This is a genomic window from Mycobacterium sp. TY814 (assembly GCF_030755175.1).
Lineage (GTDB): Bacteria > Actinomycetota > Actinomycetes > Mycobacteriales > Mycobacteriaceae > Mycobacterium.
Window position 1 is genome coordinate 1,324,349 of the sequence record NZ_JAUFRY010000002.1, and the last position, 115,343, is coordinate 1,439,691.

100 protein-coding genes and 4 pseudogenes are annotated in these 115,343 nt (G+C 66.6%); 60 read left to right on the forward strand and 44 right to left on the reverse strand.

The window, feature by feature from the left end; translation table 11 throughout:
* The first annotated feature begins 54 nt into the window (after window positions 1–54).
* Window positions 55–1,596, forward strand: a complete 1,542-nt coding sequence (locus QXH22_RS19495) for a molybdopterin-dependent oxidoreductase (RefSeq protein WP_306276688.1) — start codon at window positions 55–57, stop codon at window positions 1,594–1,596.
* Between the two features lie 3 nt (window positions 1,597–1,599).
* Here the strand turns inward: QXH22_RS19495 and QXH22_RS19500 are convergent, their stop codons facing one another.
* Window positions 1,600–1,800, reverse strand: a complete 201-nt coding sequence (locus QXH22_RS19500; protein WP_306240132.1) for a hypothetical protein — start codon at window positions 1,798–1,800, stop codon at window positions 1,600–1,602.
* Between the two features lie 56 nt (window positions 1,801–1,856).
* Between QXH22_RS19500 and cobN the strand changes: the two genes are divergently transcribed.
* Window positions 1,857–5,441, forward strand: coding sequence for a cobaltochelatase subunit CobN (gene cobN / locus QXH22_RS19505; protein ID WP_306276689.1), 3,585 nt, complete (start codon window positions 1,857–1,859; stop codon window positions 5,439–5,441).
* Window positions 5,442–5,460: 19 nt separating this feature from the next.
* On the opposite strand, the gene QXH22_RS19510 is transcribed toward cobN, so the two are convergent.
* The 5 genes from QXH22_RS19510 to QXH22_RS19530 all read right to left on the reverse strand — a co-directional run bounded on the left by QXH22_RS19510 (window position 5,461) and on the right by QXH22_RS19530 (window position 11,503).
* Complete coding sequence (locus QXH22_RS19510) at window positions 5,461–7,452, reverse strand: PE domain-containing protein (protein WP_306276690.1); 1,992 nt, start codon at window positions 7,450–7,452, stop codon at window positions 5,461–5,463.
* A 262-nt stretch (window positions 7,453–7,714) separates the two neighbouring features.
* Window positions 7,715–8,518: an SDR family NAD(P)-dependent oxidoreductase gene (locus tag QXH22_RS19515; protein WP_306276691.1), complete on the reverse strand. Its 804-nt coding sequence runs from the start codon at window positions 8,516–8,518 to the stop codon at window positions 7,715–7,717.
* 15 nt (window positions 8,519–8,533) lie between these two features.
* Window positions 8,534–9,172 carry a TetR/AcrR family transcriptional regulator gene (locus tag QXH22_RS19520; RefSeq protein ID WP_306276692.1) on the reverse strand — a complete coding sequence of 213 codons (639 nt, stop codon included), beginning with the start codon at window positions 9,170–9,172 and terminating at the stop codon, window positions 8,534–8,536.
* Window positions 9,159–10,304 carry a sulfotransferase gene (locus QXH22_RS19525; protein ID WP_306276693.1) on the reverse strand — a complete coding sequence of 382 codons (1,146 nt, stop codon included), beginning with the start codon at window positions 10,302–10,304 and terminating at the stop codon, window positions 9,159–9,161. Before QXH22_RS19525 ends, QXH22_RS19520 begins: the two co-directional genes overlap by 14 nt.
* Window positions 10,301–11,503, reverse strand: a complete 1,203-nt coding sequence (locus QXH22_RS19530) for a hypothetical protein (protein WP_306276694.1) — start codon at window positions 11,501–11,503, stop codon at window positions 10,301–10,303. Before QXH22_RS19530 ends, QXH22_RS19525 begins: the two co-directional genes overlap by 4 nt.
* 169 nt (window positions 11,504–11,672) lie before the next feature.
* Here QXH22_RS19530 and QXH22_RS19535 point away from each other — a divergent pair, with 169 nt between their 5' ends.
* A complete protein-coding gene (locus QXH22_RS19535; protein WP_306240142.1) occupies window positions 11,673–12,053 on the forward strand; it encodes a PPOX class F420-dependent oxidoreductase in 381 nt (126 codons plus the stop codon).
* Window positions 12,054–12,066: 13 nt separating this feature from the next.
* Here the strand turns inward: QXH22_RS19535 and QXH22_RS19540 are convergent, their stop codons facing one another.
* Together QXH22_RS19540 and QXH22_RS19545 are read right to left on the reverse strand one after the other, a co-directional pair.
* Complete coding sequence (locus QXH22_RS19540; RefSeq protein ID WP_306276695.1) at window positions 12,067–12,585, reverse strand: hypothetical protein; 519 nt, start codon at window positions 12,583–12,585, stop codon at window positions 12,067–12,069.
* Complete coding sequence (locus QXH22_RS19545; RefSeq protein WP_306276696.1) at window positions 12,582–13,274, reverse strand: dienelactone hydrolase family protein; 693 nt, start codon at window positions 13,272–13,274, stop codon at window positions 12,582–12,584. Before QXH22_RS19545 ends, QXH22_RS19540 begins: the two co-directional genes overlap by 4 nt.
* 72 nt (window positions 13,275–13,346) lie before the next feature.
* Between QXH22_RS19545 and QXH22_RS19550 the strand changes: the two genes are divergently transcribed.
* The 4 genes and pseudogenes from QXH22_RS19550 to QXH22_RS30535 form a co-directional block, all read left to right on the forward strand.
* The gene (locus QXH22_RS19550; RefSeq protein ID WP_306276697.1) at window positions 13,347–13,856 is read left to right on the forward strand and encodes an FxsA family protein; all 510 of its coding nucleotides are present in this window, start codon (window positions 13,347–13,349) and stop codon (window positions 13,854–13,856) included.
* Between the two features lie 103 nt (window positions 13,857–13,959).
* Complete coding sequence (locus QXH22_RS19555) at window positions 13,960–15,492, forward strand: amidohydrolase (RefSeq protein WP_306276933.1); 1,533 nt, start codon at window positions 13,960–13,962, stop codon at window positions 15,490–15,492.
* Window positions 15,485–17,284, forward strand: a pseudogene (gene lnt, locus QXH22_RS19560) (apolipoprotein N-acyltransferase); the annotation flags it as partial. The gene QXH22_RS19555 and the pseudogene lnt, both read left to right, overlap by 8 nt.
* 113 nt (window positions 17,285–17,397) lie before the next feature.
* Window positions 17,398–18,195, forward strand: a pseudogene (locus QXH22_RS30535) (polyprenol monophosphomannose synthase); the annotation flags it as partial.
* 12 nt (window positions 18,196–18,207) lie between these two features.
* Here QXH22_RS30535 and rbpA read toward each other — a convergent pair.
* Window positions 18,208–18,543, reverse strand: a complete 336-nt coding sequence (gene rbpA / locus QXH22_RS19565; RefSeq protein WP_055579709.1) for an RNA polymerase-binding protein RbpA — start codon at window positions 18,541–18,543, stop codon at window positions 18,208–18,210.
* A gap of 173 nt (window positions 18,544–18,716) precedes the next feature.
* Between rbpA and QXH22_RS19570 the strand changes: the two genes are divergently transcribed.
* The 4 genes from QXH22_RS19570 to QXH22_RS19585 all read left to right on the forward strand — a co-directional run bounded on the left by QXH22_RS19570 (window position 18,717) and on the right by QXH22_RS19585 (window position 35,968).
* Window positions 18,717–19,067, forward strand: a complete 351-nt coding sequence (locus QXH22_RS19570) for a hypothetical protein (RefSeq protein ID WP_306240146.1) — start codon at window positions 18,717–18,719, stop codon at window positions 19,065–19,067.
* A 295-nt stretch (window positions 19,068–19,362) separates the two neighbouring features.
* Window positions 19,363–31,770, forward strand: a complete 12,408-nt coding sequence (locus QXH22_RS19575; RefSeq protein WP_306240147.1) for a type I polyketide synthase — start codon at window positions 19,363–19,365, stop codon at window positions 31,768–31,770.
* A 13-nt stretch (window positions 31,771–31,783) separates the two neighbouring features.
* Window positions 31,784–34,336, forward strand: a complete 2,553-nt coding sequence (locus tag QXH22_RS19580) for a PEP-utilizing enzyme (RefSeq protein WP_306240148.1) — start codon at window positions 31,784–31,786, stop codon at window positions 34,334–34,336.
* A gap of 48 nt (window positions 34,337–34,384) precedes the next feature.
* The gene (locus tag QXH22_RS19585; RefSeq protein ID WP_306276698.1) at window positions 34,385–35,968 is read left to right on the forward strand and encodes a PE family protein; all 1,584 of its coding nucleotides are present in this window, start codon (window positions 34,385–34,387) and stop codon (window positions 35,966–35,968) included.
* Window positions 35,969–35,987: 19 nt separating this feature from the next.
* On the opposite strand, the gene QXH22_RS19590 is transcribed toward QXH22_RS19585, so the two are convergent.
* Window positions 35,988–36,605 carry a hypothetical protein gene (locus QXH22_RS19590; protein ID WP_306276699.1) on the reverse strand — a complete coding sequence of 206 codons (618 nt, stop codon included), beginning with the start codon at window positions 36,603–36,605 and terminating at the stop codon, window positions 35,988–35,990.
* A 78-nt stretch (window positions 36,606–36,683) separates the two neighbouring features.
* On the opposite strand from QXH22_RS19590, the gene QXH22_RS19595 reads away from it, so the two are divergent.
* From QXH22_RS19595 to QXH22_RS19605, 3 genes are read left to right on the forward strand one after another with little or no spacing between them, the layout of a single operon-like run.
* Window positions 36,684–38,189, forward strand: coding sequence for a carboxylesterase/lipase family protein (locus QXH22_RS19595; protein WP_306276700.1), 1,506 nt, complete (start codon window positions 36,684–36,686; stop codon window positions 38,187–38,189).
* A gap of 17 nt (window positions 38,190–38,206) precedes the next feature.
* Complete coding sequence (locus QXH22_RS19600; protein ID WP_306276701.1) at window positions 38,207–40,216, forward strand: phosphotransferase; 2,010 nt, start codon at window positions 38,207–38,209, stop codon at window positions 40,214–40,216.
* Window positions 40,213–40,701: a gluconokinase gene (locus QXH22_RS19605; RefSeq protein WP_306276702.1), complete on the forward strand. Its 489-nt coding sequence runs from the start codon at window positions 40,213–40,215 to the stop codon at window positions 40,699–40,701. Before QXH22_RS19600 ends, QXH22_RS19605 begins: the two co-directional genes overlap by 4 nt.
* Window positions 40,702–40,710: 9 nt before the next feature.
* Here QXH22_RS19605 and QXH22_RS19610 read toward each other — a convergent pair whose 3' ends face one another.
* Window positions 40,711–41,703 (reverse strand): DoxX family protein, encoded by a 993-nt coding sequence (locus tag QXH22_RS19610; RefSeq protein WP_306276703.1) that lies wholly within the window; start codon window positions 41,701–41,703, stop codon window positions 40,711–40,713.
* Between the two features lie 74 nt (window positions 41,704–41,777).
* Here QXH22_RS19610 and pncA point away from each other — a divergent pair, with 74 nt between their 5' ends.
* Both pncA and QXH22_RS19620 read left to right on the forward strand, forming a co-directional pair.
* Complete coding sequence (pncA, locus tag QXH22_RS19615; protein ID WP_306276704.1) at window positions 41,778–42,341, forward strand: pyrazinamidase PncA; 564 nt, start codon at window positions 41,778–41,780, stop codon at window positions 42,339–42,341.
* Complete coding sequence (locus QXH22_RS19620) at window positions 42,338–43,135, forward strand: nuclear transport factor 2 family protein (protein WP_306276705.1); 798 nt, start codon at window positions 42,338–42,340, stop codon at window positions 43,133–43,135. Before pncA ends, QXH22_RS19620 begins: the two co-directional genes overlap by 4 nt.
* Here the strand turns inward: QXH22_RS19620 and QXH22_RS19625 are convergent, their stop codons facing one another.
* Complete coding sequence (locus tag QXH22_RS19625; protein ID WP_306276934.1) at window positions 43,136–43,486, reverse strand: DoxX family protein; 351 nt, start codon at window positions 43,484–43,486, stop codon at window positions 43,136–43,138.
* An 82-nt stretch (window positions 43,487–43,568) separates the two neighbouring features.
* Between QXH22_RS19625 and QXH22_RS19630 the strand changes: the two genes are divergently transcribed.
* From QXH22_RS19630 to QXH22_RS19660, 7 genes are all read left to right on the forward strand, one after another.
* A complete protein-coding gene (locus tag QXH22_RS19630) occupies window positions 43,569–44,465 on the forward strand; it encodes a sigma-70 family RNA polymerase sigma factor (RefSeq protein ID WP_306276706.1) in 897 nt (298 codons plus the stop codon).
* A 99-nt stretch (window positions 44,466–44,564) separates the two neighbouring features.
* The gene (locus QXH22_RS19635) at window positions 44,565–45,884 is read left to right on the forward strand and encodes a sugar ABC transporter substrate-binding protein (RefSeq protein WP_306276707.1); all 1,320 of its coding nucleotides are present in this window, start codon (window positions 44,565–44,567) and stop codon (window positions 45,882–45,884) included.
* Window positions 45,881–46,813: a carbohydrate ABC transporter permease gene (locus QXH22_RS19640; protein ID WP_306240159.1), complete on the forward strand. Its 933-nt coding sequence runs from the start codon at window positions 45,881–45,883 to the stop codon at window positions 46,811–46,813. Before QXH22_RS19635 ends, QXH22_RS19640 begins: the two co-directional genes overlap by 4 nt.
* The gene (locus QXH22_RS19645) at window positions 46,800–47,630 is read left to right on the forward strand and encodes a carbohydrate ABC transporter permease (RefSeq protein WP_306276708.1); all 831 of its coding nucleotides are present in this window, start codon (window positions 46,800–46,802) and stop codon (window positions 47,628–47,630) included. Before QXH22_RS19640 ends, QXH22_RS19645 begins: the two co-directional genes overlap by 14 nt.
* A 3-nt stretch (window positions 47,631–47,633) precedes the next feature.
* Window positions 47,634–48,704 (forward strand): ABC transporter ATP-binding protein, encoded by a 1,071-nt coding sequence (locus QXH22_RS19650; protein WP_306276709.1) that lies wholly within the window; start codon window positions 47,634–47,636, stop codon window positions 48,702–48,704.
* A 74-nt stretch (window positions 48,705–48,778) separates the two neighbouring features.
* Window positions 48,779–49,615, forward strand: a complete 837-nt coding sequence (locus QXH22_RS19655; protein ID WP_306240162.1) for a DUF3097 domain-containing protein — start codon at window positions 48,779–48,781, stop codon at window positions 49,613–49,615.
* 74 nt (window positions 49,616–49,689) lie between these two features.
* Complete coding sequence (locus tag QXH22_RS19660) at window positions 49,690–50,163, forward strand: OsmC family protein (protein ID WP_306276710.1); 474 nt, start codon at window positions 49,690–49,692, stop codon at window positions 50,161–50,163.
* Here QXH22_RS19660 and QXH22_RS19665 read toward each other — a convergent pair.
* The gene (locus QXH22_RS19665) at window positions 50,144–51,352 is read right to left on the reverse strand and encodes an IS110 family transposase (RefSeq protein WP_371934179.1); all 1,209 of its coding nucleotides are present in this window, start codon (window positions 51,350–51,352) and stop codon (window positions 50,144–50,146) included. The genes QXH22_RS19660 and QXH22_RS19665 overlap by 20 nt on opposite strands.
* A gap of 224 nt (window positions 51,353–51,576) precedes the next feature.
* Between QXH22_RS19665 and QXH22_RS19670 the strand changes: the two are divergent.
* The 10 genes and pseudogenes from QXH22_RS19670 to QXH22_RS19710 form a co-directional block, all read left to right on the forward strand.
* A pseudogene (locus QXH22_RS19670) lies at window positions 51,577–51,669 on the forward strand (OsmC family peroxiredoxin); the annotation flags it as partial.
* A 9-nt stretch (window positions 51,670–51,678) separates the two neighbouring features.
* On the forward strand, window positions 51,679–52,746 hold the full coding sequence (locus QXH22_RS19675) for an acyl-CoA dehydrogenase family protein (protein WP_306276711.1): 1,068 nt from the start codon (window positions 51,679–51,681) through the stop codon (window positions 52,744–52,746).
* Window positions 52,737–53,357 carry an RNA polymerase sigma factor gene (locus QXH22_RS19680; protein ID WP_306240165.1) on the forward strand — a complete coding sequence of 207 codons (621 nt, stop codon included), beginning with the start codon at window positions 52,737–52,739 and terminating at the stop codon, window positions 53,355–53,357. Before QXH22_RS19675 ends, QXH22_RS19680 begins: the two co-directional genes overlap by 10 nt.
* The gene (locus tag QXH22_RS19685; RefSeq protein ID WP_306276712.1) at window positions 53,354–53,620 is read left to right on the forward strand and encodes a hypothetical protein; all 267 of its coding nucleotides are present in this window, start codon (window positions 53,354–53,356) and stop codon (window positions 53,618–53,620) included. The genes QXH22_RS19680 and QXH22_RS19685 overlap by 4 nt, the downstream gene beginning before the upstream one ends.
* Window positions 53,613–53,693, forward strand: coding sequence for an excalibur calcium-binding domain-containing protein (locus tag QXH22_RS30540; RefSeq protein ID WP_371934283.1), 81 nt, complete (start codon window positions 53,613–53,615; stop codon window positions 53,691–53,693). Before QXH22_RS19685 ends, QXH22_RS30540 begins: the two co-directional genes overlap by 8 nt.
* Before the next feature lie 134 nt (window positions 53,694–53,827).
* Window positions 53,828–55,384, forward strand: coding sequence for an HNH endonuclease signature motif containing protein (locus QXH22_RS19690; RefSeq protein WP_306276713.1), 1,557 nt, complete (start codon window positions 53,828–53,830; stop codon window positions 55,382–55,384).
* A 163-nt stretch (window positions 55,385–55,547) separates the two neighbouring features.
* Window positions 55,548–56,432, forward strand: a complete 885-nt coding sequence (locus tag QXH22_RS19695; RefSeq protein ID WP_306240169.1) for a universal stress protein — start codon at window positions 55,548–55,550, stop codon at window positions 56,430–56,432.
* Window positions 56,433–56,511: 79 nt separating this feature from the next.
* Window positions 56,512–56,856 (forward strand): ferredoxin, encoded by a 345-nt coding sequence (gene fdxA / locus QXH22_RS19700; protein ID WP_306276714.1) that lies wholly within the window; start codon window positions 56,512–56,514, stop codon window positions 56,854–56,856.
* A gap of 16 nt (window positions 56,857–56,872) precedes the next feature.
* Window positions 56,873–57,769 carry a universal stress protein gene (locus tag QXH22_RS19705; RefSeq protein ID WP_306276715.1) on the forward strand — a complete coding sequence of 299 codons (897 nt, stop codon included), beginning with the start codon at window positions 56,873–56,875 and terminating at the stop codon, window positions 57,767–57,769.
* 38 nt (window positions 57,770–57,807) lie between these two features.
* On the forward strand, window positions 57,808–57,996 hold the full coding sequence (locus QXH22_RS19710; protein WP_306240173.1) for a hypothetical protein: 189 nt from the start codon (window positions 57,808–57,810) through the stop codon (window positions 57,994–57,996).
* Between the two features lie 188 nt (window positions 57,997–58,184).
* On the opposite strand, the gene QXH22_RS19715 is transcribed toward QXH22_RS19710, so the two are convergent.
* Window positions 58,185–58,604 carry an Hsp20/alpha crystallin family protein gene (locus QXH22_RS19715; protein ID WP_306276935.1) on the reverse strand — a complete coding sequence of 140 codons (420 nt, stop codon included), beginning with the start codon at window positions 58,602–58,604 and terminating at the stop codon, window positions 58,185–58,187.
* A 140-nt stretch (window positions 58,605–58,744) separates the two neighbouring features.
* Between QXH22_RS19715 and QXH22_RS19720 the strand changes: the two genes are divergently transcribed.
* Window positions 58,745–59,134, forward strand: a complete 390-nt coding sequence (locus tag QXH22_RS19720; RefSeq protein ID WP_306276716.1) for a helix-turn-helix transcriptional regulator — start codon at window positions 58,745–58,747, stop codon at window positions 59,132–59,134.
* 48 nt (window positions 59,135–59,182) lie between these two features.
* Here QXH22_RS19720 and QXH22_RS19725 read toward each other — a convergent pair.
* Window positions 59,183–59,287: pseudogene (locus tag QXH22_RS19725) on the reverse strand (amino acid decarboxylase); the annotation flags it as partial.
* Window positions 59,288–59,337: 50 nt separating this feature from the next.
* On the opposite strand from QXH22_RS19725, the gene QXH22_RS19730 reads away from it, so the two are divergent.
* From QXH22_RS19730 to QXH22_RS19755, 6 genes are read left to right on the forward strand one after another with little or no spacing between them, the layout of a single operon-like run.
* On the forward strand, window positions 59,338–59,958 hold the full coding sequence (locus tag QXH22_RS19730) for a flavodoxin family protein (RefSeq protein ID WP_306276717.1): 621 nt from the start codon (window positions 59,338–59,340) through the stop codon (window positions 59,956–59,958).
* 32 nt (window positions 59,959–59,990) lie between these two features.
* On the forward strand, window positions 59,991–60,551 hold the full coding sequence (locus QXH22_RS19735) for a DUF1360 domain-containing protein (protein ID WP_306276718.1): 561 nt from the start codon (window positions 59,991–59,993) through the stop codon (window positions 60,549–60,551).
* A gap of 9 nt (window positions 60,552–60,560) precedes the next feature.
* Entirely contained in the window at window positions 60,561–60,974 is a 414-nt protein-coding gene (locus QXH22_RS19740) for a ChaB family protein (RefSeq protein WP_306240179.1), read from the forward strand.
* The gene (locus QXH22_RS19745) at window positions 60,958–61,629 is read left to right on the forward strand and encodes a UdgX family uracil-DNA binding protein (RefSeq protein ID WP_306276719.1); all 672 of its coding nucleotides are present in this window, start codon (window positions 60,958–60,960) and stop codon (window positions 61,627–61,629) included. Before QXH22_RS19740 ends, QXH22_RS19745 begins: the two co-directional genes overlap by 17 nt.
* A 9-nt stretch (window positions 61,630–61,638) precedes the next feature.
* Window positions 61,639–62,010, forward strand: a complete 372-nt coding sequence (locus QXH22_RS19750) for a hypothetical protein (protein ID WP_306240181.1) — start codon at window positions 61,639–61,641, stop codon at window positions 62,008–62,010.
* Entirely contained in the window at window positions 62,007–62,699 is a 693-nt protein-coding gene (locus tag QXH22_RS19755) for an HAD family hydrolase (RefSeq protein WP_371934284.1), read from the forward strand. The genes QXH22_RS19750 and QXH22_RS19755 overlap by 4 nt, the downstream gene beginning before the upstream one ends.
* Before the next feature lie 94 nt (window positions 62,700–62,793).
* Here the strand turns inward: QXH22_RS19755 and QXH22_RS19760 are convergent, their stop codons facing one another.
* The 4 genes from QXH22_RS19760 to QXH22_RS19775 all read right to left on the reverse strand — a co-directional run bounded on the left by QXH22_RS19760 (window position 62,794) and on the right by QXH22_RS19775 (window position 66,869).
* Window positions 62,794–63,027 carry a CsbD family protein gene (locus tag QXH22_RS19760; protein WP_306240183.1) on the reverse strand — a complete coding sequence of 78 codons (234 nt, stop codon included), beginning with the start codon at window positions 63,025–63,027 and terminating at the stop codon, window positions 62,794–62,796.
* Window positions 63,028–63,262: 235 nt separating this feature from the next.
* Window positions 63,263–64,798 (reverse strand): bifunctional 3-(3-hydroxy-phenyl)propionate/3-hydroxycinnamic acid hydroxylase, encoded by a 1,536-nt coding sequence (locus QXH22_RS19765; RefSeq protein WP_306276721.1) that lies wholly within the window; start codon window positions 64,796–64,798, stop codon window positions 63,263–63,265.
* Window positions 64,795–65,733 carry a fumarylacetoacetate hydrolase family protein gene (locus QXH22_RS19770; protein WP_306276722.1) on the reverse strand — a complete coding sequence of 313 codons (939 nt, stop codon included), beginning with the start codon at window positions 65,731–65,733 and terminating at the stop codon, window positions 64,795–64,797. Before QXH22_RS19770 ends, QXH22_RS19765 begins: the two co-directional genes overlap by 4 nt.
* Window positions 65,730–66,869 carry a VOC family protein gene (locus QXH22_RS19775; protein ID WP_306240186.1) on the reverse strand — a complete coding sequence of 380 codons (1,140 nt, stop codon included), beginning with the start codon at window positions 66,867–66,869 and terminating at the stop codon, window positions 65,730–65,732. Before QXH22_RS19775 ends, QXH22_RS19770 begins: the two co-directional genes overlap by 4 nt.
* A gap of 104 nt (window positions 66,870–66,973) precedes the next feature.
* Between QXH22_RS19775 and QXH22_RS19780 the strand changes: the two genes are divergently transcribed.
* Complete coding sequence (locus QXH22_RS19780) at window positions 66,974–67,606, forward strand: TetR/AcrR family transcriptional regulator (RefSeq protein WP_306244156.1); 633 nt, start codon at window positions 66,974–66,976, stop codon at window positions 67,604–67,606.
* On the opposite strand, the gene QXH22_RS19785 is transcribed toward QXH22_RS19780, so the two are convergent.
* Window positions 67,603–68,394: a universal stress protein gene (locus tag QXH22_RS19785; RefSeq protein WP_306240187.1), complete on the reverse strand. Its 792-nt coding sequence runs from the start codon at window positions 68,392–68,394 to the stop codon at window positions 67,603–67,605. The two genes, QXH22_RS19780 and QXH22_RS19785, sit on opposite strands and share 4 nt — an antisense overlap.
* Before the next feature lie 66 nt (window positions 68,395–68,460).
* Window positions 68,461–69,762: an acyltransferase gene (locus QXH22_RS19790; protein ID WP_306276723.1), complete on the reverse strand. Its 1,302-nt coding sequence runs from the start codon at window positions 69,760–69,762 to the stop codon at window positions 68,461–68,463.
* A gap of 31 nt (window positions 69,763–69,793) precedes the next feature.
* Here QXH22_RS19790 and QXH22_RS19795 point away from each other — a divergent pair, with 31 nt between their 5' ends.
* A complete protein-coding gene (locus QXH22_RS19795; RefSeq protein ID WP_306276724.1) occupies window positions 69,794–70,768 on the forward strand; it encodes an aldo/keto reductase in 975 nt (324 codons plus the stop codon).
* On the opposite strand, the gene QXH22_RS19800 is transcribed toward QXH22_RS19795, so the two are convergent.
* A complete protein-coding gene (locus QXH22_RS19800; RefSeq protein WP_306276725.1) occupies window positions 70,765–71,520 on the reverse strand; it encodes an acyl-[acyl-carrier-protein] thioesterase in 756 nt (251 codons plus the stop codon). The genes QXH22_RS19795 and QXH22_RS19800 overlap by 4 nt on opposite strands.
* 10 nt (window positions 71,521–71,530) lie before the next feature.
* Window positions 71,531–72,922 (reverse strand): NAD(P)-binding protein, encoded by a 1,392-nt coding sequence (locus QXH22_RS19805; protein WP_306240191.1) that lies wholly within the window; start codon window positions 72,920–72,922, stop codon window positions 71,531–71,533.
* A 73-nt stretch (window positions 72,923–72,995) separates the two neighbouring features.
* On the opposite strand from QXH22_RS19805, the gene QXH22_RS19810 reads away from it, so the two are divergent.
* Genes QXH22_RS19810 through QXH22_RS19835 form a run of 6 tightly spaced genes read left to right on the forward strand, consistent with a single transcriptional unit; the run spans window position 72,996 to window position 78,820 of the window.
* Window positions 72,996–73,871, forward strand: a complete 876-nt coding sequence (locus QXH22_RS19810; RefSeq protein WP_306240192.1) for an enoyl-CoA hydratase/isomerase family protein — start codon at window positions 72,996–72,998, stop codon at window positions 73,869–73,871.
* Window positions 73,843–74,718 carry an alpha/beta hydrolase gene (locus QXH22_RS19815; protein WP_306276726.1) on the forward strand — a complete coding sequence of 292 codons (876 nt, stop codon included), beginning with the start codon at window positions 73,843–73,845 and terminating at the stop codon, window positions 74,716–74,718. The genes QXH22_RS19810 and QXH22_RS19815 overlap by 29 nt, the downstream gene beginning before the upstream one ends.
* A gap of 7 nt (window positions 74,719–74,725) precedes the next feature.
* The gene (locus QXH22_RS19820) at window positions 74,726–75,745 is read left to right on the forward strand and encodes an NAD(P)-dependent alcohol dehydrogenase (protein ID WP_306276727.1); all 1,020 of its coding nucleotides are present in this window, start codon (window positions 74,726–74,728) and stop codon (window positions 75,743–75,745) included.
* Window positions 75,742–77,379: a tetratricopeptide repeat protein gene (locus QXH22_RS19825; protein ID WP_306276728.1), complete on the forward strand. Its 1,638-nt coding sequence runs from the start codon at window positions 75,742–75,744 to the stop codon at window positions 77,377–77,379. Before QXH22_RS19820 ends, QXH22_RS19825 begins: the two co-directional genes overlap by 4 nt.
* 29 nt (window positions 77,380–77,408) lie before the next feature.
* A complete protein-coding gene (gene hchA / locus QXH22_RS19830) occupies window positions 77,409–78,275 on the forward strand; it encodes a glyoxalase III HchA (protein WP_306276729.1) in 867 nt (288 codons plus the stop codon).
* Between the two features lie 26 nt (window positions 78,276–78,301).
* The gene (locus QXH22_RS19835; RefSeq protein ID WP_306276730.1) at window positions 78,302–78,820 is read left to right on the forward strand and encodes a cupin domain-containing protein; all 519 of its coding nucleotides are present in this window, start codon (window positions 78,302–78,304) and stop codon (window positions 78,818–78,820) included.
* Here QXH22_RS19835 and QXH22_RS19840 read toward each other — a convergent pair.
* Complete coding sequence (locus QXH22_RS19840; protein ID WP_306276731.1) at window positions 78,733–80,976, reverse strand: molybdopterin-dependent oxidoreductase; 2,244 nt, start codon at window positions 80,974–80,976, stop codon at window positions 78,733–78,735. The genes QXH22_RS19835 and QXH22_RS19840 overlap by 88 nt on opposite strands.
* A 112-nt stretch (window positions 80,977–81,088) precedes the next feature.
* Here QXH22_RS19840 and QXH22_RS19845 point away from each other — a divergent pair, with 112 nt between their 5' ends.
* Together QXH22_RS19845 and QXH22_RS19850 are read left to right on the forward strand one after the other, a co-directional pair.
* Complete coding sequence (locus tag QXH22_RS19845) at window positions 81,089–81,448, forward strand: DUF1801 domain-containing protein (RefSeq protein ID WP_306276936.1); 360 nt, start codon at window positions 81,089–81,091, stop codon at window positions 81,446–81,448.
* On the forward strand, window positions 81,445–82,311 hold the full coding sequence (locus tag QXH22_RS19850) for a hypothetical protein (protein ID WP_306240199.1): 867 nt from the start codon (window positions 81,445–81,447) through the stop codon (window positions 82,309–82,311). Before QXH22_RS19845 ends, QXH22_RS19850 begins: the two co-directional genes overlap by 4 nt.
* 153 nt (window positions 82,312–82,464) lie before the next feature.
* Here QXH22_RS19850 and QXH22_RS19855 read toward each other — a convergent pair whose 3' ends face one another.
* From QXH22_RS19855 to QXH22_RS19885, 7 genes are all read right to left on the reverse strand, one after another.
* A complete protein-coding gene (locus QXH22_RS19855; RefSeq protein WP_306276732.1) occupies window positions 82,465–85,380 on the reverse strand; it encodes an RND family transporter in 2,916 nt (971 codons plus the stop codon).
* Window positions 85,377–85,805, reverse strand: coding sequence for an MmpS family transport accessory protein (locus QXH22_RS19860; protein WP_306240201.1), 429 nt, complete (start codon window positions 85,803–85,805; stop codon window positions 85,377–85,379). Before QXH22_RS19860 ends, QXH22_RS19855 begins: the two co-directional genes overlap by 4 nt.
* A gap of 233 nt (window positions 85,806–86,038) precedes the next feature.
* The gene (locus QXH22_RS19865; RefSeq protein ID WP_306276733.1) at window positions 86,039–86,647 is read right to left on the reverse strand and encodes a TetR family transcriptional regulator; all 609 of its coding nucleotides are present in this window, start codon (window positions 86,645–86,647) and stop codon (window positions 86,039–86,041) included.
* Between the two features lie 61 nt (window positions 86,648–86,708).
* Window positions 86,709–87,869, reverse strand: a complete 1,161-nt coding sequence (locus QXH22_RS19870; protein ID WP_306276734.1) for an AAA family ATPase — start codon at window positions 87,867–87,869, stop codon at window positions 86,709–86,711.
* A gap of 69 nt (window positions 87,870–87,938) precedes the next feature.
* Window positions 87,939–89,594 (reverse strand): PecA family PE domain-processing aspartic protease, encoded by a 1,656-nt coding sequence (locus QXH22_RS19875; protein ID WP_306276735.1) that lies wholly within the window; start codon window positions 89,592–89,594, stop codon window positions 87,939–87,941.
* A gap of 345 nt (window positions 89,595–89,939) precedes the next feature.
* Window positions 89,940–91,361 (reverse strand): Re/Si-specific NAD(P)(+) transhydrogenase subunit beta, encoded by a 1,422-nt coding sequence (pntB, locus tag QXH22_RS19880; protein WP_306276736.1) that lies wholly within the window; start codon window positions 91,359–91,361, stop codon window positions 89,940–89,942.
* A gap of 29 nt (window positions 91,362–91,390) precedes the next feature.
* Window positions 91,391–92,926, reverse strand: a complete 1,536-nt coding sequence (locus QXH22_RS19885; protein ID WP_306276737.1) for a Re/Si-specific NAD(P)(+) transhydrogenase subunit alpha — start codon at window positions 92,924–92,926, stop codon at window positions 91,391–91,393.
* A gap of 174 nt (window positions 92,927–93,100) precedes the next feature.
* Here QXH22_RS19885 and QXH22_RS19890 point away from each other — a divergent pair, with 174 nt between their 5' ends.
* Together QXH22_RS19890 and QXH22_RS19895 are read left to right on the forward strand one after the other, a co-directional pair.
* Window positions 93,101–94,120, forward strand: a complete 1,020-nt coding sequence (locus tag QXH22_RS19890; RefSeq protein ID WP_306276738.1) for a GTP-binding protein — start codon at window positions 93,101–93,103, stop codon at window positions 94,118–94,120.
* 36 nt (window positions 94,121–94,156) lie between these two features.
* Window positions 94,157–94,984, forward strand: a complete 828-nt coding sequence (locus tag QXH22_RS19895; RefSeq protein ID WP_306276739.1) for an acyl-CoA thioesterase II — start codon at window positions 94,157–94,159, stop codon at window positions 94,982–94,984.
* A 16-nt stretch (window positions 94,985–95,000) separates the two neighbouring features.
* Here QXH22_RS19895 and QXH22_RS19900 read toward each other — a convergent pair whose 3' ends face one another.
* The 4 genes from QXH22_RS19900 to QXH22_RS19915 form a co-directional block, all read right to left on the reverse strand.
* Window positions 95,001–95,435 carry an Hsp20/alpha crystallin family protein gene (locus QXH22_RS19900; protein ID WP_371934285.1) on the reverse strand — a complete coding sequence of 145 codons (435 nt, stop codon included), beginning with the start codon at window positions 95,433–95,435 and terminating at the stop codon, window positions 95,001–95,003.
* A 253-nt stretch (window positions 95,436–95,688) separates the two neighbouring features.
* On the reverse strand, window positions 95,689–96,123 hold the full coding sequence (locus QXH22_RS19905) for a CBS domain-containing protein (protein WP_306276741.1): 435 nt from the start codon (window positions 96,121–96,123) through the stop codon (window positions 95,689–95,691).
* A gap of 112 nt (window positions 96,124–96,235) precedes the next feature.
* A complete protein-coding gene (locus QXH22_RS19910) occupies window positions 96,236–97,141 on the reverse strand; it encodes a hypothetical protein (RefSeq protein ID WP_306276742.1) in 906 nt (301 codons plus the stop codon).
* Complete coding sequence (locus tag QXH22_RS19915) at window positions 97,142–98,002, reverse strand: hypothetical protein (RefSeq protein WP_306276743.1); 861 nt, start codon at window positions 98,000–98,002, stop codon at window positions 97,142–97,144. It abuts the gene before it with no gap.
* A gap of 77 nt (window positions 98,003–98,079) precedes the next feature.
* On the opposite strand from QXH22_RS19915, the gene QXH22_RS19920 reads away from it, so the two are divergent.
* A complete protein-coding gene (locus tag QXH22_RS19920; protein WP_306276744.1) occupies window positions 98,080–98,484 on the forward strand; it encodes a hypothetical protein in 405 nt (134 codons plus the stop codon).
* On the opposite strand, the gene QXH22_RS19925 is transcribed toward QXH22_RS19920, so the two are convergent.
* Together QXH22_RS19925 and QXH22_RS19930 are read right to left on the reverse strand one after the other, a co-directional pair.
* Complete coding sequence (locus tag QXH22_RS19925) at window positions 98,481–99,035, reverse strand: nuclear transport factor 2 family protein (RefSeq protein WP_306240215.1); 555 nt, start codon at window positions 99,033–99,035, stop codon at window positions 98,481–98,483. The two genes, QXH22_RS19920 and QXH22_RS19925, sit on opposite strands and share 4 nt — an antisense overlap.
* Window positions 99,036–99,180: 145 nt before the next feature.
* Window positions 99,181–100,749, reverse strand: coding sequence for a SulP family inorganic anion transporter (locus QXH22_RS19930; protein WP_371934286.1), 1,569 nt, complete (start codon window positions 100,747–100,749; stop codon window positions 99,181–99,183).
* 516 nt (window positions 100,750–101,265) lie between these two features.
* Between QXH22_RS19930 and QXH22_RS19935 the strand changes: the two genes are divergently transcribed.
* Window positions 101,266–101,610 (forward strand): hypothetical protein, encoded by a 345-nt coding sequence (locus tag QXH22_RS19935; RefSeq protein WP_306240216.1) that lies wholly within the window; start codon window positions 101,266–101,268, stop codon window positions 101,608–101,610.
* 971 nt (window positions 101,611–102,581) lie between these two features.
* On the opposite strand, the gene QXH22_RS19940 is transcribed toward QXH22_RS19935, so the two are convergent.
* The 5 genes from QXH22_RS19940 to QXH22_RS19960 all read right to left on the reverse strand — a co-directional run bounded on the left by QXH22_RS19940 (window position 102,582) and on the right by QXH22_RS19960 (window position 108,984).
* Complete coding sequence (locus tag QXH22_RS19940) at window positions 102,582–103,220, reverse strand: HNH endonuclease domain-containing protein (protein ID WP_306276745.1); 639 nt, start codon at window positions 103,218–103,220, stop codon at window positions 102,582–102,584.
* A 609-nt stretch (window positions 103,221–103,829) separates the two neighbouring features.
* Complete coding sequence (locus tag QXH22_RS19945) at window positions 103,830–104,141, reverse strand: type II toxin-antitoxin system PemK/MazF family toxin (protein ID WP_306240218.1); 312 nt, start codon at window positions 104,139–104,141, stop codon at window positions 103,830–103,832.
* Window positions 104,131–104,364, reverse strand: a complete 234-nt coding sequence (locus QXH22_RS19950) for a hypothetical protein (protein ID WP_019971094.1) — start codon at window positions 104,362–104,364, stop codon at window positions 104,131–104,133. The genes QXH22_RS19945 and QXH22_RS19950 overlap by 11 nt, the downstream gene beginning before the upstream one ends.
* 290 nt (window positions 104,365–104,654) lie before the next feature.
* The gene (locus QXH22_RS19955) at window positions 104,655–107,957 is read right to left on the reverse strand and encodes a PE family protein (protein WP_306276746.1); all 3,303 of its coding nucleotides are present in this window, start codon (window positions 107,955–107,957) and stop codon (window positions 104,655–104,657) included.
* Between the two features lie 493 nt (window positions 107,958–108,450).
* On the reverse strand, window positions 108,451–108,984 hold the full coding sequence (locus tag QXH22_RS19960) for a transposase (protein ID WP_306276747.1): 534 nt from the start codon (window positions 108,982–108,984) through the stop codon (window positions 108,451–108,453).
* A gap of 85 nt (window positions 108,985–109,069) precedes the next feature.
* Here QXH22_RS19960 and QXH22_RS19965 point away from each other — a divergent pair, with 85 nt between their 5' ends.
* The 5 genes from QXH22_RS19965 (at window position 109,070) to QXH22_RS19985 (ending at window position 113,055) form a co-directional block, all read left to right on the forward strand.
* Window positions 109,070–109,459, forward strand: coding sequence for a hypothetical protein (locus tag QXH22_RS19965; RefSeq protein ID WP_306240221.1), 390 nt, complete (start codon window positions 109,070–109,072; stop codon window positions 109,457–109,459).
* A gap of 22 nt (window positions 109,460–109,481) precedes the next feature.
* Complete coding sequence (locus QXH22_RS19970; protein ID WP_306240222.1) at window positions 109,482–110,060, forward strand: AAA family ATPase; 579 nt, start codon at window positions 109,482–109,484, stop codon at window positions 110,058–110,060.
* A gap of 576 nt (window positions 110,061–110,636) precedes the next feature.
* Entirely contained in the window at window positions 110,637–111,038 is a 402-nt protein-coding gene (locus QXH22_RS19975; RefSeq protein ID WP_306240223.1) for a hypothetical protein, read from the forward strand.
* A 285-nt stretch (window positions 111,039–111,323) separates the two neighbouring features.
* Window positions 111,324–111,533, forward strand: a complete 210-nt coding sequence (locus tag QXH22_RS19980) for a hypothetical protein (RefSeq protein WP_306276748.1) — start codon at window positions 111,324–111,326, stop codon at window positions 111,531–111,533.
* Between the two features lie 1,123 nt (window positions 111,534–112,656).
* Window positions 112,657–113,055, forward strand: coding sequence for a TetR/AcrR family transcriptional regulator (locus QXH22_RS19985; RefSeq protein WP_306276937.1), 399 nt, complete (start codon window positions 112,657–112,659; stop codon window positions 113,053–113,055).
* Here the strand turns inward: QXH22_RS19985 and QXH22_RS19990 are convergent.
* Entirely contained in the window at window positions 113,044–114,279 is a 1,236-nt protein-coding gene (locus QXH22_RS19990) for an IS256-like element IS1512 family transposase (RefSeq protein ID WP_065140125.1), read from the reverse strand. The genes QXH22_RS19985 and QXH22_RS19990 overlap by 12 nt on opposite strands.
* Before the next feature lie 138 nt (window positions 114,280–114,417).
* Between QXH22_RS19990 and QXH22_RS19995 the strand changes: the two genes are divergently transcribed.
* Window positions 114,418–114,612 (forward strand): hypothetical protein, encoded by a 195-nt coding sequence (locus QXH22_RS19995; protein ID WP_306276749.1) that lies wholly within the window; start codon window positions 114,418–114,420, stop codon window positions 114,610–114,612.
* A 213-nt stretch (window positions 114,613–114,825) separates the two neighbouring features.
* Here the strand turns inward: QXH22_RS19995 and QXH22_RS20000 are convergent, their stop codons facing one another.
* Window positions 114,826–115,071, reverse strand: a complete 246-nt coding sequence (locus tag QXH22_RS20000; protein WP_306240225.1) for a hypothetical protein — start codon at window positions 115,069–115,071, stop codon at window positions 114,826–114,828.
* Window positions 115,072–115,343: the final 272 nt, after the last annotated feature.

The window sequence follows — 115,343 nt, forward strand, 5'->3', positions numbered from 1 at the left end:
GTTGCGCGACAAAGGTTTACAGCGGTCTCGCGAAACGCGGGTAAAGTTGCTCCGATGGCTGCCACCCCGTCGAACGAGAAGATGCTTGTCGGTGTCGCCGCCGCGGCCGTCGCACTCGGGGTGGCTCAGCTGGTCAGTATCCCGTTCGGTGGGCGCGCCGACGCGCGTACCGCCGTCGGCTCGGCAGTCGTCGACCTGACACCGGGACCGGTCAAAGAGTGGGCGATCCAGACCCTCGGCACGCTGGACAAGCCCTTCCTGGCCGTCGCGGTGCTCGTGGTGATCGCGACCTTGGCAGCGATAGCCGGGTCCTTCGAGACGCGCCGCCGCCCGCTCGGCAGCGCGGTGATCGCCGCGGCGGGTGTTATCGGATGTATTGCCGTGCTGTCCCGGCCGGGTGCCACAGCGATCGACACGATCCCCACCATCGCCGGCGCCGCCTGCGGTGTGGCGACGCTGCGGGTGCTGGTTCGCCGGATCCAGCCCGACGTGAAGTGCCCGGACGACAACAGCGACGAGGCCGACGCCGGCCGGCGCAAGCTGATGGTTCTCAGCGTGCTCGGACTGGGAGTCGTCAGCGGCGTGGCGGGTGCCGTCATCGCGCGACTGGCGCATTCGGTGGCAGCCGACCGCAAGACATTCGTTCTCCCGCCGCCGAAATCGTCGGCTCCGCCGATCCCTCCGGACGTGCAACCGAAAGGCGTTGCGCTACCGCGTTTCATCACACCCAGCACCGAGTTCTACCGGATCGACACCGCGCTCAGTGTTCCCCAGCTCAGCCACGGCGACTGGCGGCTGCGCATCCACGGCATGGTGGATCGCGAAACCAGTTACAGCTTCGACGATCTCACCCGCTTCGACCTGGTCGAATCGGTGGCCACACTGACCTGTGTGTCGAACCCCGTTGGCGGAAAACTGATTTCGACCGGAATCTGGACGGGCTATCGGGTGGCTGATCTGCTGGCAGCGGCCGGTGTGCACAAGGACGCCGACATGGTGCTGTCGACGTCGATCGACGGCTTCACCGCAGGCACGCCGGTGCAGGCCCTCACCGATGGCCGCGACGCGCTGCTGGCGGTCAGCCTCAACGGCCAGCCTCTGCCGGTCGAACACGGCTATCCGGCCCGCCTGGTGGTGCCCGGACTCTATGGCTACGTGTCGGCGACCAAATGGGTCGTCGACCTGGAGTTGACGCGGTTCGACAAGGCAAAGGCCTACTGGACACGGCAGGGCTGGGCGGCGCAGGCGCCCGTCAAAACCGAGTCGCGAATCGACGTCCCACGCAGCGGTCAGCAGGTGCCACCCGGTCCGGTCGTGTTCGGCGGCGTCGCCTGGGCGCAGAATCGTGGCGTGCGTGCCGTCGAGGTCCGCATCGGTGAGGGGGAGTGGCAGCCCGCTGAATTGGGCGCGAGCTATTCCAACCAGACCTGGCGGTTGTGGAGCTTCCCGTGGCAGGCGAAAGGCCCTGGCAAGCAGACCATTACCGTGCGGGCGATCGACAACACCGGAGCTGTCCAAACCGAGCAGCGGGCTGATCCCGTTCCAGACGGTGCGACCGGCTGGCACACCGTGAGCTTCTCCGTGACGGGGAAGTAAGGCCTACTTGGCTGACAGTTTCCGCCAGCTGAACACCGCGATCGCAACGCCGACCAGTGCGGTGATCGGGCCGATGACCGACCAGGTGGTCGTGTTGCTCATCGGGCTGCCACCGAGCACTCCGAATCCCTGCAGGGCCCAGATCAGACCGAACAGCGCGATGATCAACCCGACCCCGAAGGTGACGACGAAGCCCCTGTTCATACCGGAACCCTACGTGCCGATTCGTCGGGTCTGCGTCGCTGCTGTACGAATAATGAGTGGCTGAGCCGACCGTCCTGTTGCTGTCGACGTCCGACACCGACCTGATCAGTGCCCGTTCCAGCGGAAAGAACTACCGGTGGGCCAACCCGGCGCGGCTCTCCGAGGTCGAGCTGCCCGAGCTGCTCGCGGAAGCCTCGATCGTGGTGGTGCGGATTCTCGGCGGGTACCGCGCCTGGGAGGACGGCATCGAAACGGTGCTGGCCAGCGGGGTGCCGACGGTGCTGGTCAGCGGTGAGCAGGCGCCTGACGCCGACCTGACCGGTCGCTCCACGGTCGCGGCGGGCATCGCGGTGCAGACGCACATCTACCTCGCGCACGGCGGCGTCGACAACATCCGGCAGCTGCATGCGTTTCTGTCCGACACCGTGCTGATGACCGGATTCGGCTTCACGCCACCGGTGGCGACCCCGACCTGGGGCGTACTCGAACGACCCGCCGTTGACAGCGACGGTCCGACGATTGCCGTGTTGTTCTACCGTGCCCAGCAGCTGGCCGGCAACACCGCCTACGTCGAGGCGCTGTGCCAGGCGATCGAACGTGCCGGTGGGCGCGCGCTGCCGGTTTACTGCGCGTCGCTGCGCACCGCCGAACCCGAGCTGCTGCATACACTGGGCGACGCCGATGCCATGGTGGTCACGGTGCTGGCCGCCGGCGGAGTGAAGCCCGCCCTGGCGGAGGCTGGTGGTTCCGATGACAGCTGGAACGTCGAACATCTTGCCGCGCTGGATATTCCGATTTTGCAGGGATTGTGTCTGACGAGCTCGCGGACGCAGTGGAGTGACAACGACGACGGCCTGAGCCCACTTGACGTGGCCACCCAGGTCGCGGTGCCGGAGTTCGACGGCCGCATCATCACGGTTCCCTTCTCGTTCAAGGAGATCGACGACGACGGTCTGATCTCCTACGTGGCTGACCGGGAGCGCTGTGATCGGGTGGCCGGGCTGGCAGTCCGGCATGCGTTGTTGCGCCGGATCGCCCCCGCCGACAAGCGGGTGGCCCTGGTCTTTTCGGCCTATCCCACCAAGCACGCGCGCATCGGCAATGCCGTCGGCCTCGATACCCCGGCCAGCGCGGTCGCCCTGGTGCGGGCGATGCGTGAGAGCGGGTATCGCGTCGGCGATCTGCCCGGTATCGAAGCCGGCGACGGTGACGCGCTGATCCACGCCCTGATCGAACGCGGTGGGCAGGACCCCGATTGGCTGACCGAGACACAACTGGCCGCCAACCCGATCCGGGTCCCGGCCGCCGAGTACCGCGCATGGTTCGCCACCCTGCCTGACGAGCTGACCGACGCGGTGACCCAGCACTGGGGACCGCCGCCCGGTGAGCTCTTCGTCGATCGCACCCATCATCCTGACGGTGAAATCGTCATCGCCGCAATCGAATCCGAGAACCTGGTACTGATGGTGCAGCCGCCACGCGGGTTCGGCGAGAACCCGGTCGCCATCTATCACGATCCGGACCTGCCGCCCAGCCACCACTATCTGGCCGCCTACCACTGGCTTTCCCAAGACGCTCCGGCCGGTTTCGGGTCGCACGCCGTGGTGCACCTGGGCAAGCACGGCAACCTGGAATGGCTGCCCGGCAAGACGTTGGGCATGTCGGCGGCGTGCGGATCCGACGCGGCGCTGGGCAACCTGCCCCTGATCTACCCATTCCTGGTCAACGACCCCGGCGAGGGCACCCAGGCCAAGCGCCGCGCGCACGCGGTGCTCGTCGACCACCTGATCCCGCCGATGGCCCGCGCCGAAACCTACGGCGACATCGCGCGGCTCGAACAGCTGCTCGACGAACACGCCAACGTCGCCGCATTGGACCCTGCCAAGCTGCCCGCCGTCCGCCAACAGATCTGGACCTTGATCCGGGCGGCCAAGATGGACCACGATCTGGGGCTCACCGAACGTCCGGAGGAAGACACCTTCGACGACATGCTGCTGCACGTCGATGGTTGGCTGTGTGAGATCAAGGACGTGCAGATCCGCGACGGTTTGCACATTCTGGGCCAGAAGCCCACGGGCGAAGGCGAACTCGATCTGGTGCTGGCTATTCTGCGGGCCCGTCAGTTGTTCGGTGGCACGCATGCGTTGCCCGGTCTTCGTCAAGCGCTGGGCCTGGCCGAAGACGGCACGGACGAGCGGGTGTCAGTTGACCAGACCGAGGCCGTGGCGCGCGGGCTGGTCGCGGCGATGCAGGAAGCCGGCTGGGACCCGCAAGTGGCCGACCGGCTCACCGACAACGCCGACGTCGCGGCGGTCCTGCGCTTTGCGGCAACCGAGGTGGTGCCGCGCCTGGCCGGCACCACATCGGAGATCGAGCAGGTGCTGCGGGCGCTCGACGGCCGGTTCATCCCGTCGGGGCCCTCGGGATCTCCGCTGCGCGGACTGGTCAACGTGCTGCCCACGGGGCGCAACTTCTATTCGGTCGACCCGAAGGCGGTGCCGTCCCGGCTGGCATGGGAAGCCGGTGTCGCGCTGGCGGATTCGCTGCTGCAGCGCTACCGCGCCGACCACGGCCAGTGGCCGCAGTCGGTGGGGCTGTCGGTCTGGGGCACCTCGGCGATGCGCACCGCCGGCGACGACATCGCCGAAGTGCTGGCGCTGCTGGGGGTTCGGCCGGTGTGGGACGACGCGTCGCGACGCGTCGTCGACCTCGCCGCGATCCCGCTGGCCGAGCTGGACCGGCCCCGGATCGACGTCACCGTGCGGATCTCCGGTTTCTTCCGCGACGCTTTCCCGCACGTCGTCACCATGCTCGACGATGCGGTCCAACTCGTCGCCGGGCTCGACGAGCCGGACCAGGACAATTACGTCCGCGCGCACGCGCAGGCGGACCTCGCCCAGCACGGTGACCAACGGCGATCCACCACAAGGATTTTCGGGTCCAAGCCGGGCACGTACGGCGCGGGACTGCTGCAGCTGATCGACAGCCGCAACTGGCGCGACGACGCCGATCTGGCGCAGGTGTACACCGCCTGGGGCGGATTCGCCTACGGACGCAACCTGGACGGCCGTGAAGCGGTCGACGACATGAACCGGCAATACCGCCGAATCGCCGTGGCCGCCAAGAACACCGACACCCGCGAACACGACATCGCCGACTCCGACGACTACTTCCAGTACCACGGCGGCATGGTCGCCACCGTGCGGGCGCTCACCGGACAGGCCCCGGCCGCCTACATCGGCGACAACACCCGCCCCGACGCCATCCGCACCCGGACGCTGTCCGAGGAGACCACCCGGGTGTTCCGGGCCCGCGTGGTCAATCCGCGCTGGATGTCGGCAATGCGCCGGCACGGGTACAAAGGTGCGTTCGAAATGGCCGCGACGGTGGACTATCTGTTCGGCTACGACGCGACCGCCGGGGTGATGGCCGACTGGATGTACGAACAACTCAGTGAGCGTTATGTTTTGGACGCGGAGAACCGCAAGTTCATGAACGAGTCCAATCCGTGGGCGCTGCACGGCATGGCGGAGCGACTGCTGGAAGCCGCCGGCCGCGGCATGTGGGCCGAGCCGCAACCCGACACACTCGACGGACTTCGCCAGGTGCTGCTGGAAACCGAAGGCGACCTCGAGGGTTAGCTCGCTCGCGCAAAGTCAATCAGCTGAAGAACCCCGAGGTGTGGTCGCTGCTGTTGTAGCCACCTGAGGTGTTGTTGCCGGCGTTGGAGATGCCCGAGTCGTAGTCGCCGGAGTTCCGGTAGCCCGAGTTCCAGGTGCCGGAGTTTGCATAGCCGACGTTGTAGTTGCCGGTGTTCTGGAATCCGGTGTTGACCATCCCCGCGTTGCCATACCCGACGTCGCTGAAGCCTGAGTTCAAAATGCCCACGTTGTACTGGCCGGTGTTGAAAAAGCCCACCCCGTTGGTCCCCGTGTTGAAGAATCCGACGTTCGGCGACAGGTCCGGGGTCAGCATCATGGAGCCGCCCTGGCCGTTCCCCTTGTTCTCGAACCCGTAGTTGTACTCGCCCGCGTTGCCGTAGCCGGCGTTGTAACTGCCGATGTTGTAGAAGCCCGAGATGTGGTCGCCTGCGTTGCCGATGCCCGAGACGGTGCCGGGCTGAGTGAGCGCGTTACCGAAACCGGTATTGACACTGCCGCCATTCCAGAAGCCGGTGTTGAGATCTCCTGAATTCGAGAAGCCGGTGTTGAGGGAGCCCGAGTTGAAGAACCCGACATTGCCGCCGCCGACAGTGAGCGTATTGAGGTTGACGCCGCCGGAGTTGAAGGCTCCCGCGTTGCCGAAGCCCGAGTCGAATGCCCCCATATTGGAGTAGCCGGAATTGTAGAGCCCGAAGTTCGTGTAGCCCGCATTGGCGAAGCCGGAGTTGAACGTGCCCGAGTTCTCGATTCCGACGTTGCCGGTGCCCGGGTTGAGCAGGCCCATGTTGCCCTGACCGGCGTTGAGGGCACCGAAGCTGAACGAGCCGGTGTTCAGCACTCCGGTGTTGTAGCTCCCCGCGTTGAATAAGCCGGTGTCGTGATCGCCGGAGTTGAACAGTCCCGTTTCGAAGCTGCCCCCGTTGAATACCCCGGAATTGGCTGTGCCCGAGTTGAACAGACCCCAGTTGCCTCCGTTGCCGAGGCCATTGCCGCCGGAGTTGAAGAATCCAGTGTTGTTGGTGCCCGAGTTGAACAAGCCGGACGTGCCCGTTCCCGAATTGAACCCGCCGAAGCCGATCTGATTGTCACCGGTCAGCCCGATCCCGATGTTGTGGCTTCCGGTATTGGCGAGCCCCCAGTTGCTGTCACCGGTGTTGGCGAAGCCGAAGTTGAAGTTGCCGCTGTTGGCCAGCCCGATGTTCCAACCAGTGCTGCCGCTCCAGTTCAACCCGCCGATGCCGATCTGATTGTTGCCGCTCAGGCCGATCCCGATGTTCCCGATCCCGTTGTTGCCGAAGCCGACATTGTTCAGGCCGCTGTTGCCGAAGCCGACGTTGCCGTCACCGAGGTTCCCGAGGCCGAAGTTGGTGTTTCCGATGTTGGCGTCACCGAAGTTGTAGGTACCGAGATTCGCGCTCCCGAAATTGATCGACGAGATTTTATTTTCCAGAGCCGCTTGCTCCAGGCTCCCGTTGCCCAGGCCGAAATTGAGGAAGCCCGCGTTGCCCAGGCCGAAGTTGTAGCCGCCCAGGTTGCCGAAGCCCAGGTTGTTGCTGCCCAGATTGCCACTGCCTATATTGCCGCCGCCCAGGTTGCCATCACCGAAGTTGAAGCTGCCGGTGTTGCCGCTGCCGAGGTTGAGGTCGCCGACATTGCCCAGGCCCAGCAGGCCAAAGTTCGTGAAGTTCATGGCCTGCAGCATGGAAGCGCCTGACGCCTCGGCGGCAGCGTAATGTCCGCCGGCGATATCCAGTAGCTGGGCCAATCGGTCCCGGAACATCGCGGCCTGAGTGCTGGCGGCTTGGAACTCAAGGCCGTGCCCGGAGAACAACGACGCTATCGCCGACGACACCTCGTCGGCGGCAGCCGCGAGCACCGATGTCGTAGCCTGTTGGGCCGCCGCGCCGGCCGCGCTGATCTTCGAACCCAGCTGGGTGAGATCCGTTGCCGCGAAAGACATCAACTCGGGCGCTGCCATCACATACGACACTTGATTTCCTCCATGAAGAACTGGTGTGCGTCTCGCCTGTTGCGGGACCTGAAAAAGCGAACGCCAGAGGCAGATTCGTTGACCCCTGACTCACGCGCTGGACTGCTCAGCCAGCAAGCCCGAGTCGGCATCCGGCGCGTTGCCAAAACACGCCGCCACCTGCGTCGGTACCTGAGAGCAATCCGTCACACGGTAGAAGTCGCTGTGACTGAACAAAAAGTTCCGGGGAATGTGACAAGTACCCCCGATTGGGGCTTATCGTCTAGACGAAATCGGAGCCGCCGTCCACGTTCACCGTAGCGCCGGTCACGTACCCGTTGCGCCGGGACGCCAGATACGCGGTGATCGAGGCGATCTCCTCGGGCAGCCCCGCGCGTCCGAGGTCGCAGGGGTGATGGAAGTTCCTGTCGATCCAGGTCATCACCTCCCACGGGTTGGTCGCATCGAGGCCGTCGGCGGCGAGAATGTCCCTGAGGTTTTCGGTGAAGCTGGCTGTCACGATCGTTCCGGGGCACACGCAGTTGACCAGAATGCCGTCCTTGGCAAGGCTTTTCGACAAGTTCTTGGTGATGCTGGCCAGCGCCGCCTTCGATGCGGTGTAGGCCACCAGCCGTGGGCTCTGCCGTTGGATGGAGTGCGCCGCCAAAGTGACGATGCGGGCCCAGTCCGCCGACCGCAACAGCGGCAGCGCGGCGCGGATCGAGCGCACCGCCGACATCGTGCCCAAGGAAAACGCCGCTTCCCAATCCGTGTCATCCATCTGCTCGAAATAGCCGTCGCCCGGTCCGATGGTGTGCACCACGCAGTTGAGGCGACCCCATCGCTCGGCGACGGCGGCGAAGCCGGCTGTGATGGACTCGGCGTCGTTCATGTCCACACTGATCGCCACGGCGTCCGGCGCACCCGCCGAGAGTAGTGACGCCACGGCGGCGTCGAGGGCATCTCGCCCTCGTGCCATCACGGCCACGCTGGCCCCTTCGGCCGCAAGCGTCTCGGCGATGGCCAGCCCCATCCCTTTGCTGCCGCCCGTGACCACTGCGGTCGATCCCGCAAATCCCAGATCCATGAAAAGACTCCTTTGTCAGAGGTCCACACCCAGCCCGCCCAGACAGAACCGCACAATGCGTTCGCGAAGGTCGCCCGGCGTGCAGTCGCCGGCCGTCCAGTACCGGTCGATCCCCGCCCACACCACGCCGTGGATGAACCGTGCGCAGGACCCCGGTTCGACGCCGCGGAACACCCCGCGCCGCAGGCCGCGCTCGATCACCTCACCCAGTGGCAGCAACATCTCGGCATAAGCCGACTCGATGAGATGCGGCGCGGCCGATGTCTGGGATTGCGCCTCCAATGACAGCCGCCGCAGGTCGGTGCGCACCGTGTCGTCGAACGCCAGATCCAGGCGTCCGTCGATCCAGGCCACCACGGCATCGACTTCCGTTGCGGCTTGGTTCATCCGGTCGCTGAGCCGCTGCGCCTCGGCCCGCGCCGAGTCCAGGAACACCGCGGCCACCAGTTCGTCCTTGGAACCGAAATGCCGATAAAACGCGCGGGTACTCAATCCTGCCCGTTGCAGTACTGCGGCGATGCTCAGACCGCCGACCCCGTGCTCGCGCAGGGCCGTTGACGCCGCGCTCAGAATCTCGCGACGTACCCCGGGGTCCGGAGGCAGCTTGTCGCGCCGCCGTGTTCGGGGCGCCGCCACCTGTTCATGCGGTGGCATCGTAGGTGGCCAGGTAGTCGGCGAACCGCTCCCGAACGCCTTCGGGCGTCAGGCCGTAATCGGTCAGGTCATAGTCGTGAGCACCGCGGGAGCCGGGCCGGTGCTCGCGGGCCCAGTGCTGTACCGCCGCAAGTGACGCCTCGCTGAACGTCAAACCCAAGGATTGGTAACTGTTTTGCAGGGTCGCAACCGGGTTCGTCTGCAGGTCTGCGAACGACACATCCACGAATTTGTCGTCACCCACCCGCCGGCGGAAATCCATGGCGCGGCGGACGGCTTCGGCCCAGCTTTCGACCTGCTCGGTACCGAGTTCACGGGCGTCGTCGCGGTCACTGCTCCAACTGCGGACATAGTGGATCAGACTGCATACCGACCCCATCACCTTCGCCGGATCACGATGGCTCCATAGGAATTTCGCATTCGGGTACGCCTCGATCAGCGCGTCGAGGGCGAACATGTGCACTGGTGTCTTGAGGTGCCACAGGTTCGGCGGGCAATGCCACTGCAGCAACTTGAGCACTCGGCGGTGGAAGATGTAGGTCTCGCGCATGTCGCAGTCCATCAGCCACGCCAGATAGGCCGGCGCACGCACGGCTCCGTCGAAGTGGAAGGTGCGAAAACTCATCCCCATCAGGTCCTGGCACTCGGTGGGTGCCGTGGCTTCGGAGTTGTAGAGCGTCTTCATCAGCGGGAACATGTCATCGAGCATTCTCAGGCCGGCCTCGGCCTGTGCGATCCGCGGATCTTCGTGTTGGGTAGCCGATTCCGGCGGTGGGGTAGGGGCCTGCGATTCCCACATCCGCAACGACCGGAATTGTGGATCGGCCGCCACGAGTTGGCTCAGCGCGGTGGTTCCGGTGCGGGGCAACCCGATGACGAACACCGGCCCGTCGACCTCCTCACCATCGATCTCGGGATGCCGGGCGTAGGTGTCCTCGACCTTGAGACGCTGGATCAGGGCGTTGCTGATGGTCGCATGCTGAATGAGGCGACCCATCTCGTTGAGATCGGCCTCGGTGTTCAGGGCGTCGACGATGCGTTCCAGCCCCTCCCGGTAGTAGGGCGAGCCGAAGTCGTCCAAACCTGTTGCGGCGCAGGCGCCGTCTTCCAGTTCGTCCGCGTTGAAGGTCATCGCCCGAACCTCTCCAGTACGGCGGCTCGTCGTGCTGCAAGCACGGCTGCCCGCTGTTCGGTGGTCACCGTCACGGTGTCCTTCGGCAGCGCGGCGAGCACGTCGCTCACCGGCACGAGGCGTGTCGTCGGCGTCGGCGCGGTCTCGGTCCGCACGCAACGCAGAATGATCGGGCCGTTGCTGTGCCCCGTGGTGTCCAGCCAGTTGGCGACGCCCGGGTCCTCGGCACACAGCACCACACGGACGTGGCCGTCGGCGTCCACCGCCGCCTGGTAGCCGTTCAGGCTGGACTGGTGACGGCCGTAGTGAATGGTTTCCCACCACGGGTTGCCGATCGAGAAGCTCCAATAAACCCCTCTGGGAGGTTCGACTTCCACGATCAGTGCCTGGTCCGGCTGCAGTTCCCAGCGGCCGATCACCGGCCGGTTCTCCGCGGCTGCGCCCATGTCGCTCCGGTCGATGGGAGGGAGGAATCCATTGGCCGGCGCCGCCGCGCCGAACTGCAGAAAGAAGGCCAGGTTCTCGGTGACGAAGTCGCCGAGCGCCATCATCTGCCGGGACAGGGCGTCACCCCCGTCGACCGGACCACCGCTCGCAGGAACCGCATCACCGAGCCGCTTGATCCGCAGCGACGAGGCCACCTCGTTGTCCCAGTCGTAGAAGAAATGCCGCACCGTGAAGGTGGGATGGTCGCCCTCGATACGCATCCAGTTCCCCGGCCGCTCATCGGCAGACAACACCACCTCGAAGTCGCCACCGGCGTCGGCACTGAGTTCGTCGACTAGCGTATTCGCCGTCGCCACAATGCCATTCATGGTCTGTAGACCGACATAGCGCGCGGTGCCGCGGTTGCCGGAGACCCGGTAACTCTCCCCACCCCGCAATACGGCCCTGGTGTAGATGCAGTCCGGGCACTCCATGCCCCAGGTCAGCACGTCGTCGGTGCTGGTGCGTTGCACCCGCAACACCGGATCCGGGTCGAACCGCAACACTTCGTCGACGCCGGCGGCCAGGAGAACCAGCAGATGCCGCATGCCGGCAGTGAGATCGGCCCGATTCCGGTTGGCAGGGTCGGATTCCACGGACACCGCGGCGGCGCGCAGCCGGTCCAGCAGGTGCGACCACGCCTGCGGAAGATCCGGCGTGTCACCACTTCCCGATAACGCCGCTTCGGCGATGGAAAACGGCAACCAGGCCACCGGCGTACCCCTTAAATGAAAATAATGTTTTCAGTTAAAGGTGACTATCGCAGCCTGCCCGCAGGACTGTCAACGAGCAGACGCGAAATCGCGTCCGGAAGGCTTGCCGGACGCGATTTCGCGTCTGCTCGGCAGGTCACGGCCGGTCGCGGCCAGGTACGTTGTCAGCGTGACACCCACCTTCGCCGACCTGGCCAAAGCGCAATACATCCTGCTCACCACGTTCACCAAAGACGGGCGGCCCAAGCCGGTACCCATCTGGGCCGCGGCCGACGGCGACCGCCTCTTGGTCATCACCGAGGCAAAGTCGTGGAAGGTCAAGCGGATTCGCAACACGCCCCGGGTGGAACTGGCCATCTGCGACATGCGCGGTCGCCCCAAGAGCGAGTCCGTCGAAGGCACCGCGGCCATCCTCGACAAGTCACAGACGAAGCTCGTATACGACGCCATCAGCAACCGTTACGGCATCATCGGCAAGGTCTTCCGACTGTTCAGCAAGTTGCGTGGCGGCATGGACAACAACGTCGGCCTAGAGCTCCGCGTGGCGTGACGACCCCGGAGACTTAACCGGTCTCGGCGCCGTAGTGCTGCCACCACTGGTACAGCTCGCCGAGGTCCGGGCCTCCGTTGACCGTTGCCAACAGCAACTGCGAGTCACGGGTCCACGCGATGACGGCCTGATCCTCGACGGTGCCACACACGATCTTGCCGCCGGGACTGGTCAGTTGTGGTCCGTAATTCCAGCTGCCCGGCGAGTTGTTTCCGCCTGGGCACGGTGACACCGTCATGCTCGCGGCACTCGCGTAGAAATCGGTCGTCAGCGGGTCCATCGCGTCGTACAGGGTGAAGCGCGCGTAGTCCGGCGTGTCGGTGTGCAGGTCGTCGGTGCAGTCCAGGCTCGCCAGCGCGGCCGGGAATCCGTTAATGGCCCGGCTGCACGAGGCGGCGGTGTAGCCGGGCGGCAGCAGTGCGACGATCTGCTGCTCAGCCGCACTGAACTGCTCGGCGTGAGCCTGAGCGGGTGCGATTCCGGCCAGAGCCAGGGCCACCGAGCAGGCACCGAGCCGACGCATCCGGGTCATCCCAGGTGCTCCCCGAAGAACGTGAACACCCGGCGCCAGGCGTCTTCGGTGGCGGCGTCGTCGTAGCCGAAACCGGTCACCCGCAGCAGCGGCTGCGCCGGCAGCTGGTTGGCGAAGCTGTGCCCAACCTTGGGATAGGACTCGATATCGGCGGTGATGTTCTTGGCCGTGGTCACCTTGCGCAGTCGCTCGGCCGCGCCGATGCCGATCGGGTCACGGCTGCCGAAGCTCGCCACGATCGGGCACGCGCCGTCCAGCGTTTCACTGAGCTTGCGTGGCAGCGGGGTGCCGTAGAAGGGAGCTGACGCGCTAAACCCTTTGGGCGACAGGACAAGTGCGAACTGGCCGCCCATACAGAAACCGGCAATCCCGACCCGGCCGGAGCATTCGGGCATCGCGAGCAGGTGCTCGCGGGCGGCCAGCACGTCGTCGATGGCGGGGCCGTGTTTGGTCAGCACGTCGCGCATCACCCGGGTGATGCACCGCGCTCGGCCGCCCCGCGCATACAGGTTCGGCGTGAGCGCCAGATACCCCGCGCGAGCGACCCGCTGCGACACCGCCTCGTTATCCGGCCCGTAGCCGATGGCGTCGTGCACGATCACCACCCCGGGCCACGGTCCCTGACCGGACGGAACATTCAACAGCGCATCGATCGGTCCCGCGGGTGTGTTGAGCTCAATCGTCGTCATAGCGTCATCTAACTGCAGCCGCGCCGCGACCGTTCGCGGAACTCCGGCGCGCGGCGCAAACGTTGGCCTCACATGGTTGGACGGCTCTTTCTCATTTACGCCGTCGTCGAGCTCATGGTGGCTATCGGGCTGGCGGCGGCGATCGGCGTCGGCTGGACCGTAGTGGTGCTGCTGGGCACCCTCGTCCTCGGACTGGGCCTGGGAGCCCCGATGGGTGGGCTGCAGCTCACCCGGCAGTTCGTGCAGCTGCGGTCCGGTGCGCAGGAACCGCGCAGCGCGCTCAGCGACGGCGCGCTCACCGCATTGGCCACCGGACTGGTTCTGGTTCCGGGCCTGGCCACCACCGTCGTGGGGCTGTTGCTGCTGGTGCCGCCGATCCGGGCGGCCGCACGGCCGGCCCTCACGGCCGTCGCGCTGCGGGGATTTCTGCGGCGCGTCCCGGTGCTCGGTGCGGACGCGGCCGGTCTGGCCGACCGCCGCGCCCCGCGCACGGACTACATCGACGGCGAGGTGATCGACGTCATCGACGGCGAGCCGCCCACCCTGACCCGCGCGCCGGTCGCCGACCAGCCGCCCTGGTAGCGGTCCGCGCCTTCCGTCCGCCCTCTAGGGTTTTGCCGTGAGGTCTACCACGCTGCTCGTGAACGGCCGGGTGCACAGTCCCAGTCATCCCGAGGCCACGGCCATGGCAGTTCGCGGCGATGTCATCGCGTGGCTGGGCAGTGATGAGGTGGGGCGTAGTCAGTTTCCCGATGCCGACGTTCAGGATCTCGACGGCGCCTTCGTGGCGCCCGGCTTCGTCGACAGCCACATTCATGTGAGCGCAACCGGTTTGGCCATCAGCGGGCTGGATTTGCGGGCGGCCGAGTCACGGGCGCAGTTCCTGCAGATGCTTGCCGACTACGCGGCCGCCAACCCTCGTGGGCCGGTCTGGGGTCACGGCTGGGACGAGTCGACGTGGCCGGAGAACACCGCGCCCGGCACCGAGGACCTGGACCGGGTGCTGGGCGACCGGCCGGCCTATCTGACCAGAGTCGACGTGCACTCGGCGGTGGCTTCGTCCGGACTGCGGCGGCTGGTCCCGGATCTGTCGTCGCGGGCCGGCTTCGCCGCAGAGCAGCCGCTGACCGCTGATGCGCACCACCAGGTACGGGCGGTCGCCCGCGGTCTGTTGACCGACGACCAACTCACCGCGGCCCGCACCGCCGCCCTGGACGCCCTGGCCGCGTCAGGGGTCGTCGCCGTCCACGAGTGCGCCGGACCCGAGATCGGGGGACTCGACGACTGGCTCGCGCTACGCCGTCTGCACCACGGTGTGGAGGTGATCGGCTACTGGGGTGAGCCGGTGACCACGCCGGAACGGGCCCGCGCCCTGATCGCCGAAACCGGTGCCCGCGGCCTGGCCGGTGATCTGTTCGTCGACGGTGCACTGGGCTCGCGCACCGCCTGGCTACACGAACCCTATGCCGATGCGCCCGGGTGCACCGGCACCCGCCATCTCGATCCGCAAACCGTCGAAGCCCACGTCCGCGCGTGCAGCGAGGCCGAGGTCACCGCCGGCTTCCACGTCATCGGTGACGCTGCCGTCTCCGCCGTCGTGGACGCCTTCGAACGGGTCGTGGACGACCTGGGGGTGGCTGCCGTTGCGCGTTGCGGACACCGGCTGGAGCACCTGGAGATGGTCGATGCCGAACAGGCGGCCAAGCTGGGAGCCTGGGGCGTCATCGCGAGTATGCAGCCCAATTTCGACGCGCTCTGGGGCGGTCGAGACGGCATGTACGCGCAGCGACTTGGCCCGGACCGAGGCTGCCGGCTCAACCCGCTGGCGCTGTTAGCATCGCAAGGCGTGCCCCTCGCCTTCGGCTCCGACGCACCCGTCACCGGCTTCCAGCCGTGGGCCAGCGTGCGCGCCGCGATCCAGCACCGCACTCCGGGAAGCGCGGTTTCGGCGCGAGCCGCGTTCGCCGCCGCGACGCGTGGCGGCTGGCGGGCCAGTGGCGTTCGCGACGGCATCGCCGGCACTCTGGTGCCCGGTGCACCCGCCTCCTACGCGGTATGGGACGCCGGCGCGCTCGACGTGAGCGCCCCCCGCGACGCCGTCCAGCGCTGGTCCACCGACCCACGTTCCCGGGTCCCTGCGCTGCCCCGGCTGGACGAGAACGACACGTTGCCGCAATGCCGCCGGACGGTGCACCGGGGTGCGGTCATCCATGGCTGACGAACCACCTGCAGAGCAAACACCCAGCGATTCGCTGGAGCCGGAGCATGACGAGTTGCCAGTGACCCGGCCCGGGATCGGTGCCCGGGTGGGTGGGCTGGCGCGCGCCGGCCTGGCGCGGACGCCCGCTATCGGGGCGCGGCTGCGTCCCCGACTGGCGCGCCTGGCCGCCGTACTGATCGCCGGCCTGGCCATGTACGCCAGCTTCCCGGCGCTGGACTGGTGGTGGGCCGCGGTCGTATCCGTCGCGTTGTTGAGCTGGGTGCTGATTCATCCCGCCACCACGCCCGCGGGCGGCCTGGGCTACGGCTTCCTGTTCGGTGTGGCCTTCTACGTGCCGCTGCTGCCGTGGATCAGCACGCTGGTGGGTGACATGCCATGGCTGGTGCTGGCGACGGTGTGTGCGGTCTACCCGGGCCTGTTCGGCCTGTGTGCGGTGGTGGTGCGGCGACTTCCCGGATGGCCGGTTTGGTTCGCGGTGCTCTGGGGTGCCCAGGAGTGGCTCAAGGCGACCTTCCCGTTCGGCGGATTTCCCTGGGGATCGATTGCCTTCGGTCAATCCGACGGTCCGCTGCTGCCATTGGTGCAACTGGGCGGTGTTCCGCTGTTGTCGTGCGCGGTGGTGCTGGTGGGTGCCGCCATGACGGCGATCGCCGTGGAAATCGCCAAGTGGCTTCGCGCCGGAGGGCATACCGGAGCCACCCGAGACCAGACCAAACCGCCGGCCGTGGTGTTGCCCGGCATCTACATCTGTCTGGTGTTGTTGGCCGCCATGCTGGTCTGGCCGCAGGTGCGGCATGCCGGCGTCGGTTCCGGCGGCGAACCTGCGGTCACCGTCGCCGTCGTACAGGGCAACGTGCCCCGGCTCGGCCTCGAATTCAACGCTCAGCGCCGGGCGGTGCTCGACAACCACGTCAGCCAGACACTGCGGCTGGCCGAGGACGTGCACGCCGGCGTGGCGCCGCAACCCCGTTTCGTCATCTGGCCGGAGAACTCGTCGGACATCGATCCGTTCGTCAATCCCGACGCCGGGCAGGAGATCGCCAAGGCCGCCGACGCCATCGGGGCGCCGATCCTGATCGGAACGCTGCTCGCGAAGCCGGGCGGGCCTAACGACAACCCCGAATACACCAACACGATGATCGTCTGGAACCCCGGCTCCGGGCCCGCCGACCGGCACGACAAGGCGATCGTCCAACCGTTCGGCGAGTATCTGCCCATGCGGTGGCTCTTCCGGCATCTCTCCGGCTACGCCGACCGCGCGGGCTACTTCGTCCCGGTCCCCGGCAGTGGACTGGTGCACATCGACGGCCTGCCGGTCGGTGTCGCGACCTGCTGGGAGGTCGTCTTCGATCGCGCGCCGCGCAACTCGGTCCTCAACGGCGCCCAGTTGCTGGCCGTGCCCAGCAACAACGCCACCTTCACCAAGACCATGAGCGAGCAGCAGCTGGCGTTCGCCAAGGTCCGCGCCGTCGAGCACGACCGCTACGTGCTGGTGGCCGGGACCACCGGCATCAGCGCCGTGATCGCCCCGGACGGAGCGGAGCTCAAGCGCACCGACTTCTTCGTCCCCGACTACATCGACACCCAGGTTCGCCTCAAGACCCGGCTCACGCCGGCCACCCGGTGGGCACCGATCCTGCAATGGGTGCTGGTCGGGACGGCTGGCGCGGTGGTTCTCTTCGCGATACGGCACAATAGTTCTTCCTCCGGCTGGTTCCCACGTCCGAGGCGCCCTCGGTTGCGAAGGCGGTCGGGGCCGGCGGACGAACCTGACAATTCCGATACGCCGTCAGCTGAAACGGACAACACCGAAGTTGCGAACGAATCAGTGACGGCACACGTTGAGACTGCGAACGAAGGCCAGTCCGTCGAGGGCGACCGAACGTCTATCGGGCGAAATGAAGGAGCTACATGACCACCGGCCAGTCTGGGCCCGAGGTTGCGGGCAACAGTCCCAGCCAGCGCGTCCTGGTGATCATCCCCACCTACAACGAGCTGGAGAACCTGCCGCTGATCCACCGGCGCGTCATCGATGCCCGCCCCGACGTGCACGTTCTCATCGTCGACGACAACAGCCCCGACGGCACCGGTCGGCTTGCCGACGAGTTGTCCGCCGCCGATCCGGACCGGATCCACGTGCTGCACCGAACCGTCAAGAACGGCCTGGGCGCGGCGTACCTGGAAGGTTTCGCGTGGGGACTGAGCCGTGGCTACTCCGTGCTGGTCGAGATGGACGCCGACGGCAGCCATGCGCCCGAGCAGCTCTACCGGCTGCTGGAGGCGGTCGACGCGGGCGCCGATCTGGCGATCGGCTCACGGTACGTACACGGCGGCACGGTGCGGAACTGGCCGTGGCGCCGCTGGGCCCTGAGCTGGACCGCCAACACGTATTCGCGGCTCGCGCTGGGCGTCGGGGTCCACGACATCACCGCCGGGTACCGCGCCTACCGCCGCGAAGTGCTCGAGACCATCGACCTGGCCAGCGTCGACTCGAAGGGCTACTGCTTCCAGATCGAGATGACCTGGCGCACCGTCAACACCGGCTTCGTGGTCGTCGAGGTGCCGATCACCTTCACCGAGCGTGAGATCGGCGTTTCGAAGATGAGCGGCTCCAACATCCGTGAGGCGCTGGTCAAGGTCGCCCAGTGGGGGATCGAGGGCCGGCGCAACCGTAGCCGGTCGAGCCGCGCCCACACGTGATCGGCGGCGGCGCTAGCCGCGCCGCTTGGACCGGATCAGTTCCAGACGCTCCTTGAGCAGCTCTTCCAGCTCCTCTACCGACCGGCGCTCCAGCAGCATGTCCCAGTGCGTACGCGGCGGCTTGACCTTCTTCGGCTCGGGCAGGTCACCTTCGATCAAGGTGCCTTCCATGCCGTTGCGGCACAGCCAGGTGCCGGGAATCTCGGCGTCGTCGGCGAACGGAACCTCGAATTCCTCGCCGTTCTCGGTGCGGTACCGAGCGATCTGACGCGGCGCCAGGTCGTGGTTGCGGTCGGTCTCATAGCTCACGGCTCCGAGGCGACTACCTCGTAGGACACGATCAGCCATTGGTGCTGCTCCTTTGGGTCCGGCGAGCTGCTGGTGCTCCCGTAATCTGAATCTCTCTAAGCAAACGTTAAGACCGTCTGCACAAGTTCCCGGTTGGTTTGTTCTGCGCGGTGCGCGACGCGACTGTCCATGATACCGGGATGGCGGCCGGTATCGGACTAAAGTCGTCAGGCGTGAGTCGTCGCGTTCGGCCTCAGCCGTGCCGCTGGTGTGGTCGTGATGTGGCCGATGTCGGAATGGGCCGGCGCCGCCAGTACTGCCGGCAGTCGTGTCGGCAGCGGGCCTACGAACAGCGGGCGATGATCTCCCGCGGCGACGTCGCTGCGCTGCCCACCGATGCGGTGGTGTTGTCGGCCGAAGAGGCTGCCGATCTCTCCGATCGCGTCTATCAGGTCAGATGCGCCGCTGAAGACGTCGTCACCGCGCTGGATGAGGGCGCGGCAGCGCGTGAACTGCGCGAATTGTGCGACGAGTTATTGCGCGCTGCCAGGGCCGCGGACGGCTGGCGGCGGGTGGGAGTCTGAGGCGCTCGCGGACCGCGCGTGGCGTCCTGACCGGTAAAGTCGCGCCATGGACGGCGGGCCAGGTGTACAAGGGAGTGCAGAAGGCTCACGGTACGCGGGGTGCCCGGCCGGTCTTCGGCTAGGCGCTGGGAGTAGTCGACGTTTTTGAAATCCTGCCGGAGTTGGCGATACTCACGAGCGAGATTCTTGGGTCGGAATGCTGCACCAAGCGGTCGCTTCGCGCAGCACTATCTATGACTCGGCGAGAGCCGCATTCGGCGGGTCAGAGACGACCAAATTAGGCGAGGGGTTAGTAATGAGTGATCAGCTCCAGCATGCGACTGAAGCATTGCGGAAAGCGCTGGTCCAGGTAGAACGCCTGAAGAAGACCAACCGTGCGCTGCTGGAGCGGACCAGCGAGCCGATCGCCATCGTCGGAATGTCCTGCCGATTCCCGGGCGGCGTCGACTCCCCGGACAGCCTGTGGCAAATGGTGGCCGACGGCCGCGACGTGATCGCCGAGTTCCCCACCGACCGCGGCTGGGATGTCGGTCAGCTGTTCGATCCCGACCCGGACGCGGCGCACAAGACCTACGCGAACACCGGCGGTTTCGTCGACGGAGTCGGCGACTTCGATGCCGCCTTCTTCGGTATCGCGCCCAGCGAGGCCCTGGCGATGGATCCCCAGCACCGGATGCTGCTGGAGCTGTCCTGGGAAGCCCTGGAACGGGCCGGAATCGATCCCGCCGCATTGCGGGGCAGCGCCACCGGTGTGTTTGCCGGAATCATCGCCCAGGGCTACGGAATGTTTGCTGAGGAGATCGAGGGCTACCGGCTTACCGGGATGACGTCCAGCGTCGCCTCCGGCCGGGTGTCCTATGTGCTGGGTCTGGAAGGCCCGGCGGTCTCGGTGGACACGGCGTGTTCGTCCTCATTGGTCGCGCTGCACATGGCGGTGCAGTCGTTGCGGTCGGGGGAGTGCGACCTGGCGCTGGCCGGTGGCGCGACCGTCAACGCCACCCCGACGGTTTTCGTCGAGTTCAGCCGGCACCGGGGCCTGGCTCCGGACGGCCGGTGCAAGGCCTACGCGGGCGCAGCCGACGGAGTGGGATGGTCCGAGGGCGGCGCCATCGTTGTGGTGGAACGACTTTCGGATGCGCGGCGACTGGGTCATCCCGTGCTGGCGGTGGTCCGGGGCACGGCGGTGAACCAGGACGGCGCCTCCAATGGGCTGACCGCACCCAACGGTCCTTCCCAGCAGCGAGTGGTGCGCGCAGCGCTGGCCAACGCCGGGCTGTCCGCGATCGACGTCGACGTGGTCGAGGGCCACGGCACCGGCACGACGCTCGGCGACCCGATCGAGGCACAGGCGTTGCTGGCGACCTACGGGCAGGGGCGCGCGGAAGCCGGACGCCAGCCGCTCTGGCTCGGTTCGATCAAGTCGAACATGGGCCACACGCAGGCCGCGGCCGGTGTCGCCGGTGTGATCAAGATGGTGCAGGCCATGCGCCACGAGGTGTTGCCGGCGACCCTGCACGTGGATGTGCCGTCGCCGCATGTGGATTGGTCGGCGGGGTCGGTGGAGTTGTTGGCCCAGCCCCAGCCGTGGAAGACCGAGCCGGCCCGGGCCCGCCGCGCGGCGGTGTCGTCGTTCGGGATCAGCGGCACGAACGCGCACGTGATCATCGAGTCCGCCCCGTCCGACCAGCCGCGCGAGAACGTCGCCCCGCGCCCGGCAGTGTCCTGGACGATCTCGGCCAAATCAGCCTCCGCGTTGACCGCGCAGGCGGCCCGACTGGCCGAATACATCGGCGCGCATGAGGATCTGGACCTCGCTGACGTGGCCTGGTCACTGGCGGGCCGCACCCCCTTCGAGCATCGGGCCGTCATCGTCGGCGGCGACCGCGACCGCCTGCTGAACGGACTGGCGGCGCTGGCCGCCGACGCGCCGGGTGACTTCATCCGTGGTGTCGCCCAGCCTGTCGGCAAGACCGTCTTCGTCTTCCCCGGCCAGGGTTCCCAGTGGGCAGGTATGGCCGTCGAATTGCTGGACACCGCACCGGTATTCGCGCGGCAGATCCAAGCGTGCGCCGAGACCTTCGCCGAATTCGTCGACTGGTCGCTGATCGACGTGCTTCGTGGCACACCCGGCGCCCCCGGGCTGGACCGCGTCGACGTGGTGCAACCGGTGCTGTTCGCGGTGATGGTGTCGCTGGCCGAGTTATGGCGCTCGATCGGGGTGCGCCCGGATGCCGTCATCGGTCACTCCCAGGGCGAGATCGCCGCGGCCTGTGTCGCCGGCGCGCTGTCGTTGCGCGACGCCGCCAAGGTGGTCACCCTGCGCAGCAAGCTACTGACCGGTCTGGCCGGGCCGGGCGGCATGCTCTCGATCGCGTGCGGTGCCGATCAGGCCCGGGAGTTGTTGGCGCCCTTCGGTGATCGGCTCGACATCGCTGCCGTCAACGGACCCTCCGCGGTCGTGGTCTCCGGCGACGTCGCCGCGCTCGACGAGCTCAGTGCGAACTGCGTCGAGCGGGAGTTGCGGGTGCGCCGGATCGAGGTGGACTATGCGTCGCATTCGGCCGAGGTCGAGGCGATCCGCGCCGAACTCACCGAGGTGCTGGCCGACCTGGAGCCGTCGTCGTCCCGGATCGCCTTCTTCTCCACGGTGACCGGAAGTCGTTTCGACACAGCCGGTTTGGACGCCGAGTACTGGTACCGCAATATCCGCCAGACCGTGCAGCTCGACCAGGCGGTCCGCAGCGCCTGCGAGCACGGGTACCGGGTGTTCATCGAATCCAGTCCGCATCCGGCGCTGATCGCCGGCATCGAGGGCGCCGCGGGCGCCTGCGGCACCGAAGCGGTGGTGGTCCCCACCCTGGGTCGCGACGACGGCGGACTGCAGCGTTTCCTGTCCTCGGCCGCTACCGCCTTCGTCGCCGGTGTGGCGGTGAACTGGCGCGGTCTGCTGGACGGAGCCGGGTTCGTCGAACTGCCCACATACGCCTTCGACAAACGCCGGTTCTGGCTGTCCAGCGAGGGCACGGCCGCCGACGCCTCCGGCCTGGGACTGGCCGCCAGCGAGCACCCGTTGCTGCGCGCGGTGGTGGAGTTGCCCGATTCGGGTGGCGTCGTGCTGACCGGCCGGCTGTCACCGAGCGTCCAGGCATGGCTGGCCGACCACGCCGTGTCCGGCATGGTGGTGTTCCCGGGCACCGGCTTCGTCGAACTGGCCATCCGCGCCGGCGACGAGGTGGGCTGTTCGGTGGTCGACGAGTTGACATTGCGCTCACCCCTGGTGATACCGGCCTCGGGATCCGTTGCGGTACAGGTGATCGTGGGAGCGGCCGCCGATGAGACCGGGCAGCGCGGTGTCTCGATCTACTCGCACGCCGACATCGACGGCGGCTCGGTGTGGGTGTGCCATGCCGAGGGAACACTGCGTTCGGGCACCGTGGAACCCGGTGCGGATCTGTCGGTGTGGCCGCCGCAAGGCGCCGTCGCCATCGACCTGACCGGTGGCTACGAGCGGCTCGCCGAACACGGGTACGGCTACGGCCCGGCGTTCCGCGGGTTGACCGCGTTGTGGTCGCGTGGCCAGGAGTTGTTCGCCGAGGTGACGCTGCCGGAGAAGGCCGGCGGCTCGGCCTCGTACGGGGCGCATCCCGCGTTGCTCGACGCGGCGCTGCACGCCGCGGTACTGGCCAATCCCGCGGCCGAACTCGTGCTGCCGTTCTCGTGGCAGGGTGTGACGCTGCACGCGGCGGGCGCCTCGGCGGTACGGGCGCGGATCGCGCCCGTCGGCGAGTCCGCGGTCTCGGTCGAACTGGCCGACGGCCTGGGCTTGCCGGTGCTCTCGGTCGCTGCCATGGTGGCCCGCCCGGTGAACGAGAAGCGGCTGCGGGCAGCGCTTTCCGGCTCTGGCCCGGACCGGCTCTTCGAACTCGTGTGGACGCCGGCGACATCCGCCGCCGCGGCCGCCAAGGCACCTTACGAGGTTTTCGAATCCGAGGTCACTGGCGAGGATCCGGTCACGGCAAGCTACGAACGCACGCACCGCGCCCTGGCCGCGGTCCAGTCGTGGCTGGCCGAGCACGAGACGGGTGTGCTCGTCGTGGCGACCCGCGGCGCCATGGCGCTGCCGGCCGAGGACGTCAGCGACCTGGCGGGCGCGGCGGTCTGGGGCCTGGTGCGCTCGGCGCAGACCGAGAACCCCGGCCGCCTGGTGCTGATCGATTCCGATGCGCCACTGGATGATTCGACGCTGTCCGCGGCGCTGGCGGTGGGTGAGCCGCAACTGTTGGTGCGTGCGGGGCAGATTTACACCCCGCGGGTTCGCGGCAGCCGCGCGGTGGACCAGATTCTGGACCCGCCCGGTGACGGCCCGTGGCGGCTCGGCCTGAGCAGCGCGGGCACCTTCGAGAACCTGCGCCTGGAGCCGGTGCCCAACGCCGGCGCCCCGCTGGAACCCGGCTACGTCCGCGTCGCGCTGCACGCCATCGCGGCCAACTTCCGCGACATCATGATCACGCTCGGCATGTTCACCCACGAGGCGCTGCTGGGTGGCGAGGGTGCCGGCGTGGTCGTCGAGGTCGGACCCGGCGTCACCGAATTCGCGGTCGGTGACTCGGTATACGGCTTCTTCCCCGACACCAGCGGCACCCTGGTTCCCGGCGATGTCCGGTTGCTGCTGCCGATGCCCTCGGACTGGTCGTACGCCGAAGCCGCCGCCATCTCAGCCGTTTTCACCACGGCCTGGTTCGCGTTCATCGACCTGGCAGCCGCCAAGCCGGGGCAGCGGGTATTGATCCATGCCGCCGCCGGCGGTGTCGGCATGGCGGCCACCCAGCTGGCCCGCCACCTGGGGCTGGAAGTGTTCGGCACCGCCAGCAAAGGCAAGTGGGACACCCTGCGCGCCATGGGCTTTGACGAGGACCACATCTCCGACTCGCGCAGCCTGGACTTCGAGGAGAAGTTCCGGGCCGTCACCGGCGGGGCGGGCATGGATATCGTGCTCGACTCGCTGGCGGGCGAATTCGTGGACGCCTCATTGCGTCTGGTCGCCCCCGGCGGGGTGTTCCTGGAGATGGGCAAGACCGACATCCGCGACCCCGGGGTGATCGCCCAGCAATACCCGGGCGTGCGCTACCGCGCCTTCGACCTCTTCGAGCCCGGTCGTCCGCGCATGCACGAGTACATGCTGGACCTCGCCGAACTCTTCGACTCAGGGGTGTTGCGCCCCTTGCCGGTGACGACGTTCGACATCCGGCGCGCACCGGCGGCGTTGCGCTACCTCAGCCAGGCCCGTCACATCGGCAAGGTCGTCATGACCCTTCCGGGCCTATGGGCCCGCGGCACCGTCTTGATCACCGGCGGCACCGGCATGGCGGGTTCGGCGCTGGCCCGCCACGTGGTGACCCAGCACGGCGTTCGCAACCTGGTGCTGCTCAGCCGGCGCGGACCGGACGCGCCCGGCGCGGCGGAGTTGATCGCCGAACTCGAGGCGGCCGGCGCCCAGGCGCAGGTGGCGGCGTGCGACGCTTCCGACCGCCCGGCGCTGGCCAAGGTGATCGCCGACATTCCGGTGCAGCGGCCGCTGTCCGCGGTCATTCACGCCGCCGGCGTGCTCGACGACACCGTGGTGACGTCGCTGACACCCGATCGGATCGACTCGGTGCTGCGGGCCAAAGTGGACGCGGCCTGGAACCTGCACGAATTGACCGCCGACCTGAATGTCTCTGCCTTCGTGATGTTTTCGTCGATGGCCGGTCTGGTCGGTTCCTCGGGACAGGCGAACTATTCGGCCGCCAACTGTTTCCTGGACGGCCTGGCGGCCCACCGGCGGGCACACGGCAAGCCGGCGATATCACTGGGCTGGGGACTGTGGGAACAGGCCAGCGCCATGACCGGCGGGCTGGACGAAGCCGACCTGGCCCGGTTGGGCCGCGAAGGCGTGCTGGCCCTGTCGTCACACGAGGCGCTGGAACTGTTCGACACCGCGCTGATCGTCGACGAGCCTTTCCTGGCGCCGGCCCGCATCGATCTCGCCGCGTTGCGTGCCCACGCGGTCGCCGTGCCGCCGATGTTCCGCGACCTCGTCACCGCGCCGACACGGCGGCAGGTCGACGAGTCGCTGGCCGCTGCGAAGTCGAAATCGGCTCTCGCGCAACGGTTGCACGGCTTGCCGGAGGCCGAGCAGCACGCCCTGTTACTCGACCTGGTGCGCTCCCACATCGCCACGGTGCTGGGCAACGTCGCGCCGGAGGCAATCGATCCCGATAAAGCGTTCCAGGACTTGGGCTTCGACTCGCTGACCGCGGTCGAGATGCGCAACCGGCTCAAGTCGGCCACCGGACTGTCGCTGTCACCCACTCTGATCTTCGACTACCCGACCCCGAGCGGCCTGGCCACCTACATCCGTACCGAACTGGCCGGGGTGCCGCAGGAGATCACCCACGGCCCGGTCGCCCGCATCACCGGTGCAGACCAGATCGCGATCGTGGGCATGTCGTGCCGCTACCCCGGCGGGGTGAATTCACCTGAAGACCTGTGGCAGATGGTGTTTCAGGGCCGTGACGTGCTCTCGGACTTCCCGGTCGACCGCGGCTGGGACCTGGGCGGACTGTACAACGCCGATCCCGACGTCGCCGGCACCTGCTACACCCGCACCGGCGGTTTCGTGGACGGCGTAGCCGATTTCGACCCCGCCTTCTTCGGGATCGCGCCCAGCGAAGCGCTGGCGATGGACCCGCAGCAGCGCCTCTACCTCGAGCTGTCCTGGGAAGCCCTGGAACGGGCCGGCATCGAGCCGGGCTCGCTGCGCGGCAGCGCAACCGGCGTGTTCGCCGGGGTGTACACACAGGGGTACGGGATCGGCGCCGCGCAGGCGGCCGAAGGCTTCCGGTTGACCGGCCAGTCGTCCAGCGTCGCCTCGGGCCGGGTGGCATACGTGCTCGGGCTGGAAGGTCCGGCGGTGTCGGTGGACACCGCATGCTCCTCGTCGCTGGTGGCGTTGCACATGGCCGTGCAGTCGCTGCGGTCGGGGGAATGCGACCTGGCACTGGCCGGCGGTGTGACCATCAACGCCACGCCCGACATCTTCATCGAGTTCAGCCGCATGCGGGGCCTGTCGGCCGATGGCCGATGCAAGGCCTTCGCAGGTGCCGCCGATGGCACCGGATTCTCCGAGGGCGGCGGAATGCTGGTCGTGGAACGGCTTTCCGATGCCCAGCGGCTGGGACACCCGGTACTGGCTCTGGTACGCGGGTCGGCGATCAACCAGGACGGCGCGTCCAACGGGCTGACGGCGCCCAACGGTCCCTCCCAGCAGCGGGTGGTGCGCGCCGCGCTGGCCAACGCGGGCCTGGCCGCGAGCGAAGTGGATGCCGTCGAGGGTCACGGCACCGGCACCATGCTGGGCGACCCCATTGAGGCGCAGGCGTTGCTGGCAACCTACGGGCAGGGACGCAACCAGCCGTTGTGGCTGGGTTCGATCAAGTCCAACATGGGCCACACCCAGGCCGCCGCCGGTGTCGCCGGGGTGATCAAGATGGTGCAGGCGATGCGGCACCAGTTGCTGCCGGCCACGCTGCATGTCGACGCGCCGAGCCCGCACGTGGACTGGTCGACGGGATCGGTTGCGCTGCTGACGGAGCCACAGCCGTGGCCGGACGAACCGGCCCGGGCCCGGCGCGCAGGTGTGTCGTCGTTCGGGATCAGCGGAACCAACGCACACGTGATCATCGAATCAGGACCCGCCGCGCCCGCAGCCGCACCTGCGGGCCCGAAACCCGCTGTGCTGCCGTGGGTCGTCTCCGCCAAGTCCGCCGCGGCATTGCGCACCCAGGCAGGCCGGCTCGCCGAATACCTGGGCCGGCACGACGAACTCGCGGCCGTCGACGTCGGCTGGTCCCTGGCGGGCCGGTCGTCGTTCGAGCACCGCGCCGTCGTCGTCGGCAGCGACCGGGACGCGTTGCTCAGCGGATTGGCGGAGCTCGCCGGTGACGATCCCGGCACGGTCATCCGCGGAGTGGCACAGCCGGGCGGCAAGACCGTCTTCGTCTTCCCCGGCCAGGGGTCCCAGCTGCTGGGCATGGGAATGGGCCTGCATGCGACGTACCCGGTGTTCGCCGAGGCGTTCAACACCGTCGTCGGCGAACTGGACCGTCACCTGCTGCGGCCACTGCGCGAGGTGATGTGGGGCCACGACGAAAGTGTGCTCAACACCACGGAATTCGCCCAGCCGGCGTTGTTCGCGGTGGAGGTCGCGTTGTTCCGGCTGCTGGAGTCCTGGGGCGTGCGGCCCGACTTCGTGATGGGGCACTCCGTCGGTGAGCTGTCCGCCGCGCACGTGTCCGGTGTGCTGTCGCTGGAGAACGCCGCCGTGCTGGTCGCCGCACGCGGACGGTTCATGCAGCGGCTGCCGTCCGGTGGCGCCATGGTCGCCGTGCAGGCCACCGAGGACGAGGTACAGCCGCTGCTGACCCCGGAGGTCAGCATCGCCGCGGTCAATGGGCCGGCCTCGCTGGTCATTTCGGGTGCCGAGGATGCGGTGCTCCGGGCCGCCGAGCAGCTGCGCGCCGAGGGCCGCCGGGTGCACCAGCTCGCGGTGTCCCATGCCTTCCATTCGCCGCTGATGGATCCGATGATCGACGAGTTCGGCGCGGTCGCGGCCGGACTGCCCATCGGATCACCCACGATCCCGGTCATCTCGAACCTGACCGGTCAGCCGGCCGGCGACGACTTCGCCTCGGCGGCCTACTGGAAGCGCCACGTGCGGGAAGCGGTGCGCTTCGCCGACAGCATCCGATTCGCGCAATCAGCAGGCGCGACAAGGTTTCTGGAGGTCGGCCCGAGCGGTGGCCTGACCGCGTCGATCGACGAGTCGCTGCCCGATGTCGCGGTCACGACAAGCTTTGCGCTGCGCAAGGACCGGCCCGAACCCACCACACTGACCAACGCCGTGGCGCAGATGCACGTTGCGGGTGCTCCGGTGGACTGGCGGGCCGTGCTGGGCCCGGCGAACTTCGTGGAATTGCCGACGTACGCCTTCGAGCGACGCCGCTTCTGGTTGTCCACCGGCAGTGCCGCCGTCGACCCCGAGGGCCTGGGCCTGGCGTCCGGCGATCACGCACTGCTGGGTGCCGTGGTCGACCTGCCGTCCTCGGGCGGTGTCGTGCTGACCGGCCGGCTGTCGGCGGCGACGCACGGCTGGTTGCGCGACCATGCGGTCGGTGGCGTCTCGATATTCCCCGGCGCAGGCTTCGTGGAACTGGCCATTCGCGCCGGTGACGAGGTCGGCTGCACGACGGTCGACGAACTCACCCTGGCGGCGCCGCTGATTCTGCCCGGATCCGGCTCGGTCGCGGTGCAAGTCGTCGTCGATGCCGCCGATGACTCGGGATCCCGCGGCGTATCGGTGTTCTCGCGGGCCGAAAGCGGCTGGCTGCTGCACGCCGAGGGCTCGGTGAGTTCCGCGGCCGCGCAACCGGTCTCGGACCTGTCGACGTGGCCGCCGGCGGGCGCCGCCCCGGTGGATGTCACCGGAATGTACGAGAGCCTGGCCGAGCGCGGGTACGGTTACGGCCCGGCCTTCCAGGGGCTGTCCGCGGTTTGGCGGCGCGGTGACGACCTCTATGCCGAGGTGAATCTGCCCGACACGGCGGGCTTGTCGCCCGCGGGATTCGGCGTGCACCCGGTGGTGCTGGATGCCGCGCTACACGCGATCATCGTGGCCGCCGACGAGGACCGCAGCGACGGCGTGCTGGTGCCGTTCGCCTGGCAGGGTGTGTGCCTGCACGCGGCGGGTGCATCGGCGGTGCGGGCCCGCATCACGCCCACCGGACCGTCGTCGGTGTCGGTGGAGTTGACGGATGCGCTGGGCCTTCCGGTCCTGTCGGTCGCCTCGATGGTGGCCCGCCCGGTGACCGAGCAGCAGCTCAAGGCCGCCCTGGCCGGCTCGGCCGGCGACCGGCTCTTCGAGGTGAACTGGGCACCGGCACCGGCAGCAGGAGCGACAAGCACTCCGCCCTACCAGGTCTTCGAGTCCGATCCGGTCGCGGGTGACACGCTGGCCGGGGTCTACACCGCCACCCATCGCGCGCTGGCGGCCGTGCAGGCCTGGCTGGCCGAGCACGACTCGGGAGTGCTGGTGGTGTCGACATACGGTGCGATGGCACTGCCCGGTGAGAGCATCACCGATCTGGCCGGCGCTGCGGTCTGGGGCCTGGTCCGTTCGGCTCAGACCGAACACCCCGGCCGCATCGTACTGGTGGACACCGATGTGCCGATCGCCGAAGACGAGGCGGCAGTGGTTCTGGCGGTCGGTGAGCCACAAGTGTTGTTGCGCAACGGCACGGCGCACATCGCCCGCGTGCACGGCAGCCGCGCGGTGCGCGGCTTGCTGGCGCCCCCGGGTGACGGTCCGTGGCGATTGGGCATGAGTACCCCGGGTACGTTCGAAAACCTGCGTATGGAGCGCATTCCCGACGCGGACGCACCGCTGGGTCCGCGGCAGGTGCGCATCGCGACCAGCGCCATGGCCGCCAACTTCCGCGACGTCATGATCGCCCTCGGCCTCTATCCTGACGAAGCTGCCGCCATGGGAGTCGAGGCGTCCGGAACGATCATCGAAACCGCGTCGGACGCCGGTCTTTTCGCGGTCGGCGAGCGGGTGACGGGGCTGTTCCCGGAAGGAACCGGGGCCGTGGCGACCACCGACGAGCGGTTGCTGATCAGGATCCCGGCCGGCTGGTCGGACACCGACGCGGCCACCGCGCCGGTCGTCTTCGCCACCGCGTACTACGCGCTGAAGGTCCTGGCGGACGTGCAGCCCGGACAGCGGCTGCTGGTGCACGCGGCCGCCGGCGGCGTGGGTATGGCGGCCGTCCAGCTGGCCCGGCACTGGGGCGTCGAGGTGTTCGCCACCGCCAGCAAGGGCAAGTGGGACACGCTGCGTGCCATGGGCTTTGACGATGCTCACATCGGCGACTCGCGCACCCTGGACTTCGAGGACACCTTCCGCGCCGCCACCGGCGGACGCGGTGTGGACGTGGTGCTGGATTCACTGGCCGGCGACTTCGTTGACGCGTCGCTGCGGCTGGTGGCCCCGGGTGGGGTGTTCCTCGAAATGGGCAAGACCGACATCCGCGACGCCGCCGAGATCGCCGAACAGGGCGTGCGCTACCGCGCCTTCGACCTCTTCGAGGCCGGGCCCGACCACATTCAGCGGATGCTCGCGGAGCTGGCCGAACTGTTCGCTGCCGGAGTGCTCAAGCCGCTGCCGGCCACGGTGTTCGACGTGCGGCGCGCGGCGGCGGCCCTGCGCTACCTCAGCCAGGCCCGCCATGTCGGCAAGGTCGTCATGACCATGGATTCCGCTCTGGGCGACGGCACCGTTCTGGTCACCGGCGGCACCGGCATGGCCGGCTCGGCGCTGGCGCGGCATCTGGTGCACCGGCACCAGGTGCGTCGGTTGGTGTTGCTGAGTCGTCGCGGGCCGGACGCGCCCGGCGCCGACGAGCTGACCGCAGAGTTGACCGCCGCCGGCGCAACCGTGCGGGTGGTCGCCTGCGACGCGGCAGACCGCGCGGCGCTGGCCACGGTGATCGCCGACATCCAGGAACACCGGCCGCTCTCGGCGGTGATCCACGCGGCGGGCACACTCGACGACGCGGTGGTCACGTCGTTGACCCCGGAGCGGGTCGACGCGGCGCTGCGGGCCAAGGTAGATGCCGCGTGGAACCTGCACGAGCTGACCCGCGACCTGAAACTGTCCGCCTTCGTGATGTTTTCGTCGATCGCGGGGCTGGCCGGCGCGTCCGGGCAGGCCAACTACGCCGCCGGAAACTCGTTCCTGGACGCGCTGGCTCTGCACCGCCAGCAGCACGGGCTGCCGGCCGTCTCACTCGGCTGGGGGCTGTGGGATCAGGCCAGCAGCATGACCGGCGCGCTGGGTGCGGCCGATCTCGCCCGGTTCGCCCGCGACGGCATCGTGGCGATGGGTTCGGAGGAAGCGCTCGAACTGCTCGACACCGCCTTGGCTGTCAACGAGCCGTTCTTGCTGCCGGCCCACATCGACCTGGTGGCCCTGCGCGCCAAGTTCGACGCCGGGACCTTGCCGCCGATGTTCGTGGACCTGATCAACGCGCCGGCGCGCCGGCAGGTCGACGACTCGCTGGCCGCAGCCAAGTCCAAGTCGGCACTGCTGGGTCGGCTGGAAGGGCTGGACGAGGAGGAGCAGCACGCGGTGCTGCTGGACCTGGTGCGCTCGCACATCGCCACCGTGCTGGGCAACACCACGCCCGAGGCCATCGACCCCGACCGGGCGTTCCAGGAATTGGGCTTCGATTCCCTGACGGCGGTTGAGATGCGTAACCGGCTCAAAGCCGCTACCGGCCTGGCACTTTCGCCGACGCTGATCTTCGATTACCCGAACTCGGCGGCGCTGGCCGGCTACTTCCACCAAGAATTGCTCGGAACTGTGCACCCGGACGCACAGCCCGCGGCGGCGCCAGGGGAAGAGGAACTGCGGCGCGTGGTGGCGTCCATCCCGGTCAAGCGGCTGCGGCAGGCCGGTGTGCTGGACCTGCTGCTGGCGCTGGCCAACGAGCACGACGGCGACCGCAGCGGCGCGACACCGCAGGACGAGTCGGCCGGAAAGGACCTCGCGGACATGGACCTCGACGACCTGGTCAATGCGGCCTTCATGGACGACGACGAGTAGCGTGCCCGAGCCTATGAAGATCGCCGTTACCGGCGCCGCCGGCGTGCTCGGCCGTGGCCTGGTCGCCCGGCTGCTGACCCAGGGGCACGACGTCACCGGCATCGACCGGATTCGCCCCGAAAGCTGGCCCAGCGCGGCCCGTTTCGTCGCTGCGGACATCCGGGACGCCGAAGCGGTTCGCCACGCCATCACCGGCGCGCATGCGGTCGCCCACTGCGAACCGGCGCGGGGCGCAGACGATATCCAGGGCGTCGCCAACCTGCTGGCGGCCATGGCCGAAGCCGGCACCGGGCGCGTCGTCTTCGGCTCCAGCGCGCAGGTCTACGGTGCGGCTGCACGGCCGGTGACCGAAGACGGGCCGCTGCACCCGGCGACTCCCGAGGGGCGATACTCGGCTCGGGTGGAGCGGATGCTGGCCGACTCCGGTTTCGAGTGGGTGGCGATCCGCCTTCCGCTTGTCGTGGGCCGTAGTGTCGACGACCGGTTGCGTGCGCTCGCGGCACTGCCGGTGCTGTTCACCGCGCCCGGATCAGACCACCTTCAGGTGGTGCACACCGACGACGCGCTGCGGCTGTTGAACCAAGCCGTCCTGCAAGACGAAATCATCAGCGGCGCAGTGAATCTCGCGGCACCAGGTGCTGCAACGGTACGTCAGCTGGCCGCGGTGCTGCGTCGGCCGACGCTGCCACTTGGACCCCGGCTCGCCACCCTGCCGGACATCGCGCTGATGGACACCACCCGGCTGCGCGACGAGTGGCGTTTCGAACCGGCCTGGACCGCACAAGAGTGCCTGGACGACTTCTCGCTCGCGGTGCGTGGCCGGGTCGCGCTGGGCCGCCGAGTGCTGGCACTGCCCTGGCGGTTGGCTCCGATCCAGGACCTTCCCGCGGTCGACACGCCCGCCGATGACGGGGTCGAGCCGAGACTGGCCGGCCCAGAAGCAGAGAACGGCGAGTTCGACACTCCGATCGACCCGCGCTTTCCCACCTTCCTGGCGACCAACCTGTCCGAGGCGCTGCCCGGCCCCTTCTCTCCGTCGTCGGCGTCGGTGACCGTGCGGGGTCTGCGTGCGGGCGGGGTGGGCATAGCCGAGAGGTTGCGACCCGGCGGCGTGGTGCAGAAGGAAATCGCGATGCGCACCGTCGCGGTGTTCGCCCACCGGCTCTACGGCGCCATCACGTCAGCGCATTTCATGGCCGAGACGGTGCCGTTCGCCAAACCCGCCACCATCGTCAGCAACAGCGGTTTCTTCGGTCCCAGCATGGCGTCGCTGCCGATCTTCGGTGAGGAACGCCCGCCCTCCGAGACCAACCCGCTCCGCCGCCGGCTGCGGACGATCCGCAACATCGGCGTGTTCGGGGTGAACCTGGTGGGCCTCAGCGCCGGCTCCCCGCTCGACACCGGCGACTACCGCGACGACATCGACCGACTCGAGCGACTCGTCGGAGACGACGTCACCCTCCTGGACGACCGCCGACTACTGAGCCTGATCCTGCTGGCACGCGACCACGTGGTGCACGGCTGGCTGCTGGCGTCCGGATCGTTCATGCTGTGCGCGGCGTTCAACGTCTTATTGCGCGGACTGTGCGGGCGTGAGACCGCGCCGTCGGCCGGACCGGAACTGGTCAGCGCCCGGTCGGTGGAAGCCGTGCAGCGCCTGGCGGAAGCGGCCCGCCGCGACCCGACCGTGCTGCGGGTGCTCGCCGAACCAGGCGAACGCCTGGCCAAGCTCGCCGTCGAGGCGCCGGAGTTTCACCGCGCGGTGCTCGGCGAACTGGATTTGATGGGACACCGCGGGCCGGCCGAGGTGGAGATGTTGTCTACCAGCTACGCCGACGACCCCGAGCTGCTGATCCGGATGGTCACCAAGGCGTTGAGTGCGCCTGCGGCTCCGGAACCGCAGCACGCACCGATTCCGTTGCGCGCCAAGCCAATCGCTCTACTCGCCGCGCGGCAACTGCGCGACCGCGAGGTGCGCCGCGACCGGATGGTGCGGGCCATCTGGGTGCTGCGTGGACTGCTGCGCGAGTACGGTCGGCGGTTGACCGAGGCCGGCGTGTTCCAGGCCGTCGATGACGTGTTCTATCTGCTGGTCGATGAGCTCGATGCGTTGCCCGCCAATGTCTCCGAGCTGGTGGCGCAACGCCGCGCCGAGCAACGGCGGCTGGTGGCCGTCGTTCCTCCCACCGTGTTCAGCGGCCATTGGGAGCCCACCACATCGGCGCCGGCGGTGCTGGGCGGCGGCGACGCCCTGCGCGGCGTCGGTGTCTGCGGGGGGCGGGTGCGGGGCCGGGTGCGCATCGTGCGGCCCGAGACCATCGACGACCTGCTGCCCGGCGAGATCCTGGTTGCCGAGGTCACCGATGTCGGCTACACGGCCGCGTTCTGTTATGCCGCGGCGGTCGTCACCGAACTCGGCGGTCCCATGTCGCATGCTGCCGTAGTCGCCCGCGAATTCGGCTTCCCTTGCGTCGTCGACGTCCAGGGCGCCACCCGGTCGCTGCCGCAGGGCGCCCTGGTCGAAGTCGACGGCGCCACCGGCGAAATCCGCGTACTGGAGCCCTGACCGCGATACCCTGTGCTTCACATCCGGCAGGACCGGGGGAGGTGCGCAATGTCGTCTGTGGTCGCGGTGCCGGAGCTAATTGCCTCTGCCGCAACAGAGTTGACGAGCATCGGATCAGCGGTCAACGCCGCCAACGCAATTGCCGCACCCGCCACGGCCGATATTCTCGCGGCCGGCGCCGATGAAGTGTCGGCGGCGATCGCGGCACTGTTCGCCCGGCACGCTCTGGGGTATCAGACGCTCGGCGCGCAGGCGCAGGCCTTCCACGTCCAGTTCGTGGACGCGCTCACCGCGGGCGCGGCGTCTTATGCCGGTGCGGAGGCAGCCGCCGCGACCGCTCTGGGCCCCCTCAACGATCTGCTCAACCTGATCAACCTGCCCACCCAATTGCTGCTGGGCCGTCCGCTGATCGGCAACGGCACCAGTGGCGCCGCGGGAACCGGCGCTGACGGCGGGGCCGGCGGTCTGCTGTTCGGTAACGGCGGCTCCGGCGGATCCGGTGGCGGGGTGCACCCGGCCGGCGGAATGGGTGGCGCCGCAGGGTTATTCGGCAATGGCGGTGCCGGCGGGGCCGGTGCCGCCGGGGCGGTCGGGGGTACCGGGGGCAACGGCGGCTGGCTCTTCGGCAACGGTGGGGCAGGGGGCGCAGGCGGAGACGCGCCGGCCGGCATCGGCGGGCTCGGCGGCGCGGGCGGTCAGGCAATTCTGTTGGGCGCCGGCGGTATCGGTGGCGCGGGCGGACTGGGCGCCGGGGGTGGCGGCAACGGTGGAGCCGGCGGGTGGGGTGGACTGCTGGCCGGTAACGGGGGTGCCGGAGGTGCCGGCGGCATGGCGACCACCGCCGGCAACGGCGGCGTCGGCGGCGCCGGCGGCGGCGCCTGGCTGATCGGCGATGGCGGCGCCGGCGGACTCGGAGCTGCCGCGACGGCTCCGGTTGCGACCGGTGGACTCGGCGGCACCGGCGGTGGCGGCGGCACCGGCGGGTTGTTGTTCGGCAACGGCGGTATCGGAGGCGCGGGCGGCGCCGGGGCGGCCGGCGGCACGGCCGGAACGGGTGGTTTCGGTGGCGACGCGGGGCTGTTCGGCGCCGGCGGTGCCGGCGGTGTGGGCGGAACCGGCGGTGGTCACTTCGGCGAGACCGGCGGGGCCGGCGGCAACGGCGGCGCGGGCGGGCTCATCTTCGGCAACGGCGGCGCGGGCGGGGCAGGCGGAGATGCGCTCGCCCAGGCGGTGGGCGCCGGCGGTGCCGGCGGCCCGGGTGGAAACGGCGGGGCCGCAAGGCTGTTCGGTGATGGTGGCACCGGCGGGATGGGCGGGGACGGCGGGCGCGCCGACGGCGCCGGCGATTCCGGGGGAGCCGGTGCCCGGGGTGGCCGCGGCGGAGCGGGCGGCTATCTGTTCGGAAGCGGCGCAGCGGGCGGGCGTGGTGGGGCCGGCGGAGTGGCGGCGAACGGCTCCGGCGGGGCCGGCGGGGCCGGCGGCGACGGCGGATCCACCACCCTGATCGGTGACGGCGGAAACGGCGGCAGCGGTGGGCCCGGCGGAACGGGCACGCCCGCGGGCGCCGCCGGCGTCGGCGGCAGCGGTGGTGTGGGCGGCCTGCTGTTCGGAAGCAACGGCGCCGCCGGCTGAGCCGGAACCGTTGCGGCGGTCAGCAGTTGAAGGCGATCCCGACGCCGTCCGGCGGTGGCACCGAGCGCAGGCACCCGTACGGCTGGATGCCGGCTGCACTGAACCGGGCGGCCGACTGGTGGGCGTAATTCACGCACACCAGGCCGCCCTGATCGGCGCGGCACCGGTAGTCGCCGAAGGACAACGAGTTTCCGTCGGCAAGTTCGGCGCCGGTGCCGGCCAGGAACGGCCCCGGATCGGCGCGGGCCGACCCGACCTGCAGGTTGGTGCCGTCGAAGTCGACCCATCCGGCCTGCCAATCCCCGTAGGCCGTGTCCGGCCGGGGTGGGGGATTGGTCAGCGCCACCAGACAGGACAGCAGGCCGGCGGTGTGCTTGACGTCCGTCGTGCATTTGGCTTTGCCGCCGGGCGCACTGAACGCGACATTCCCGTCGAGCTGGTAGCGCGCCGGATCGCCCGGATGACCGGCTTCGATCCAGGCGATGACGCCGGTGATGGGCGCCCCGGATGTCGGGGCGGCCGACGGCGGCGGCGCCTTCTGGGTAGCGGGGGCCGGCGGCTGCGCGGACATACCGCCGCCGGTGTGCGAGCAGCCGGCAACCAGTATCGGGATGGCGACCAGCGCGGCGATCCGCATGCCGTCAGGCTAACCGCCGCAACCCGCATTTTGGCGCTGCGCGCGCCGTCCCGTCGGTGCGTCGGTTAACGTCGAGTTATGCATGAGCGCATCGTCCGCGCCCGCACCACCGCCGGTACCGTCGAAGGCTTCACCCGCGACGGGGTCAATCGCTGGCGCTCGATCCCCTATGCCCGGCCGCCGGTGGGTCCCTTGCGCTACCGTGCGCCGCAGCCGGTCCAGCCCTGGTCAGGGGTGCGGCACTGTCACGGATTCGCCAACTGCGCCCCCCAGCAACGCCGCTACACCATGCTCGGGGTCGGGCGATACCAGCCGATGAGCGAGGACTGTCTGACCCTCAACGTCGTCACTCCCGAAGAAGGCGCGGCCGAACCGTTGCCCGTGATGGTGTTCATCCACGGTGGGGGCTACATCCTGGGCAGTTCGGCCACTCCGCTGTACGACGGTGCCGCACTGGCTCGCCGCGGCTGCGTGTACGTGTCGGTGAACTACCGGCTCGGCGCCCTCGGGTGCCTGGACCTGTCGTCGTTGTCGACCCAGGACGTCACCATCGACGGCAACCTGTACCTGCGCGACCTGGTGATGGCCTTGCGCTGGGTCAGGGAAAACATCGCCAACTTCGGCGGTGACCCCGACAACGTCACCATCTTCGGTGAGAGCGCCGGTGCGCATATCACCGCGACGCTGCTGGCGGTGCCCGACGCGGCGGGTCTTTTCCACCGGGCGATCTCGGAGAGCCCGGCGGCCGGCATGACACGGTCGACGGAGGTGGCCGCCGAATTCGCGGCACGGTTCGCCGAACTGCTGGGTGCGCGCAGCAAGGACGCGGCCAACGCGGTGATGCGGGCACCGGCAGCGCAACTTATCGAGGCCCAGCACCGGCTGATCGACCAGGGCATGCAGAAACGCCTGGGCGCCTTCCCGATCGGCCCGGTCTTCGGCGACGAGGTGGTGCCGGTCGATCCCGTTGAGGCGATGCGTTCCGGTCAGGCGCACCAGGTGCCCCTGATCGTCGGAACCAACGCCGAGGAAGGGCGTTTGTTCACCCGCTTCCTGGGCATGCTGCCGACCAACAAGGCGATGGTGGAGGCTCTCCTCGCTGAAGTGGAACCCGCTGCGCGGGAACGTATTACGGCGGCATATCCGAAATACCCGAAGCCGGAGGCGTGCATTCAGCTGGGTGGCGACTTCGCGTTCAGCACGGCGGCCTGGCAGATCGCCGAGGCGCACACCCACCACGCGCCCACCTACCTGTACCGCTACGACTACGCCCCGCGAACACTGCAGTGGTCGGGTTTCGGCGCCACGCACGCCACCGAGTTGTTCGCCGTGTTCGACATCTACCGCACCCGGTTCGGCGCGCTGCTCACCGCGGCGGCCGACCGAGGTCCGGCCCTGCGGGTCAGCAACGATGTGCAGCGACGCTGGCGCTCGTTCAGCCGATCCGGCGTACCGGGGGAGGACTGGCCGCGATACACCCACGACGAACGCGCGGTAATGGTCTTCGATCGCAAGTCGCGCATCGAGTTCGACCCGCACCAGCATCGCCGGTTGGCCTGGGACGGCTTCACCCTCGCACGCTGACCTGGCACGCTGACCCCATGGTTTCCAACACCGATCAAGCTATCGAGCAGCCCGGCGATCTCACCGCGGAGTGGCTCACGGCCACCGTGCGCGCGGGTGCCGTCTCCGCCTACACCGCTGAGCGGATCGGCACCGGTCAGATGAGCGAGTGCTACCGCATCGCGCTGAACTACGCCGAACCCGAAGGCAAGCCACGCCCGTCGACGGTGGTGCTCAAGGTTGCCGCGACCGATCCGGTGAGCCGGCAAACCGGCCTGGCGCTCGGTCTCTACGAGCGCGAAGTTCGCTTCTACCACGACATCGCACCCCGCCTGGGCGGGGCGATCGCGCCCTGCTTCCATGCGGCGATCAACATCTCCACCGGCGTGTTCGACCTGCTGCTCGACGACGCCGGGCCAGCCGCCGTCGGTGATGAAATCGCGGGGGCCACAACCGAACAGGCGTTCCTTGCGGTCACCGAGCTGGGCCGCCTGCACGGCCCGCTGCTGGGTGACGCGACGTTGGCCGACGCGCCGTGGCTGAACCGGGACTCGCCGCTCAACCAGGCGATGATCACCCCGCTGTATGCCGGTTTCATCGAGCGGTATGCCGATCAGATCGCGCCCGAACACCGCGCGGTCTGTGAGCGCCTGATAGGCGCGTTCGACGGCTACCTGGCCCAGGAGGCCGCCGGCGGCGGTATCCAGGGTCTGGTACACGGGGACTACCGCCTGGACAACATGCTGTTCGGAGCCCCCGGTGCCAGCCGGGCCCTCACGGTCGTGGACTGGCAGACGGTTTCGTGGGGCCCGGCGTTCACCGACCTGGCCTACTTCGTGGGCTGCGCGCTGCCGACCGAGGATCGTCGCGCACAGTACGACGACTTGCTGCAGGCGTACCACGATGCGCTCGGTCCGCAGGCTCCGGTGAGCGTGGCCGACGTCCGAGACGGGGTGCGGCATCAGAGTTTCTTCGGGGTGATGATGGCGATCGTGTCGTCGATGCTGGTCGAGCGCACCGAGCGGGGCGATCGGTTGTTCATGACGATGCTGGAGCGCCACTGCCATCACGTGCTGGACATCGACGCCCTGGCGATCCTGCCGGACGCCGCCGCTCCGGAACCGCTGCGCCCCTCACCCGAGGACGAAGGAGCCCATCCGTCCACCGACGAACCGCTGTGGAGCGAAAGCTGGTACGCCGACTTCGTCGACGCCGCAGAGGGATTGGGCGGCTGGTTCCGGATCGGTCTGATGCCGAATCAGCAGACGGCGTGGATTCACGCGCTGCTATGCGGACCCGACGAGGCCACCATCGCCGTCGACTACCAGATACCGCTACCGGCGGATGCCTGGACGGCGCAGGCCGACGGCATCAACCTCGCCCACACCAGCGGCACCCCGCTGCAGACCTACCGTGTCGACATCAAGGCCAAAGGCCAGTCCTACCAGGACCCTTCGGCGCTACTGCGCGGCGAACCGGGCGAGCCGGTCGACCTGGCGATGAATCTGGTGTGGACCACCGATGGCATCCCGTACCAGTACCGGTTGACCACGCGCTATGAGATTCCGTGTACCGTCTCGGGCACCGTCACCGTCAAACATGCCCGCTACCAGATTGATTCGGTGCCGGGGCAGCGCGACCACTCGTGGGGGGTGCGCGACTGGTGGTCCATGGACTGGATGTGGACCGCACTGCACCTGCAGGACGGTAGTCATCTGCACGGGGTGCGCATCCAGATCCCCAACACCCCGGCATTCAGCATCGGCTACGCCCAGGACCGCGCCGGCAGCATTACCGATCTGACGACTGTGGACATCCGGGAAGCTTTCAGCGCCAACGGGTTACCCGAAAACCAGGTTCTGGAACTCGCCCCCGTCGGCATCACGGCGGAGGTGAATATCCGCGCGCACGCGCCGGTCCGGTTGGTGGGCCCCGACGGGCGGGTCAGCCAGTTTCCGCGCGCCTGGGTCGACGTTACGACCGCTGACGGCCGCACCGGCGTCGGCTGGATGGAATGGAACCGCAGTCAGGCCGATCAGGGTCAGTGACACGCACAGTCGTCGTGACCGGGGTGTCCGGGTCGGGCAAGTCGACCGTCGGCGCCGCGCTGGCCAAGCGGTTGGATGTGCCGTTCGAGGATGCCGACCACCTGCACCCACCCGCCAACATCGCCAAGATGGCCTCGGGTCAACCGCTGACCGACGACGACCGCTCCTCGTGGCTGGACAAGGTCGGGGAGTGGCTGGCCGCGCACCCCGGCGGTGTGATGAGCTGCTCGGCCCTCAAGCGGATATATCGCGACCGGCTGCGGCGGTACAGCCCGTCGGCTTACTTCCTGCACCTTCGCGGACGACCTGACGTCATAGCCCACCGCTTGGCCGCCAGGCCCGGACACTTCATGCCCGCGAGCCTGCTGCAATCGCAACTCGACACGCTGGAGCCGCTTGACGTCGACGAACCAGGAGTCGCCGTCGACATCGACGATCGCGGTGTGGACGCGATCGTCGATGCCTTTCTGAGCTGGGGCGGCTAAGAGCGGCGGCTAGCGTCCCCAGCGCTTACGGGTGCTGGTGAGTTGGTCGTCGAGTCGGTCGCGCGCCGTCTCGGCCAACTCGTTGCCGCGGGTCACCGCCGTGTCGGCCAGCCGAGAGCCGCGTTCACGCGCGGTTTCGGCGATTTCCAGACCACGCTCGCGGGCGGTATCGGCCAGCTTCTCGCTCCGCTTGCGGGCGAGTTCGGCGTAGTCGGCACCGCGGTCGGCGGCCTTGTGGGCCAGCTTCTCGCTGCGCTTGCGCGCCTTCTTGGCGTACGGCTTGCTCTTCTCGGCGGCCGTAGTGGCCAGCTCACGGCTGCGTTCGAGGGCTGCCTCGGCGTACGGGGCGGTGCGCTCGGCTGCCGTGTTGGCCAGCTCGCGGCCGCGCTCCAGGGCGGCTTCGGCGTACGGGGCGCTGCGTTCTGCGGCGGTACTCGCCAGTTCGCGGCCACGCTCGGCGCCGGCCTGCAGACTGTGCACGATCTTCTCGCCCAGCTCCGAGTCCAGCACGTCGTGCGAGGAGCCGGGCAGCGCGCCGGACACCTTGTCGGAGAGCCGCTCGGCGGCGCGGCGCCCGCGCCAGCCCAACGACGGCTTGCCCGCGGTGTCGGCGGACGCGATGAGCAACCCACCCAGCAAACTCACGTCGGCCAGGAAGGCCCGCCGCTTCTCAGCCTTGCGCTCCGGGTCGGGCTCGTTCCAAAACATGTGCGTGCCAAGGTTTCCCGGGATCACCGTCAGCGCGAGTGCGGCCGACGCCACCCGCGGCAGCTTGCCGGCGGCCAGCAGCACCCCACCGCCGATCTGGACGGCGGCGTTGATCTGGGCGAACGTCTCGGCGTCCGCAGGAATATTGCTGCTCACGGAATCGGGCAGCGACTGCAAGCCGCTCACCGTCGGCTGTGCCGCTTGAGCTGCCGGTTTCGGGTTGAGCAAGGCGTCCACTCCCTGGCCGATAAAGACAGCTGACAACATGGGTCGGGCGATTCTGCGGATCAACATGGCCGCTGTGTTCCCCGGCCGGCCAGCCCACAAACCCGCCGGATCCCCGGTAATTCGGCGATATGGTGTACGGCGTGCGAGCGTTGATCATCGTCGACGTACAGAAGGATTTCTGTGAGGGTGGTGCACTGCCCGTCGCCGGTGCGCACGGCGTCGCCCGGTCGATCAGCGACTATCTTGCAAGTGATCCCGGTTACCACCACATCGTGGCGACCAAGGACTTTCACATCGATCCCGGCAATCACTTCGGCGACGACCCCGACTACTCCTCGTCCTGGCCCCCACACTGCCGGGCCGGCAGCACCGGCGCGGAGTTCGCCCCCGCCCTCGACACCAGCAAGATAGAGGCCGTCTTCCGCAAAGGCGCCTACGGAGCCGGCTACAGCGGCTTCGACGGCGTCGACGACAACGGGACCTCTCTACTGGAGTGGCTGCGGCAACACCGGGTCGACGAGGTAGACCTGGTGGGTATCGCCACCGACCACTGTGTGCGGCACACCGCCCACGACGCGGCCCGGGCCGGTCTGGCGACCCGGGTGTTGCTGGACCTGACGGCCGGTGTGTCGCCGGATTCGACGGCCCATGCTTTGCACGAGATGCGAACCGCCAGTATCGAATTGATCGGAAGGCGCTTATGACGACATCGCACAGAGACGACCTGTTGGCCGCGGTCGAGCGCTCGCCCCAAGCGGTTTCGGTTCACGACCGCGACGGGTGGGTCCAGGTCTTCACCTCTGACGGCCGAGTCGAAGACCCGGTGGGATCAAGCCCGCACATCGGACACGATGAGATCTACCGCTTCTACGACACGTTCATCGGCCCGCGCGGCATCACGTTCCACCGCGACCTCGATATCGTGTCCGGGCCGACGGTGCTCCGCGACCTCGAGCTGGAGGTGGCGATGGGCGATGCGGTGACGATGTTCATACCGGCCTTCCTGCGCTACGACCTGCGCGAGGTCAACGGGGAGTGGAAAGTCGCGCACCTGCGCGCCTATTGGGAGCTGCCGGCGATGATGGTGCAGTTCCTCAAAACCGGGACCCGCGCGTTGAGCCCGGGTGTGCAACTCGGTAAAGGGTTGCTGGGCAACCAGGGTCCGCGGGGCGCAGTCGGCTTCATGACGGGCTTCCGCCGGGTGGGGGCGCGGCACAAGAAGTTGGTCGAGGGTTTTCTGCGGGCGATCGCCCGCGGGGACGAGTCCGCCGCCCGTGCGAGTCTGTCGCCGGCGGCCTCGTTAACGCTGGGGGACAACGAGAAACTTGACGTCGCCCAACTCAGTGAGCACCTGCGAAATGCCCACTGGACCAAGATGATCGGTGCGGGATCGACCGTCGTGGTGTCGGTGGCCTCAGATCGCGGGCGGGGCATCGTTTTCGCCGATGTCGCCTGGCGTGCCAACCGGATCAACGCCGTCCGCTATTTTCCCGCCTGATCACTGCGTCGCCGACAACGCCAGCGAGAGGACCGACAGCAGCAGGTAGCCGCCGGGAAAGGCGATGTTGGAGAAGACGCGTGCCCGTACATGCACGATCACGGCGCCGGTGAAGTAGAGCACCAGCCCGACGGCAGCGGCAATTCCGATGTGCCGCAAGCCGAGCAGGCCGACGAACAAGCCGCCCGCGCCGGCGAGTTTCAGCACGGCGAGGGTCGGAAGCCACGAGCGTGAGACACCCACCCGCGCCGAATTCGCCAACACGAACTGCGCGGGAACCAGGTCGGGTAAGGCGATCGCCGCGGTCGCGGCGGTGGTCGTGACGACCACCGGCACGTATGCGGTGTGCATTAGAGTCATGGGAAAGGTCTCCTTCGCGGGTCGGACAGATGCCATCACCTTCTTGACGATCTCCGCACCGGAAAGGTGACCCGTGAATACAGCTCTGGACCTTGGCGATCTGTCCCAGCGATTCGAGGCAGATCGAGGGCGCCTCACCTCGGTGGCCTTTCAACTGCTCGGGTCCCTGCCTGACGCCGAAGACGTGGTGCAGGCCGCCTGGTTGAAGGCCAGCCGATCCGACTATGCCGACGTCGCCAATCTGACGGCCTGGTTGACCACCATCACCGCACGCGAGGCCCTCGACCAGCTGCGGGCGCGGAGGCGTCGGGCCGAACAGCCCCTCGACGAGGCGGCGGTGGGCGAACGATTCGCCGCGGCCGCGGCAGACGAAGACGCGCTGATGGCGGATTCGGTGAGCCGTGCGCTGCTGGTCGTTCTTGACCGGCTGCCGCCCGCGCAACGGGTCGCCTTCGTCCTGCACGACGTGTTCGCCGTGCCGTTCGAGACCATCGCGGACCTGTTGGACCGCACACCGGCGGCTGCCAAGAAGCTGGCCAGCCGGGCGCGGGGGAGACTGCACCCGGCGCCGGCCGCCGTCGCACCACCGGCTGCCGATCATGTGAAAGTGGTGCGGGCCTTTCTGGCGGCTTCCCGGCGCGGTGACATTGATGCCCTGGTGGAGCTGCTTGCCCCCGACGTCGTGCGCCGGGTCGATCCGTCGCTGGTTCCGGCCGACGTGCCCGCCGAAATACGGGGGGCCAGAACCGTCGCCGAGGAGACCCGGCAGTTCACCGACCGCTCGCGCGCCGGGGTGGTGGTGCTGATCGACGGGCGTCCAGGCATCGCCATCGCACCCGCCGGCCGGCTGCGGGTGCTGTTGCACATCGCCATGGACGGGGACAACCGGATCCAGGTAGTCGACATCACCGGTGACCCCGCCAGACTGCGGACCGCCGTCCTGACGTTGCCGCCGGCACGGCCGTCCTGAGCACCGGAAGTAGCGCATCCCAGGCGGAGCACAGGACTGTCCGCTATGAAGAACATCAGACACCGCTAAGGGCGGCAACGGGCCGGTTCCGGGAGCACCATGATCGACAAGCCGTTTGGACGGCGCAGCCTGCTACAGGGCGCGGGGGCGCTCGCGCTGGCACCGTGGGCCGCGGGTTGCGCTTCGGACGACGACGCACTGACCTTCTTCTTCGCCGCCAACCCCGACGAGATCCGGCCGCGGATGAGAGTGGTCAACGAATTTCAGCGCCGGCACCCTGACATCAAGGTGCGGGCGTTGCTGTCCGGGCCCGGCGTAATGCAGCAACTGTCCACGTTCTGCGCCGGCGGGAAGTGCCCGGACGTGCTGATGACGTGGGAACTCACCTATGCCGAACTCGCCGACCGCGGTGTGCTGCTCGACCTCAACTCCCTGCTCGCCCGCGACGCGGACTTTGCCGCGCAACTGAAGGCGGACAGCATCGACGCGCTCTACCGGACGTTCACCTACCCGGCCGGTCCGGGCGGCGGCCAGTACGCCTTCCCGGAGCAGTGGTCGGGAAATTACCTGTTCTACAACAAGGCCCTGTTCGACGCCGCCGGGGTTCGGCCGCCGCCCGGGACCTGGCAGCAGAGCTGGAGTTTCACCGAATTCCTCGATGCGGCAGCGGCTCTCACCAAGCGGGAGGCGTCGGGGCGGGTGACGCAGTGGGGATTCGTCAACGCCTGGGTCTCGTTCTATTCGGCCGGCCTGTTTGCGATGAACAACGGGGTCCGCTGGTCGTCGCCGCGGACCAACCCGACCCACCTGAACTTCGACGACGACGCCTTCGTCGAGGCGGTGCAGTTCTACGCCGACCTGATCAACAGGCACAAGGTCTCACCCGGCGCTTCCGATCAGCAATCCATGTCCAACGCCGACCTCTTCTCGGTCAACAGGGCAGCCATGGCGCTGGGCGGGCACTGGCGCTATCAAACCTTCGACCGGGCCGACAGTCTGGATTTCGACGTCGCACCGCTGCCACTGGGTCCGCGCGGGCACAGCGCCTGCTCCAACATCGGAGTCACCGGCCTTGCCATCGCGGCGACCAGCAAGCGCAAGGAGCAGGCGTGGGAATTCGTCAAATTCGCCTGCGGGCCCGTCGGTCAGGCCCTGATCGGTGAGTCCCGCTTGTTCGTGCCGGTCCTGCGATCCGCGATCACCTCGCCGGGATTCGCCGACGCACACCGGCGCATCGGCAACCTCGAGGTGCTCACCGACGGTCCGCTGGTGTCCGAAGGGCTGCCGATCACGCCGGCCTGGGAGAAGGTCGTCGCCCTGATGGACCGCAATTTCGGGCCGGTGCTGCGGGGGGCGCGCCCGGCAACGTCGCTGTCCGGGCTGTCACATTCGGTCGACGAGGTGCTGCGAAACCCGTGACCGCGACCGACACGCCCACTCCCGCAAAGACCCTCCCGTGGCGCCGACGCGCCTGGGCCGGAAGGCTTTTCGTTGCACCCAACCTCGCTGCGGTGCTGCTCTTCATGCTGTTCCCGCTGGGCTTCTCGCTGTATATGAGTGTGCAGAAATGGGACATGTTCACCCCGGCCAAGTTCGTCGGCCTGGCCAACTTCACGCAGTTGTTCACCTCGGACCCGCTGTTTTTGATCGCGATGCGCAACACGGTGGTCTACACCGTGGGAACGGTGCTGCCCACCGTGCTGATCAGCCTTGTCGTCGCCGGCGTGCTCAACCGGAAAGTGAAGGGAATCGGCGTCTTCCGCACCATCGTCTTCCTGCCGCTGGCGATCTCCTCGGTCGTGATGGCCGTCGTCTGGCAATTCGTGTTCAACACCGACAACGGGTTGCTGAACATCATGCTCGGCTGGGTGGGAATCGGTCCGATACCGTGGCTGGTCGAACCCCATTGGGCCATGGTGTCGTTGTGCATGGTGAGCGTCTGGCGCAGCGTCCCGTTCGCCACCGTGATCTTGCTGGCAGCGATGCAGGGCATCCCGGAAACGGTGTACGAGGCGGCCAGGATCGACGGCGCGGGCGAGATCCGGCAGTTCGTGTCCATCACCGTGCCACTGATCCGAAGTGCGATGTCGTTCGTCGTGGTCATCTCGATCATCCACGCCTTCCAGTCCTTCGACCTCGTCTACGTCCTGACCGGCGCCAACGGCGGACCCGAGACCGGTACCTACGTGCTGGGCATCATGCTGTTCCAGCACGCGTTCTCGTTCCTGGAGTTCGGATACGCCTCGGCGCTGGCCTGGGTGATGTTCGCCATCCTGCTGGTGCTGACGGTGCTGCAACTGCGCATCACCCGCCGGCGCACCTGGGAGTCGTCCCGTGGTCTCGGGTAAGCGCGCCGTGCTGCGAGCCGCCGGGTCGTACGCGGCGCTGATCTTTGTCGCGTGGTGCGCGCTGTTTCCCATCCTCTGGGCCATCTCCGGATCGCTGAAGATGGAGGGCGAGATCAGCGAAGCGAAGCTGTTGCCGTCCAGCCCGCGATGGTCCAACTACACCACGGTGTTCGATCTGATGCCGTTCTGGCGGATGTTCTTTAACACCGTGTTGTATGCCGGATGCGTCACGGCCGGTCAGGTGATGTTTTGCTCATTGGCAGGATATGCGTTCGCGCGGTTGGATTTTCGTGGCCGCGACACCCTGTTCCTGTTGTACCTGGGCACCCTGATGGTGCCGTTGACCGTGACGGTCATCCCGCAGTTCATCGTGATGCGGACCGTGGGATGGGTCGACACACCCTGGGCTATGATCGTGCCCGGTTTGTTCGGCAGCGCGTTCGGCACTTACCTGATGCGACAGTTCTTCCGCACCCTGCCGACCGATCTCGAGGAGGCGGCGATTCTCGACGGATGCTCGCCGTGGCAGATCTACTGGCGAATTCTGCTGCCGCACGCCAAACCGGCGGTGATGGTCCTTGCGGTGCTGACGTGGGTCAGTGTGTGGAACGACTTCCTGTGGCCGCTGCTGATGATCCAGCGCAACAGCCTGGCCACCCTGACACTCGGGCTGGTGCGGCTGCGCGGCGAATACGTCGCCCGCTGGCCCGTGCTGATGGCGACCTCGATTCTGATCCTGCTGCCCCTGGTCCTCATCTACGCCTTCGCCCAGCGTTCGTTCGTTCGCGGCATAGCCGTCACGGGGATGGGTGGCTAGTCGATGGCTTCGGTGAGTTTCGAGCAGGCGACCCGGCGCTACCCGGGCAGCGACCGGGCCGCCCTGGACAGCCTGGATCTGGTGGTCGGCGACGGCGAGTTCATGGTGTTGGTAGGACCGTCCGGATGCGGCAAGACGACGTCGCTGCGGATGTTGGCGGGCTTGGAAACCCTGGATTCCGGACGCATCCGGATCGGTGACCGCGACGTCACCAACCTCGATCCCAAGGATCGCGACGTCGCGATGGTCTTCCAGAACTACGCCCTCTATCCGCACATGACGGTGGCGCAGAACATGGGCTTCGCACTCAAAGTTGCCAAGACGCCGAAAGCCGAGATCCGCGAACGGGTGTTGGCGGCGGCGCGCATGCTCGATCTGGAGCAGTATCTGGAGCGCAAGCCCAAAGATCTCTCCGGTGGGCAACGGCAGCGGGTGGCGATGGGACGGGCGATCGTGCGTCGCCCGCAGGTTTTTCTGATGGACGAGCCTCTGTCGAACCTGGACGCCAAGCTGCGCGTGCAGACCCGCAACCAGATCGCGGCACTGCAGCGTCAACTCGGCACCACCACGGTGTACGTCACGCACGACCAGGTCGAGGCGATGACCATGGGTGACCGGGTCGCGGTGCTGCGCGACGGGCTGCTGCAACAGTGTGCGACGCCAAGGGAGCTCTACCGCAACCCGGGCAACGTGTTCGTCGCGGGATTCATCGGGTCGCCCGCCATGAACCTGTTCACCCTGCCGGTCGTCGACTCCGCTGTCTCGCTGGGGGATTGGAATATTCCGGTGCCACGGCAGATCGCCGGCACCGCCGCCGAACTCGTCGTCGGGGTCCGTCCCGAGCATTTCGAAGTGGGCAGTGTCGGCGTGGAGATGGAGGTGGACGTCGTCGAAGAACTCGGTGCCGACGCCTACCTCTACGGCCGGATCACCGGGGCGGACACGGTGATCAGCAAGCCGATCATCGCCCGTACCGACGGCCACGACCCGCCCGGCAAAGGCAGCCGTGTGCACCTGCATCCGCAGCCTGGGCACCTGCATTTTTTCGCTACTGATGGACGCCGAATATCGTGATGGACAAGCAATTTCGCGCATGTCCGCGGCGCGCCGCGCCGGTGATCCGGCCGCCCGCTCCCTAGTATGGCCGGGTGGTTGATCGCTATGGAACCGATGTGCTGGCGGGCGGTGGGCGGCGTAAGCCGCGTTCGGTAGAGCACCCGGTCGAACTGGGGATGGTTGTCGAGGACGCGCAGACGGGCTACGTGGGCGCGGTGGTACGAGTCGAGTACGGGCGCGTCGAGCTCGAAGACCGGCACGGGAAGACCCGTCCCTTCCCGTTGGGTCCCGGCTATCTGATCGACGGTCAACCGGTGATCCTCACTCCGCCGCGCCGATCGGCCCCCGCGACTCCGGCGCGCACGGCGTCCGGATCGGTTGCCGTCAAGGGCGCCCGGGCCCGGGTGGCCCGTGCCGGACGGATCTACGTGGAAGGCCGTCATGACGCAGAGCTGATCGCCCAAGTCTGGGGCGAGGACTTGAAGATCGAGGGTGTCGTGGTCGAGCACCTGGGCGGTGTCGACGATCTGGTGGGGATTGTCAGGGAATTTCAGCCGGGCCCAGGATGTCGGCTGGGCGTGCTGGTCGACCACCTGGTTCCCGGATCGAAAGAGTCGCGCATTGCCGACGCGGTGCGCAGGGGTCCCGGGGGAGCGGACACCCTGGTGGTCGGGCATCCTTACGTCGATATCTGGCAGGCCGTCAAGCCGCAGCGTCTCGGCCTGAAAGCCTGGCCGACAGTCCCCCGGCACATCGAATGGAAGCACGGCATCTGCCAGGCGCTCGGCTGGCCGCACGCCGACCAGACCGACATCGCCGCGGCCTGGCGGCGCATCCGCGGACAGGTCCGCGATTGGAATGACCTCGAGCCCGCGCTGATCGGAAGGGTGGAGGAACTGATCGACTTCGTGACGCAACCATGTGACTGACGTCACCGTCACGTTTTCGGGCGTGCCCGGCACTAACTCCGTGACCGAATCTCTGATGAGGAATGGAGAAGTGCATGACCGACGCGCTCGTCATCGATGCTCAGGGTCTGGACCGGCTCTCGTGTAACGCCAAGGCCGACCCCGCGACCGGCAAGAAGACTCTCAAGGCCAAAACCGTATGCGAGTCCGGCTTCCGCAACATGACCTATGTGCGCGACCTGGCGCCGATGCTGGTCGGCGAACCGCCGGCGCTGCTGGGTGACGACTCGGCGCCCAACCCTTCCGAGACCTGCCTGGCAGCGCTCGGATCGTGCATCTCGGTCGGGTTGCTGGCCAACGCCACCCACCGCGGCGTGACCCTGACCAAGATCGAGGTGGAGATGGAAGGCGACATCGACATCTCCGCGGTCTGGGGCGTCGGTGACACTCCCGACGGCAAGGTCCTCGGCTTCACCGCCGTGCGCTGCAACGTCACGCTGGCCGGTGACGCCGATGACGCGACCCTCAAGGAGATTCTCAATGAAGTTGTCAAGCCGCCGCAGCGCTAGGTGCGGTGGGTTGATATGGCTTGTGGTCGCGCAGCATTGCCCACAGGACGTTGAGGCGTCGTCGGGCAAGGGCAAGCACGGCTTGGGTGTGGCGTTTTCCCTCGGCGCGTTTGCGGTTGTAGTAAGTCCGCGATGCCGGGTCGGTGCGGATGGCGATGTGGGCAGCCAGGTAGCAGGCCCGCAGCAGACGTCGGTTGTAGCGGCGGGGGCGTTTGAGGTTGCCGCTGATGCGTCCGGAGTCGCGCGGGACTGGGGCCAGCCCCGCGACGCCGGCCAGGCGGTCGGGGTTAGCAAAAGCGCTCATGTCCCCGCCGGTGGCGGCCAGGAACTCGGCACCAAGGGTGACGCCGAAGCCGGGCAAACTCAGGATGATTTCGGCGTGGCGGTGGCGGCGAAATCGCTCCTCGATCATCGCTTCGGTGTCGCCGATTTCGGTGTCGAGGGCCATCACCTCCTCGGCCAGCCGGGCCACCAAGGCCGCGGCCACTTGCTGTCCGGGTACGACGGTGCGTTGGGCGTTAGCCGCCTCCATAGCGGCAGCGGCAATGGCATCGGCGTTGCGGGCCTTGCGCTTACGCAGCCAGAGCGCGAGCCGGGCGGCACCGGCGCGACGCAGCCCGTCGGGTGTTTGATACCCAGTGAGCAGGGTCAGCGCGGCCTTGCTGGCGCTGTAGTCGAAGGCACGCTCGAGGGCAGGGAAATATTCGAGCAGCTGGGCGCGCAACCGGTTGAGCGCCCGGGTGCGATCGGCCACCAAATCGGTGCGCCTGGCCGTGAGGATCCGCAAGTCCACAGCGATGTCGTCCCCGGCTCGCAGCGGTTGCAGGTCGCGGCGCATCCGCGCCTGATCGGCGATCACGGCGGCGTCTTTAGCGTCGGTTTTCCCTTCCCCGCGGTAACCGCCCGAGGCATGGTGCACGGTGCGCCCCGGAATATAGAGCAGCCGTTGCTCGGCGGCGATCAGCAAGGTGATCAGCAATGCCGCCCCACCGGCATTCAAATCGATCGCCCAGGTCAGCTCACCACCATCAGCCAGCGTCTGGACCGCGCCGATCAGATCCAGCAGCGCGGATTCGTCATTGGCCACCCGCCGCGACAGCAGCCGCTTCCCGTCGGCATCGATGACCACGCAATAGTGGTCCGATTTCCCACCATCAACCCCAGCCCACAACGGTTGTGCCACAACCACCTCCCTGCTCGCTATCGGTCCGACCAACCCAGCAGACGACCACGCCGTCACGTCCTTACACAGCGATCAAATCGCATCTCTCAATTAGCGGTCGAGTCGTCGCGGGACAACAGGCGGCCAATCTCCTTCGGCCATCAACGATGGCGACCACATGAAAGCCATACCCGCTGCCCCTGGGCGATTCGAAGCCTACGGCCGACGGCAACGAACACCCTGCAAGAAAGGTAAGGATCCATGACAACGCCGTCGCATGGTCACCCGTGGTCAATACATTCACGCGTCCTGTAACCGTCGACTCCGCCCTTTCCATCGGCTAGGCAGGCATTATGACCACGACGACCGATGCCGTGATCGGCCTGCTCGATTCCGAGCTGATAACAGACATCCGCGACCACGCCGGCGCACTGGACCGCGGCGAGGCCACGGCCCGCCGCAGTTTCGCCGGCCTGGGTGCCGCCGGACTGCTCGACATCGGCGCGCCCGGCAACGCCGATGGCCGGCTCTCCGAGATGACCGACGTGATCAGACTGATTTCCGGGGAGTGTATGAGCACCGGGTTTTCGGTCTGGGCGAACCGGATGGCGGTGGAATATCTCCTCACTGCTGCAACGCCTTTCAGCCTGGCGGCCGCCGAGTCGTTGGCGGCCGGAACATCGTTGGGGGTGACCGGTATGGCGGCCGCCTTCAAGACGCTGGCGGGTTGCGGTCAGCTGGAATTGGCGGCGACCGTGGTCGAGGGTGGTTACCGCATCAGCGGCCCGATCCGGTGGGCCTCTAACCTGTACGAGGACTCCTTGCTGGTCACCGCCGCCGCGGCCGACGACGGAGCGAAGGTGATCGTCGCGTTGCCCCTGAGTAGCCCCGGAGTCACCGTGGGTGATCACTTCAAGCTGCTGGCGATGGACAGCACCGCCTCGTCGTATCTGAACCTGGACGACGTTTTCGTCCCGGACACGCAGGTGCTGTCCACCGACTTCGAATCGTTTCTCGGAGCCGTGCGTCCCACGTTCCTCGTCCTGCAGTCCGCGATGTGCGTCGGCCTGGCCGAAACGACATTGCGACACGCCAAGGACGGATTGACCGGTGTGAACGCCGTTTTCGCTGCCGAAGTGGACGAGATCGCGGAGAGGCTGGTCTGGGCTCAGACGGCGGTGGCCAGGTTGGCCGGGGCGGTCGGGGGATCGCAACCGCCGAGCAAGAAGGAACTGCTGTCGCTGCGGCTCACCGCGGCCGAGATTGCCAGTGCCAGTGCCGCATTGGAGGTTCGCACCGCCGGCGGCAAGGGATATGCAAGCCGGACGCCCGCCAGCCGCCGGTACCGGGAGGCGGCGTTCATCCCGGTGCAGTCGCCGTCGGAAGCCCAATTGCGTTGGGAACTGGGCGGATGCCCTTGACGCCGTTGGCGTCTTTCGAGGGTGCGGAATCCGAGCATCGGGTCGGTGGGGTTCCGCTGGCCGCGTTGGTCCGCGACTACCACCGCCCGATGGTGAATTTCGCGCGCACCATGGTGAGTTCACCCGCAATGGCCGAGGAGGCGGTGCAGGAGGCGTGGGTTCAGGTGCTCAGATCCTCCGACGCATTCGAGGGCCGCTCGTCGGTGGCCACCTGGCTGTTCGGCATCGTCAAGAACACTGCGTCGCGTCATCGGAGCCGCGAGTCCCGGATCCGCGAGCACGAAGTTCTGGCGACCGCAGACACCGACCCGTTGGCAGGACGGATGCACCCGCCCGGTCACCCCGACGCCGGGCACTGGAGCGCGCCACCGTCGCAACGGTTTCTCCCGGAAGACCACACTGTCGCAAGCGAATTGGTGGGATATGTGCGCGCTGCGCTGGATTCGCTGCCAGCGCGGCAACGACAGCTGATCATGTTGCGAGATCTCATCGGCATGTCGTCCGAAGAGGCGTCGCAGGTCCTGGAACTCTCCCCGGATGCGCAGCGCGCATTGCTGTACCGAGCCCGGGGAAATCTTCGCAATCAATTGGAAAAGCGGTATCAACGATGACCGTCCACGACAACACTGTTCCCGCGATCGACTGTGTCGAGTTCGTCCGGCTTGTCGACGATCTGGTGGAGTCCGACCCCGGACAGTGGGGCGCCATCGTGGCCAAGCACCTCGAAGACTGCCCGCCATGCCTGGTGTATCTGCAACAGATGCTTGACCTGAAGGTCCTGCTGAATCATGTCTTCGACGGCGAAAAGCTCAGTGATGGACAGATTTCCGGGGTGCTCAACGCGATCGGTGCATTTCGCGACGGCGATGCGTAAGCCGAAAGTGTGGCCGGCGTACGGATCGTGGCTGGACCGCGACAACGACGGGATCGCCTGCGAGTCAAAGTAGTACAGCGTGATCGGCTCGCACATACGCGGACCTTTGGCTGCGGGAACGCTGCCGTTATCCACAGTTGACGATTTGTCCGCAGCTGGGTTTTCCGTCGCGGCGAGTGTCGGCACCGTGGACTAAAATTCGAAAGTATGTTCGATGATCTGGCGGGGGTTGACGACGCCGCGGTGGTGGCGGTCATGGCTTCGGCCACCCGCGATGAGGCCGTGGCGGCTGCGCGCCGCTTCGCCGCGATCGCCGAGCTGGTTGCCCGTCACGCGGTGGGGGCCACCGATAGCGGGCGTTGGTCGTGTGACAACTGGGACGCCATAGCCGCACAGGTCGGAGCGGCCCTGAACATCAGCCACAACCTGGCGTCGCATCAGATGTATCAGGCACTGGCCCTGCGTCAGCGTCTGCCCGCGGTCGCGGCTCTGTTCGCCCAAGGCCGGCTGAGTCTGCGGGTGGTCACCACGATCATCTGGCACACCGAGTTGATCACCGACCCCGCTATACAGCGGGTGATCGATGCCGCGCTGGCCAACGATGCCTTGCGCTACGGGCCGATGTCGCAGCCCAAAACCGCTCGCGCTATCGACGCCCTCATCGAGCGTTACGACCCTGCCGCCGTCCGGCGCGCCCGCATCAGCGCGCGCTCTCGTGAGGTCGTCATCACCTCCGCCGATGACGGCTCGGGCACCGCCCAGCTGTGGGGCACCCTGCTGGGCACCGACGCTGCGGTGCTCGATCGCCGGCTGTCCGACATGGCCCGGAAGGTGTGCGACGGTGATCCGCGGACGGTGGCCCAGCGCCGCGCCGACGCCCTGGGCGCCCTGGCCGCCGGCGGCACGCAACTGGCTTGCCAATGCCCGCAATCCGACTGCCCCGCGCGAATCCCTGATTCGCGTGCCAATGCGGTGGTGATCCACGTGATCGCCGAATCCGCCACCGTCACCGGCCCGACGGATCCGTGCCTTGACGGCGAGCAACCCGCGTGGGTAGACCCCGCCGACCCGCTTCGCCCAATCCCTGACCCGGACCCGCCGGCGATCTGCCTGCCCGCCGCCCAGATCCTGGGCGGACAGACCATTCCCGCTGCTCACCTGAGTGCGCTGATCGCCGCGGGTGCCCGTACCGCCCCGATCGACTACTGCCCGGAGCCCGCCCCGGGTTACCGGCCCACCGTGGCGTTGGCCCGCTTCGTCCGCGCCCGCGACATGACCTGCCGCTTCCCCGGCTGTGATTGCCCTGCGGACGTCTGTGACATCGATCACGCCATCGCGTACCCATTCGGGCCGACCCACCGGGCCAATCTGCGTTGCCTGTGCCGAAAACATCACTTGCTCAAGACATTCTGGGGCGGGCCCCGCGGCTGGCGCGACCGCCAGCTACCTGATGGCACCATCATCTGGACGGCACCCACCGGCCACACCTACACCACTCGCCCCGGCAGCCGGCTCCTGTACCCCACCCTGTGCCGATCCAGCGCGCCGCTGCCCGTCAACACCACACCACCCCAAGATCAACCTCGCACCCTCATGATGCCGACCCGCGCCCGCTCCCGCGCCCAGGAACGCCAAGCTCGCATCAACGGCGAACGCGCCTACAGCCTCGCGCAACTCAGCACGCCAGGAACCGCCCCCCACATTGCCGAGGCCGTACCGCAGGCGCAATGCCCACCCAAGCCCACAGAACCGCCACCGTTTTAGCAGAGTCTATGAAAACGATTGCAGATCAATCATATTCAGGTACTCCGCGACGCGGCGCGGCCCTGCGCCACGGCCACTCACCCCGAAACGTAGAGTCTTTAGACCTCTACACCGACGACGCAACGCCTCGTAGGATGAGGGCTGCAACGGCAAGGAGCATGGAATGTCAGCGGAAACAACGAAATACGGAATCCTGGTGGCTGTCGACGGGTCGGAGGAATCTGACGCGGCCATAAACTGGGCGACCCGCGAGGCGGCGCTGCACGGGGTGCCGGTCACCCTGTTTCACGCAGTCGCTCCGATCGTCGTCGGTTGGCCGGTCGGGCAGCTGTATAAGGAGATGCCCGACTGGCAGAGTGACATCGCGGACAGTGTCGTTGCGCACGCCCGGGAGACGGCCCGGACAGCGTCGGAGGGCCTCGACGGTGCGCCTGTCGTCCAAGCCGAAATCGTCTATGCCAATGCGGTATCTGCACTCATTGAAGCTTCCAGGCAGGCCCAGATGGTGGTCGTCGGAAGCCAGGGGATCGGTGCGTTGGGTCGCCTGTTGTTGGGTTCGGTCAGTTCGGCGCTCGTCCAGCACGCCCATTGCCCGGTGGCAGTCATCCGCTCCGGCGAGGACGCCGTCCCGGAACCGCAGGGCGCGGTGGTCGTCGGTATCGACGGTTCACCGGCATCAGAAGCCGCGACGGCCCTGGCCTTCGACGAGGCATCCCGGCGCGGTGTTGACTTGATTGCCTTGCACGCATGGAGTGACGTCGGCGTGTTCCCCGTACTCGGGATGGATTGGCAGGACCGGGAAAATCAGGGACAAGAGGTGCTCGCTGAACGCCTCGCCGGTTGGCAGGAGCAATACCCGGACGTCCACGTGCAGCGGTCCCTGGTATGCGACACGCCGGCTAAATGGCTGCTCGACGCGTCCGAGCGGGCGCAGCTGGTGGTCGTCGGAAGCCGGGGGCGCGGCGGGTTCCCGGGAATGCTGCTTGGTTCGGTGAGCTCCGCGGTGGTCCACTCGGCCAAAGTGCCGGTGATCGTTACCCGTTCGTAGCCGAGAAGGGCCTTTGGTCCCTGCCGCAAGTGGCTTTCGACCGACGCCTTTGGCGGCGAACGCTTTATAGCGTGGAGGCATGACCTATGTGATCGGCAAGGAATGCTTGGACGTGGCTGAAAAGTCCTGCGTGCAGGAATGCCCCGTTGACTGCATATATGAAGGCGCCCGAACGATGTACATCAACCCCGAAGAGTGCGTTGACTGTGGCGCATGCAAACCGGCCTGCCGCGTCGACGCCATTCACTGGGAAGGCGACCTCCCGGACGACGAGCTGCAGTTCCTCGACGACAACGCCGCGTTCTTCCAGCAGATTCTGCCGGGCCGGGACGCCCCCCTGGGAACGCCGGGCGGCGCCAGTGCCCTCGGACGAATCGGCGTCGACACACCGATGATCGCAGCAATGCCGGCCAACTGCTCCTAACCGGAGGTACAACGAAATGACCGCAGCAGCAACAGGAGCCGACAAGCGCCTGGGCATCCTCGTCGGCGTGGACGGCTCGCCGGCCTCCAACGCTGCCGTCGTGTGGGCGGCTCGCGACGCCGAAATGAAGCACCTCCCGTTGACGGTCGCCCACGTCGTCAACACCGACGTAGCGACATGGCCGCCGATGCCGTACCCCGAGACATGGGCGGTATGGCAGGAAGACGAGGGGCGCAAGGTCGTCGCCGAGGCCGTCAAAATCGCCGAAGAGGCGGCGCTGACCGACCGCAAACTGACGATCAATACCGAGCTGGTGCACGCCACCCCGGTGTCCGCGATGACCGAAATGTCAAAGGACGCCGCCATTCTGGTACTCGGATCCGCCGGCAGGGGAGCGGTGGCTCGGTTGCTGCTCGGTTCTGTGAGTGCCAGCTTGGTGCGGCACGCGCACTGCCCGGTCGCGATCATCCACGACGAAGATCCGCTGATGCCGCACCCGCTCCGTGCTCCCGTCCTGCTCGGCATCGACGGATCACCCGCGTCGGAGGCCGCTACCGCAGTGGCATTCGACGAGGCCTCCCGCCGAGGTGTCGAGCTGATCGCGTTGCACGCGTGGAACGACCTCGAAGTTGTAGAGCTCCCCGGATTGGACTGGGACAAGGTGAAGGCGGAAGCCGAAATCACCCTCGCCGAGCGCCTGGCGGGTTGGCAGGAAACCTATCCCGACGTCAAGGTATGCCGGGTGGTCGTATGTGATCGCCCAGCGCGACAGCTCGTCGCACGCTCTGAGTCGGCGCAGCTGGTCGTGGTGGGTAGCCACGGCCGGGGTGCGGTATCCGGCATGCTCCTGGGCTCGGTCAGCAACGCAATCGTGCACTCTGCCCGGATGCCGGTGATCGTCGCGCGGGCTTAGCGCGGTTGAAAAGCGGGCGCTGGGGAAACCCAAGGCGTATGGCTGAATACAGAGTGATCGACCCACGCGGCGAAGTCGTTGACACGAAAGAGATTGAAAGCGCCGAGGACGCGCACGCATGGTTCGTCGACTCTCGCGCCGACAATTCCGAATTGGGTTGGCGCATGGAGGTGAACGCCGATGGCGAGTGGGCGTTCTTCGACGACACCGAAGGTACGTCGAGCTGAAGAAGCCAGGGTCCGGTCACCCGGGTATGCGCCGTCAGGAGTAATTGATCGGATTCCGGCCACGCCGGGACAACGCGCTGCACGCAGCGGAAATCTTTCGCGATCTGCTCTCGTCAGGCAACGCGGTGACGGGCGGGCGGCCGGGCATTAGGTGAACTCCGCCGCGGCCGCCGCCCATTCACCGCCGATCAGACGTTGATGGCTTCGCGGTTCTCGCTACGGCCGACGGAGATCTTGCGGGGCTTGGCCTTCTCGGCCACCGGTACCCGCAACCTCAGCACCCCCTCGTCGTACGAGGCGGCGATCCGATCGGTGTCGAGATTCTCCCCGAGGACCAATTGGCGGCTGAACACTCCGCGAGGCCTTTCCGAGGCCAGCATCTCGCGGTTGGGGTCGACCCCCGGTCGTTCGGCACGCACTGTGACCACATTGCGTTCGATGTCGATGTCCAGCGAATCGGCTTCGATACCGGGCAGGTCGAATTCGACGACAAACTCTTCCCCTTCGCGCCAGGCGTCCATCGGCATGACCGCTGGACGTGCGGCTGTCCCGAGCACTTGCTGGGCGAATCGGTCCAGTTCACGGAACGGGTCGGTACGCATCAGCATGGCAGTCACGTCTGTACTCCAATCTCCTGTTCTGAGCGTGGTTTTCTATGTCTCATGACATAGATTTCTTATAACACTATCGACAGCTGAGCGCAAGTATGGTAGATAGGTTTTCTAGTAAGAGCTGAGGAGATGCCCCGATGACTGATCGTTCAGCCGACGTGGGCACGCCGGCGTCCGATCACGGCGTGTACGGGATCTCGGTTGCCGCTGAACTCTCCGGCGTCGCCGTGCAGTCACTCCGGCTTTACGAACGCTACGGACTGATAACTCCGGCCCGCAGCAATGGCGGAACGCGCCGCTACAGCGCCGACGACCTGGCCCGATTGCGACGCATCAGCGAATTGGTCGACGCCGGTGTCAATCTCGCCGGTATCGCCCGCATCCTCAGCCTCGAGGACGACAATGCTGAACTGTCAGCCGCCAACAGCGACCTTCGATCTGCCAACAGGACGTTGCGCGGTGCCGTGAAAAGTGCTGCTGTGGAGGAGAATTCGAAGACGCGGAAGTCTCCGCCCCGCAAAGGCTAGGCGACCACGCGAAACTGCTGGGCCGTCGGATCTGCGGGGTCGGGGAGCGTCATGCCCGCCTGCGCTCCGGTGGCCTGGCGGTGTGAAACCGTAACGGTCGCGGCGGTGATAGTCGCGCAGTGCGTCCAGCAACGGGGCCTCTGACTGGTTCATCGGGGCGGCATACCCGGTTTATCGGTCCATATGCCGGGTATGGATTTGCCATGAGTGATCAGCCCTTGCGTGCCGTCGGCCTGGTGTGCAGTCTCAAGCCCAGTCCGGCCGCCTCGAGCAGCCAGCTGATCGCCGAACATGTTGTCGGCGAATTGAAAAAGTCCGATGTCGGATGCGAACTGATTCGGTGTGTCGACTACAACATCGCGCCGGGTGTCGAGGACGACATGGGCGCGGGAGACCAGTGGCCGGATATCCGGCGCAAGGTACTCGACGCGGACATCCTGCTCGTCAGCACGCCGATCTGGCTGGGACATGCGTCCAGCGTTACCCAGCGCGTGCTGGAACGCTTGGATGCCGAACTGTCCAACACCGACGACAACGGCACACCGGCGATGGTCGGAAAGGTCGCCATCGTCGGCGTGGTGGGCAACGAGGACGGGGCGCACAAAGTGGTGGCCGATCTGTTCCAGGCGCTCAACGACATCGGATTCAGCATTCCGGCGCAGGGCTGCACCTATTGGAATGGTCCCGCCATGGAGGCAACCGACTACAACGACCTCGACGAAGTGCCCGACCAAATCGCCTCGGCAACAGCCGCCGCGGCTCGAAACGCGGCACATCTGGCCCGCACACTGCAGGCGCAGCGCTACCCGCCCTATGAGCAGTAGCGCGCGCCGCCCGAACGCCCGCAAGGAGTTTCATGACCGAACTAGCCACTGAGCAGAACGGCGCCGGTGTGGCAGATCGCGCTCGGCAGGAGGCCGAAGAGTACCGCGGCGACAATTCCCGCCCGCTCGCCGGCTATCTGGCCGTGTTGTCGATCTACAGCACGCTGGTAGCCGCGACGACGCTGGTGGCTGTGGTCACCGGCCGCCGGCTGCCTGCGCGTTGGAACGTGCAGGATCTGATCACCGTCACGCTCGGCACCCACAAGCTGTCTCGAACCCTGACCAAGGACGCTGTGACAAGCCCGTTGCGTGCGCCCTTCACGCGCTACGCGGGTACCGGCGGACCGGCTGAGGTGCACGAGGAGACGCGCAACGAAAGCCAGTTCCGGCACAGCATGGGTGAATTGATGACCTGCCCCTTCTGTCTCGATATGTGGGTGGCAACCGCGTTCGTGATCGGCCTGGTGTTTGCACCCCGGTTCACCCGCATGGTCGCCGGCACGTTCACCGCGCTGACCGGGGCAGACTTTCTCCAGCTCGGTTATGCGATAGCGCAGCAATGGGCCGAGAATCCTAGAATTTCTGAATCCTGAGGTGATGTCGTGCCGAAGACCAGCAAGAGCGGTGCCGCGAAGAAGGACGAATTGCCCAGCACGCTAAGGCGGTCGAGTGCAAAAGCGCAGCGAACGTTCGCCAAGGCGCACGATGCGGCTGCCGAGCAGTACGACAGCGAGGAGCGCGCTCACCGAGTGGCCTATGCCGCCGTCAAGCACAGTTTCGAGAAAGTCGGCGACCATTGGGAAGCCAAGGACGAGAAGGGCCCGTCTGATGAGCACGCCGAACGTGGCGGCCTGAACAACCCGTTGCCGACGCAGGAAGGTGTGGATGCCAACGCCAGCAAGAAGCACCTGCTGGACATTGCGCGCCGGCTGCAGGTTCGTGGCCGCTCGACGATGACGAAATCCGAATTGGTGGAAGCGATCAAGAAATACAATCGCCGTGCGCAAAGGAGCTGAGCAACCCGGTGCGCAGCAGTTCCTACCCGCTGATCGGCGGCTGAGCTCGCTGCGACGCGCGGCGATTGACTGCCGCGGCTGCGCCCTGTTCGAAGACGCTACGCAGGCCGTCTTCGGCCACGGCAAACCCGATGCGCCGCTGATGCTCGTCGGCGAACAGCCTGGCGATTATGAGGACCAGCAAGGACTTCCCTTCGTCGGACCGGCGGGCCGATTGCTGGCGCAGGCGCTTCAGGACGCCGAGATCGACCCCGCGCTCACGTACCAGACCAACGCCGTCAAGCATTTCAAGTTCAAACGAGTGGGTCAGCGCCGTATTCATGAGAAGCCGGGCCGCATCGAAGTCGTCGCCTGCCGGCCATGGCTGATCGCCGAAATCGAGTCGGTGAAACCGCAGGTTGTGGTGTGCCTTGGTGCGACAGCAGCGCAGTCGTTGCTCGGCAATACATTTCGCGTTACCGCCCATCGCGGAGAATGGCTTCGACCACTACTCGACGTCGAGCCTGAACCAATGCTGACGGCGACGATCCATCCATCGGCGTTGCTACGTGATCGCAGCGAACGGCGCCGAGACAATTACGCGTCCTTCGTCGAAGACCTGCGCACCGCAAGCACCCGGCTGGCGGCTATGTTTCGGGACAATCAGCCTGGGTAGTCGAAATCGATGAGTGTGCGCAGCGAGGAAACCACGCGGGTAGACCCAGCGACACCGGAGCCGACGGCCGCTCACGGGCGTGGCCGCCGCGGCGTGCTGAATTGGATACTGGCGGCGCTGACCGTGCCGGCTGCGGCGTTGATCATGATCTTCGCGGTCGGCGCGGCCATGAGTATGGCCGCGTGCAGCACCGCCCAATGTCCCGACCTGGGGCCGGGCGGCGTCCTTTACGGTGTGCTCTTCTACGGTGCCCCGGTGATCGCCGGCCTGACGATCATCGCCTCGTTCTTCACCGCACTGCGGCGCAGAGGCTGGATTGTTCCGGTGGTCGCGCTGGGCCTGTTGGCCGCCGACTTCGCTGCTATCGCGATTCTGTTCTGACGTTGGCCGCCAATCGACGCGATGCCGCGGTGTTGTTCGACATCGACGGCACCCTGGTTGACTCCAACTATCTGCACATCGACGCCTGGCAGCGGGCGTTCGGTGAAGTCGGCATCGATGTGGAGACCTGGCGTATCCACCGGTCCATCGGCATGGACGGTTCGACGCTGGTGAAGTCGCTGTCCGACAATGCGCCGGAGGACGTTCAGAAGCAGTTGAAGGAGTTGCATTCTCGGTACTACCGGGAAGTGGCGTCGCTGCTACATCCGCTGCCAGGAGCCCGCGCGTTGCTGCGCCGGGTGGCGGATCTGGGGTTGAAAGTCGTTCTGGCGACCTCGGCTCCGGACGACGAACTGAAACTGCTGCGCAAGGTCCTGGACTGTGACGAGCTGGTCGCCGCGGTCACCTCCTCGGCAGACGTGGACACCGCTAAGCCCAAGCCCGACATCATCGAAGTCGCGCTGGACCGAGCCGGGGTCACCGCCGAGCGTGCCGTCTTCGTCGGCGATGCGATCTGGGACGCCGAAGCATGCGCGCGCGCGAAACTGTCCTGTATCGGTGTGCTCAGCGGTGGGGTGTCGGCCTCGGAGTTGCAGGACGCCGGTGCCGCACAGGTTTTCGAGAATGCCGAGAAGTTGCTGGCCAACATCGAGCAGACCAGGATCGCCGCGCTGGCGGCGCAGGAATAACACGCGCTTTCGGCAAGCTTTCCGCGCGGAAACAGTCCGTAGACAAGCGAATGGGCCCAGCCCGTTACCGGCCTGGGCCCATTCTCGCGTCAAGCTACTGGTTGGCCTTCTGGCGCTCCTCGGCGGCCTCGGCTCCACCGCGAGCCGCTTCCGCTTCGGCTTCCTTCTTGGCCGCGTCACGCTGAGCGTCGGCCTTGTCCTGCTGGGCCTGGCCCTCACGCTTCACGTCGTCACGGCCCGTCACTGCGCCGATGACTTCCTTCGCCTTGCCCTTAACGCCCTCGACGACGCCTTCGACGCCCTCTTGCGGGCCACTCTTGTCCGACATGGATTCCTCCTGCATTACTTGCTCACTTGCATGGCGACTGCGCGCCGCGCTCGGCTGCGCTCAGCCAACAGAGGTCAGGACCAACATCCGCGTCATTCCTGGGATCCCCCCGCAGCCACAGTGTTTCCGGGGCACCGCAGCCTCAAACCTGTGGGCTGGCTCACCTTGTACGCCGAACTTCGTTTAATGTCTTGGGATTTCGTTAGCGCCCCGCGGCGCGAGGAGGGTGCGCCGGCTACGGACACCTTTCCGGTGTGGGCAGTGCCACCGCCGCCCCCGCGACTAGCGTCGCGTCGCGACCGGCGCGCATCACCGTCCGGTCGGGTCTGATAAGTGCGGCCGAAGCCCGCCCGTGGCGCAGCCACGAATCCAGGGGCCCGCCCGGCTCCGCCGCGATGATCGGAACGCTTCTCTCGCGCAACAACGTCTCGGTAGCCGCCTCGACTGGGATCCGGCTGATCAGAGCGAAGCCGGTGCCGGCGATGTCGTCGAGACGTTTGCCGTTTTCCAGCAACGGATTGGGGCACAATTTCCCGGCGAGTTCCCACGGCCGGCGGGATTTCTGAACCAGGGCAGAACTGCGCAGTGCGGGCGTAGCCGAATCCACGATTCTCTTGCGCAACCCCGGAATGATGCCGGCTCGGGGCAGAATGGCGCGCCGGGTCAGATCTCCGAGCCGGCCACCGCCGGTCATCGACCAGCCGACGGTGAGCGCCAAACGAATCAGGGCGCGGCAGTGGGGTTTACGCTCCTGTTGATAGGTGTCCAGAATCTGAGCCGGCAGCGTCCCATTGCACACCGCGGCGATCTTCCAGCTGAGGTTCATTGCGTCGCGTAGACCGGCGCCCATGCCCTGCCCGATGAACGGGGGAGTGAGGTGCGCGGCGTCACCGAGGATGAAGACGTTGTCACGACGCCATCGATCCGCGATCTGGGCACGAAAGGTGTACTCGGCGACCCGCAACAGAGTGAGTTCTTCGTCGGGTAGATGCCGGGTCCACGGATCGATCAGCGGCCGGAGTCTGCTCAAGGTGTTGAAGTCTCCGGCGTTCTCGCCGGCCAGCAGGCGAAACTCCCAGCGGTAGCGGGATTCTCCGATGCGCATGTAGGTTCCGGCGCGGGCCGGGTCGCAGATCTGGTAGACGCCGTCCCACTGCCTGAGGTCTGCCTCGGTAGCGACGTCGACGACCAGCCACCGTTGCTCGAACTTCAAATCCCGCATGGTCGAACCGATCTCAGTGCGCACTCGACTGTTGGCGCCGTCGCAGCCCAACAGGTAGTCGGCATCGACCTGATGAACCGTTCCGTCGGTCCGGTCGGTGAAGGTGACGCGCGCACCATCGCCGCGAATGGCGATCGCGGTGACGTCCGAATTGCCGCGCAATTCGGCAGCCGGATAGTGCTCGAGGTTGGTCCGCAACAGGGCCTCGAGTTCCGGTTGGTCGAACATGTTGGCCTGGGGGTGGCCGTGCACGCTTTGCGCGGGGTCGCGATGGAATTCGGCCAGCACGGCGAAGCGGTTGTCCAGCAGTCGCAGTCCCAGCGTGGGCCGGGATATCGCCGCGAATTCCTCGGCAATGCCTAGACGCGCGATCACCCGGTAGATTTCGTCGTCGAGATGCACCGCGCGGGGCTGCGGGTACACCCCCGGCCAGCGTTCGAGGATCAGACTGGGAACTCCGTACTGCGCCAGCAGCGTGGCGGCGGTGATGCCGGTTGGCCCGGCGCCCACGATGACGACGGGGACGCGCCGAATTGCCCGGGTGCTCATGCGTATCTGACGGGATTGCGCTGAGTTCCGAGGTCGATGGCACCGTCGTCGGTGGCTACCGACGCTTCGACGATGTCACCGTGCTGCAAGTACTTGGGGTTGCCCGCTTGCCGCTTGAAGAACGCCTTCCACTTGACGGCCGGCGGTAGCAGGTTCCCGATGATCTCCACCGGCTTGGACGGGGCGCTCAGCGCGGTGCCGACCGGCGTACCGGTGAGTATCAGGTCGCCCGGCGCCAACTCCTGAAACTGGGTGAGCGACTGCAGCGCCTGCAGGGGCCGGTAGAGCATGTCGCCCTCCACGAGGGCGTTCTGGCGCTCCTGACCATTGACCCGCAGCCGCAGCCGCAGATCACCGAAGCGCTTGAGTTCATCGGCGCTCAGCAACACCAGCCGCGGGCCGACCGGCGTGAACGTCGGATACGACTTGGCTTCGTAGAACTGGGTCTGCGGAAGCTGAATGTCGCGGGCAGACACATCATTCGTGACGACCAGCCCGGCGATGAAGTCGGCCAGATTACTGTCGGAAATGCTGGTGCCGACGGCGATCGGGCGTCCGATCACCAGCCCGATCTCCACCTCGTAGTCGAGCAACTGAACGTGCGCGGGCTTGACGATGTCGGCGAAGGGTGCGCAGATCGAGGCAGATGCCTTGCGGAAGAAGGTCAGCGGAATCGACGTCGGGTCCATGCCCGCGTCCTTGACGTGCGACTCGAAGTTCGTCATTTGGGCGACCACCCGGCACGGCCTGGTCACCGGCGACACCAGGTCCAGGGTCTCGACCGGGACGGTGTCGGTAGCCGTCACGGCAGCCTCGATCGCCGCCCGATCGGACAGCAGCTGTGCGGTGCTGGTTGCGGTGGTGTCGATCCTGGCAGCGCCGGTAGGGGTCTCCACCCACCAGCCGTCGTTGGTGTGCAGTACGGAAATGGTCATGCGCCAGCCACTTTCAGTAGACCAATCATGCGGTTGAAGTCGAACTCATTGCGTTGCCGGAGCGCGCCGATCATCGAAACCACCTCGTGGCGGGCCGATTTGGGGTCGGTACCGAGGAAGTCCCGGGTCGCCGGGGGGCCCCACTGAGCGAGGCCCGAAGCGGTCAGCGGTGCCCAGCCGGGCTCCAGTGTGTTGTCGAACATGTCGCCGTCGGTGAAGTGTTCGACCAGGAAACCGTCCGGATCGCGCCAATAGTCGAAGATCTGACTGCCCTGGATATGCCGGCCGATTCCCCACGAACGCACATAGCCACGCTCCCTGAGGTACTCGCCACCGGCGGCGAGCGAATCGAGATCACTGACCTGGTAAGCCGAATGCAGGTAGCGGTTGGCCGGGCCCAGCGCCAACGCCAACGTGTGGTGATCGGCCGGCGTCGCCCCCCGGTCGCACCGGATGAAGCTCATAGTCGGCCCGCGCTCGCGCTGACCCGGGAAATACTGGAAGTCGCTGACGATCATCCCGAGGTTGTCCAGGTACCAGTTCAGCGATTGCAGATACTTCGTCGATTGCAGCACCAGATGACCCAGCCGCTGTACCCGTGCCGGTACTCGGGGCGGACGCTGAGTGGCGTTGATACGCAGCGTTTCCCGTCCGAAATTGAAGACCGGTGGCTGCTGGCTGGGCAGTTCCGGCAGTTCGTGCATGCCGGCGACCACCCGCACCGGAATGCCGGTGGGGTCGAGCAGGTCGACCGACATTCCTCCGAGGGCTTCCGGCAACGAGTGGGCGGTGAGACCGGATTTGTCGGCCAGTCGCAACACATCCACCTCGTCATGAGCGCGAAATGCCACCCCGGTGAATCGTGAGCGTTGGCCACGACGCACGATCACGCAGGGCGCACCGGAGTTGGTGCCCCGTAAGGCAATCTCGTTGGGCCCGCGATGCGCCGTCTGAAAGCCGAAGGCCCGCGCGAACGCCTCACAACGGGCGAGGTCGGGCTTTTCGAACTCCAACCAAGCGAGGTCGGCAACTTTGATCACCGGATTCCGGGATCGGCCGGGATGTTCGGCGGGTCGGGCACCCTGCTCGCTGTGCAAGCCGCGGTGCGGTTCGGTCGGGGATTCGAGCACTTCCATCACCGTCTCTCATTAGTAACTGACGAAATCGTCACATACTCGCGGAGGCCGAGTCAAGGTTTCTGACGAATTCCTCAAATCTGAGGCATACTGCTGGAGTGACGATGTCAGCTGACAGCGTGAGCCGCCTGGAGCGACGCAAACAACGCACCCGTTCGGCGCTGGTCAAGGCAGCTCAGCGACTCATCGCCGAAGGCAAGGTCAACGTGCCTGTCCTGGAGATCACTCAGGCCGCAGACGTCGGGATGGGATCCTTCTACAACCACTTCGACAGCAAGGAGCAGCTGTTCGAGGCCGCGGTCGCCGATGTGCTCGACGCCCACGGGGCGCTGCTGGACCGCTTGACCGAGGCCATCGAGGATCCGGCGGAGACGTTCGCGACCAGCTTCCGCCTGACCGGCCGGATGTTTCGCCAGCGGCCGCAGGAAAGCGAGATCCTGCTGGCCAACGGCCCGGCGCTGCTGTGGTCGGACCGCGGTCTTGCGCCTCGGGCGCTGCGGGACATCAAGGCGGCCGCGGCTGCCGGCCGGTTCAAGACCGACGATCCGGAGTTCTCGCTGGCCATGGCCGGTGGCGCGCTGTTGGGTCTGGGAGCACTGCTGCGCAACGACCCGGAGCGGGACGGGGCGCAGGCCGCCGACGCCGCAACCGAGAGCGTGCTGCGCCTGTTCGGACTGTCTGCCGAGGAGGCGCACGCCATATGTCAACGGCCGTTGCCGGACTTCGCCGCAGATTAGGAACCCGCTCTGGCCGGCGACGCCCTCGCCACGATGATCGGCACATGGGTCACCGTGCCGGCAACTCCCGGGCCGAACAACATCGCCGCGAATCCGCCGTTGCCCTGAGTGTCCACCACCACAAGCTGAGCTTTCTCGGCGTGATCCACGAGTTGCTGCACCGGGTCGGTGAGTGCGGCCACCTGGTGGACCGTGACGTCCGGGTAGCGATCGGTCCAGCCGGCAAGCGCGGGGCTGGTCTCGTCGAGGCCGTTGCAGGCCTCGCAAGTATGGAGGGCCACCAGTCCCACGCCGCGTGCTGAGGCTTCCTCGAACGCGATCTCCATGAGCGACCCGGCCTCTGACGAGGCGTCGATGCCCACCAGCACCGGAGCCGCGAGGGTTTCCGGGCTGAGCTGGACGTCATCGTGGATGACGACGACCGGGCAGTGGGCGTGATGGATCAGGGTCGAACTGACCGAACAGAACTGACATTCCCCAGGTGCGCCACCTCCGGGGCAGCCGACCACCACCAGTTCGGCGTGCTCCGACAGGTCGGCCAACGCAAAAACGGGAGTAGCACAGGGCATTTCGCATCGCACCCGAACCCGGGCAGATACCGTCCGCAGGGCCTGGTCGAGCACCTGTAGTCCGCGCTCACGCTGGCTGCGCGTCCGGGCGGCGTGGGCGAGGGTAAGCGGCACGTCGCGCAGAGCCGCGTCGTAGGCGGCCCACTGGACGGCAATCGCGGAGCCGGGCGAACCGTCGACGCCCACGACGATGCCGAGATGCGTACCGCGGGTCGCCATGCCACCGCTCCTTCCGCTTCGCCTCGGAGGTTAAGTAGCCGAGGACGCCCGCGGATGGGCCATAGGTCACCGATCTGATGGTCTTCTGGCCCTAACGGTGATGAGTACCGCCCCGGTACCGAAAATCAGCGCACGAGCCCAGGGGAATCGACCGTCGGGTGCGAAGCCGTCGGCCGCGAAACACGCCAGGGCGTAGGTCGTCATTCCGGCTCCGGCCAGCAGCGCCGGTGTGGTCCAGCGTTCGGGCACCGGCGTGGTCAGCATCGGTAGCGGCGCGGCGAAAAATCTTCGGCCCCAGTACAACAGCGCTATCTCAGCGGCGGTGACAACGATGAGGATGCCGGTCCACTCCAGCCGGAACAGCCACCAGGCCGCGGTCCCCTCCGGCGGCTGCGGAAACAACCCGGCCGGGTAGCCGACGACGGCGACCAGTACGACCGGCACCATGTGCCACAGGTACAGCGCCATCACGTTGTCGTTGGCGATCGACACCACCCGTTGCAGCCCGGGCGGACGCAACGCCCGATTCAGGGCCGGAACCAGCGCGGTGGCAATGCCGATCTGGGCGCAGCCGAAGACCAGCAAAGCCACAGTGGGTGGCGTCGTGTTCTGCACCTGCTGGCCCGGCACGCCGATCATGCTGACCGGGTAGTGCCCCCATGCGACCAACAGTGCCAGCACCGTGACCGACCCCGCAGCCAGCACGACCGGCCGAAGTCCGGACAGCTGCCCGGCATGCCAGGCGATTCCGAGTTGGTAGAACGCACCCCAGCACAACAGGTAGTTCAGCAGGCCGACGTGGGGCACGTGGTACGCCACTGCGGCGACGTCGACGACAACTGCCCCGAGGGCCAGTGCCACCACCGCCCATAGCCCCCAACGGCGTTGTGCAGCAAGCGCAATGGGCGTCGACGACACCACCACCACATAGACCGCCAGGAACCACAATTGCATTGCCACGGCCCAGCCCGCGTACCGCACCACCGAGCCGGGCATGCCCGTAAGCTGCAGCGCGGCCACCAAAGCCAGAATCACCCCGACGTAGACCGCCGTCGGTCCCAGGACCCGCGCCAACCGGTGCCGCAGCCAGTTCTGCCGTGAGAAGCCTTCGTCGTCGCCCCGGTGCGCCCAGGACACCGCGGTCGCGTACCCGGCCACCATGAAGAAGGTGGGGACCGCCTGGAAACCCCACGTCAACCATTGCGTCCACGGCTGATCGACGAGCGGATTCTGGCGGCCGAAGCGGCCGTCGTGATAGGTCACCGACGACGCCAGCCAGTGCCCCAGCACGATCAGGACCACCCCTGATGCCCGCAGGAAATCCACCGCGACATTGCGCGCCGGTCGTGCGGACTCCCGATCATTCATCAGCGCGAGGGTACCCGGCACAATGACTTCTATGAGACCAGCGCGGCTTGCGGATCTGACAGTCGGACGGCTCGGCCTGGGCGCTATGGGGATGTCGGTGGCCTATGCCGGCGCCGGCAGCGACGACGACGAATCGATCCGCACGATCCACCGCGCTCTGGATCTCGGCGTGACATTGATCGACACCGCCGAGGTGTACGGCCCGTACGCCAACGAGGAACTGCTCGCCCGCGCTTTGCGCGACCGTCGGGACGGCGTGGTGCTGGCGAGCAAGTTCGGCATGATCTCTCACACCGGCCGCAACGGCCTCGACAGCAGTCCGGCCAATGTCCGCATCGCGGTGGACGGTTCACTGCAGCGCCTGCAGACCGATCACATCGATCTCTACTATCAACACCGCCTGGACCGCGACACCCCGATCGAGGACACGGTCGGGGCTCTCGCAGAGTTGGTGCAGGCCGGCAAGATCCGGCACATCGGTCTCTCCGAAGTCGGTGCGCAGACCATCCGGCGCGCCCACGCGGTGCACCCCATCACCGCTGTGCAGTCCGAATACTCGCTGTGGACGCGGGATCCCGAAGACGCGGTGCTTCCGGCACTGCGCGAACTGCGCATCGGGTTCGTCGCCTATTCGCCGTTGGGCCGCGGCTTCCTGACCGGGGCGATCCGTTCCACCGACGGGATTCCCGACACCGACTTCCGCAAGTCAAATCCGCGGTTCGCCGCCGAGAACTTCGAGCACAATCTGCGCAGTGCCGATGAGCTTCGCGACATCGCCGGCGACGTCGGCGCCACGCCGGCACAGGTCGCGCTGGCCTGGTTGCTGGCAAAGGGGCCGGACATCGTTCCCATCCCCGGCACCAAGCGAGTTGCACGCCTCGAGGAGAACGTCGGAGCCGATGCCGTCGAGTTGTCCGCCGAACAGCTGGCCAGACTCGACGGTCTCACGCCGGCGGCCGGGGAACACCACAGCGCGGCACAGCTGAAATGGATTGACCGCGACTAGATCTTGCGCACCAGGGCTGCCGCGCGCACATCCTCGCCGACAGTGAAATCCATGCGCACCGCGTCGCCGCTGTGTTCGGAACGGATGGTCAACTCTTCGCCGTACTTGATGGGACTGCGGTACTCCAGTACGGCCCGATACGGGTTGTTCTCCAATTCGGGGTAATGGGCCAGGATTTCGTGTACGCCATGCCAGTAGATGGTGTTGTTGACGTGCTCGAAGAGGTCGATATCGGTGCGGCGCAGGGGAAACGGGGTATCGGTGGCGGCTTGGACGTGTTCGGTGACCCACGGGCGCCACTTGAGCCGATGATTGTCCGTCGTACTGCCGAAGCGCTCGATGCAGTAGTCGGTGAGCCGCGACGGCGTCAAGGTGTCCTTGTTCATGCAGATCCAGAAGCCCTGGGTCTCGATGCGGCCGCCCTGGTCGCCCACGAGTTGCACCCGCATGTCACACCACCGACTGGAAAGGCCCGCGCACCAGCGGCGAAACGTGATCTCACTGGGGATCTCGATCGGCTCCAGGACGTCGACCACGGTGCGCAGCACGATCCAGTGCGGATGAACCTCGGCCAGCCCCGCGTCGGCCAGATGTTGGGCGCCCACCTCCTGGATGTAGCGCGCGACCCCGTCCAGCCGCAGCCTGCGGTGCTCGTCGATGTCGGATGTGGCTAATTGCCAACGGGTTTGGTAAACGTAACCGTCATCGGGCACGGGCACGAGCGGTGCATCCACCTCGGGATTATGAGGCACGCCTACTCCTTCAGGCTTCACTCATCAGTTTTTCAAGCTGCTCGCTGGCAGTGTCCAGCTTCTTCTGGAACATCGACACCACGCGGTCCCGCAAGCGCGGCTTGTGTGACAACGGTGGCAGCAGCTCGGCAAGCAGGTTCAACCGCGCCGAACTGAGCCAGTCGGTCAACTCGGGGTCGTCGAGCCACCGCGCGAAATTGCGCAGATCCGAGTGAGTCAGGCGGAGCCAGTCGACATCACGGTCGGGGTGCGGAATCGGTGGGCAGAGTTCGTTTTTCACTGCGTCGCCGTCGTAGGCGAACTCCACGTGGGCAATGAACGCGGCGCTGAACACCTGCTGACAGCCGCGCACCGCCTGCAGGGTCAACCGGCCGTCGTCGAAAACCGGCGTTGCGGGACGTTCGGGTGCCCCGTCGGCGGTGCAGTCGATATAGAGCGCCGAGGGCGAGGAGGTGACCGTGCCTTCGTCGAGCACGACGGCCGTGGGCTCGATGCGCTGGACGTGACCCATTCTGACCACATCCTCGATGCGGCGCAGTTGCTCGAACTCTGGTTGGGACACCGTCGCGCAGCGGTACATGCGTGGCCGCACCGAGGGGTCCAGGCGAAGCAACGTGCCGGCCGCTTCCAGTCGATCGAAGAGATCCTCGATCGAGACGGCGGCCTCGATGGCCTCGAGGGTCGCGCCGTAGTTGTCCCGGAATCGCTTGATGAACGTTGGACCCGGTTGCAGCGTCGCCCGATCCATCAGCCATGAATCGCGTGGTTTGATCCAGGTCAGGCGGTCCGCGTCAATGCCCTGCCGCAGCAACCACAGGCACACATCCATGCCGGTCTTGCCGGCGCCGATGACGACGTAGCGGTCCCGTGCGGCGAATTTGGGCAAGTCGTTCGGGGGGATGCAGTCGATGCCCGGAGCGACGGGATACGGCGCGGGCCGCATCGACGGCACGATGGCGCGCAGGTAGCTGGCGTCGACGATGCGCTGCCGGACGTTGACGAGGTACTCGGCGCCGCCGAGGGTGCGGAACCGGCCGTCGCCCAGATACTCCGACATCGGGAAGTACTCGACGCGCCCGGAGGGCAGGAACTGCTGCTGCATGACGGCGTCGAAGTAGGCGCAGACCTCGCCGACGGGGGCCAGTTCGTTCAGCCCCTCATTCCAGCCGACGATGTCAATGGTGTTGTTGCCCAATGCCCTTGAATTGACGCCGTAGTACGCCGACGGCTGGTGCAAACGCACGAACGGATACGCCGTGGTCCAGTGTCCACCCGGTTGGTGAGCCCGGTCGACGATGACGACGCGCGCGTCTGATTCGGTGATGACGGTGTCGGTGAACGCCATCCCCATGGCGCCGGCACCGATGACGAGGTAGTCGGTGTCCAAAGACTGGACACTCATTGCGGCTGCTCTCTCATGCGCCCACGATAGTGCCTGCGATCTCAGCCCTGACCAACCCGGTAAGTTCGCTCGGATGGGAGCCGATCTCACCGTGGCAATCGCCGACGGTGTCGCCGTGCTCACCCTGAACCGGCCGGAGCGGCGCAACGCCTATACCGCGCAGATGGGTGCCCTGCTCAACCAGGCCTACCGCGACTGTGACGACGACGACGCGGTGCGCGCGATCGTGCTCACCGGCGCCGGCGACACGTTCTGTGCGGGCGCCGACTTCGCCGCGCCGACAAGTCCTTTCGACGCGCCAGCGGCGGAAGAGTTCACCGCCTCACCCACCGACCCAGCGGCGTTCGAACTGCGCACCCCGGTGATCGCGGCGGTCAACGGCCATGCCGTCGGAATCGGGCTGACCATCGCCTTGCAGGCCGACATCCGGTTCGTGGCCGAGGACGCCAAATACGCTGTGGCGCAGGTGCGGCGGGGTGTCATTCCGGACTGCATGTCGCACTGGACGTTGCCGCACCTGGTGGGCGGCGCCGTCGCGGCCGAGTTGCTCTTGACCGGCCGCACCATCGACGGGCAGGAGGCGGTCGCTCTCGGGCTCGCGTCCCGCGCCTTGCCCGGACCGCAGGTGCTGGACCATGCGCTGGCCGTGGCGCGCGACATCGCGGTCAACGTGGCACCCATGTCGGCGGCGCTGAGTAAGCGACTGCTCTGGGACACCATCAGCAGGGGCTACACGCCGCGCCAGGTGGCCGCGCTGGAAACGCAGCTCCATCACCGGGTGATGGGAAGTCCGGATGCACGCGAGGGCGTCGAGGCGTTTCTGCAACGCCGACCGCCGCACTGGACCGGATCGGTGGCCCGGGAGTGGGAGCCGCTGCCCGGGATAGGGTCGAGCGATGACCAGCTGGAGAAGCCGGGCGATGCCCACACTGCTTCACCTGACGGGTAGGCATCGACCGTACGCCAGTGCGCAGGCCGCCCTGGCACACCTGGAACAACGCGCCCTGCACCCGGTACCGTTCGGGCCGCCACCGCGGTTGCGGCCCAAGGTCGACATCACGCTGGAGCATCGATCGGGCTGGCCGATCTACACGTTGACACCGCTGGGGTCGGCGCCCGAACTCACCGTCATCTACCTGCACGGCGGCGGCTGGGTCAACGAAATCACCAGTGCGCATTGGCAATTGGCAGCACAGATTGCCCACCAGGCGGGCGCTACGGTGGTCGTGCCGATCTATCCGTTGTTGCCGACCGCGACCGCTGCCGACGTGCTGCCCGAAATCGTCGACATGGCGGCTCAGCACGCCGACGTGTGTCTGGCAGGGGACTCTGCCGGCGGTCAGATGGCCTTGTCGGCGGCGTTGATGCTGCGCGACGATCATGGCATGGCCATTCCCGCGACGGTGCTGATCTCGCCCGCGCTGGACCTTTCGCTGGGCAACCCGGACATCGCGTCGGTCGAGCCGACGGACCCGTGGCTGGGCCGCGATGCGCTGCATGTCTACGCCGAGCGCTGGCGGGGCGACCTGCCCGTCGACGATCCCCGGGTCAGTCCACTGGCTGCCGACCTGACCGGTCTTGGCCCCTTGACCGTATTCAGCGGCACCCGCGACATCTTGAATCCCGACGCGCGATTGTTGGCCGAGAAAGCCGCGGCCGCGGGCGTCGACATCGAGTACTACGAACAGCCGGGACTCATTCACGTCTACCCCTTGACCCCCACCCCCGAAGGCCGTGCCGCGCGGCGGATTATCGTCGAGCGGATCGGCGGCACAACCGGATCGACCAGGAGGTAGTCGGCGCATGAACATCCCCGATCGTCAGCAGGCCATGGTGATGAACGGGCCCGGCATCGCGCCGGTCGCCGAGGAGCGGCCGGTGGGCGAAGCCGGACCGGGACAGGTGCTGATCAAGGTCAACGCCTCGAGTCTGAACTTCCACGACAACGTCAACTTGATGGGCCTGCTACCCGGGCCCTGGCCGCGAGTGCCGATGAGCGACGGAGCCGGTGAGGTGGTCGCCGTCGGCCCCGACGTCCAAGATCTGCGCGTCGGGCAGCGCGTTATGGGAGCCTTCAACCCCGGCTGGCAGGACGGCCCGCCGACGCCGGAGAACAAACGCGAGTTGCCGGGTGACAGTTGCGACGGGTGGCTGCAGCAGTACCGCGTCGCAGAGGCCACTGGCGTTGTCCCCACGCCCGAGCACCTCAGCGACGTCGAGGCCGCAACGATTCCGTGTGCCGCTGTCACGGCCTGGGCGGCACTGCGAGAGGGCAATATCGGCGCGGGTGACGTGGTGGTGACCCAGGGCACCGGTGGCGTATCGCTTTTCGCCGTGCAACTGGCGCAGACACTGGGCGCCACCACCATTCTGACGTCGTCCTCGGACGACAAGCTCAAGGTCGGGTCCGATTTGGGCGCAACGCATTTGATCAACTACCGCACCACCCCGGGGTGGGACGCGGAGGTGAAAAGGCTCACCGACGGCCGCGGCGCAAACCTCGTGGTCGAGCTCGGCGGACCCGCCACCCTGGCCCAGTCGCTGCATTCGACGCGGATGGCCGGCACGATCGCGGTGATCGGTGTGCTCAGCGGATTCGACATGACGCCCATCGCTGTCGCCGAGGTGATGCTGAACAACCTGCGCATCATCGGGATCACCGTCGGCAGCGTGCGCACGCACCGGGAAGTGTGCGAGGTGATCGCGAAGGCTGAGATCAAGCCGCACATCAGCCACGTATTCGGCTGGGACCAACTCGATGAGGCGCTGCGGGTGATGCGGGCCGGCGAACATGTCGGCAAGATCGCCCTCACCATCCCGTGACCTCCGAGCCGCCGTACTTCGACCTCGGCAGTTATCACCGCCCGGTCGACACCGTTGCGCCGCAAGCGCAGCTGTGGTTTGACCGCGGCCTGATCTGGGCCTACGCCTTCAACCATGAAGAGGCGATCCGGTGCTTCGAGCGTGCCCTCGATCATGACCCCGATCTGGCCATCGCGCGGTGGGGCATCGCGTATTCGGTTGGGCCCAATTACAACAAGGCATGGGACGCCTTCGATCCGGTCGACCTGGCGGCATCACTGTCCCGTGCCCGTGCGGAACTCGCGGCGGCCACCCAGGGGCGGGCGAGCGATGTCGAGCAGGGACTGATTGCAGCCCTGCGCTCACGGTTTTCGGAGGACCTGGACGCAGGACGGCTCGCTTATGCCGACGCGATGACGGCGTTGGCCGCAGATTTTCCCGGCGACATCGACGTGCAGGCCCTGGCCGCCGACGCGCTGGTCAACGTCACGGCCTGGGCCCTGTGGGACACCGCCACCGGCCAACCCGCGGAGGGCTCTCGTGCCCTGGAGGCCCGGCGGATCCTGGAGGATGCCCTGGCCGGGCCCCGGGGTCGTGCCCACCCGGGGATACTGCACCTGTACCTGCACACGATGGAGATGTCGGCGACGCCCGAAGCGGCCCTGCCGGCAGCGGACCTGCTGCGCGGCCTGGTGCCTGACGCGGGGCATCTGCAACACATGCCGAGTCACATCGATGTGCTGTGCGGCGACTATCGCAGCTCCATAGTTGCCAATAGCGCTGCAGTACAAGCAGATCGGCGTTTTGTGGAGCGCGAGGGCGCGCTGAACTTCTATTCGCTCTACCGCGCGCACGATCTGCACTTCATCGTGTATTCGGCGATGTTTCAGGGGCAATCGCAAATTGCATTGCAGGCCGCCGACGAACTGGCCGGGCAGCTGACGCCCGAATTGCTCGCCGTTGCGTCGCCGCCGATGGCGGACTGGCTTGAGGCGTTCGTTCCGTTGCGAACCCATGTGCTGGTGCGGTTCGGCCGGTGGGACGACTTGATCGCCCAGCCGTTGCCGGCCGACCCGGATTTATACTGCACCACCGCGACGACGGTCCATTACGGGCGTGGCGTCGCCTTCGCGGCTAGCGGACGGCTGGTTCAAGCGCATGCCGAGCGCGAGGCGTTTGCCGAGGCCTACGCGCGGATCCCGGAATCCCGGTCTCTGTTCAACAACACCAGTCGCGACATCCTTGCGGTGGCAGACGCCATGCTCGACGGCGAGATCGCTTATAGGGAAGGATCTTTCGACGAAGCCTTCAGGTATCTGCGGCATGCCGTCGAACTCGACGACGGGTTGCCGTACGACGAGCCGTGGGGCTGGATGCAACCCACCCGGCATGCCTACGGCGCGCTGCTGCTCGAGCAGGGCCACGTCGAAGAGGCCGCGGCGGTGTACGCCGCTGATCTGGGGCTGGACCCCACGCTGGCGCGGTGTTGCCAGCATCCGGGCAACGTGTGGAGTCTGCACGGCTACCACGAGTGTCTGCAGCGGTTGGGGCGTCACCAGGAAGCGGTGATCATCGGCCAGCAGCTCTCCCTGGCCGCCGCGCGCGCCGATGTGCCGATCCGCGCGTCGTGCGCCTGCCGACTGAGCGGCGTTTAGCCGGCGACCTACAGGGGCAGCTTGTGAGCATGACCGATGACTTGAGTAAAGACCCCACCCCAGACGACGCCGAGGACAACGCGTTCTTTCCGTCGCCGTACTCCTTGAGCGAGTACACGCAGCCCAAAACCGACTTCGACGGCGTGGCGCATCCGGGCGCCTACACCGAGGGACGGTGGAAGGTGCTGGTGATTGCCACCGAGGAGCGTTACCTCCTGCTGGAGAACGGCAAGATGTTCTCCACCGGCAACCATCCCGTCGAGACATTGCTGCCACTGCACCACCTGATGGAGACGGGTTTCGAGGTCGACGTCGCCACGGTCACCGGCTATCCGGTCAAGCTGGAGCTGTGGGCCATGCCGCGCGAGGACGACGCCGTACTGGCCACCTACGAAGCGCTCAAACCCAAGTTCAAGCAGCCGAAGAAACTTTCCGAGGTGGTGGCCAACGACCTGGGCTCCGATTCGGACTACCTTGCCGTGTTCATCCCGGGCGGCCACGGCGCGATGATCGGCCTGCCGGACAGCCCCGCGGTAGGACAGACGCTGCAATGGGCACTGACCAACGACAGATTCATCGTCACGTTGTGCCACGGCCCGGCGGCACTGCTCGCGGCCGCGTTGGACGGGCAGGAATCGCCCTTCACGGGCTACTCGGTGTGCGTATTTCCCGATGCGCTGGACTCCGGTGCCAACATCGACATGGGTTATCTGCCAGGACGATTGACTTGGCTGCTCGCCGACCGATTGGGCAAGCAGGGCCTGACCATCCTCAACGACAACATGACCGGCAAAACCCACCAGGACCGCAAATTGATCACCGGCGACAGCCCGCTGGCCGCGAACGAACTCGGTCGCGTCGCCGCCGACGCGCTGCTGGAAGCAGCCGGTAGTTGAGGTTGCTGCGGCTAGAGTCCTAACGCATGTCAGAGGAGTCAGCACGCAACTTCGTCTCACTGCCGGAAGGGTCGCAAGGTCCGCTGTCTGCACCCGCGGGACGGCTGCTGATCACCGGGGTCGACGCGACCGGCCGATCGTGTGCGGAGCAGGACGGCCCGGTCACGCTGGATGGCTTCCCGGGTTTCGAGGGCATCCTGTTCTCCGTGCTCTATGCGACGCCGTCGGCCCCCGCGATCTCTCCTGGTGGTCGCAGCGCCGACACCCTCGACCTGGGCGTCCCGCCCGGCACCATCAACTGGAAGATCATCGATTACGGCCCCGGCGTGGCCTTTTCGATGCACCACACCGACACTGTAGACCTCGATCTCGTGCTATCCGGCTCGGTGGAGCTGATATTGGACGACGGCGCGCATCCGCTGGAAGCCGGTGACACCGCCGTCGTCACCGGCGTTGATCACGCGTGGCGTACCGGTCCGGACGGGTGCCGGCTCTCGGTGATGTCGGTCGGCGTGTCCGCAGATACCGGTTCCACCGCCACATAGCTAGAACTCATCGCCGGCGTCTGGGACAACGGATCCACCGGTTCGCCATCGATCAGCAGGTTGCGATTCACGCCGAAGATCTGAGGTGCCGCCGTGCCGTGCGGGTCGAAGACGCGCGAACCCCAACCGTGTGCCATGACGAGAAGCCCACGCCGGGGCCGGTCACTCAACGATGCCCGCACCTCGACAGCGCCGGCAGGGGAGTGCACCCGCACCATATCGCCATCGGCGATGCCGAGGTCGGCTGCGTCGGCGGGGTGGATGAGCGCGACGCTGCCCTTGCCGCCGGGATGCAGACCGGGTAACTCGTTCAGGAAGGAGTTCATCGAATGGCGATGGCGGCGGTTGCCGAGTTGGAACGGGTACCCGCGAGGCGCTTCGGGTGCAGGTGCGGCAAGCAGGTCACGGGCGCGGGCAACCAGGGCGGGCGGCGCGATGTGCACCCGCTTGTCGGGAGTGCGCAGCGCGTCCTTGAAGTGGCCGTATTCGCGCGGGCCGAGCACCATGCCGTGCTGGTCAGCAACCACATCGCGCCACTTCAGCTTGCGGCCGTTGACCTTTCGCGACATGAGCAGCAGCAGCCGGTTGACCCAGCGGGGTGAGAATTCTAGGGCCGGGCGACCGGTGAGGCGTGCCAGTCGCCGGCTGGCTTTGATGAACGCGTTGAGGCCCTTGACGCCGAACAGCGGGAGCTTCATGGCCAGCGTCAGATCGACGAAGATCCGCCACGCCTCATGCGCTCCCGCCGGTGGTTCGACCGCCCGCCGGCCATATTGCAGGTAGGGCTCGTCATGCAGACTGCTGGTGAGCGCGAGCAGATCATCGCGTTCGAGCCAGTGCACCGCAGGCAGCAACCAGTGCGCGTGGCGGTGGCTTTCGCGCTGAACCATGTCGATGACCACCAGCAGGTCGAGCTGTGCCAGGGCGTCGTCCAGGGCGGACCCGTCCGGACCGGAGATCACCGGGTTGCCGGCATTGATCAGTAGGGCTCGGATCTGTCCCGGGCCGGGTGTGGTGATCTGAGCGGGCAGTTCGCTCAACGCGTGCACACCTGCCACCATCGGGCGGCCGGTCAGCCTGCTGCGGTGATCGGACGGCTTGATGGCGGAGGCCAGCCTTATCGCATCCAGATAGCCGGGTTCGAAACGCCGGCCACCGGGGCGGTCCATGCGTCCGGTGATGACGTTGAGCACCTGGCCGAGCCATTCACCCACCGTTCCGGTCAGATGCAGCGAGACGCCGGTCCGTGTCACCGCCATAGCGGCTGGTGCGGTAGCGAATTCCCTTGCGATCGTTTCGATTTGCGGGCGCGGCACATCGCACCGCAGGGCCAGGTCGTCCAGGTCGGCTTCGGCCACCAGTGCCCGAAGGGCAGCCATGCCGGTGGTCAGTTGCGCACAGTCGGTTTGGTGTTCGAGGCGTTGGTCAAGAATGACTTTCACCATGGCCAGCAGCAGAGCCCAGTCCTGACCGGGGCGTACCGCGATATGGACGTCGGCCTTGTCGGCGGATTCGGTACGCAGCGGATCGACGACGACGATGGTGGCGCCCTGCCGCTGGCGGGCCAGTGCCCGCTGCCATCCGGCGGGTACGCTTTCCAGCCAGTTCCAGGCGCTCACTGCGGGATTGGCGCCGATCAGGAGGATGTAGTCGCAACGGTCGATGTCGGAGACGGGCACCATGATCGAGGAGCCGTACATCGCCTCCGCGACGACGTGCACGGCGTTCTGGTCGACCGACCCCACCGCGTAACGGTTCTGGGTGCCCACCGCATCCAGCCAGCCGTTCATGAACATCAGATTCGACGACGAGTATCCGGCGGGGTTGCCGTAATAGGCGCCGATGGCGTCAGGGCCGTCGGCGTCGATCAGTGCCGTCATCCGGGCGGCGATGTCGGAAATCGCTTCTTCCCAGCTTGATTCGACGTACCGGTCGCCCACCCGCCGCAGCGGAGCGCGGATCCGGCGCGGATGTTCGACGAGTTGGGCGGCATTGCGGCCCTTCGCGCAGAAATCCTGCCAGCTGTGCGGGTTCTGCTTGTCAGCCGAGATCTTGGTTACCCGGTTGTCCTCGACGGTGACCTCGACGCCGCAGGCAGCCAGGCAGTAGCGGCAGAAGGTGAAGACCGTCCGCGCGTCTCCCGACGGGTGTCCCATGCTCGGAGCGTCACCCTCCCGTCCGTTTCCGTATGGCTTTACCGCCGTTACAATCTCGCCTGAAACTGTATCGCATGCCGAGGGGGATGACGTGGCCGATTCACCGTCGAAGATGATTGACGCGCGTATCGCGGAACTGGATGACTGGCGCGGCGCGACACTGGCACACATCCGGGAATTGGTCCACGATGCCGACCCCGACGTCGTCGAAGAGTGGAAATGGCGGGGAGTCCCGGTGTGGTACCACGACGGAATGATCTGCACCGGCGAGACGTACAAGAATGTGGTCAAGGTGACCTTCGCCAAAGGCGCGTCGTTGCCGGACCCGTCCGGCCTGTTCAACTCGAGTCTGGACGGAAACACCCGTCGTGCCATTGACATTCGTGGGGAAGACGCGATCGATGACGAGGCGCTGAAGGCGCTCATCCGAGACGCGGTGGCGCTCAATGAGGCGAAGAAGTCCGGAAAATGAGTGGCCAACCGCGCGACATCCGGGAGTTGCTGGGCGATGCAGACGCCTACCGGGATGAGTTGTACCGGCGTTGGACCGGCCTGCTCAGTTACCGGTACATCGGGCGCAACCACTCGTCGATGAACCTCGGCGAGGTGGACAACACGGTGGTGATCCGCCGCGATATGCGTAACGAAGCCGGCGGCATCATGGTTGCCCCGCTTGCCATCTCATCGCCGGAAGGCTGTCAGACCGACATGGTGGCGGTGCCCAACCCGGTGATCGCGTCGGTGCAGATCGTCGACCCCGGCTACGACGTCAGCCGGATCGAGATCGTCGATTCGGGCATCGTCCACCAGGGCCGCACGATGGGCTACGGGCGGTGCAAGATCGTCGACGCCGACAATCCCGACCGGGTCATCGCCTTCAACGAGGGCCAGGGCGCGATCATCGGCATCCCGCCGGAAGGGCTTGACCGGATGGATGTTTCGGGCACCGAGCTGGTGATCGAGGACTCCCCGGATCTGCCGCCGTTGTGGCAGGCGTTCGGGGCTGCCAGGCGCGACGACGGGCATTGGGTGCTGCCCGCGTTGAGCGCCGAATACGCTTCACCCGACGCGGCCCTGCACATCGGGCCGCAACACGTGGTGCTGGAGACCGCGGCGACCGATCTCGCCGCCCGGGTTGCCGGGACACGCCGGCTGCAGGTCACCAGCTGGCACGTGATGTTCATGTCCCGCGGAAAGGTGGGTCCGTTCCGGGTGGAGGGTTCGGCCCACCCCGGCGGGCCCGGACGCGTCGGGGTGCGGATGCTGCTGCACGACGAGGGCAATGGCGACAAGGCCGTCACCTCGGCAGCGGCGCTGTTCGACATCGTCGGCTGAGCGCTACCGCCGTCGTCGCTGCTGCGTCCTCGTCACCCCGCGCGTCGTCACCACGCGCGTCCTCGTCACCCCGGTCGTCCACGTCACCCCACGCCGACTGTGAATTCCACTACGCGACGCGCCGGCGAAGCGTCGCAGAATTCGCACTCGGCGTCAGACCGAGGTCAGCGACTCCGTCTTGGCCTGGTCCGCCGCGGGAGTAGGCCAGGGGGAGGGTTTCGGGCGCTGCCGGACCCGCTGCGGCCACCAGAACCACTTACCCAACAGGGCCGCGATCGAAGGCGTCATCAGTGACCGCACGATGAGGGTGTCGAACAGCAGACCCAGACCGATGGTCGTGCCCACCTGCCCGATCACGATGAGCTCGCTGACCGCCATCGTCATCATCGTGAAGGCGAACACCAGCCCCGCCGAGGTGACCACGGACCCGGTGCCACCCATGGCCCGGATGATGCCGGTGTTCAGGCCGGCATGGATCTCCTCCTTGAACCGGGACACCAGCAGCAGGTTGTAGTCCGCGCCGACCGCCAGCAGGATGATCACCGACATCGCCAGCACCATCCAGTGCAGCTCGATGCCGATCAGGTGTTGCCAGATGAGCACCGAAAGCCCGAAAGACGCACCGAGCGAGAGCAATACGGTGCCCACGATCACCGCCGAGGCCACCACGCTTCGGGTCAGGACCAGCATGATGATGAAGATCAGGCACATGGACGCGATTCCGGCGATCAGCAGGTCGTAGTTGCTGCCTTCCTGCATGTCCTTGAAGGTGGCCGCGGTGCCGCCGAGGAGGATCTTGGAGCCCTCCATCGGCGTGCCCTTCAGCGCCTCGTAGGTCGCCTTCTTGATCGCGTCGATATGCGAAATGCCTTCCGCGGACATCGGATCGCCGTCGTGACTGATGATGAAGCGCACCGCGTGGCCGTCGGGCGAGATGAAGTTCTTCATACCCTTCTTGAACTCGGGGTTGTCGAACGTCTCCGGCGGCAGGTAGAACGAGTCGTCGTTGCGGGACGCGTCGAAGGCCCGGCCCATGGCAGAGGAGTCGCGCTGCGCCCGCTGCTGCTGTTCCAGCAGACCCTTCTGGGTCGAATACATGGTCAGCATCATGGTTTTCATGTTCTTCATGTTCTGGATCATCTCGGGCATCAGCGCCACCATCTTCGGCATCAGCGTGTCGAGGTGATCCATCACCGGCAGCAGGCTCTGGATGTCGTCGGTCATCGTGTCGACGCCGTCGAGAGCGTCGAACACCGACCGCAGCGAGAAGCACACGGGGATGTCGTAGCAGTGCTTCTCCCAGTAGAAGTAGGACCGGATCGGCCGGAAGAAATCCTCGAAATCGGCCATGTGGTCCCGCAATTCGGCGACGTCGATGGTCATCGCGTGCATCTTGCCGACCATCACGTGCATGTCGGCGGCCATCTGCGTGGTAATGCTCTGCATCTGCTCCATGCTGTTGATCGTCGTCTGCATCTCATCCGACTGCTTGAGCATGTCGGCAATCTGATCTTCCTGATACTTCTGCGTCATCTGCTGGGAGACGCCCTGCATGCTGATCTGGAACGGGATCGAGGTGTGCTCGATCGGCTTGCCCTCGGGCCGGGTGATGGCCTGCACGCGGCTGATGCCGGGCACCCGGAAGATGGCCTTGGCGATCTTGTCGATGACCAGGAAGTCCGCGGAGTTGCGCAGGTCGTGATCGCTTTCGATCATCAGCAGCTCGGGATTCATCCGGGCCTTGGAGAAGTGCCGGTCGGCGGCCGCGTAGCCGGCGTTGGCCGGCAGATCGGCGGGTAGGTAGTTGCGGTCGTTGTAGTTGGTCCGGTAACCCGGCAGCGTCAGCAGACCGATGAGGGCGATGCCGATCGTCACGACCAGGATCGGGCCGGGCCACCGCACGACGGCGGCGCCGATCTTGCGCCAACCGCGAATTCGCTGCGCACGCTTGGGCTCCAGGGTCTGCCGAAAGCGTGATGCGACAGAGATGACCGCAGGGCCGAGTGTCAGGGCCGCGAGCACCACCACGACCATGCCGATTGCCAGCGGGATCCCGAGCGACTGGAAGTAAGGCAGGTTGGTGAAGTGCAGGCAGAAGGTGGCGCCGGCGATGGTCATGCCGGACCCGAGCACGACGTGGGCCGTGCCGTGGAACATGGTGTAGTACGCGTCTTCTCGCGATTCGCCGACGGCCCTGGCTTCCTGATATCGACCGATGAGGAAGATCGCGTAGTCGGTGGCGGCGGCAATGGCCAGGGTGACCAACAGGTTTGTGGCGAACGTCGACAGCCCGATGACCTGGTGGTAGCCCAGGAAGGCGACCACACCGCGTGCGGCGGCCAGTTCGAACACCACCATGCCCAGCGTGAGCAGCACCGTGATGATGGAGCGGTACACCAACAGCAACATCGCGATGATGACGACGAATGTCGCCATGGTGATCAGCTGCAGGCTGCGGTCACCGGCGAGGTGCTGGTCGGCTTCGAGTGCCGAGGGTCCGGTGACGTACGCCTTGACCCCGTTGGGCGGCTTGGCGCTGTCGACGATGTGCTGAACGGCCTCGACCGAGTCGTTGGCCTTCGTCTCGCCCATGTTTCCGACAAGATAGACCTGCACGTAGGCGGCCTTGCCGTCGTTGCTCTGGGCGCCGGCCCCGGTGAGCGGGTCGCTCCAGAAGTCCTGGACGTGCTCGACGTGTTGTTTGTCGGCCTCGAGTTTGCGGACGATCTCGTCGTAGTACGCGTGCGCATCGGCGCCGAGCGCGTTCTGGCCCTCCAGCACGATCATCACCGAGCTGTTGGATTTGTACTCCTTGAACACTTCGCCGACGCGCTTGGTGGCGATCACCGATTGCGCGTCGTCGGGGCTCATCGAGACCGAGCGCATCTTGCCGACCTCGTCGAGCTGCGGGACCACCGTGTTGAGGACGGCAATCAGCGCTATCCAGCCGATGATGACCGGCACCGCGAATTTCCGCAGGAAACGCGGAATCGCCGGACGCGCGGCGTGTTTCGGGATCGGGGCGGTGTCGGCGTTGTCGGGCCGTCGGTCTTCGAGGGTCGTGCTCATGCTGATTTCACCAAGCAGGATGTCAGGGCGTGCACGCCGTTGGAAATTTTCTCGTCCTTGATTTCGTCGTCGACGGTGATGCGACAGCCGAGGTAGTCACCGTCGCTCTGTGCGGAGATGTTGGGAAACACCGACGGGGCGGTGGTGCTGAGCACCAGCGTCCACGGCAGCGGCGCGTCGTCCAGGCGCCGCGGTTCGGCACTGAGATCCAGATAGTTCACGTTGGCGGTTGTCGCCGAACCGAAGATCTCGTACTTGACCACCTTGGGCTTGAAGGGCTTCGAGTCGTCCACCTTCGGGCTGGTCAGCGTGTCCGCGTTCTCGGCGGTGAAGAACGACTTGACCCGGTGCACGGTGAACCCGCCGATCGCCACCACGGCCACGATCAACAGCGGCAACCAGGCGTTACGCACCAATCTCGCCATCTGCACTACGCGATCCCTTCTGGGCCGGGTGATCCGATCTGCTGAGTCGTGTTGCGTTGGAATGCAGGAGGTTTGAGGCTGAACTGTGCCCCTTGCAGACCAAAACGGCCCGACGTGAAGCGGGCGGATGTCTCGATTAACCGAGGCATAATCGTGTTCCGCCGCCGGACCATGAATACATAATCTGCACTTTTTGCAGATCATGCAAGTTTATGTGTTTTCGGTCACGCCGATCACTTGCTGAAAATGCTGTTGACCAGCGCCGCGGCCCGCTCGACGTAAGGCATCGGCGTGTCGTCGGCGTCCTCGGGTTCGCCACTCGACCACCGCTCGATGCCCGAACGCACGGCCGTCAGCGCCAGTGCGGAGATCAGCGCCGGGATCTCATCGTCGGACGGCAGACCCTGGCGCTTGGCGACGATTTCGGTCAGCTGGCTCTGGAAGCGCTCCAGGTCGGCAAGGAACGCCGCCAGCACCGCCGGTGTGGTCTTGGCCAGGTCCAACATGCAGACGGCCTGCTCGCGCTGCGGGGGCATGTCGCGCAGATGGTGTCCGGCCAGCGTGATCAGATCCGCCAGGACCACCGACAACGGCGCGGGGCCGGCGGCGACGAACTCCTCGGCCAACTCGGGGGGCAGGTCCGAGGGGCCGTACGCGATGGCCGCTTCCTTGTTGGGGAAGTAGTTGAAGAATGTGCGGGTCGAGATGCCCGCCTGCACGCAGATCTCCTCGATGGTGACCTTGTCCCAACCGCGTGCTTGCGCCAGGCGCACGGCGGCTCCGCGGATGTCCGCGCTGGTCTGGCGGCGGCGACGCTCGCGCAGGCCCATTGGATTCGCCATGTCCTCATATTTGCACAAACTGCACACTTTGCACGCATAACGAGGCGCAGGCCACTCTGGCTCAGCGTTTGCCCCAGTCCCACGGGGGCGTCGTCAGCAAACTCTGTCCGGTGATCCGTGTCTCGCCGAAATCTTTGTACAGCTCGATCTCCACGGAGTCTCCGGAGCCGTCGTCGAGGAGCGTGCGCAGCGCATCCGAATGGGTGACCACGACGACCTGAGTGTTTTCGGCCGCAACCCGGATCAGCGCGGCCAGCGGGCCGACCAGGCTCGGGTGCAGCGAGGTCTCCGGTTCGTTGAGCACCATCAGCGAGGGGCGTTGCGGGCTGAGTAGTGCCGCTGCCCACAACAGGAATCGCAGTGTGCCATCGGATAATTCGGCCGCACGCAGGGGGCGTAACATGCCGCGCTGCTGTAGCTGAAGATCGAACAGGCCGTTGCTGACGTCGACCGCGACGGTGGCGCCGTCGAACGCCTCGGCGACGATCCGGCTCAGGTCGTCGAATCCTGCTTCGATGATGGTCTGGATCGCCGCGGCCAGATCCCTGCCGTCGTCGGAGAGCACCGGGGTGCGGGTGCCCACCTGCGGAACGCGGGCCGGGGCGGCGGCGTCGACCCGGAAGCCGTCGTAGAACCGCCAGCCACGGAGCCGCTCGCGGACTGCGGCGAGCTCTGGAAGTGCTTGCGGGTGGGCGTATTCGGTGAGCACGCTGCGGTAGGGCGGCAGTGTGCGGCACAGCTCGTCAAAGCCTGAATCGGAGCTGACCTCGGCGAAGTCGCGGGTGCGGCGAACCAGGGTGGTGGCGCGCCGCAGCACCGGGCCGGCGAAGATCGCCTCGCGCTTGATCTCCGGGTCGCGGGAGAAGGCCGAACCGTAGCCTGCCATCTGCGGTATGCCGAGATCGACAAGATAGCCGAAATCGTCTGCGGCGAAGCCGAGTTCGAGCGACAGCGGGCGAGTGCGCGTGGTGCCCTGGGTTTTTCCCTGTTTGCGGGCTCCTGCCAGCTGCTCCGGACCGGCCCACAGCACCGATTCCAGACCGCCCTCGCGCGCCAGCGAGCCGATGACTTCGCCGCGTCCGCAATCGGCGAGAAGGCGCAGCGCGCGGTACACCGACGACTTGCCGGTGCCGTTGGCGCCGGTGACGACCGACAGCTGGCCGAGTGGCAGCACGATGTCGCGCAGCGAGCGGTAACCGCGCACGGCAATCGTCTGCAACATGGGGCCGACTTTAGCGGCGGGGGGTGACAGGGGTGGAATTGGCTGTGGGGCAAGGCAATTTGCTGAGAGCTAAGTGTTAACGACTGTAGTTCCGACACCGCCGGGGCTGTAGCTGGTGTACATCGGTTGCAGATAGAAGGGCAGGAATCCGGTGTTCATCAGGCCGGATGAGATGACCGTGGGGCGGTAATTGGCCGTGTTGTAGGTGTACAACTCCTGCGTCATCAATTGATCAGCCCATACTGTGATTTGAGTGTTCGCTGGGAGGCTCCCTGCGCCGCCTATCACCGACGAAGGCATTGTTCCGTACACGCCTCCGGAATCGACGATTGACGGTACGGCTACGACGGGATTGGCGCCGACCTGCACCCAGAGGGTGGTGATCGGAGAGCCGCCCGGGACCGCGAAGTTAACCGGTCCAGGGTTCGGGCCGAACTGCAGCGTCCCGCCTTGCATGTCGATGAGCGCGCCCTGGCTGAGGTTGCCCGGCAAATACTGGTTCGGAATGGTCGGGCCCGGACCCACCGCATTCGGTCCGAGACCCCAGACCCCGTCGACACCGGCGGACGCGAAGTACGCGTCGAAGGGGGTGACGAATGGGTTCTTCAGAAACTCGGTGAAGTAGGCCGAGATAGCGAATGGTGACGTGGGGATCGAGAACAGGACGACATTGACGGCGGTAGGCGCGGTCACGAGACCGTTGCCGAAGTCCACCGAGGTGGGGTAGCTGGCAAACAGGTAAGTCAGGCCGCCGCTGTAGGCACTGAGGTTGATTCCGTGGGGGATGCCCAGTTTGAGTAGTCCGGGCAGACCGCCGATGTCCTTCATTTGCATGACCAGGCCCGCGGATCCGGTGTCGACCAGGATCGGGCCGCTGGTGTAGCCGTTGACGGAGAGATTGACCACCGGCTCGGTGGTCATGATGGTCGGCATAGAGATCGTCCGGCCGTCCCAGCCGGCACCGCTGAAGCCCTGGCCGCCCCAGATCGCGCCGCCGTGGCCGCCGGTGCCGCCGTACCCCAGAGGGTAGGTAGCCAGGGTGCCAAGTCCGCCGGCGCCGCCGTTCCCGCCGGTGCCCAGCAGATATGCAACGCCCCCGGCTCCGCCGGTTCCCCCCGCGCCTGCGCCGTTCGCGCCGCCCGTGCCGCCCCAGCCGCCGTTACCGAACAACCAGCCGCCGTTGCCGCCGGCCCCGCCGGCTCCACCGTTGGCACCCGTGCCGCCGGCCCCGCCATTACCGAAGAACCCGGCGGAACCACCCGCGCCACCTGCCCCGGCCACCGTCTGCGAGTAACCATTGCCGCCGTTGCCCCACAGCAACCCGCCGGCGCCGCCGTTGGGCGACGCGGCGGTGCCTGCTGCCCCGTCGCCGATCAGCGGACGTCCCAGCAGCAGCTGGGTGGGCGCATTGATAATGCCGAAAACGGGGTCAAGCACGGATGCGGCCGTCGCCTCCGCGCTCGCATAGGACCCGGCCGAGCTACCGAGTAACAGCACAAACTGCTGCTGGAATGCGCTGAGCTGGGTATTGAGCGCCTGATATTCCTGGCCGAACCCGGCGAACAGGGTCGCGATCGCGGCCGAGACTTCGTCAGCCGCGGCGGCCGCGACCCCCGTGGTCGGAAGAGCCGCCGCCGCATTGGCCGCGGCCAGCGCCGAACCGATGTTCTCCAGATCCGCTGCCGCCGACGTGACCCAGTCAGGAGCCACGGCTAGAAACGACACGTCGCCCCCTAAGCGTCAATCACCGGTATGTGCGCCAAGCGTATCGAGTTCGAGGCCCCGCATCCGGGCTTTCGGCACACCGGTTCGTCATTACATCGAATACTCACACGGATTGGCCGTCGCTGCAGCACGACTGCGAATCGTTCCGCGAGATGGCCGTGGTGGTCGTGCTCGGTCGGCGAACCGCGACCGCAGCGGCAATCTCGGCGCCGACCGCCGTCGGCGCAGCTGGCGAACTGCGAATCGTTACGCGAGATGGCCGTGGTGGTCGTGCTCGGTCGTCGAATCGCGACCGCAGCGGCAATCTCGGCGCCGACCGGCGCCGTCGGCGCAGCTGGAGCGTGCTTACAGCGCGGCGAGGATCGCCTCTACCCGGTCGCGCGCGTCGCCGAACAGCATCGCGGTGTTCTCCCGGAAGAACAGCGGGTTCTGCACGCCGGCGTAGCCGGAGGCCATCGATCGTTTGAAGACGATGACGTTGTCGGCTTCCCAGACGGTCAGCACCGGCATGCCCGCGATCGGACTGCTGGGGTCCTCGGCGGCAGCCGGGTTGACGGTGTCGTTGGCGCCGATGACGAGCACCACGGCGGTGTCGGAGAAGTCGTCGTTGATCTCGTCCATCTCCAGCACGATGTCGTAGGGCACCTTGGCCTCGGCCAGCAGCACGTTCATGTGGCCGGGCAGGCGTCCCGCGACCGGGTGGATGCCGAACCGGACGTTGACTCCGCGTGCGCGCAGCTTGCGGGTCAGTTCGGCGACGGCGTTCTGGGCCTGGGCGACGGCCATGCCGTACCCCGGGGTGATGATCACCGAGTCGGCCGAGGTCAGCAGCTCCGCAGCGCCCTCAGCGGTGACCTCCCGGTGCTCGCCGTAGTCCTTGTCTTCGGCCGGTCCTGCCTCGATACCGAAGCCGCCGGCGATCACGGAGATGAACGAGCGGTTCATCGCCTTGCACATGATGTAGGACAGGTAGGCACCGGAGGACCCGACCAGGGCACCGGTGATGATCAGCAGGTCGTTGCTCAGCAGGAAGCCCGATGCGGCGGCCGCCCAGCCCGAGTAGCTGTTCAGCATCGACACGACGACGGGCATGTCCCCGCCGCCGATGGACGCAACCAGGTGCCAGCCGAGCAGCAGGGCGAGCGCGGTGACGGCGGCAAGCAGCCAGATCGTCGGGTTGATCACGAACCACACCGTGAGGGCGCCGAAGAGCACCAGCGCGCCGACGTTGAGGAAGTTCTTGCCCGGCAGCATCATCGGCGCCGACTTGATCCGCGCCGAGAGCTTGAGGTTCGCGACGATGGAACCGGTGAACGTCACCGCCCCGATGAACACGCCGATGACCACCTCGGCGGAGTGGATTCCGCCCAGGCCCTCCGCGCGCAGGGTGGCCGCCTCGGCGCCTCCGGGATTGTGCTCGACGAACAGATAACCGTTCCAGCCGACCAGCACGGCGGCCAGACCGACGAAGGAGTGCAGCAGCGCGATCAGTTCGGGCATTCCGGTCATCTCGACCACCCGGGCCCGCCAGAGGCCGATTGCGGCGCCGACCGCGACGGCACCGGCCAGCAGCGCCACCCCCAGCGACTCGATGTGTCCGTTGATCGCCAGTGCGATGGTCGCCGCCAGCGCTACGGCCATGCCGAAAATGCCGAAGGTGTTCCCGGCCCGGGACGTTTCGTGCTTGGACAACCCGGCGAGCGCCAGGATGAACAGCAGGGCCGCGACGACGTATGCCGCTTTGGCGGCGGTTTCTATCGTGAACAAGGGATGATCCTTCGATTAGGTGCGCAGGCTCAGCTGCGGGAGAACATGGCGAGCATGCGTCGCGTCACCGCGAAACCGCCGAAGATGTTGATGCTGGCCAGCAGGATCGCCGCACAGGACACCACCGTGATCGGGAGGTTCTCTTTTCCGATCTGCAGCAGGGCGCCGAGCACGATGATTCCGGAGATCGCATTGGTCACCGACATCAGCGGGGTGTGCAGGGCGTGGTGGACGTGGCCGATCACGTAGTAGCCGATCACGATGGCCAGCGCGAACACCGTGAGATGCACCTGCAGGGCCGCCGGGGAGAGCGCGATCAGCGCGAACAGCACCGCGGCGGCGATGAGTGTGGTCGTCAGCCGTCGCTTGTTGGACATCGGCTGCTTGGCGTGCGACTCCTTGACCGGCGTCGCGGCCGCCGCAACAGCCGGGGCAGCGGACACCTGTACCGGTGGCGGCGGCCAGGTGGATTCGCCGTCCCGGACCACGGTCATGGACCGCTGCACCACGTCGTCGAAGTTCAGGACCAGCTGTCCGTCCTTCTCCGGGGTCATCAGCTTGAGCAGGTTGACCAGGTTGGTGCCGTAGAGCTGGGAAGACTGAGCGGGCAGCCGTCCGGCCAGGTCGGTGTAGCCGATGATGGTTACGTCGTTGTCGGTGACGACGAGCTGGTCCTTGACCGTGCCCTCGACGTTGCCCCCGTTGGCGGCGGCCATGTCGACGATGACGCTGCCGGGGGTCATCGAGGCGACCATGTCCGCGGTGATGATGCGCGGCGCCGGTTTGCCGGGGATCAGCGCGGTGGTGATGATGATGTCGACGTCCTGGCACTGTTCGGCGTACAGCTGCGCCTCTCGGGCCTTGTAGTCGTCGCTCATTTCCTTGGCGTACCCGGTGGCGGAGACCTCGGCTTCACTCTCGTCAACCGAAAGATATTCGCCGCCAAGGGATTTGACCTGATCGGCAACCTCCGGCCGCGGGTCGGTGGCGCGCACGATGGCGCCCAGGCTGCCGGCCGCTCCGATCGCGGACAGGCCCGCCACGCCCGCGCCCACGACGAGCACCTTGGCGGGCGGCACTTTGCCGGCGGCCGTCACCTGGCCGGTGAAGAATCGGCCGAAGGCGTGGGCCGCTTCGATGACAGCGCGGTAACCGGCGATGTTGGCCATCGACGACAAGACGTCCAGCGACTGGGCCCGCGAGATGCGGGGCACGGCGTCCATCGCCAGCACGGTGATCTTGCGGGCGGTCAGCTTCTCGACCAGCTCCGGGTGCAGGCCGGGGGAGATGAGGCTGACCAGGGTCGCGCCGTCGCGCAGCGCGGCGATCTCGTCGTCGTTCGGGGCGTTGACCTTCAAGACGATGTCGGCGGTCCATGCCTGATCCCGAGACCCGATGTCGGCGCCGGCCTCGACGTAAGCGCTGTCCAGGAAGCTCGCGGCGTTACCTGCCTCGGATTCGACGACCACCGAGTAGCCGAGCTTGACGAGCTGCCCGACGGTCTGCGGCGTGGCGGCAACACGCGTCTCACCGGGGAGAGACTCGCGTGGTATTCCGATGATCACTTGCTTGACGTCCGTTCGGTCGGTTGAGCGCCAGGGAGTGCGCGTCTGCGTTCACAAATCGCCGCAAAGCCTACGGCACTCATAGCCAAACCTAAGAAAACGGCTAGGACGAACGGCCCGCCAGGCGCTCCGGTTAGCCTTGCCATGACCTGGTGCCGACGTCGGGAGAGAGTGTTGTCAGCGATACCTGTGATCGCGCTCACCGGTCATCTCGGCGCCGGCAAAACGACGCTGCTGAATCATTTGCTGCGCAGTCCCGGCACGCGGATCGGCGTCGTGGTCAACGACTTCGGCGAACTCAACGTCGACGCCGCGCTGGTGGCCGGCCAGGTCGACGAGCCCGCCTCGATCGCCGGAGGATGCATCTGCTGCCTGCCCGACGATGGCGGCCTGGACGAGGCACTGGCCAAGCTCGCCGATCCCGCCCGTCGCCTCGACGCCATCATCGTCGAGGCCAGCGGTCTGGCCGATCCGGTGTCGATCGCGCGGATCATCGGCTTCAGCAAGTTGGCCGGGGTCCGCAGTGGTGGCCTGGTCGACGTTGTCGACGCTGTCAACCACTTTGACACCGTCGACCGTGGCGAACTGCCCCCGGTGCGCTACGGCGTGGCTTCGCTGATCGTGGTCAACAAGCTAGACCAGGTTCCTGAGGGGGACCGGCCGGCGGTGCTGGAGCGGATCAATGAGCGGGTAGCGCAACGCAACCCGCGCGTTCAGGTGGTGGGCACCACGGGAGGGCGAATCGACCCGGCACTGCTGTTCGACCCGCTGGAATCGTCCGAAGACGCGGGGCAATTGTCGTTCCGGGAGTTGTTCCTGGACGCCGAAAGCGATCAGGAACACGACCACGTCCACGCCGATTCCGTCACCGTCACCGGTGCCGGCTGTATCGACCTCGATGCCCTGTTCGACCTGCTGGAACAGCCGCCGTCCGGGGTGTTCCGGCTCAAGGGTGTGGTGGCGGTCCGCCATGGGCGGTCGGTTCGCAGCTATGTCGTCAACCTGGTCGGCAGTGCGGTCCACATTGCGAAGGCACCGCCCCGCGCAGTCGTGAACTGCTTGGTGGCGATCGGGATGCATCTCGCGGTTCCCGCCGTGCATGCGGAACTGAGCCGAGCGCTGCAACCCGTCAGCGCCCCGGCGTCGGCGGCGGCGCTGCGGCGGCTGCAGCGCTACCGGCGACTCAGCTGCTGAGCGCGGCCGGGTAGCGATCGGGCAAGATACGTTTCGATGTCATCCTCGCTCGGCGACGTGCTTGCCACCCTGGACCTGGCCCGTGTCGAGCCCTGGATTTTCACCGGTCGGCAACTGCCGGCGCCGGGCCACCACATCCTGGGTGGGCATATCGCGGCCCAGGCGTTGCTGGCGGCCAGCCATACCGCGCCCGATCGCGCCCCGCACAGTGTGCACACGTATTTCCTCCGGTCCGGAGACGCTCGCCGGCCGGTGGACTTCGAGGTGGTGAATCTGCAAGAGGGACGGACGTTTTCCGCGCGGCGCGTAACCGCGCGTCAGTACGACAGGATCCTGATGGAGGCGATGTCGTCGTTCAAGGTGGCCGATCCCGCCTCCGCGGAGGTCGTCTATCAACCGCCGTGCCCGCAGGCGCCCGCACCGGAGACGTTGCCTTGGGTGGCACCGCATCTCGCGGAGTCCGACGAGAACACCCAGGGGCGCTACGCAAGCCTGCGCTGGTTCGAACGCCGCGTCATCGACAGCGAGAGTGCGCCTCCCGCACGATCGGCGATGTGGTGGCGGCCGGACGGTGAGGTGCCCGACGATCCAGTGCTGACCGCGAGCCTGGTGGCCTACCTGTCGGCGGTGACGTTGACCGAGCCGGCGTTCGCCGCGTATGGCGGAGTCGGCGAATCGTCGCAGCGCGACCATTCGATGTGGTTTCACTCGCCTGCGGACTTGTCGGATTGGCTTCTCTTTCAACGGTCTTCGCCCAGCAGCGCCGACTCGCTCGCCCTGGCTAGCGGCACGATGTTCAACCGCAACGGTGCGTTGGTGTGCACCGTGCGACAGGAGATGTACTTTTCGCCGCGCCGGGCCTGATCGAAGCGGACCCGGCTCAGCCGGCGGTGTGCACCGCTATGTGCTTCTCACCCGCCGATGGCTGTTCAGGAACCCCTACCGAGACGGTCAAGATGCCTTTGTCGTAGGTGGCGTTGATGTCGTCCTCGTCGGCTCCCGCCGGCAGGCTGACCGAGCGGGCGAACGAGCCGTAGGAGAACTCTGACCTGCCTTTGCTTTCTTTACGCTCGGTGCGTTCTGCCTTGATCGTCAACCGACCGTCGCGCACGGTGATGTCGACGTCCTTGTCCGGATCGATGCCCGGGATTTCAGCGCGCAGCGTGTAGCGGCCGTCTTCCATGTCGTCTTCGAGCTTGATCAGGTTGCCAGGATGCATAGCGGTCAGTGACGACGGGAAACCGGTGAGTAGGCCGGACCAAAAATCCGGAAGCCACCCTCGAGACTGCTGGCGGACGGGGAGATCAGTCATGATGTCCCTCCTTTGGGGTAACAGGACTTGCCTGTTCGATTTTCGAGCGTCCGCGGTTGGAGCAATAGGGACCGAAGTCCCTTTCGCGGGCGGATATTCTCGCGAGTCAGGCAAGGGTGGCATCTCTTGATGAAGCCTTCGGCGACAACAGATTTCGTTTTTCGGCGCAGTGTTTTCGCCCGGTGGCTCGACGGCGACCGGAGGGTCGAACGGTAGGACGTCCTCAGTGCTCGATGTCGGGGGCGGTTCAGGCCGATCAGTGGCTGGTGAGGGCCTTGGGGGAGCAGATGGCCTTCACGAAGTGCGCAATTTCGTGCTCGGGCAGATGGCGGGCGATGTCGGCTTCGCTGATGATGCCCACCAGGCGGTGATCTTCGATCACGGGCAGGCGGCGCACCTGATGTTCTTCCATCATGTTCAGCATTTCTTGAATATCGGCGTCGCCGTTGACGTGGTAGGTGCTGCCTTGCGCCAGTTCGCCGACGGTCGCGGTCGACGGATCTGTACCGGCTGCAAGACATTTGACGACGATGTCGCGATCGGTGATCATTCCGTGGAGCCGGTCGTCGTCTCCGCAGATCGGCAGTGCGCCGACACCCAGGTCCCGCATGTGTTGAGCTGCGGCGGTGAGGGTTTCGTGCTCGCCTACACAGGCGGCACCGGCATGCATGATGTCGCGAGCTGTGGTCATGATTGTTCTACTCCCTATGCGGTGGATAAATTCCGCCTTCAAAGGTAGGCCGATCCCGGATGGGCCTTCTAGGGTCGTTGGGCCCTACGTAACCGGTTTTCGGGGCGACCGGTCAGGGCAGAATCGCCACCTCAGCAGGGAGATGCTTGATCCCGTTTACGAAGCGAGTCAACTCATCTCGTGTCAGCCCGTCGCCGGCGAGGACAAGTTCGACCCTGGGTACTGCGCCGGCCGCGCTCACCCTCACGTCTGTGACCGGGCGGAACCCTTGGGCGACCGCGACCACTTCGTTGGCGGTCTCGGTGAAGTCGACCGTGTTGCATCCCGACGCTGGGACCGCTCTGCCTTCGAGGTGTGAGTCAGCGAGCAGGGCCGGCCATTTCAGAATCTCAGCCCCCGCCGCGAGGAACTCGGTGCACCACACCTCGCCCACCCGGCCAGACCAGCCGGGGAGCAACGGAACGGTCGGCGAATTGTCCAGTGCGACAATAATCAAGGGTCCGAGCACTTCGCCGAATGCTGCGGCGTACTGGGACGCGCGATCCGCGTTTTCGGCAGTCGCAATCCATGGCTCGAAGACACTCGCCAGGTCTTGCTTCCCGGCGCGTTGAACCGCAAGGTGTTGCCCGACAGCAAGTGGTGCCACCGGTCGGCTCGCAACTCCGCAACGTTCGAGGGTCTTCGTGCCCTCGTCTGTGGTCCGCCGGGCTTCCACGTCGCGGAGGTCGAGTTGGCATGACGCCACTCGTCGATAGTCGGACGCCACCTGCTCCAAGAACAGATGTGCTGTCATCGCTGGGCTGGCCCGCTCGTCCGTCGAAGTGCTTGAGGGCAGCAGCGGACGCGAGAAGCGATCGACACGGTCAAACTGGCCGTCCCAGGCCAGCGACGCCGCTGACACCACGCGGACCATTTCCGACTCTCGCGGGTCCCGCGTCGACGGCGGATGCCTCACGATGCCGGCACGCAACCTGCGCACCTCGTCTTCGAGTGTCCGTGGCGGGTTGTCCGGCGTCATTCAGAGTCCCAGGATCGTGGCTACGGCAGCGGCCAGGTCCGGAAGGCCCGCTCTGAGGAAATCGAGTTGATCTTGATCGCGTTGATCCACCTTGTCGGTCAACGCATCTGAGGCGACGCGAAGGACCAGGACGCGCTCACACAATCCCAGCGCACGCATCGTCGACGCGATACCGAAGGACTCCATGTCGACGAGTACCGGCGTGTTCGCGATCTGCGAATGGAGGGCAAGGGCCAGCGAGTAAGACCAATTCTCCTTGGCGTAGACGGGACCGCCCGATGGCGACTCCAATGGCGCCGGTGCGACACCCGGCGAAATCTTGATCACCTTGTCGGTGGCGAGAACATGGGCGTCGGGAACCTCCAACCCCCAGACGGAACCCGGTGCGCCTGCCGCCCCGGCGCGCAGTTCGATTGCCTCGAGTGGAGCTTGCTCGCTGGGTTGGGTGCGAACTATCCACTTGTTCTGCAGCTGAACCACTTCGCCGTCCGGGGTAGCGGCCACCACTCCCAAGGACAGGTAGGAAACCCTCTCGGCCCGGAATACCTTGCCGACCAGCTCGGGATCGACCGTCCCGCAGCAGCCGTAGAAGACGTAGTAGTCGGCCCGGTTCTCGCGGGTCGACCGGCTCAGGGCGGCCGCGGCCACGACATTGCCCTGGGCGCTCAAGGCATGGTGCTCGAGCCGTGCCGTGCGGCCGTCGGACAAGCGGCCTTCCCATGCCTCGTCACCCGGTTTCGTCGGCGCCCATACCGTTGTTCCGAACGCCGGCAAATCGACGCAGAGGCGTGTGAGCAACTCCGTCACGGCCGTTGCTTCGTTTCTGGTGAAGGTGAATATGGCCACCGTCACGTCCGCCACGGCGTCATCGTAAACCCACGGGAACGGGTGTTCGCCGGTGAACTTCTGGGTTTAACCTTGAGCGAGCACGCGGCAGAATGCCTACCGATAACGGTCAGAAAAAGGGGCACGTCGAAATGATGATCCCGGTCAAATTCGCGTCAACCGCACTTCTGACCGCATGTGCACTGTCCCTGGCGCCGCTGGCGCACGGCGACATCATCAGGGTGCCCATACCTGAATTGCCCTGCGATCTGCCGATCTCGAGTGCCTTCATCATCTGGCAGCACGGGCCCGGGGTGCCCGATCGCTCCGTTTTCGCCAACCAGTCCGACGTGTACAACTGTCGGCCGACGCTCGACACCTGGCGCGCCGGCCAGCCGACCGGCCCCGGGTACTGCTCCAAGATCGCCTGGTCTTCGGACAATCCCGGTTACGTCCCTGGGGTGACACCCGCCGCTCCGTTGAAGAAGGTCATCGACCAGGTGGGCGACTGCCCCTAATCGGAAGCGGTCGTCCCGATCAGGCTGAAGAACGTGTGCGACGGGTCATCTGGACCCGGGCTACCCGTGGGTGTATCGCGGGTCATGGGATGAGCGAAGGATCCTGAAATCGACGGGTCGTTCACCTGGACCCAGTCAGTCACGATTTGTCGCTCCAGTATTTTCCAGACACCGAGCCGCTTTTCGTACTTGTCCAGATAGCGGCCGCCGATCACCACGTCGGTAACGCCGTTGCCGGTACCGATGGTGTGCGTTGCGATGCTATAGATCTCACCCTCGGCGTAGCTTCCGCTGACGGCGAAGTTCTTCGTGGTGATGTGATGCTGCATCGACCGAATGAATCTGCGGGAGTCCGCGAGTGTCTGGATGAAAACGGCTACCGGGCCCGAGGAAAACGCGCCGTGTTCGTCGTGGGCATCGTGATGATAGAGACTTCGCAGCGTCTCCAGATCGCCGCGGTCGACTGCGCGGCAGTACCCGTGCACAAGCTTATTCAGTGCGTACTCGTCGAGGATCGCGGCGAGGGCCTCTTCAGATGACGGCATCGACATGAGTCGAAGGTAGCCGAACGGATGCAGCTCGCGAATACGACGGCGGCGCAGTCAATTGCGTCACGACGACGGAACGAGTGGGGAAGGCTGCTCGGGGCCGCCGAAGGGAATGTGCGCGAACACGGCGGTGCGACAGAGGTATTCGTCAACCGTCTCGTGATGGTGCAGACGAGTCGGGTTTCTCCTCTTCGGTGAGGTCGCCCATCGTCTCGCGCGCGCGGCGGCCAGTATGGACGCCACCCTCGATATGAACGGTTCCGCCTGTCGCCTGATGTCGACTCTGCCAGTCGCTTATCGCCTGATGTGCCGCATGGTCGAGGTAAATGACCGACATAGTGACCGTCACGGTCGTGCCCTCCGGGATGGAGGCCAATACCTCGGTGAGTCGGGGCAGGGACAGGAACGTGCACGCGCCCTCGACATCGACGTGCCACTCGTCGCCGTTGTCATCGGCGTGAATCCTGAACCACATCACCCGCCACGCCGTCAGCACGATGGCCAGGGCGAGCCCGATCAGCACGCCCTGCATGAGATTGAGGAATACGACGCCGACCACCGTCACCACATAAACGGCCAGGTCTCCGTTGCGCATCGCGTTTTCGATGTGGGCGGGCTGCAGCAGCCTGATACCGACGAAAACGAGGAGTCCGGCCAGGGCGGCGGACGGGATCTGCTGAATCAGGCCAGAGAAGAACAATGTGAAAACGAGGATCCACACGCTATGCATGATCGTGGCGGCACGGGTACGGGCACCGGCCTGCACATTGGCGGAGCTGCGCACGATCGCAGCGGCGACGGGGAGCCCGCCGAACATTCCAGACGTCATGTTCGCGACACCCTGTCCCGCCAACTCGCGATTGAAGTTGGTGGGTTTGCCGTGATGCATCCTGTCGATGGCGACCGCGCCCAGCAGGCTCTCGACGCTGGCGATGAAGGCAACCGTCACGATGCTCGTCGCGACGGCTCCCCAGTTTCCCTGGGGCAGGGCCGGCAACTCGACCGCGTCGAGCGGGGAGCCCGTCAGCTTGATGCGGTCCAGCTCGAAAGGAAACATCAGCGAGATAGAGGTAGCCACCACGATGGCGACGAGCGGACCGGGAATCGCGGCGACCTTGGCCGGTGCCCAGCGCCAGGCAACCATGATGGCGATGACCAGGACGCCCAGGAAGACGCCCGGGCGTTCCGCGTCGGCAATCTGTGCCGGCAGCTGAACAATGTTCTCCCAGGCTTTGCTATGCGACTCTCCGCCCAGTAATACATGCGTTTGCTGGAGCGCGATCGTGATGCCGATTCCGGCCAGCATCGCGTGCACGACGACCGGTGAAATGACCAGTACCGCTCGGGCGATCCTGCTGAGTCCAAGGATGAGCTGCAGTGCTCCCGCGGCCACGGTGAACAAGCACGTCACGCGCCAGCCAAACTGGGAAACGAGACCGGCGGTCACAACCATCATGCCGTTGGCCGGACCACTGACCGCCAGTGGAGCGCCGCCGATGGCTCCGACAACGAGACCTCCGACGACGGCCGAGATCAGGCCAGCGAGCACAGGCGCGCCCGACGCGATCGCGATGCCGACCGAGAGTGGCAGTGCGATCAGAAAAACCACCAGCGAGGCCGGCAGGTCATGCCGCAACACCGACCGCACTCGGTCGCTCCGCGACGGCTGCGACTCATCGCCAATGGTTTGATCGCCACGCGGTTCGATGTTCTGAATTGGTCGCTCCTTTGCTCCGTCGTTCCTCCGTTCGCAATGCTCGGCTGAGGAGAACTCGGTATCGCAACCACCGTTGTGCTGATTGCGCCCACGCAACCCGTTTGCGCACACACACAAACCAAGCGGACGTCGCTGGCCGCATACCTATTCGGCGAGGGGAGCGCTTGGTTAGTAGCCAGAATCATATGAGCGAGGCAGGTCGTCAAGCAGTCAAGCCAGGCACATGACATACGCAAATGTTTTGGCGCAGTGCGGGATGGCTGCACGAGCCGGCCGTGGCCGTCGGCGACACCCAGCCTGATCGGCAAGCAACTTCGGGTTACGCTCGAAACATCCTGCGCTGCAGATTAATTCGTCACAGTGACGTATTGCGGCAGTTGCGGGCTGTCGCTGCGTTGCGGCTCCTGCCCAGGTAAACGGGAAGCGGACGCCGTCGGCTGGCGCGGTCCGCCAACGCCGCCGTCTCCAGCTTCTTCGCGGCGCGCGGGGGTTCCGGCGGAGCCGGCGGAGCCGGCGGTGATGCCGGACTGCTGTTCGGCACCGGCGGTGGCGGCGGCGCCGGTGCTCGCGGCGGAGTCAACGGCGCCATCCCGGGCGGGTTCGGTGGCGCCGGCGGTTCCGGCGGCAACGGCGGCTGGCTGGTCGGCAATGGAGGCACCGGCGGGACCGGCGGCGCCGGCGCCGACGGCACCTACGGCGGGACCGGTGGGGCCGGCGGGGCCGGCGGGAACGGTGGAATCACCACCGGCGACGGTGGTGGCGGTGGTGACGGTGGCACCGGAGGCGCCAGCAGCTACGGTGGCCCCGGCTTCTCCGGAGGCAACGGCGGCAATGGCGGCAACGGCGGCAACGCGGTGCTGATCGGCAACCGCGGCAGCGGCGGCACCGGCGGCACCGGTGGCTTAGGAAGCGGGTCCAGTAACAACGGCATCACCGGACTAGCCGGGGTAAGCGGCAACCGCGGCTCGCTCTAAGGCAGCCCCGGAGCGGCATAACTCAGGATCGATGTGCAACGACCGTACCGGCTATATCGGCGGCCCGGACCCGGTCCGGGGCTCCTGTCACCGCCATTCGTCACAGTGACGTTTTGATGCGGCCGACGCGGGCTGGCTCGGGTTTGGCGCGTGGGTGTGTGTGGGCAACCGGACCGGTCCGGACCTGCCAACCGCCAACTGAGGCCCTGTGCGTCAATCCGTCGTGGCTCTGACTTACTCACTCGTCGACCTGCGAACCGACAAACACGGTGCGCTCGATCATCAACGCGGCGTGCGCTCGGAAGCCCTGATCAATGCGAAGGTGGGTGTGCGACTGGTGCGTCCACAGTCCCGTTGCTCGGGTCCTGCGTAGGCGGCGTTTTGCCGATAAGCGACATTATGTCAGGTTAAGTACGCCATGTTCATCTGACCGTCGTGTTCTGGATTGGTTTGCAGCGAGTTGCCCTCTAGTGCAATGTGATTCGCGGCCTGCAACCAGCGTCGCCGCAGAGCGCATCCTTGATTCATCTGATGCATCAGCAAGGATTCTGTGAGCACGCAGCCGGACGATCGGGCGCAGTCGCCACAGCCGGGTTGCCGGGCCGAGCGGTTCGACGGTGCTCCTACTCTCCCGCCGGGGGATAAACGAACCCGCACGTGTGCTTCACACTTCGAGCTTGGCGGAACCTGTCAACCTGAATGAGGCATGACATGCGGGCTGTTCAACTTCGCGGTGGCTTGGGTTTTGCGGCGGAACCGCTGCTGAAACGTGGCGTGGTCCGAGTAGTGAGCGGGCGGGGGTCTTGGTGGCTACGACGCGGTCGGTCACCGTGTCGTGCGCCCTCCATACCTCGCCCATCAGTTTTCGGCTTCCGTCGACAAGGCTATCTGCCTGCGCTCTGCTAGCACCGCTTTCGTCGCAGCCAGCCATCGGCGGATGTATTCGTTGGCACCGATTTCCGGGTTGCGGTCGACGTAGCGAACGAACCATCCGGTTAGGCCGTCCCATTCGGTGCAGTCACCACAAGGTGTCAGCAGCGTCCAGTTCAGCTCCTCTAAGGTCCAATGCGCCTTTGCGGAGTTCCGCAGCATCGACGTCGTCACCCAGTTCGTGTCGTTATCGTCGCCACGTCGCGAGACCGGGACAACGTGGTCAATCGAGGGAAAGAGCTCCCAGAAGGCAATATGGGTTTGAGACATCGCCCAGTTCGGATGGGCAGGAAAATCGTCTGGCAGAGCGAGCGAAAGCGCCCGAAGTGCACCCGGGTGAACCAGCCGGGCGCCGGAATAGCGGTCGGTGAAGCCGTCTCGGAAAAATATCCGAAGGCACTGCCGCTCGCTGTATCGACGATTCACTTTGTCGACAGCAACGAATGGATACTCTGCCCGAAGAATTTCGCGACCCGCTGCGAGAGAGTCGCCTTCTAGGGCCGCGCAAACGCGCTCGAGAATTGTGGCCTTGTCCACTGTTCCCCCGTCGTACACCTTGATGGTCACCCTGCAACATACCGCCGCGCCGGACCCGGTTGGTGGTCCCCCGGAATCGACCGCTTTGCTGTACTCGCTGCTGTACGACGGTCTACGTGTTGCGGATCTGCAGCTTGTTCCGGTACCGGCAACCCAACGAGGCCGACTCAGCTGAGTCCAACGTTCTGGGACAACTGTGCCCCATCAGCGTGGCCCGCAAAGTCGTGGAGCCCAGCAACAGGTGCGTCCGGGGCGCGCGCCGACACTCTGCTGGCCGCGATGCCCGGACATCTAGTTTTGCTCGATGCCGAGGTGTCCGCAACGTGCAGGCCGCGTGGAATACGGCGGATTCGAATACGGCGGGTTACCAGTAACCACTGCATATTGCATCAGATGAATCATCGCTCACCCCCCCGTTTTGCCCGTCACTCTTCCAGTCGTTTTCCTCTGTGGCGCAGGGCTTTTCGCTTGTCGGCGCTGCCTCTTGGAGTTGAAACTCAGCTATGCCGGCGAGCTCACTCCGAGTATGAGAAAAGGCGGGGCCGTCGGCAGTCTGACCGATCAGCTTGGGGCAGGCCTCGATTCGATCGAATCCGGCTTTGGGGCCAGTACTACCCGAGTATCGAGGCTGTCCGATGCTCATAGATCGAGGACGATGCGCAGTGCCGCATCAACGCGGCGCATCTCATCGAAGCTTAGGAACCCGACGCTCTTGCCGAGTCGGCTCGGGTCGACTGCGGCGGCCTGTTCGGCAAGCACGCGGGTGTTCACGCCGCCGATTTCAACTTCGGGACGAAAGCTGGCGGTACGAGCCGACGTGGACGTTGGTGCAACCAGCCACGTCGACAGGGGTAGTTGATCTGATTGAACTACTACGGCGTAGCGGGAACCGGACTGCTCGTGACCGCGGCTCCCCCGCCCGGCACGCAACTGAAAGACCTCACCACGCACGCAACGTCTCCATGTCGCGCAGCACCTGCATGGCCTCAGCGCGGTCGGACTCGTCTTCAGCAAGCCTTTCCGCCTCGGCACGAATCGCCGCGCCAGCCTTCCGTCGTGCGGCATCGATAAGAGCAGACCGAACGGCTACGGATACGGCGGTTCCATCTTTGGTCAAGACCTCCAGCGCCTTCGATGTGTCTTCGTCGGGCCTGAAGGTGATTGTGTCAGCCATTGCAACAGTGTATTACGTTTTGTAAGACGGCCGCTGGATCCGCATGAGCGATTTTTCGCCCAGCAGCGTTAACTCCAGCGGCCTCCGGTCCTGCCCAGCGTTCGCATCGGCGCTCTCAGGTGGAATACGACGGAATCGAATATGGCGGGTTACCAGTAAACGTCGCCGTTTTCATCTGATAAATCACGGCCTTCCGTGTCTGCGGACCTACCATCTGCCATCGCGAAGGCGAGATGTACCGCCGCGGCCAATGCGCCCACTTGGTCAGTTCGGCCAGATCCGGAGGTCTGCTAGGACACGGTGCCGTTTGTGCCGGGGGAGCCGGGTGAGCCGCCGGGGCCACCGGAGCCCGCTGTCCCGCCGGTGCCGCCGGTGCCGTTGGCCAACGTCACCGGGTCGGCGTTGCCGCCGTTGCCGCCGTTACCTCCGTTGGCTGATGTGGCGGAGCCGTTGGCGCCGGTGCCGCCGTTGCCGCCGGTGGCGAATGTGGTTGCGCTGATAGCGGTCGCGAGACCACCGCCGCCGCCGTTCCCGCCGGTGGTGCCGCCGGCTCCGTTGCCGCCGGCTCCGCCGGTGGCAGTAGCTGTGGAGCCGACGTTAAGCAGGTCAACGGTCGCGCTGCCGCCGGCGCCGCCGCTGCCGCCGGGGCCGGTGATACCGCCGCTGGCGCCATCGCCGCCCGCGCCGCCGATGGCGTTTCCGGTCCTAAACGCGGACGCATTACCGCCGTTGCCGCCGGACCCGCCGCCGGCGGCACCGGTGCCGCCGGACCCGCCGGCGCCGCCGGTGGCATTTCCGGACAAGCGGGTCTCCGCGTTACCGCCGGTGCCGCCGGTGCCACCGGCCCCGGTGGTGCCGGTGCCGCCGGTGCCGCCGGTGCCGCCGGTGGCGCCACCAGTCGAAAAAGGGCCGATTACTTGGCCGCCGTTGCCCCCGTTCCCGCCGCTACTGCCGGTGCCGCCCGGGCCGCCGGCGCCGCCCACAACGGTCATCGTCGTGCCGCTGTCAGCGGCAAACACAGCGCCGCCGGTCCCGCCGGTCCCGCCAGCGCCGGTGGTGCCGGTGCCGCCCGCTCCGCCGACGCCGGCGGTTAAGCCTCCGGTTCCACGATTGATGACAGTACCGCCGGCGCCGCCGGCCCCGCCGCTGGTGCCGGCGCCGCCGGCGCCGCCGGCGCCGCTAGTAGCGGTAGCCGAAGAGGCGACGCTGTTAATAGACGCGATGCCTCCCATACCACCGGCCCCACCGGCGCCGGTGGTGCCGGTGCCGCCCGCTCCGCCGGCCCCGGCGGTGACGTTTCCGGTTCCACTGGTAACCGCCTCACCGCCGGCTCCGCCGGCCCCGCCGCTGGCGCCGTTGCCGCCGGCTCCGCCGGCCCCGCCAGTAACGGTAGCCGTAGAGGCGACGCTGTTAATAGACGCGATGCCTCCCTTACCACCGGCCCCACCGGCGCCGGTGGTGCCGGTGCCGCCCGCTCCGCCGGTCCCGGAGGTGACGTTTCCGGTTCCATTGGTAACCGCCGCACCGCCGGCTCCGCCGGCCCCGCCGCTGGCGCCGTTGCCGCCGGCCCCGCCGCCCCCGCCGGTGAGGGTGGCCGCAGAGCCGTTGGTGATATTCACCTGACCGCCCTGGCCGCCGTTCCCGCCGACGCCGGTGGTGCCGCCGGTGCCGCCGCCGTCACCGCCGTTGCCGCCGACGCCGCCGTTGCCGCCGGTCAGGGCGGTGACGGGATTCAGGCCGCCGCCGCCGTTGCCGCCCTTGGCGCCGGCGCCGCCGGCGGCGTCGGCGCCCGCGATGCCCGTGGTGCCGCCGGCGCCGCCGTTGCCGCCGTTGCCGCCGGCCCCACCGTTACCGGCTACGGTCGTGCTGCTGCCGCCGTTACCGGCATTGCCGCCGGCACCGCCCAGGGCGCCGTTGCCGCTGGTGCCCACGGCTCCGCCGGTGCCGGCGTTGCCGCCTGTGCCGCCAGAGCCGCCATCGCCGCCGTTGCCGCCGGCGAGGCCGCTGGCTGCGGCCGCATCAGCACCCGCTCCGCCGGACCCGCCCGCCCCGGCGTGACCACCGTCGCCCGCCGTGGCACCCAGGCCGGAGTTGCCGCCCGCCCCGCCGTTGCCGCCCTGGCCGCCGTGACCGCCGGGGTTGCCGGAGTTCGGGTCGCCGGTGAACGCGTCAAAGCCCGCACCACCCGCCGCGCCGTTGCCACCCTTGCCGCCGTTGCCGGCCAATCCCGCGGTGGCGGCGTTTCCGCCGCTGCCGGCCAGCCCGATGGTGCCGCTGTTGCCGCCGGCACCGCCGTGACCGCCGGCGCCGCCGTTGATGTCGCCGGCGGTGCCTGCGGCCCCCACCGCGCCATCTCCGCCGTTGCCGCCCGCGCCGGCGTTGCCGCCGTTGCCCGCGGTGCCACCAGCACCGGAGTTGCCGCCCGCTCCGCCGTTACCGCCCTGGCCGCCCTGGCCGCCGGCGGTGCCGGGAAGGCTTGCTGGTAGGGCGGTCGCCGCGTTGAAGCCCGCGCCGCCCTGACCACCGGCACCGCCGTTGCCGCCGTCACCGAAACTGCCCGTCGCACCGTGGGACCCGAAGAGGCCGCCGTTGCCGCCGGCGCCGCCGGCACCGGCACTACCGCCCAGCCCGCCGCCACCACCGGCACCGCCGTCCATGAAAGTGCTGTTGCCGGCACCCCCGTTGCCGCCGCCGCCACCAATTCCGCCGTCACCACCGACACCACCGGCCCCACCCCTGCTGAACAGTCCGATACCGCCGCCGCCGGCACCACCGGCCCCGCCGATACCGCCCGCGGTACCGGCCACACCGGTCGCCCCCGCGCCAACCGCGCTAGAGGCGGCACTGGCACCGGCACCACCGTGCCCACCGACCCCGCCGGCCCCGCCGGCATAGCACAACAGGGCCCTGCTGAGGCCGCCTGCGCCGCCGACCCCACCGGCACCGCCAGCCTGAGTCGACGTGCCCGCCCCGCCGGCACCGCCCACACCACCGGCACCACCGAAACCACCGAGCAATCCACCAGCCCCGCCCTGACCACCAGTTCCGCCAGCCACCCCCAAGCCGCCGCTCCCACCGGCCCCGCCGGCGCCGCCGTTGCCGAACAGTCCGGCCTCACCACCAGCACCGCCGGCCTTGCCTGCCGCTCCGGAACCGCCGTTGCCGCCATTGCCGAACAGGATTCCACCCGCGCCGCCGGCCTGGCCGGTGCCGGCTGCGCCGTTGCTGCCGTCGCCGATCAGTGGACGCCCGAACAAAATGTTGGTGGGCGCATTGATCAGGTCCAGCACGGGCTGCAGCGGCGATGCGGCTGCAGCCTCTGCGGCGGCGTATGCACCGCCGCCGGTGCTCAATGCCTGCACGAATTGGGCATGGAAGGCGGCGGCCTGCGCACCGATCGTCTGGTACTCCTGACCGAAGGTGCCAAACAACCTCGCGACGGCCGCCGACACTTCGTCACCGCCTGCGGTCAAGATGTCCGTCGTCGAAGCTGCCGCTGCGGCGTTCGCCGTACTGATCGCCGTTCCGAGACCGGTCAAATCCTGCGACGCGGCGGCGACAGCCCCAGGGGTAACGAAGACAATCGAGGTCAACTTTGACTCCTAATTAGCCGATTACTAACTAAGGGCTTAACTGTAGGTGTTCAGAACACTGCCGCAGCCACTTCAGCAATTCTTGTGCCGAATTGTGCAATGGCATCACGTGCGTTCAATGAATAAACAATTCTCGCTCGATGTCGTTCAGATCGACACGAGGACAACGTTTGTCACCACAATCGGTCAGGTGCTTTCGCGGCTACCCGGCGCCACATAGCCTACCTGCTCGTTGTAAAGAAATTGACGCGCCCGTTGAATTATGTGCAATCCCTTGTTGTCGAATCGACCCCGGATGACGAAGTTGGTCATTAGCCTTGAAATTTCACTTGGGTGCGCGTGCTCCCGGGGTGTGGGCCGGTGAGGTTCGTTGATCTTGATTTCGGGGCCCCGGGCAAGGCGGCGGCGCCGCGTGTCGTGCAGTGACGCCGGGTTCCACGGGCCCGGTGGTGTTTTGCTCCTTCCTACGGTGGTTGGGACAGTGGCTTGCTGGTCAGGGGATGGCCAGGGCGCGGTTGAGCGCGTCGGCGAATTCCTGTGCCCAAGGCCAGGTTTGGCAGATACGGAGGATCACGTAGCCGGAGTGGCTGATCAGGCGGACAGCGGTGTGCAGCAGCCGATGCCGCAGCGTGGCGGGTTCGGCGTTGGTCACCGGCCCGTCGAGCAGGAGCAACCTCATCCAGCACAGCAGGTCGATGGCCAGGGCGGCGGCGGTGATCCAGGCGGTATTGATGGCGAACGAGGATGAGGGCCAGCGGCCCAGTCCGGTGTCCTTGCCGCAGCGGATGAATCCCTCCGCGCGGGCGTGCACCCGGTCCCCGTAGCAGGTGGGCGCGGGCGGGATCGCACCGTGGCGGGCCGCGATCGCCTCCCACACCTTCGGCCGGATTCGGTTGCGCACCCCGGTGATTGCGGCGATGTCGGACGCGCCGATCTCGTTCAACGACCGCCACACCGTGGGGATCGACGTCACCGGCCCGAACAGCCGCGGCTGCTCGCCCAGCACAACGACATCGCTCAGGTGCACTCCCTCGGGTGATCACTGAACGTCGCCAACGTCGATTCTCGTTGACGCAGGCGAGGCGTAGCATTGTGCTACAGGAGGTGCGGACATGGCGAACCTCGCCGACCGAGTTACCAGGGTTGCTGCTGACCTTATGGACAGCGCCGCTGCCGAAGGGGCTCGCCAGAGTCGATCGGCCAAGCAGCAACTTGATCATTGGGCTCGGGTGGGTCGGGCGGTGTCGAGCCACCAGACGGCGTCGCGTCGCCGTGTCGAGGCCGCGCTAGCCGGCGATCTGGACCTCAGCCACCTGTCCGAAGATGAGGGGCTGGTCTTCAACGCCGAGATCTCGGCCGCGATCGAGGAAGCCTTGGCCGGCGCCCATTACGGTGACCTGCTGGCCGCGCGGGGCATCACAACAGTGGCGCTCAACGACGACGGCGAGATCGTCGAGTACCGGCCCGACGGCACGACCTCGGTGGTCGACGTCGACGGATGAGCGATCGCTTCGCGGTGCACTGGTGAAGCGTCTGGACCTTGTCGTCGGCCCGAACGGCGCCGGGAAGTCGACATTCGTCGCTATCACGTTGGCGCCGTTGTTGCCTCGCAGCGTCTTTGTCAATGCCGACGAGATCGCCAAGCGGCGCTGGCCCGATGACCCCGCTACGCACGCCTACGATGCGGCACGGATCGCTGCCAATACCCGCGCCAAGTTGATCGAGGCCGGCAGATCGTTCATCGCCGAGACGGTGTTCTCCCATCCCTCGAAGCTCGACCTGATCCGCGCAGCCCACAGCGCGGGCTACGTCGTCGCCGTGCACGTGCTGCTGATCCCTGAAGACCTCGCCGTCGAACGAGTGCAGCGGCGCGTGCACCACGGCGGTCACGACGTCCCCGAAAGCAAGATTCGCGAACGGCACCGCCGACTATGGCCATTGGTGGCCGATGCGATCGCGATCGCCGATACCGCAACGATCTATGACAATGCACGCCGCGAGGGGCCTCGGATCGTTGCGCAACTGACTGCAGGCACAATCATCGGCGCGCTGATGTGGCCGCCCTGGACGTCAGCGGAACTGACCCGACGCTGGCCCTGCTAGGAACCCTCGCGAAGTTCCACTTTGCAGGTCCGCTACGGAGACCAAACGGCGCGTCGACGACCCAATACGGCGAAGCCGCATACGTCGAGTTACCAGAAAATCCCGCCATATTCTTTAAAACATTGCGCTGCAATGTCTGCATTTCGTAAAGTACTTTCCTGCCGATAAATTGAGCAGTTCGTATTGCTCGATCATGAGCGGCTTTTCGCCGCCGTCGAATGGATGGAGTGCAAAGCGATTGAATTCATCAGATGAATAAGCCTGAGCGCTCTGGCGCCATAGTTCCCGATCTCGCTGCCAGAGGACTGGTGTCCGGAGGCGGACCGGAGATGGTCATCGACTACCTGCACTGCCACGATGTGGCGGCAACGGACGACATCGTCGTCCGATTGGTTTGGACCGCGGCGAGTGCTGGTCGATTGCCGCTCATAACCGGTGGCCAGGGGCGGGATCGAACCCACCCGCATAGACCGAAGTTCGGCGCAAGAATTTCCCAAGATGACCGCAGTAGGCTCTCGTATGCAAGCTATGAGACAGCTGCTGATACAGATGTAACAACTGAGAAGAGGAGCGGAGATGCGCAGTAATAAAGTCATGAAGACCACGCGTGGCCGCAGGAGATTACTTGGCGGGTCGCTGATGTCGGCAGGCGTCGCCATCGCTGGACTCGTCCTCACCCCGGCAACCGCGCACGCCGACGGCAGCGCCAAAGGCCCGCTAACCTGGTGCCCCGGCCAGGACCCGGCCTCCGTCGGCTCTGGCTCCTACCGGCCGAACTGGGACTGGAACGTCTGCCACACCTATTGGTGGGTGTATGGCAGACCGGGAAATGTGTCCAACGGTGTCTGGGAAGGTGAGCTGCCGCCCCCAGACATCCCGTTGGCGAACCTGTCGCGCCCTGCATTCAACTGCGGGCTTTTCTACTGCCAGGATCCGGGCGGCCCCTACACGGTCGATCCGCGCAACCCGGCGCCGTAGTCCGTTTTTGCGAGTTCAAGGTCGGCAGCGTGGCCACGATGGCGGCAACGTACGCCACTTTCGGGGGCAGTCATTCCATCGTCAGGGCGAAAGCCGCGCGCATCGCGATCAGCGGAACAGCAACAGACTGAATCCGATTCGCATCGCCACGATGACCACCGCGTCGCGGCCCGTCACCGAGGTGACACGGCCCCGCACTATCAAACACGCACGAACCGCGCAGCGCTGACCGGTCCGAACTGACCAGTCGGAGCGATGCTACCGTTTGCGCCGTAGGCTCACGTCGTGCACAGCGTGACCCTGGCTAGCGCCGCGTCAACGGCGGCGTTGACGGTGGGGCTGGCGGCTTACGCTGGGTTGATCTTGGCCGCCATTGCGATGGCGATCTACGACGCACGGCGGCGCCGACGGAACCGGGCGATCGCCGCCGCAGTAATAGTCGGGGTGTTGACGCTGGGCGGGCTGGTTACCGCGATCGTCAGCAGTGTCGCGTAAACCGTCACAACGTGGTGGGCGTGCACTCCGACACTTGGCCACGGCCGGCAACTCCCGGAAGTAATACCTCGACGACTTCCCGCGCGATGCGACCTCGCGAGCGGCTCTAATGACCATCTTTACTTTTCCACGAAGCACGATTCATCCGTCGTTTGCGACATACTCCCCCTGCTACATTCCACCCGGCTCGCTGCTGAGCATCGCGAGAATATGGCGGAATCGGATATGGCGGATTACCCGGAGAAGCGGCAATGCTGCTTATGATGCAGTCGGACCCAGTTTTGCAGTTGCTGCCGCCGGATTATAAGGGCACCTACGCCCGTTACGCCCACGAGGGTGCGCGCCGAGCGGGCTCGGGCGCGCCAGCGGGTTCGACGCTCTATGCCCAACGTGCATCAGTGCACGGGGCAGCTCAGGATGCGACCTATTTAGCCATCAAGCGCGGGGTGCTACGAACGAAAACCAGGGAGACGTTACCGTCGCGCGCGAGCGGATTCTGGTCCCTTTAACCAGGGGTGTGTCTCTAGTTTTCCCAGCCCCATTGCCGAAGCCGCAAAGGGTGGGTTCAATCTGCTGAACGAAACCGGCGTCGATGCCTCACGAGTAGGGAGGCGCTGTGTTGGTGAGATAGGAGCTTTCTGCGATGGCCCTGTACGCATATCCCCCACTCCTTGTGGGTTCTGCGCTCTTTCTTCGGGCGCAGAGGATGACACGCGGATTGCTGATTCACGGGGCAGCGCATTGCACAACACCCGGTGCCCCTGAATTGCCCATGTTGGTGCAACTTCTCAATCGCCACGAGATTTCGGCATGCAATTCAGAGAGATATAACCTGCAAAAACACGGGGCAGGCACGTGCTGGAATATCGCCAACATGGTCCGACTGGGCGATCTGACCGCACCTGAAACACTATCCGCAGCCATCAAGCAGACGGTTGACGGACGAAAAATTCCTGCGCGCCGACTTCCACGAACGCAATGGCGGGATTACCCAGCTAGCTAGAAAAGTTCAATCATCCCTGGTAGGACAGGCGCCCCCGACGGGCTCCGGCCCCGAGAAGGATCGAAGGAAATCGACAACAACACCGGAAGCCGGAGTGCGCAATTCGGTCGCGAGCGAATCCTGAGAGCCGCTGCGGCCTTCCTGGGTCAGCGACCGGGTGCGACCCAGGACGAGATCGCCGCTGCGATCGGCGTCAGTCGCGCGACCCTCTATCGCAATTTCGCAGGGCAGGCCGCGCTGATCGAGGCAATTCAACAACTCGCACTTGCCCAGGTGCGTGCGGCACTTGACAGCGCCCGTTTACAGGAAGGGCCGGCCACGCAGGCACTGCTGCGTCTGGTGACGGCCTGCGAACCGGTATCGAGATATCTCGCGTTCCTCTACACCTACAGCCAGGAATTCGAGAACGAGGAGTTGGCGCAGGGCTGGGCCGAAATCGACGCGGAAATGGGTCAAGTCCAGGGACGTGGTGTACGACGTCGTCGTGTGATTCTTCGATGTCGTGACTTATGCGGTTAGTGCCGCGGGGTTGTCCTCCTGTTCTGCTGGTGTGGTGGTGGTCAGGCGGGATTTGCTGAGGACGTCGAGACCCAGGTAGCGCCGTGACTCGGCCCATTCGTCGTGTTGTTCGGCCAGCACAGCGCCGACGAGGCGGATTAGAGCATCGCGGTCGGGGAAGATCCCGACGACATCGGTGCGGCGGCGGATTTCTTTGTTGAGTCGTTCCTGGGGGTTGTTGGACCAGATCTGACGCCAGATCTGCTTAGGAAAAGCCGTGAAGGCCAGCAGGTCGGACCTGGCCGCTTCGAGGTGATCAGCGACCTTGGGTAGCTTGTCGGAAAGCGCGTCGATGATCCGGTCATATTGTGCAGCAACAGAAGTGGCGTCGGGTTGATCGAACACCGAATGCAGCAGGGTCTTGACCCAGGGCCAGGAGCTCTTGGGGGTGATGGCCATCAGGTTGGTGGCGTAATGGGTGCGGCAGCGCTGCCAGGACGCCCCGGGCAAGGTGGCCCCAATCGCTGAGAGCAGTCCAGCATGGGCGTCGCTGGTGACCAGCGCCACCCCAGACAGGCCGCGCGCGGTCAACGAGCGCAGAAACGTCAACCAGCCCGCACCGTCTTCGGCGGTGGTGACGTCGATGCCCAGGATTTCGCGGTAGCCCTCAGCGTTGACGCCCACCGCGATCAGCGCGTGCACGTTGACCACGCGGCCGGCCTCGCGGACCTTGAGTACCAAAGCGTCGGCGGCCATGAACGTATACGGGCCGGCATCAAGAGGCCGAGTGCGGAAAGCCTCCACGGCAGTGTCGAGTTCTTTGGCCATCACCGACACCTGCGACTTCGACAAGCCGGTAATCCCGAGGGTCTCGACCAGCTTGTCCATCCGCCGGGTCGAGACCCCGAGCAGATAGCAGGTGGCCACCACAGTTGTCAGGGCCCGCTCGGCGCGTTTGCGGCGTTCCAGCAGCCAGTCCGGGAAGTAGGACCCCTGGCGCAGCTTGGGAATCGCCAGATCCAAACTGCCTGCCCGGGTATCGAACTGGCGATGCCGATAACCGTTACGAGAGTTAGTCCGCTCGCTGCTGCGCTGACCGTAGGCCGCGCCGCATAGCGCGTCAGCCTCGGCGCCCATCAGCGTGTGGATGAAGGTAGCCAGCAGTTCGCGCAACACATCAGGGTGGGTGGTGGTGAGTCGCTCAGCCAACAGTGCGGGTAGGTCGATATCGTGGGCAGCGGTCATCGCGTCGATCCTTTGCTCTAGTGACTTTGGTCGGTCTCTCGAAGAATCACGCGATGACCCTTTACTAGCCGGCTACGACACGCCGGTCCTCACCTCACGGCCCGACTCGTACACCACTTTCGTGGACGCAACCCGGAAATGCAGGGATTCTTCCTGCGCGGCCAGCGAGCCGGCGATTTCTGGCCCGACCTGACGTCGGCCTGGCTGACCGTAGCCTTCTACAACCTAATCGCAGGAGCTGGTTGGTCCATCCGGGCCGGACGGGCCGCGCCGCGCGATTTCACCACTATGGTCACCGATCTCCTGCTGGACGGGGTTTCCAGGCGCTGGTGACCGACAGTCACGTTGATGCCAACCTGCAGCTGATCATCGGGAAGCAGGTGGCTGACGCCGATCTGATCGGGCGGTCCACGGTCGCGGCCGAGATCGCGGCACAGACACACATCTACTTGGCTGACGGCATGGGCAGATCGTGCCGGCTGCACGACTTCCTGTCCGACTCCGTGCGGACTACCGCGTTGCAGGTGAAACCAGACCCAGGCGCTGTTAGTGCAGCGTCAAGATCGCGGCCGCGGCGAGGCAGATGAGGGCCACTAGGGATATCAAAATTAAAGTGATCGCCGCGCGCACGATCTCTTCTTCGGTGGGTCGCCACCGCGGCTGCAATTCGGCAAGAACGCCGTCCCCTCGACGGCCGAGTGCGTTGATGCTCGCAACCGCCGAGGCGAAATCGTCGTGCTCGTAGGCCTCGTTGTTCTTGATTGGCCGGTGCGTGCCGATTGCGGTTGTCATGTCACTGCCCCCCAAGGCTTGCGGACGCCGATAGGCGTAACGTGGGTTTCAGATTTGGCGTTCTTGTATGTCCAAAGATATGAGCGCGAAATTGCGATTGCGGTAACGATCCCTAACGGTCACAGCACAGAGTCGTGGTTTGCGCCCACCATGCTTAGCTAGCGCCACCCCTACCGCCGCGCCACGCCGAAAAGAGCGTCTCGGGTCTGTAACTTCACTGCCACCGCACCTGATTGCAAGCCCGAGAGCCCCGACGCGAGGACTCGCATGGA

Bases quoted from the DNA above. Each gene is read 5' to 3' on its own strand.
- QXH22_RS19750 (WP_306240181.1), top strand. From the start codon at position 61,639: ATGAGTGTGCGCAGCGAGGAAACCACGCGGGTAGACCCAGCGACACCG.
- QXH22_RS19515 (WP_306276691.1), bottom strand. From the start codon at position 8,518: ATGGATCTGGGATTTGCGGGATCGACCGCAGTGGTCACGGGCGGCAGC.
- QXH22_RS19845 (WP_306276936.1), top strand. From the start codon at position 81,089: ATGATTGACGCGCGTATCGCGGAACTGGATGACTGGCGCGGCGCGACA.
- QXH22_RS19660 (WP_306276710.1), top strand. From the start codon at position 49,690: ATGACCGACGCGCTCGTCATCGATGCTCAGGGTCTGGACCGGCTCTCG.
- QXH22_RS19855 (WP_306276732.1), bottom strand. From the start codon at position 85,380: ATGAGCACGACCCTCGAAGACCGACGGCCCGACAACGCCGACACCGCC.
- QXH22_RS19575 (WP_306240147.1), top strand. From the start codon at position 19,363: ATGAGTGATCAGCTCCAGCATGCGACTGAAGCATTGCGGAAAGCGCTG.
- QXH22_RS19555 (WP_306276933.1), top strand. From the start codon at position 13,960: ATGGCAGTTCGCGGCGATGTCATCGCGTGGCTGGGCAGTGATGAGGTG.
- QXH22_RS19720 (WP_306276716.1), top strand. From the start codon at position 58,745: ATGACTGATCGTTCAGCCGACGTGGGCACGCCGGCGTCCGATCACGGC.
- fdxA (WP_306276714.1), top strand. From the start codon at position 56,512: ATGACCTATGTGATCGGCAAGGAATGCTTGGACGTGGCTGAAAAGTCC.
- QXH22_RS19650 (WP_306276709.1), top strand. From the start codon at position 47,634: ATGGCTTCGGTGAGTTTCGAGCAGGCGACCCGGCGCTACCCGGGCAGC.
- QXH22_RS19695 (WP_306240169.1), top strand. From the start codon at position 55,548: ATGTCAGCGGAAACAACGAAATACGGAATCCTGGTGGCTGTCGACGGG.
- QXH22_RS19715 (WP_306276935.1), bottom strand. From the start codon at position 58,604: ATGCTGATGCGTACCGACCCGTTCCGTGAACTGGACCGATTCGCCCAG.
- QXH22_RS19765 (WP_306276721.1), bottom strand. From the start codon at position 64,798: ATGAGCACCCGGGCAATTCGGCGCGTCCCCGTCGTCATCGTGGGCGCC.
- QXH22_RS19895 (WP_306276739.1), top strand. From the start codon at position 94,157: ATGTCATCCTCGCTCGGCGACGTGCTTGCCACCCTGGACCTGGCCCGT.
- QXH22_RS19950 (WP_019971094.1), bottom strand. From the start codon at position 104,364: ATGGCTGACACAATCACCTTCAGGCCCGACGAAGACACATCGAAGGCG.
- QXH22_RS19585 (WP_306276698.1), top strand. From the start codon at position 34,385: ATGTCGTCTGTGGTCGCGGTGCCGGAGCTAATTGCCTCTGCCGCAACA.
- QXH22_RS19710 (WP_306240173.1), top strand. From the start codon at position 57,808: ATGGCTGAATACAGAGTGATCGACCCACGCGGCGAAGTCGTTGACACG.
- QXH22_RS19850 (WP_306240199.1), top strand. From the start codon at position 81,445: ATGAGTGGCCAACCGCGCGACATCCGGGAGTTGCTGGGCGATGCAGAC.
- QXH22_RS19990 (WP_065140125.1), bottom strand. From the start codon at position 114,279: ATGACCGCTGCCCACGATATCGACCTACCCGCACTGTTGGCTGAGCGA.
- QXH22_RS19965 (WP_306240221.1), top strand. From the start codon at position 109,070: ATGGCGAACCTCGCCGACCGAGTTACCAGGGTTGCTGCTGACCTTATG.
- QXH22_RS19925 (WP_306240215.1), bottom strand. From the start codon at position 99,035: ATGTCGATGCCGTCATCTGAAGAGGCCCTCGCCGCGATCCTCGACGAG.
- QXH22_RS19685 (WP_306276712.1), top strand. From the start codon at position 53,354: ATGACCGTCCACGACAACACTGTTCCCGCGATCGACTGTGTCGAGTTC.
- QXH22_RS19860 (WP_306240201.1), bottom strand. From the start codon at position 85,805: ATGGCGAGATTGGTGCGTAACGCCTGGTTGCCGCTGTTGATCGTGGCC.
- QXH22_RS19625 (WP_306276934.1), bottom strand. From the start codon at position 43,486: ATGCACACCGCATACGTGCCGGTGGTCGTCACGACCACCGCCGCGACC.
- QXH22_RS19835 (WP_306276730.1), top strand. From the start codon at position 78,302: ATGTCAGAGGAGTCAGCACGCAACTTCGTCTCACTGCCGGAAGGGTCG.
- QXH22_RS19865 (WP_306276733.1), bottom strand. From the start codon at position 86,647: ATGGCGAATCCAATGGGCCTGCGCGAGCGTCGCCGCCGCCAGACCAGC.
- QXH22_RS19735 (WP_306276718.1), top strand. From the start codon at position 59,991: ATGACCGAACTAGCCACTGAGCAGAACGGCGCCGGTGTGGCAGATCGC.
- QXH22_RS19595 (WP_306276700.1), top strand. From the start codon at position 36,684: ATGCATGAGCGCATCGTCCGCGCCCGCACCACCGCCGGTACCGTCGAA.
- QXH22_RS19590 (WP_306276699.1), bottom strand. From the start codon at position 36,605: ATGCGGATCGCCGCGCTGGTCGCCATCCCGATACTGGTTGCCGGCTGC.
- QXH22_RS19525 (WP_306276693.1), bottom strand. From the start codon at position 10,304: ATGACCTTCAACGCGGACGAACTGGAAGACGGCGCCTGCGCCGCAACA.
- QXH22_RS19920 (WP_306276744.1), top strand. From the start codon at position 98,080: ATGCCTACCGATAACGGTCAGAAAAAGGGGCACGTCGAAATGATGATC.
- QXH22_RS19975 (WP_306240223.1), top strand. From the start codon at position 110,637: ATGCGCAGTAATAAAGTCATGAAGACCACGCGTGGCCGCAGGAGATTA.
- QXH22_RS19705 (WP_306276715.1), top strand. From the start codon at position 56,873: ATGACCGCAGCAGCAACAGGAGCCGACAAGCGCCTGGGCATCCTCGTC.
- QXH22_RS19580 (WP_306240148.1), top strand. From the start codon at position 31,784: ATGAAGATCGCCGTTACCGGCGCCGCCGGCGTGCTCGGCCGTGGCCTG.
- QXH22_RS19600 (WP_306276701.1), top strand. From the start codon at position 38,207: ATGGTTTCCAACACCGATCAAGCTATCGAGCAGCCCGGCGATCTCACC.
- QXH22_RS19635 (WP_306276707.1), top strand. From the start codon at position 44,565: ATGATCGACAAGCCGTTTGGACGGCGCAGCCTGCTACAGGGCGCGGGG.
- QXH22_RS19785 (WP_306240187.1), bottom strand. From the start codon at position 68,394: ATGGCGACCCGCGGTACGCATCTCGGCATCGTCGTGGGCGTCGACGGT.
- QXH22_RS19790 (WP_306276723.1), bottom strand. From the start codon at position 69,762: ATGAATGATCGGGAGTCCGCACGACCGGCGCGCAATGTCGCGGTGGAT.
- QXH22_RS19760 (WP_306240183.1), bottom strand. From the start codon at position 63,027: ATGTCGGACAAGAGTGGCCCGCAAGAGGGCGTCGAAGGCGTCGTCGAG.
- QXH22_RS19545 (WP_306276696.1), bottom strand. From the start codon at position 13,274: ATGACGACGATTGAGCTCAACACACCCGCGGGACCGATCGATGCGCTG.
- QXH22_RS19870 (WP_306276734.1), bottom strand. From the start codon at position 87,869: ATGTTGCAGACGATTGCCGTGCGCGGTTACCGCTCGCTGCGCGACATC.
- QXH22_RS19775 (WP_306240186.1), bottom strand. From the start codon at position 66,869: ATGGAAGTGCTCGAATCCCCGACCGAACCGCACCGCGGCTTGCACAGC.
- QXH22_RS19620 (WP_306276705.1), top strand. From the start codon at position 42,338: ATGACGACATCGCACAGAGACGACCTGTTGGCCGCGGTCGAGCGCTCG.
- rbpA (WP_055579709.1), bottom strand. From the start codon at position 18,543: ATGGCTGATCGTGTCCTACGAGGTAGTCGCCTCGGAGCCGTGAGCTAT.
- QXH22_RS19815 (WP_306276726.1), top strand. From the start codon at position 73,843: ATGCCCACACTGCTTCACCTGACGGGTAGGCATCGACCGTACGCCAGT.
- QXH22_RS30540 (WP_371934283.1), top strand. From the start codon at position 53,613: ATGCGTAAGCCGAAAGTGTGGCCGGCGTACGGATCGTGGCTGGACCGC.
- QXH22_RS19805 (WP_306240191.1), bottom strand. From the start codon at position 72,922: ATGAGTGTCCAGTCTTTGGACACCGACTACCTCGTCATCGGTGCCGGC.
- QXH22_RS20000 (WP_306240225.1), bottom strand. From the start codon at position 115,071: ATGACAACCGCAATCGGCACGCACCGGCCAATCAAGAACAACGAGGCC.
- QXH22_RS19550 (WP_306276697.1), top strand. From the start codon at position 13,347: ATGGTTGGACGGCTCTTTCTCATTTACGCCGTCGTCGAGCTCATGGTG.
- QXH22_RS19495 (WP_306276688.1), top strand. From the start codon at position 55: ATGGCTGCCACCCCGTCGAACGAGAAGATGCTTGTCGGTGTCGCCGCC.
- QXH22_RS19910 (WP_306276742.1), bottom strand. From the start codon at position 97,141: ATGACGCCGGACAACCCGCCACGGACACTCGAAGACGAGGTGCGCAGG.
- QXH22_RS19770 (WP_306276722.1), bottom strand. From the start codon at position 65,733: ATGACCATTTCCGTACTGCACACCAACGACGGCTGGTGGGTGGAGACC.
- QXH22_RS19675 (WP_306276711.1), top strand. From the start codon at position 51,679: ATGACCACGACGACCGATGCCGTGATCGGCCTGCTCGATTCCGAGCTG.
- QXH22_RS19795 (WP_306276724.1), top strand. From the start codon at position 69,794: ATGAGACCAGCGCGGCTTGCGGATCTGACAGTCGGACGGCTCGGCCTG.
- QXH22_RS19780 (WP_306244156.1), top strand. From the start codon at position 66,974: ATGTCAGCTGACAGCGTGAGCCGCCTGGAGCGACGCAAACAACGCACC.
- QXH22_RS19840 (WP_306276731.1), bottom strand. From the start codon at position 80,976: ATGGGACACCCGTCGGGAGACGCGCGGACGGTCTTCACCTTCTGCCGC.
- QXH22_RS19820 (WP_306276727.1), top strand. From the start codon at position 74,726: ATGAACATCCCCGATCGTCAGCAGGCCATGGTGATGAACGGGCCCGGC.
- QXH22_RS19540 (WP_306276695.1), bottom strand. From the start codon at position 12,585: ATGACCCGGATGCGTCGGCTCGGTGCCTGCTCGGTGGCCCTGGCTCTG.
- QXH22_RS19730 (WP_306276717.1), top strand. From the start codon at position 59,338: ATGAGTGATCAGCCCTTGCGTGCCGTCGGCCTGGTGTGCAGTCTCAAG.
- hchA (WP_306276729.1), top strand. From the start codon at position 77,409: ATGACCGATGACTTGAGTAAAGACCCCACCCCAGACGACGCCGAGGAC.
- QXH22_RS19610 (WP_306276703.1), bottom strand. From the start codon at position 41,703: ATGTTGATCCGCAGAATCGCCCGACCCATGTTGTCAGCTGTCTTTATC.
- QXH22_RS19500 (WP_306240132.1), bottom strand. From the start codon at position 1,800: ATGAACAGGGGCTTCGTCGTCACCTTCGGGGTCGGGTTGATCATCGCG.
- QXH22_RS19995 (WP_306276749.1), top strand. From the start codon at position 114,418: ATGCAGGGATTCTTCCTGCGCGGCCAGCGAGCCGGCGATTTCTGGCCC.
- QXH22_RS19905 (WP_306276741.1), bottom strand. From the start codon at position 96,123: ATGACCACAGCTCGCGACATCATGCATGCCGGTGCCGCCTGTGTAGGC.
- QXH22_RS19690 (WP_306276713.1), top strand. From the start codon at position 53,828: ATGTTCGATGATCTGGCGGGGGTTGACGACGCCGCGGTGGTGGCGGTC.
- QXH22_RS19680 (WP_306240165.1), top strand. From the start codon at position 52,737: ATGCCCTTGACGCCGTTGGCGTCTTTCGAGGGTGCGGAATCCGAGCAT.
- QXH22_RS19810 (WP_306240192.1), top strand. From the start codon at position 72,996: ATGGGAGCCGATCTCACCGTGGCAATCGCCGACGGTGTCGCCGTGCTC.
- QXH22_RS19520 (WP_306276692.1), bottom strand. From the start codon at position 9,172: ATGCCACCGCATGAACAGGTGGCGGCGCCCCGAACACGGCGGCGCGAC.